General features: G+C 45.7%; 72 protein-coding genes, 1 pseudogene, 1 riboswitch and 1 other annotated feature (1 of these 75 only partly in view). Of the genes and pseudogenes, 16 read left to right on the plus strand and 57 right to left on the minus strand.

Annotated elements, in window-relative coordinates:
* The 7 genes from D6855_RS05860 to D6855_RS05890 all read right to left on the minus strand — a co-directional run.
* Positions 1-679, minus strand: partial view of a methyl-accepting chemotaxis protein gene (locus D6855_RS05860; RefSeq protein ID WP_120738998.1) — the 5' portion only. The gene continues 1,355 nt to the left of window position 1, outside the view; 679 of the gene's 2,034 nt are visible here — the first part of the coding sequence; the start codon lies at positions 677-679; its stop codon lies beyond the left edge, outside the window.
* A 224-nt stretch (positions 680-903) separates the two neighbouring features.
* Positions 904-1,107, minus strand: a complete 204-nt coding sequence (locus D6855_RS05865; protein ID WP_120739000.1) for a hypothetical protein — start codon at positions 1,105-1,107, stop codon at positions 904-906.
* Positions 1,108-1,225: 118 nt separating this feature from the next.
* On the minus strand, positions 1,226-3,178 hold the full coding sequence (locus tag D6855_RS05870) for a fructose-1,6-bisphosphatase (RefSeq protein ID WP_120739001.1): 1,953 nt from the start codon (positions 3,176-3,178) through the stop codon (positions 1,226-1,228).
* A gap of 153 nt (positions 3,179-3,331) precedes the next feature.
* Positions 3,332-5,065: a methyl-accepting chemotaxis protein gene (locus D6855_RS05875; protein WP_120739002.1), complete on the minus strand. Its 1,734-nt coding sequence runs from the start codon at positions 5,063-5,065 to the stop codon at positions 3,332-3,334.
* Between the two features lie 102 nt (positions 5,066-5,167).
* Positions 5,168-5,243, minus strand: a riboswitch (cyclic di-GMP riboswitch).
* Positions 5,244-5,378: 135 nt separating this feature from the next.
* Entirely contained in the window at positions 5,379-6,002 is a 624-nt protein-coding gene (locus tag D6855_RS05880) for a hypothetical protein (protein ID WP_120739003.1), read from the minus strand.
* A 159-nt stretch (positions 6,003-6,161) separates the two neighbouring features.
* The gene (locus tag D6855_RS05885; RefSeq protein WP_120739004.1) at positions 6,162-6,803 is read right to left on the minus strand and encodes an endonuclease III domain-containing protein; all 642 of its coding nucleotides are present in this window, start codon (positions 6,801-6,803) and stop codon (positions 6,162-6,164) included.
* A 10-nt stretch (positions 6,804-6,813) separates the two neighbouring features.
* Positions 6,814-8,871 carry a HelD family protein gene (locus D6855_RS05890; RefSeq protein WP_158589478.1) on the minus strand — a complete coding sequence of 686 codons (2,058 nt, stop codon included), beginning with the start codon at positions 8,869-8,871 and terminating at the stop codon, positions 6,814-6,816.
* 107 nt (positions 8,872-8,978) lie between these two features.
* On the opposite strand from D6855_RS05890, the gene D6855_RS05895 reads away from it, so the two are divergent.
* Both D6855_RS05895 and D6855_RS05900 read left to right on the plus strand, forming a co-directional pair.
* Positions 8,979-9,764 carry a histidine phosphatase family protein gene (locus D6855_RS05895; RefSeq protein ID WP_120739007.1) on the plus strand — a complete coding sequence of 262 codons (786 nt, stop codon included), beginning with the start codon at positions 8,979-8,981 and terminating at the stop codon, positions 9,762-9,764.
* Complete coding sequence (locus tag D6855_RS05900; RefSeq protein WP_120739009.1) at positions 9,764-10,024, plus strand: DUF6171 family protein; 261 nt, start codon at positions 9,764-9,766, stop codon at positions 10,022-10,024. The genes D6855_RS05895 and D6855_RS05900 overlap by 1 nt, the downstream gene beginning before the upstream one ends.
* An 81-nt stretch (positions 10,025-10,105) precedes the next feature.
* Here the strand turns inward: D6855_RS05900 and D6855_RS05905 are convergent, their stop codons facing one another.
* The 4 genes from D6855_RS05905 to D6855_RS05920 form a co-directional block, all read right to left on the minus strand.
* Positions 10,106-11,827 carry an extracellular solute-binding protein gene (locus D6855_RS05905; protein ID WP_120739011.1) on the minus strand — a complete coding sequence of 574 codons (1,722 nt, stop codon included), beginning with the start codon at positions 11,825-11,827 and terminating at the stop codon, positions 10,106-10,108.
* Positions 11,828-11,883: 56 nt separating this feature from the next.
* Positions 11,884-12,816 (minus strand): carbohydrate ABC transporter permease, encoded by a 933-nt coding sequence (locus tag D6855_RS05910; RefSeq protein ID WP_120739013.1) that lies wholly within the window; start codon positions 12,814-12,816, stop codon positions 11,884-11,886.
* Between the two features lie 13 nt (positions 12,817-12,829).
* Positions 12,830-13,783: an ABC transporter permease gene (locus D6855_RS05915; protein ID WP_120739015.1), complete on the minus strand. Its 954-nt coding sequence runs from the start codon at positions 13,781-13,783 to the stop codon at positions 12,830-12,832.
* Positions 13,784-14,044: 261 nt separating this feature from the next.
* Positions 14,045-15,004 carry an AraC family transcriptional regulator gene (locus tag D6855_RS05920; RefSeq protein ID WP_120739017.1) on the minus strand — a complete coding sequence of 320 codons (960 nt, stop codon included), beginning with the start codon at positions 15,002-15,004 and terminating at the stop codon, positions 14,045-14,047.
* A 175-nt stretch (positions 15,005-15,179) separates the two neighbouring features.
* Between D6855_RS05920 and D6855_RS05925 the strand changes: the two genes are divergently transcribed.
* Genes D6855_RS05925 through D6855_RS05940 form a run of 4 tightly spaced genes read left to right on the plus strand, consistent with a single transcriptional unit; the run spans position 15,180 to position 21,782 of the window.
* Positions 15,180-16,229, plus strand: a complete 1,050-nt coding sequence (locus D6855_RS05925; protein ID WP_120739019.1) for a glycoside hydrolase family 88/105 protein — start codon at positions 15,180-15,182, stop codon at positions 16,227-16,229.
* A gap of 24 nt (positions 16,230-16,253) precedes the next feature.
* The gene (gene gnpA / locus D6855_RS05930; protein ID WP_120739021.1) at positions 16,254-18,422 is read left to right on the plus strand and encodes a 1,3-beta-galactosyl-N-acetylhexosamine phosphorylase; all 2,169 of its coding nucleotides are present in this window, start codon (positions 16,254-16,256) and stop codon (positions 18,420-18,422) included.
* Positions 18,422-20,230 (plus strand): GDSL-type esterase/lipase family protein, encoded by a 1,809-nt coding sequence (locus D6855_RS05935; RefSeq protein ID WP_120739023.1) that lies wholly within the window; start codon positions 18,422-18,424, stop codon positions 20,228-20,230. Before gnpA ends, D6855_RS05935 begins: the two co-directional genes overlap by 1 nt.
* A complete protein-coding gene (locus D6855_RS05940; protein WP_120739025.1) occupies positions 20,220-21,782 on the plus strand; it encodes a glycoside hydrolase family 28 protein in 1,563 nt (520 codons plus the stop codon). The genes D6855_RS05935 and D6855_RS05940 overlap by 11 nt, the downstream gene beginning before the upstream one ends.
* A gap of 46 nt (positions 21,783-21,828) precedes the next feature.
* Here D6855_RS05940 and clpB read toward each other — a convergent pair whose 3' ends face one another.
* Complete coding sequence (gene clpB, locus D6855_RS05945; protein ID WP_120739027.1) at positions 21,829-24,423, minus strand: ATP-dependent chaperone ClpB; 2,595 nt, start codon at positions 24,421-24,423, stop codon at positions 21,829-21,831.
* A gap of 160 nt (positions 24,424-24,583) precedes the next feature.
* Between clpB and D6855_RS05950 the strand changes: the two genes are divergently transcribed.
* Complete coding sequence (locus tag D6855_RS05950) at positions 24,584-26,488, plus strand: diguanylate cyclase (protein WP_120739029.1); 1,905 nt, start codon at positions 24,584-24,586, stop codon at positions 26,486-26,488.
* 38 nt (positions 26,489-26,526) lie between these two features.
* Here the strand turns inward: D6855_RS05950 and D6855_RS05955 are convergent, their stop codons facing one another.
* The 10 genes from D6855_RS05955 to D6855_RS06000 all read right to left on the minus strand — a co-directional run bounded on the left by D6855_RS05955 (position 26,527) and on the right by D6855_RS06000 (position 36,515).
* Entirely contained in the window at positions 26,527-27,597 is a 1,071-nt protein-coding gene (locus D6855_RS05955) for a hypothetical protein (RefSeq protein WP_120739031.1), read from the minus strand.
* Positions 27,594-28,934: a B12-binding domain-containing radical SAM protein gene (locus D6855_RS05960; protein ID WP_158589479.1), complete on the minus strand. Its 1,341-nt coding sequence runs from the start codon at positions 28,932-28,934 to the stop codon at positions 27,594-27,596. Before D6855_RS05960 ends, D6855_RS05955 begins: the two co-directional genes overlap by 4 nt.
* Positions 28,900-30,291 (minus strand): B12-binding domain-containing radical SAM protein, encoded by a 1,392-nt coding sequence (locus D6855_RS05965; RefSeq protein WP_120739035.1) that lies wholly within the window; start codon positions 30,289-30,291, stop codon positions 28,900-28,902. The genes D6855_RS05960 and D6855_RS05965 overlap by 35 nt, the downstream gene beginning before the upstream one ends.
* Complete coding sequence (locus D6855_RS05970) at positions 30,288-31,592, minus strand: B12-binding domain-containing radical SAM protein (protein ID WP_120739037.1); 1,305 nt, start codon at positions 31,590-31,592, stop codon at positions 30,288-30,290. The genes D6855_RS05965 and D6855_RS05970 overlap by 4 nt, the downstream gene beginning before the upstream one ends.
* A 10-nt stretch (positions 31,593-31,602) precedes the next feature.
* The gene (locus D6855_RS05975) at positions 31,603-32,892 is read right to left on the minus strand and encodes a B12-binding domain-containing radical SAM protein (RefSeq protein ID WP_199712405.1); all 1,290 of its coding nucleotides are present in this window, start codon (positions 32,890-32,892) and stop codon (positions 31,603-31,605) included.
* 84 nt (positions 32,893-32,976) lie between these two features.
* Complete coding sequence (locus D6855_RS05980; RefSeq protein ID WP_120739039.1) at positions 32,977-33,195, minus strand: hypothetical protein; 219 nt, start codon at positions 33,193-33,195, stop codon at positions 32,977-32,979.
* Between the two features lie 4 nt (positions 33,196-33,199).
* On the minus strand, positions 33,200-33,829 hold the full coding sequence (locus tag D6855_RS05985; protein ID WP_120739041.1) for a helix-turn-helix domain-containing protein: 630 nt from the start codon (positions 33,827-33,829) through the stop codon (positions 33,200-33,202).
* Between the two features lie 105 nt (positions 33,830-33,934).
* Positions 33,935-34,759, minus strand: coding sequence for an ABC transporter permease (locus D6855_RS05990; protein WP_243111815.1), 825 nt, complete (start codon positions 34,757-34,759; stop codon positions 33,935-33,937).
* 5 nt (positions 34,760-34,764) lie between these two features.
* Positions 34,765-35,568, minus strand: coding sequence for an ABC transporter permease (locus tag D6855_RS05995; protein ID WP_120739043.1), 804 nt, complete (start codon positions 35,566-35,568; stop codon positions 34,765-34,767).
* Positions 35,565-36,515: an ABC transporter ATP-binding protein gene (locus D6855_RS06000; protein WP_243111816.1), complete on the minus strand. Its 951-nt coding sequence runs from the start codon at positions 36,513-36,515 to the stop codon at positions 35,565-35,567. Before D6855_RS06000 ends, D6855_RS05995 begins: the two co-directional genes overlap by 4 nt.
* 148 nt (positions 36,516-36,663) lie before the next feature.
* Between D6855_RS06000 and D6855_RS06005 the strand changes: the two genes are divergently transcribed.
* Positions 36,664-37,566, plus strand: a complete 903-nt coding sequence (locus D6855_RS06005) for a helix-turn-helix domain-containing protein (protein ID WP_120739045.1) — start codon at positions 36,664-36,666, stop codon at positions 37,564-37,566.
* A gap of 25 nt (positions 37,567-37,591) precedes the next feature.
* Here the strand turns inward: D6855_RS06005 and D6855_RS06010 are convergent, their stop codons facing one another.
* The 8 genes from D6855_RS06010 to D6855_RS06050 all read right to left on the minus strand — a co-directional run bounded on the left by D6855_RS06010 (position 37,592) and on the right by D6855_RS06050 (position 45,505).
* Positions 37,592-38,929, minus strand: a complete 1,338-nt coding sequence (locus D6855_RS06010) for a B12-binding domain-containing radical SAM protein (RefSeq protein WP_120739046.1) — start codon at positions 38,927-38,929, stop codon at positions 37,592-37,594.
* Between the two features lie 46 nt (positions 38,930-38,975).
* Complete coding sequence (locus D6855_RS06015; protein WP_158589480.1) at positions 38,976-40,136, minus strand: aromatic amino acid transport family protein; 1,161 nt, start codon at positions 40,134-40,136, stop codon at positions 38,976-38,978.
* Between the two features lie 94 nt (positions 40,137-40,230).
* Positions 40,231-41,511: a nickel-dependent lactate racemase gene (larA, locus tag D6855_RS06020; protein WP_120739050.1), complete on the minus strand. Its 1,281-nt coding sequence runs from the start codon at positions 41,509-41,511 to the stop codon at positions 40,231-40,233.
* Positions 41,512-41,547: 36 nt separating this feature from the next.
* A complete protein-coding gene (locus D6855_RS06025; protein WP_120739052.1) occupies positions 41,548-42,312 on the minus strand; it encodes an energy-coupling factor transporter transmembrane component T family protein in 765 nt (254 codons plus the stop codon).
* A complete protein-coding gene (locus D6855_RS06030; RefSeq protein ID WP_120739054.1) occupies positions 42,309-43,127 on the minus strand; it encodes an energy-coupling factor ABC transporter ATP-binding protein in 819 nt (272 codons plus the stop codon). The genes D6855_RS06025 and D6855_RS06030 overlap by 4 nt, the downstream gene beginning before the upstream one ends.
* Entirely contained in the window at positions 43,124-43,963 is an 840-nt protein-coding gene (locus D6855_RS06035) for an energy-coupling factor ABC transporter ATP-binding protein (protein WP_120739056.1), read from the minus strand. Before D6855_RS06035 ends, D6855_RS06030 begins: the two co-directional genes overlap by 4 nt.
* Positions 43,960-44,517 carry a hypothetical protein gene (locus tag D6855_RS06040; protein ID WP_120739058.1) on the minus strand — a complete coding sequence of 186 codons (558 nt, stop codon included), beginning with the start codon at positions 44,515-44,517 and terminating at the stop codon, positions 43,960-43,962. Before D6855_RS06040 ends, D6855_RS06035 begins: the two co-directional genes overlap by 4 nt.
* A 90-nt stretch (positions 44,518-44,607) precedes the next feature.
* Positions 44,608-44,850: a binding site (T-box leader), on the minus strand.
* A gap of 40 nt (positions 44,851-44,890) precedes the next feature.
* Positions 44,891-45,505 carry an HdeD family acid-resistance protein gene (locus tag D6855_RS06050; protein ID WP_120739062.1) on the minus strand — a complete coding sequence of 205 codons (615 nt, stop codon included), beginning with the start codon at positions 45,503-45,505 and terminating at the stop codon, positions 44,891-44,893.
* A 117-nt stretch (positions 45,506-45,622) separates the two neighbouring features.
* Here D6855_RS06050 and yihA point away from each other — a divergent pair, with 117 nt between their 5' ends.
* Both yihA and D6855_RS06060 read left to right on the plus strand, forming a co-directional pair.
* Positions 45,623-46,240 carry a ribosome biogenesis GTP-binding protein YihA/YsxC gene (gene yihA / locus D6855_RS06055; RefSeq protein WP_243111817.1) on the plus strand — a complete coding sequence of 206 codons (618 nt, stop codon included), beginning with the start codon at positions 45,623-45,625 and terminating at the stop codon, positions 46,238-46,240.
* Between the two features lie 39 nt (positions 46,241-46,279).
* Entirely contained in the window at positions 46,280-46,762 is a 483-nt protein-coding gene (locus D6855_RS06060) for a hypothetical protein (RefSeq protein WP_120739066.1), read from the plus strand.
* Between the two features lie 43 nt (positions 46,763-46,805).
* Here the strand turns inward: D6855_RS06060 and clpX are convergent, their stop codons facing one another.
* The 4 genes from clpX to D6855_RS06080 form a co-directional block, all read right to left on the minus strand.
* A complete protein-coding gene (gene clpX / locus D6855_RS06065; protein ID WP_120739068.1) occupies positions 46,806-48,074 on the minus strand; it encodes an ATP-dependent Clp protease ATP-binding subunit ClpX in 1,269 nt (422 codons plus the stop codon).
* Between the two features lie 19 nt (positions 48,075-48,093).
* Positions 48,094-48,744, minus strand: a complete 651-nt coding sequence (gene clpP / locus D6855_RS06070; RefSeq protein WP_256372300.1) for an ATP-dependent Clp endopeptidase proteolytic subunit ClpP — start codon at positions 48,742-48,744, stop codon at positions 48,094-48,096.
* 141 nt (positions 48,745-48,885) lie between these two features.
* Positions 48,886-50,358, minus strand: a complete 1,473-nt coding sequence (gene tig / locus D6855_RS06075; RefSeq protein ID WP_120739072.1) for a trigger factor — start codon at positions 50,356-50,358, stop codon at positions 48,886-48,888.
* A 90-nt stretch (positions 50,359-50,448) separates the two neighbouring features.
* A complete protein-coding gene (locus tag D6855_RS06080; RefSeq protein WP_120739074.1) occupies positions 50,449-51,534 on the minus strand; it encodes a GGDEF domain-containing protein in 1,086 nt (361 codons plus the stop codon).
* A gap of 196 nt (positions 51,535-51,730) precedes the next feature.
* Here D6855_RS06080 and D6855_RS06085 point away from each other — a divergent pair, with 196 nt between their 5' ends.
* Positions 51,731-52,705, plus strand: coding sequence for a bile acid:sodium symporter family protein (locus D6855_RS06085; protein WP_120739076.1), 975 nt, complete (start codon positions 51,731-51,733; stop codon positions 52,703-52,705).
* 90 nt (positions 52,706-52,795) lie between these two features.
* On the opposite strand, the gene D6855_RS06090 is transcribed toward D6855_RS06085, so the two are convergent.
* A complete protein-coding gene (locus D6855_RS06090) occupies positions 52,796-53,701 on the minus strand; it encodes a diacylglycerol/lipid kinase family protein (RefSeq protein ID WP_120739078.1) in 906 nt (301 codons plus the stop codon).
* Between the two features lie 41 nt (positions 53,702-53,742).
* On the minus strand, positions 53,743-54,234 hold the full coding sequence (locus D6855_RS06095) for a dihydrofolate reductase (protein ID WP_120739080.1): 492 nt from the start codon (positions 54,232-54,234) through the stop codon (positions 53,743-53,745).
* Positions 54,235-54,352: 118 nt separating this feature from the next.
* Here D6855_RS06095 and D6855_RS06100 point away from each other — a divergent pair, with 118 nt between their 5' ends.
* Entirely contained in the window at positions 54,353-56,095 is a 1,743-nt protein-coding gene (locus tag D6855_RS06100; protein ID WP_120739082.1) for a GGDEF domain-containing protein, read from the plus strand.
* A 232-nt stretch (positions 56,096-56,327) separates the two neighbouring features.
* Here the strand turns inward: D6855_RS06100 and thyA are convergent, their stop codons facing one another.
* Positions 56,328-57,179: a thymidylate synthase gene (gene thyA / locus D6855_RS06105; RefSeq protein WP_120739084.1), complete on the minus strand. Its 852-nt coding sequence runs from the start codon at positions 57,177-57,179 to the stop codon at positions 56,328-56,330.
* An 18-nt stretch (positions 57,180-57,197) separates the two neighbouring features.
* The gene (locus D6855_RS06110) at positions 57,198-58,799 is read right to left on the minus strand and encodes an MBL fold metallo-hydrolase RNA specificity domain-containing protein (RefSeq protein WP_120739086.1); all 1,602 of its coding nucleotides are present in this window, start codon (positions 58,797-58,799) and stop codon (positions 57,198-57,200) included.
* A 664-nt stretch (positions 58,800-59,463) separates the two neighbouring features.
* On the opposite strand from D6855_RS06110, the gene D6855_RS06120 reads away from it, so the two are divergent.
* Positions 59,464-60,609 (plus strand): DUF3048 domain-containing protein, encoded by a 1,146-nt coding sequence (locus D6855_RS06120; protein WP_120739089.1) that lies wholly within the window; start codon positions 59,464-59,466, stop codon positions 60,607-60,609.
* 3 nt (positions 60,610-60,612) lie between these two features.
* Positions 60,613-61,404, plus strand: coding sequence for a TraX family protein (locus tag D6855_RS06125; protein ID WP_120739090.1), 792 nt, complete (start codon positions 60,613-60,615; stop codon positions 61,402-61,404).
* Here D6855_RS06125 and D6855_RS06130 read toward each other — a convergent pair whose 3' ends face one another.
* The 11 genes from D6855_RS06130 to D6855_RS06180 form a co-directional block, all read right to left on the minus strand.
* Positions 61,405-61,980: a hypothetical protein gene (locus tag D6855_RS06130; protein ID WP_120739092.1), complete on the minus strand. Its 576-nt coding sequence runs from the start codon at positions 61,978-61,980 to the stop codon at positions 61,405-61,407.
* 183 nt (positions 61,981-62,163) lie between these two features.
* Positions 62,164-63,609 (minus strand): TrkH family potassium uptake protein, encoded by a 1,446-nt coding sequence (locus D6855_RS06135; protein ID WP_120739094.1) that lies wholly within the window; start codon positions 63,607-63,609, stop codon positions 62,164-62,166.
* 3 nt (positions 63,610-63,612) lie between these two features.
* On the minus strand, positions 63,613-64,974 hold the full coding sequence (trkA, locus tag D6855_RS06140; protein WP_120739096.1) for a Trk system potassium transporter TrkA: 1,362 nt from the start codon (positions 64,972-64,974) through the stop codon (positions 63,613-63,615).
* Positions 64,975-65,029: 55 nt separating this feature from the next.
* Positions 65,030-66,052 carry a glycosyltransferase gene (locus D6855_RS06145; protein WP_120739098.1) on the minus strand — a complete coding sequence of 341 codons (1,023 nt, stop codon included), beginning with the start codon at positions 66,050-66,052 and terminating at the stop codon, positions 65,030-65,032.
* A gap of 30 nt (positions 66,053-66,082) precedes the next feature.
* Positions 66,083-67,156, minus strand: a complete 1,074-nt coding sequence (locus tag D6855_RS06150) for a hypothetical protein (protein WP_120739100.1) — start codon at positions 67,154-67,156, stop codon at positions 66,083-66,085.
* 1 nt (position 67,157) lies between these two features.
* Complete coding sequence (locus D6855_RS06155; protein WP_120739102.1) at positions 67,158-68,246, minus strand: GGDEF domain-containing protein; 1,089 nt, start codon at positions 68,244-68,246, stop codon at positions 67,158-67,160.
* A 21-nt stretch (positions 68,247-68,267) separates the two neighbouring features.
* Positions 68,268-69,410, minus strand: a complete 1,143-nt coding sequence (prfB, locus tag D6855_RS06160; RefSeq protein WP_120739105.1) for a peptide chain release factor 2 — start codon at positions 69,408-69,410, stop codon at positions 68,268-68,270.
* A 3-nt stretch (positions 69,411-69,413) separates the two neighbouring features.
* Positions 69,414-71,981 carry a preprotein translocase subunit SecA gene (gene secA / locus D6855_RS06165; RefSeq protein WP_120739107.1) on the minus strand — a complete coding sequence of 856 codons (2,568 nt, stop codon included), beginning with the start codon at positions 71,979-71,981 and terminating at the stop codon, positions 69,414-69,416.
* A 99-nt stretch (positions 71,982-72,080) separates the two neighbouring features.
* A complete protein-coding gene (gene buk, locus D6855_RS06170) occupies positions 72,081-73,145 on the minus strand; it encodes a butyrate kinase (protein WP_120739109.1) in 1,065 nt (354 codons plus the stop codon).
* Positions 73,146-73,169: 24 nt separating this feature from the next.
* Positions 73,170-74,078, minus strand: coding sequence for a phosphate butyryltransferase (ptb, locus tag D6855_RS06175; RefSeq protein ID WP_120739111.1), 909 nt, complete (start codon positions 74,076-74,078; stop codon positions 73,170-73,172).
* A 112-nt stretch (positions 74,079-74,190) separates the two neighbouring features.
* A complete protein-coding gene (locus D6855_RS06180; RefSeq protein WP_120739113.1) occupies positions 74,191-74,697 on the minus strand; it encodes an acyl-CoA thioesterase in 507 nt (168 codons plus the stop codon).
* Positions 74,698-74,805: 108 nt separating this feature from the next.
* Between D6855_RS06180 and D6855_RS06185 the strand changes: the two genes are divergently transcribed.
* Complete coding sequence (locus D6855_RS06185) at positions 74,806-75,762, plus strand: glucosamine inositolphosphorylceramide transferase family protein (RefSeq protein ID WP_120739115.1); 957 nt, start codon at positions 74,806-74,808, stop codon at positions 75,760-75,762.
* A gap of 6 nt (positions 75,763-75,768) precedes the next feature.
* Positions 75,769-76,806, plus strand: coding sequence for a GNAT family N-acetyltransferase (locus D6855_RS06190; RefSeq protein ID WP_120739117.1), 1,038 nt, complete (start codon positions 75,769-75,771; stop codon positions 76,804-76,806).
* Between the two features lie 5 nt (positions 76,807-76,811).
* Here the strand turns inward: D6855_RS06190 and D6855_RS06195 are convergent, their stop codons facing one another.
* The 8 genes and pseudogenes from D6855_RS06195 to D6855_RS06230 form a co-directional block, all read right to left on the minus strand.
* A complete protein-coding gene (locus D6855_RS06195) occupies positions 76,812-77,834 on the minus strand; it encodes a glycosyltransferase family 2 protein (protein ID WP_120739119.1) in 1,023 nt (340 codons plus the stop codon).
* 37 nt (positions 77,835-77,871) lie between these two features.
* Positions 77,872-79,395, minus strand: a complete 1,524-nt coding sequence (locus tag D6855_RS06200) for a CapA family protein (protein ID WP_120739121.1) — start codon at positions 79,393-79,395, stop codon at positions 77,872-77,874.
* A 231-nt stretch (positions 79,396-79,626) separates the two neighbouring features.
* Positions 79,627-81,873, minus strand: coding sequence for a DUF3160 domain-containing protein (locus D6855_RS06205; RefSeq protein WP_158589482.1), 2,247 nt, complete (start codon positions 81,871-81,873; stop codon positions 79,627-79,629).
* Between the two features lie 86 nt (positions 81,874-81,959).
* On the minus strand, positions 81,960-83,501 hold the full coding sequence (gene abc-f, locus D6855_RS06210; protein ID WP_120739125.1) for a ribosomal protection-like ABC-F family protein: 1,542 nt from the start codon (positions 83,499-83,501) through the stop codon (positions 81,960-81,962).
* A gap of 62 nt (positions 83,502-83,563) precedes the next feature.
* Complete coding sequence (locus D6855_RS06215; protein WP_120739127.1) at positions 83,564-84,112, minus strand: GNAT family N-acetyltransferase; 549 nt, start codon at positions 84,110-84,112, stop codon at positions 83,564-83,566.
* Between the two features lie 150 nt (positions 84,113-84,262).
* A complete protein-coding gene (locus D6855_RS06220; RefSeq protein ID WP_120739129.1) occupies positions 84,263-85,447 on the minus strand; it encodes a MerR family transcriptional regulator in 1,185 nt (394 codons plus the stop codon).
* 108 nt (positions 85,448-85,555) lie between these two features.
* Positions 85,556-85,690, minus strand: a pseudogene (locus tag D6855_RS17165) (DNA-deoxyinosine glycosylase); the annotation flags it as partial.
* Positions 85,691-86,620: a DUF1848 domain-containing protein gene (locus tag D6855_RS06230; RefSeq protein ID WP_120739131.1), complete on the minus strand. Its 930-nt coding sequence runs from the start codon at positions 86,618-86,620 to the stop codon at positions 85,691-85,693.
* Between the last annotated feature and the right edge of the window lie 151 nt (positions 86,621-86,771).

Below are 86,771 nucleotides of genomic sequence, written 5' to 3' on the forward strand. Positions count from 1 at the left end.
TAAATTCAGGTTTGAAGTATGAAAGTATAGTATCGTGATAGAGGAGCATACATCCGCCAGTTTTAACAGGCTTAAGGGATCCGATCTGTTCCATGATTCCATCGAGAGTATAGTCAGAAGAAGCTACACCTTCTCTGGCATCAGCAAGTTTAACCTTTCTGGTAAAAGAAACAACCATGCTTCCACTGTCACTATCTATATAGGGTTCCCCGGCAAGGAAAGTAGCATGCTGTTCTCCCTCTTTATACCAGTCACGCTCCATTGGAATATAGTCTGGATCTGGAACCCATCCTGAAGGATCGATCCAGTCTCCGGTTGAAGTAGAAAGATACATTCCATTTGGAACATATGGATTCTTGCTCAGGGTAGGAATAAGGAAGCTTGCCATAGCAGTATCATTTGGGAATGATATTGCTGAAAGAGCATCTGCCTGTGCATCAAGATACTCCTGAAGGTTAGTGATCTCTCTTCCTATCTGCTCTGCATAGAACTCAGATTCCTTCTGCAAATTGCCCATGGCAAGATCTGTGATTATGCTCTTTGCCTGGGAGAACACAACAAGCATGATGATCACAATACCAACGACCATCATTGGAATGAGAACGCTAAGCAGCTTAGCACTTACGCTCTTACCTGCCTTTACCAGTCCTACTTTTTTCTCAGTTTTTTCTTTTCCCATAGTATCCGCTCCATCACTGTAAATTTTTTAACTAAAAACAGTTAACATAAACTAATACGATTAAATTATAAATTAATTCCCTGGGCAGATGTGCGTTTTTATAATAATTTAATAATCATTTCATCGATAATCACCAACCGCCCACAATAGCTTTTTGCACGAAAAAAGAACCCTCCTGCCTGGAGAGTTCTTTTGATATTATTTCTCAATATGACATGGACAAATCATTTGCCCATGGACGCAATGAGGGCATCGATCTCAGCCTGGCTCAGCATCTTACCAGGATCTGCTGCCGCTGGTGCTGCTGCAGGTGCTGCTGGCTGAACTGAAGCCGCACTAAAGCCACCGCCTCCACCGGCCTGTGAGGATTTACCCATTATGCTGGCAAGCAGTGCCTGCTGTTCTGCGCTTAATCCGTTAGCATCCATACTAGACGTATCCTTTCAATTCATGTTAATCAGCAATTTGAATTGAGCATAGTTCCACTCTTGTAGCTATTGTAAATACTAAACTGGGAAGCGTCAAATAACTTTTTTATAAACAGTTTTATTTTTCTCTAATAGCTCCACTTTCAAAGGCTTTTAACAGGTCTTTTAAGTCATCTATCTGGCGCATAAGGCTCTTTCCAATATCTGTGTCCCTGACAAGGATCCTCTTTTTTGTTTTTTCGATAAGCTCGATGGTGGGAGTATTCTCCCCTCCCTTTACAAAGGGCTTATGGGCTGCAAGAGCCATATGATGTGAGTTATAGATAAGCGTGTATCCTGCAATTCCAGTCTGCTCGTGGTAAGCCTTGGATATTCCGCCGTCAATGATATAAAGCTTGCCACCAGCCTTTACCGGATGTTCTCCCTTTCCTGCCTTAACAGGAACATGTCCATTTATTATGTGGGCCCAGTCCGGATCAAGGCCAAACTCCTTAAGTATCTTGTCAGCGTAGGCCTCCATGGCGGAATATTTGTAGTAAGGATTGAAGTTCTCTCTGCACAGCTCTTTTTCATTCTTAAGGAACAGGTGCTCAAAAGTAGTAATCCTGTCTTTTCCAAAAAGAGGTGAATTAGGTCCACACCACAGATACCACATAAGGTCCACTGCGTCCTGCTTTTTATCTGCATCATCCCTTGGGTCAAGGAAAAATGCGTCGTGGATCTTGACGTTAAGGTAGTCCATCAGCTCTTTTCCGGAAAAGCTTCCATCTCTGGTGGTCATGGGTGTAAAGTTGCCATCTGCGTCCATGGGGATACAGCCATGGTACAAAAGATTACCATTGACGATTCGATACATAGCCCCATGGGAATACAGAAACTGCACGTGTTTGATAAGAAGCTGCGAGTGGATAAAGCTAAAGCGAAGTGTCCGCATAAGCTCATGTTCACCCTCAGAAAGCTTGTAGGGGTCTGTAGGATCAATAGTTGGGAAGTTGGTATCGTCAAGCTTGTAAGTCCTGCCTTCTATAGTAACTTCACCGGTTTCGTAGTTGATCTTATCAAGAAGAAGCCTGTGTTCCAGGCCATACTCAGGGTGCCTTTTGATGAGCTGTCCCTCAAGTTTTAGCTGGATAACGCTGATAGCTTTGCACATCTTGGCTGCAAGCTTTGGGTTGACTGAATCGTACTTGTTCTCATCAAGAAGGTGTGGTTTGAAGCACTCGCAGGGGTCATCCCTGTAAACTTCTGCCGCAAACATTGAAAGAGGACGAAGGTTTATCCCATATCCATCCTCCAGGGCATCGAAGCAGTTGTAGCTTGTGCCGATCCTAAGGACGTTGGCGATGCAGGCGCTGTTACCACAGGCTGCTCCCATCCAGTCCACATCGTGGTTGCCCCACTGAATATCAACATCGTGGAAGTTCATGATCTCCTCCATGACAAGGTCAGGTCTTGCACCTCTGTCGAAGATGTCTCCGATGATGTGAAGAGAGTCGATGGTCAGGTTCTGGATCAGCTCGCAGAGGGCGATTATAAACTCATCAGCAAAATCGATCTCTATTATCCCGTTTACAATCTCGCTGTAATAGAGCTTTTTGTTGGGATCGTTCATATCAAGATGAAGCAGCTCGTCAATGGCGTAGGCGTAGTCTGCCGGCATCTTTTTACGAACTTTACTGCGGGTGTATTTGGAGCTTACCACGCGGCAGATGGAGATCAGGCGGTTTATGGTTATCTTCTGGTGCTCCGACAGCTCTTTTGCCGGGATGCTCTCATCGTGTCTGATGTTGCCAATAACCTCTCTCGGGTAATAGATAAGGTTTGCAAGCTGAAGCTGGTCAGCCTCTGTCATCTGATTGCCAAAGGTCTCTTCGATCTTGGCACGGATGATACCTGACGAGCTCCTAAGCAGGTGCGAGAATGCTTCATATTCACCATGAATGTCGGAAAAGAAATACTCCGTGCCCTTTGGCAGAGCACAGATGGCCCGCAGGTTGATGATCTCTGCTGCAGCCTTCCTGGAGTTAGGAAATTCCTTGGATAATAAACGCAGATACTCTATGTCTCTCATTGTTCTCCCCCAATAAATAAAAGGCATGATACATTACGTTTCTTAAGATGTATTAATTATTATAGAAAACAAGCACAAATGTCATTGCGCGAAATCAATAAAAAAAGCCCGGCTCTTTTGGTGAACCGGGCTTGTGAAATCTATATATATGAATTATGCTGTCTTCTCTTCGATTGTGAAGTATGACATCTTCTCGTTAAGTGTCTCAGCCATGTCACGAAGCTCATTAGCTGCGTTGCTGATAAGTGAGAAGGTTGCGTTGAGCTCTTCCATAGAAGCGTTTGTCTCCTGTGTAGAAGCAGCGTTCTGCTGTGAGATTGCTGAAAGCTCAGAAATGATGTCAGAGAAGCTGCTCTTAAGCTGGTTAAGAAGACGGATCTTGTCAGCGATCATCTTTGTTGAACTCTCTACGCTGTTAACGTTATCTACTACTACGTCCATGTCGTCCTTAGTTGTTGTGAGCTGGTAGTTCTGCTCCTGAACACTCTCGCTGAGAGTCTCAATGATCTCAACGTTCTTCTTGGACTCCTCTACAAGCTTTTCTACGATAGTATTGATTGACTCAGCTGCCTGCTTTGACTGGTTTGAAAGAACACCGATCTCAGATGCAACTACTGAGAATCCCTTACCATACTCACCTGCTCTTGCCGCCTCGATAGAAGCGTTAAGTGAAAGAAGGTGTGTCTGCTGAGCGATCTCTGTGATCATGTTTGAAGCCTCTGCAATGCTCTTTACAGAATCGTTAGTCTGACGAATCTGTGCATTAACATCCTGCATAGAAGTCATAACTGTTGCGTTCTTGTCCATAAGGTCGCCAAGTGTATCAACTGTACGCTTTGCACCAGTGAGCATATCGTTAGCTGCTGCTGAAAGCTCCTCGATTCTATCTGTGATATCGTCGATGCTGTCACCCATTTCATTAGTGTTGTTAACTGAAGTCTCTACGCTCTCAGCCTGTGAAGCTGCGCCTCTGCTGATATCCTCTACTGCACATGTAACCTGCTCTGCTACTCTTGAAGCTGTCTCAGCAGATGTAGCAAGGCTGATACCTGACTGTGTTACGTCATCTGAAAGCTTCTTGGTTGCACTGATTACATCCTGAAGCTTGTCACGTACCTGGGCTGAGCTTTCAGCGATAACGCCAAGCTCATCCTTACGGTTAAAGGTACGATCATTTATGTAAAAAGAAAGCTCACCGTCCTCAAGGTTCTTAAGACCTCCGATAATATCGCGGATGGCTTTACTTGTTGTGCTGATAAGGAATCTTGCAACACCAAAGTTAAATAAGAAGAATCCTACAAATGTTCCAATGATGGCATAAAGAGCTGCCTTCATGTTAGCTTCAACTATAGATGTGTCGCGACCTGCAAATACCATACCTACTACGCTTCCATCATCATTCTTAAGTGGAAGATAGTATGCATACCACTTCTGGCCACCGATCTCGAAATTCTCAGCAAGGTACTCATCGCCTTTTCTAAGTACTTCATCAACTACTGCATTAGAAGCCTTAGTACCTTCCATACGCTTGTTAGTCTCAGCATCTACTAAAGATGTGATATAACGTGTATTTCCATAGAAGATTGTGTAGTGCATTCCTGTCTTCTCGTGGAGTGCATCAAGCTGTCCCTGATAGATATCGTGTACAGGTGTCTCGCCCTTTAAAAGCTCTCCATCATCAGACAGATGCCAGTCACCTTCAAACTGGTGTGAGATCTCATCATCAAGAAGTGTAGCTGCTGCGTGAAGTCCCTCTGAAAAAGATGTGAGGTATGCGCTCTTGATATGAGAGAATCCAATATAACCTACGCATCCTGCCATAAGAAGTGCAAGTACTGATGCGATAAGAATAATTGTGCGGACCATGTTTCTGGTTTTCTTGTTCATAATAATTACCTTTCTGATTGCCTCCTGCAATCCATTCAAAACAAAAAAGCATGGAACACATGTCCCATGCTTTTAAAATTCATTGCAAATCGAATAAATATAAACTGCAACTGGCTGACATGTTAAAGTCCCTATAGCTTTGCGCCACAAGCTTTCGCTTGCTTTGCCCTTATCGAAACATAGAGGATTATATCGGCCAATTTATTAAAAATCAATAAAAAGTTTATAAATATTCTCTATTTCTATGAATTGCATTATGTCAATCAGACTAAAACGTTTACTAATTAGCAAAATTGCACAAAAGAATTTTATATCAATTCTTGAACTCAATAGAGTCGATGATACCTGCAAGAGCGTCAGATACTGGGATGTCGATGGAATCATCACCGCAGTTGTGACCTGTTACCTCAAAGAGAAGGTAGCCATCCATATAATCTCTTGCAATGGCTGTCTCATAAAGACCAGACCCCTCACTTGATGGAAGAAGCATTGCCCAGTATCCTGTAACATCTTCTGTTCCAGGGAATACTGACTCATGAGTCTGTGCTGCGCTGCCCCACTCTTTTGCCAGCTCATCGATAGCTGTCTTTGCATCACTGTCTACATTATAAGAAGCAGTGATCATATTTGTGCCTGCGCTCTCACCAGTGTAAACAAAGGTTGAGATAGGTCCACCGTTATTAACTGTGATAACTTCCGGGTCGTACTTAACGCTCCATCCATTGGCATCCTCATAGACACCCTGCTCAACTGCCATGTCTGCTTCAACCTCTGCTGCAGGCGCTTCCAACTCTGGAACTGACTCAGCCTGAGGAACCATTGTCTCCTCGATTGTCACTGTCTCAGGGCTCACTTCCCCGCATCCAACTAAAAGAGCTGCTGCAAGAGCAAATGCAAGTCCAAATGATACTACTGTTTCTAACTTCTGTTTTTTCATAATCCTTTTTCCTCCTCATAAGAAAATGAATATTTATTAGTAGTGAAATGTAACAAAAAAAAATGAAGGTCACTACATCTAGCAACCTTCATCATAGTAACACACAAAATGTACTTTACGTAAACGTTTAAGTTTATTTAATAATGTTTTATACCCTGTTTATAATTTCGCCTTCTTACCGGTCTTGCAGATATCCTTAAGACAACACTCCCCGCAGTTAGGGCGTCTTGCGATACACACTGCCCTTCCATGGTCTACAAAGCGGTGACACAGGTCATTTCCCTCTTCTGGTGGTACTATCTTCCACAGCTCTTTTTCCACCTTGGCTGGCTCCTTGATATCATCTACAAGGCCTATGAGGTTTGAAAGCCTTATGCAATGGGTATCTGTAACGATGGCAGGCTTGCCATACACATCACCAAGGACAAGGTTGGCGCTCTTCCTGCCGACGCCAGGGAGTTTTAAGAGTTCCTCCATTGTGTCAGGAACCTTATCTCCATACTCCTTATGGATCACCTTCATGCAGGCTGAGATGTCACGGGCTTTGGAATTACCAAGGCCGCAGGGACGAACTATTTTCTCTATGGCTTCTACAGGCGCTGCAGCCAGAGCCTCAACTGTTGGATATTCTCTATATAATAGAGGAGTTATCTCATCAACTCTTTTGTCTGTGCACTGGGCAGCAAGGCGAACGCTCACAAGAAGCTGCCAGGCCTTATCGTAGGCCAGAGTGCAGTGGGACTGCGGATATTCTTTTTTAAGTCTGTCTATTACTTCACGTGCCAGTTGTTTCTTGGTCATGATAAACCTCTCATCCTACGTTCGCTGCAAGCTCGCCTTTAGCTATAACTGCCAGATGCTGGGTAGCACGGGACATGGCTGTGTAGAGGCAGTGCCTTCCAAGTTCATCATCTGGATATGTCTTTTCATCTGCATCTGCAAGGATCACGTGGTCGAACTCAAGGCCCTTGGCATATGGAAGCTCTAAGATAAACACTCCTGTCTTTGGAAGAGCATCTGCGCCAGTTATTATCTGTGGCGCTTTGTCTCCAAGAGCAGCAACGATAGCATCTACGCTGCTTGGGTCCCTACATATAACTGCTGTAAGGCCCTCCTCTTTTCCAAACTCCTTTATCTTTTTGGAGAGCTCAGAAGCATACTCCTTATCAGTCTTGCAGGCCTTTACGTAAACTTCCTCACCTGGTCTCTTTACGGAAGAAACCATCATCTTCTTTTTATCAGGAAGGATCGCTGCAAACTTGTCCGTGATCTCAGGTGAACTACGATAGCTTGTCATAAGAGGAAGGGTGACAAATTTCTTGCCAGCATCCTCAGCCATCTGCGCGATCTCTGCAAACTTAACTGTGCCCTGGCGAATGGCCTGGAACTCATCTCCAAGGAGCATGAATCTTGCGTTCGGATAGAACTTCTCAAAGACCATCATCTGAGCCCTGGTGTAGTCCTGAACCTCATCCACCATGACATAGCGCATGTTCTTGTCGCCTCTTCCTGTAAGTAGCATTCTGGTATAGAGCCACTGGGCGGGAGTAACTTTTTTAACCCCGAGGATCCTCTGGATGATGTGAGTCACATTGATAAAGCTGCAGTTTCTGATTGTGCTGAGGGCGCTGCCATAGTCATTCTCAATACGGTTGTCCTCAGCAGCCTCAGATTTGGCTGTGCTGTCTGAACTGTCAGAGTCACTTCCCGTTCCATCATCCATGTTGTGGAGATTATTCTTGGCCCTCTGCTCGAGCTCATCAGAAGCTATCTGGATAAGTCTTATTCCAAGCGGGAACTTCTTATTATATTTAGAAGCAACAGAGAGGACATCTTCTTTTGTAAGGACAACACTCTCCTTCTGCCTGATGTCAAAGAAGTCATCAGCCTCAGGAACAAGCGTCTCCAGCTCGTCCCTTATCTTCTCAAGGTCGCTGGCATCCGTATCGTCATAGTCGCTGTCATTATAAGGAACATTCTCAGAAAGAAGGAACTCCCTCCATGTAAGGGTCTGAGGGTTGGTCTCACCCATATCCGGAAGAACATTATCTATGTACTCCCTGAACACAGGATTCAGTGTCATAAGGCAGACCTGATCCGGACGCAGGGTCTTTCTTTTCTGGTAAAAGAGATATGCAATGCGCTGAAGAAGTACTGACGTCTTGCCACTTCCTGCAATTCCGTCCACAAGAAGAACAGGAACATCCGGATAACGGATAACCGTGTTCTGCTCCTTCTGGATGGTGGCTGTAATGGCCTGCATCTTGTCTGTGTGGGTCTGGGAAAGAGACTTAAGAAGCAGCGGATCTTCGATGGCAAGCTGGGTGTCGAAGTACGAGATCAGCTTGTCTTTGCATAGGTCAAACTGACGGCGGAGCTTAAGGTCCACAGGGATCTCCCTGTCGTCCACGGTATAGCTGGTGTGGCCCATCTCCTGGTTGTAGTAGACCTCTGCAATTGGAGACCTCCAGTCAACGATCAGCTGGTTTGGTCCCTTTTCTGAAATAGCCGCGCGGCCAATATAGTAACTCTCCGGTTCCTCCGATGGATCAAACTGCAGACTGATCTTGGCAAAGTAAGGGGACTCCAGGAGCTTATTTACAGTTTCAAGTTTCTTGGAAAGAGAACTGCTCTCTACATTATAAGTATCAATGTAGCGGTTCCAGACCTCAATCTCAGTGAGGGTCTCCATGGTGGTCTCAATATCAGCGTAGTCAAAACGGATATTGTCACGCATATCATTTTTGTCAGCAACAGCCTTCTCGTTGAGGGCTGCGATCTGATCAACTATCTCTTCCTTCTTATTAAGAAGTTTCTCATAGGTTTCGGTCAGATGTTTTTGCTCTTTATCGAAAATTTCTTTTTTCATGGAAATCACCTTTTTAACCCTTCTGTATCTTTTCAGTATAACATATCCCCGCAAGGGACAGTTAGTGTATAATGCAGTTATATGTTTGGCTAAGAAAGGCATATGATATGAGACTATTATTCTTCAGACACGGAGATCCGGACTATGTGATCGACGGTCTTACAGATAAAGGAAATGTGGAAGCAAAGCTTCTTGCAGAGCGCATTAAGACCTTTGGAATAGATGAGGTGTACCAGTCACCTCTTGGAAGAGCCAGAGCCACAGCTGATTATTCGTTAAAAGAGCTGTCACTTCCCGTAACTACATACGAATGGCTCCAGGAATTCCCGGCCCTGTTTGATGCAAATAAGGCAAGTGAAGATACTAAAAGCGCCTATAAGAGCGAGCTTAAAATGGATGCATCCGGTAGCGGGTATGAGAAGCGAATTGTCTGGGACATGATGCCATCCTACTACGCTCATCACCCGGAGCTCTTTGATCCAAAAGCCTGGAGGGAGTCAGATGTAGTTAAGGCGTCCGATACTCTTTCTGTTTACGACAACATAATAGAGAACTTTGATAAGTTCCTTTTAGAACATGGATATAAGAGAAACGGTGATATCTACGAGGCGGTAAAAGGTAACGATAAGACTATAGCTCTTTTCTGCCACTTTGGAGTCACCTGCGTTATGCTCTCTCACCTCTTTAACATATCACCCTTTGTGCCACTTCAGTTCTTTGCCATGGCGCCAACTTCTGTGACAGAGGTTGTTACGGAAGAGAGGGAAAAGGGCATAGCGATCTTCAGAGCCCTGAGGATCGGCGATATTACGCATCTTACCATGGGCGGCGAAGAGCCTTCATTTGCTGCAAGATTCTGCGAGAGATTTGAAAACGAAGGGGAGAGACACTGATGGAAAAAGAGACTACCGGTGGCTGCAAAAGATGCCTTTTATTTGAAATGGCTGGCAAGGACGATGTGATCGCCCAGGTCGAAAAAACAAGGCAGCTAATGTCTGATGACGAAAGGTCCTCGGATGAAGAATATAAAAAGCGACTTGCCCTGTGCAAGGAGTGCGACAAGCTTATAGATGCCACCTGCCTTAAGTGTGGGTGCTACGTTGAGATAAGAGCTCTTTCCAAAAGAGCTCACTGTCCAGGTAAAAAATGGTAATAAAAAAGGGCGATGCCAAAAAGCATCGCCCTTTCTCTTCAAAAATTGCAGATTATAATTATCAGATTAGTAAACGCAATTTTACTGAAGCTTAGTTGTTGTTCCAGCGTCAAGCATTCCCTGTCTCTCGTCGATGATCTCCTGGTATCCAGCATCGAGGTACTTCTGTGAAAGCTCCTCGTAAAGAGCATCGAACTCATCAGGCTTGCACATTACAAGCTGGTCACGGAACTCAGGATAAATTTCTTCCTTAAGTGATGTGCCATACTCTGTAACTGACTCAAGTGCTCCACCAAACAGACAGTCAACGTTAGCGTATCCTGACTCATAGAGTGCAAGCTGTCCCTTGTAGTTAGCAAGGATGTCATCATAGAAGTCCTGAGGAAGTCCCTGAGGATTGATTGCCTTGATGTCTGACTCAATGTCGCCAAATGACTTTGAAGCTGTAACTACCATCCAGTAGTCTACGTTGTTGTTGTGGCCCTGCTGCTCTGGAAGACCTGTCTGATCACCAACTGCTACAGGATTGCCGTTATCGTCGAAGTTGAAGTTAACACCCTCAAGACCCCATGTCATTGTGAAGAGGTTCTCATCCTGAGCCATCCACTCAAGATACATCTCACCAGCCTTAACCTCATCCTCTGTTGCGTTGTTAGCAAAACCAACCATTGCGCCGAAGATGTTGTTTGGTCTGAATGCGTTGCTTGATCCCCATGTGCTGTCCTGAACGAACTTGCTGTCGCAAACTACTACGCCAAGCTCTGCGTCTGGGTTGTTCTCATAGAAAGAATTAAGTACATCCATTGTTGATGAAACATATCCTGACCACTGGAAAGCTTCTCCGTTTACGAAGTCAGCGTTTACATCATCAACACTTCTAAGGTAATACTCTGGGTTAAGGTAACCATCGTTGTAAAGCTCGTTGTTCCACTTAAGAAGTCTCTTCTGAGCCTCTGTTGAAAGAGCTGGGATCTGGTAGTCACCTGTTGTGCACCATGTCTTCTCATCCTGTGGATAATCTCTGAACATGTAGTTCTGGTCTGCGCCGGCACCAGCAACCTTTGATCCACTCATAGGATACTTGTGTCCGTTCTCAACCATCTTGCCAAGAGCCTCAAGGAGCTCTGTATTTGTAGCAGGATATGCTCCGTCATAGCCAGCTTCCTTGAGCCAGTCTTTACGGTACCATGTTACGAATGTGTAGTTGGTGTTACCATAAGGTCTCTTACCAAGAACGATGTAGTCATCGCCATCAAACTGTGTATAGCCTGTAAGGCCGTTCTCTTCCATGTTTGCCCAGTATGTAGGAGCAACTGTCTTGAACTGCTCAAGATCGATTGGCTGAAGGTATCCGTCTGATGCCCATGTAGCAAGCTTATCGTAGTCATACTCCATGCAAAGAGTAGGAAGTGTGTTTGTAGAAGCAAGCATAGCGTAGTCTGTCATAACGTCTGAACGTGTGATTCCTACATACTCTACCTTGATGTTGTACTTGTCACCGAAGTTCTCCTGTACCCAGTTTGTCCAGTAGTTGTTCTCAACATCTGAACATCCATTACCAGCATCACCTCTGTCGTATACTGCAACTCTAAGTGTAACCTGATCGCCAAATGGCTCCCATCCATCAATACCAGCTACTGCGTCTGTAGCCTCTGCTGCAGGAGCTTCAGCTGCTGGTGCCTCAGTAGCCTCAGTTGTATCTGCGCTGTCATTTGCTGTAGGAACTGGACCATTGTTGCCACAAGCTGCAAGTCCCATTACCATGCTCATTGCGAGAATGGCTGATAAAAACTTCTTTCTCATTGTAATCCTCCTTTTACATTGACACGTTATTGTTATCCCCCTCAGGGGTAATGTCCTTAACCCTTTACCGCACCGATCATTGTTCCCTGTACGAAGTACTTCTGAAGGAATGGATAGATGATGATGATCGGAATAGTTACAAACATGATGCAGGCTGCCTGCAAAACTTCAGGTGTTGCCTGAACTACTGCTCCTGTATCAGCAAGAGATGCGTTCTGTGCCTCTGTAGCTGATGCAACCAGCTGATAGAGCTTGTACTGGATCATCTTAAGCTCTGAAGATCTGGTGTAGTACATGTTGTCAGCGTATGAATTCCATCTGCCCACCGCATAGAAAAGGGAAAGTGTTGCGATGATTGGCTTTGACAGAGGAAGCACGATCTTCCAAAGGATCTGGAAGTTGGTTGCTCCATCAAGGAAAGCTGACTCCTCCAAACTGTCAGGAATTGTACTCTGGAAAAAGTTCTTCATGATCAGCATGTTATATGGAGAGTAGATAAGTGGCAGTATCAGTACCCAGAAAGTATCAAGGATTCCAAGCTGATAGTACAGGATGTACTGTGGAATGATACCAGCTGAGAAGTACATTGGAACCATCAGGATGAATGCCAGTGTGCTTCTTCCCTTAAGTCTCTTTTTGGAAAGAGGATATGCTGCGCATGTGCAGACGATCATTCCAAGAAGAGTAAACAAAAGTGTAACCGCTACTGAAAACAGCATTGAGTATGTCATTGAACTGTCAGCAAACACCTGCTTGAAGGCATCAAAGGTGATGTCTTTGGGCCAGAAGTATACTGAGTGAGACATTACTGCTGTGTTGCCCGATATTGACTTGGCTGCCACGTGAACAAATGGCAGTACGCAGGTCGCGCACAGGAGGATGATGACAAGCATCATTACCCCGTCGCTTATTTTGAATTTATTTACAGCGTGAGCTCCACCTGCTGAGAAGCTCTCTTCGCTTCTTACAATCTCTTTTGCCTTAGCCATTTATAACAACCTCCTACAACAGTCCGTCTTCGCCAAGCTTCTTGGCTATCCTGTCAGATATAAGAACAAGTGCAACTCCGATTACTGACTGGAAAAGACCTACCGCAGTAGCCATACTGAACTTGTTATTGCCGATACCTTTGTTGTAGATATAAACAGCAAGCTGATACTGGAACTCTTTAACCTGTGTATTTCCAAGAGATGTAAGTCTCTCGAGGTTACTGCCCATTACACGTCCCAGGTTCATAATAAGAAGCGTTACGATGGTGCTCCTGATACCCGGAAGTGTGATGTGGATCATTCTCTGCCAGCGGTTGGCGCCGTCGATCATTGCCGCCTCATACTGCTCGCCGCTGATACCTGTTATGGCTGCCAGGTACAGGATCGTGCCCCATCCCATGGACTGCCAGACGCCTATCAGAAGATATGTTATCGCCCAGTGCCATTTCTCATTAAGGAAAGGTATTCCTTCCTGGATCCATCCAAAGTTCATCATTGCTATGTTTACAAGTCCGCTTGTGGGCTTGAACATTGTCAGAGCCACGCTACCGATGATGGCCCATGACAGGAAGTGTGGAAGATACAGGATCGTCTGTGATACCTTCTTGAACTTCTGATATCTGAGCTCGTTGAGGATCAGTGCCAGGATGATGGGCATTGGGAATCCAACAAAGAGATCAAGAACATTAAATACGATGGAGTTCCTAAGAGCCCTTGAGAAGTCCGCATCCTTAAATACCTTGCGGAATGTTGCCCATCCAACCCATTTACTGCCTGCATAACCCTTGGCAGGTTTATAATCCATAAAGGCCATTCGAAGACCTGGATAAGCACCGAAGCTAAATATAATTACAAGAATAAGTGGAATAAGGAGAAGAAGATACAGCTGCCAGTCTCTCTTAAGACTCTGCTTCCAACCTGATGATGTGGAAACAGCAGCTCCCCCTTTACTGCTTGCCTTTCTCATACAAATTACCTCTTCCTTTCATAGCATCATACTAAAATAATTTAGATTGGTTATCTATTCACTTAGTCAAAAAAACTTTGCATAATCAACCATTTATTTTCGACCAAAATATGCACTATGTTAGTTTCACCAAAAACTGTATGGGTGTTTTTAGTAATTTCGCACAAATAATCATGTTCGATTTTGCGCAAAATTAAAGAGCCGGTCGGTTTATCCGGCTCTTTATCGTTTTTCATGTTTCGCAAGTATCTCAAAACCCGCTTATTTCCTGCTCTCCGTGAGTTTCTCCGCCTGAGTCCAGCCTGTGTATTTCATAATGGAAGCATTGTCGATCTTGGTCATCTTGCGCCTGAAATCACTGGGCTGAGAGCCCATCTTCTCTGCAAAATGCCTGTTATAGCTGGATACAGACCGAAATCCCACCTGCTCAGAAACAGACAATATGGAGTCCTCCGTAGTCCTAAGAAGTATGCAGGACTGCAGTATTCTCGTGGTGTTGAGGTAGTCCAGAGGGCTCGTGTTCATGATCTCATGGAAGATCCTTCTAAAGTGAGTCTGGCTCAAATGACACATGTCAGCCAGGTCTTCTATAGAGAAGTCCTGCATGTAATTCTCTCTTATGAAATCCAGCGCAGGCGTGATAACAATGGCGTTTTCATGGGATTCCTTTTTCTCCAGCATCTCCTGTCTCTGGCCTGCATAGATCCTCATAAGTTTCATGAAAAGAGCTAAAAACAGCCCCTTTACTGATATCTGATAATTCATATCCTTATTTTTCATCTCTTCAAGGATCTGTTCTATTAATAAGTAGATTTCCTTGTAGGAAGCCTTGTCGAGCACCAGCTGCAGGTTCTGGGTCATGTCGCTGAAGATGTCGCTATATGGAGAAGATCCATCAAACACGCCCTTGAAGAGCTCTTCAGGATTGACGAAGATGTAGGACCAGAGGCTACTCTGGCCTTTGGCTGAATAGGTTGTATGAGGGACATTCCTCGAAACAAAGGTCACATCCCCAGCCCTAAAGGGAACCACTTCGCTTCCAAACTCCATAAATCCGCCCTCTTTGTGGCAGATGCCTATCTCCAGGCAGTTGTGGAAATGGAGTTTTCCTGACTTTACATCAGATATGTACCACTCTTCTCCAGTTAAAACCAACACTGGAAAATGCAGCGGAAGCTCATAATTCCTGTATTCTATCATTGTTTTCTTAGGCTTAGACATACTCTTTTCCTCTATAAAAACATATATCAGTTAACCGTAAAATTTCATCCAAGGAATATATTAACATCAAATAGTTGAAATTGCACAGTTTTTTAATCTACTTGATTAGACTTTTCGACCATATAAAAATATAATTTGGTCAAAATACCATAGTTATGCCTGAAAGGAATGTTTTATGGCAAATCTGACTTATGACAAAAAAGAGATCGAGAGCGTTATCGACAGGATCGTAAAGCGCACCATGCGTATGGACCTGACCTGGGACTGGCCAGGAGGAGTTGCGTACTACGGAGTCTGCGAGGCCTATAACGCTACTGGTAATAAGGAATATATAGAGCTCTTAAAAGAGCGTATCGATGAATACATAGAGCTTGGCCTCCCATCATGGACAGTAAATACCTGCGCCATGGGCCATGCGATGCTGTCCCTCTACGAATATTCAGGGGATGAGAAGTATCTGGATATCGCAAAGAGCAAAATCGACTACATAGAAAAAGAAGCGCTAAGATTCGGTGACCACGTACTTCAGCACACAGTTTCAGTCAATAACGACTTCCCGGAGCAGTGCTGGGCAGACACTCTTTTCATGGCTGCCTTCTTCCTCTTAAGGGCTGGCGTTCTTCTTAAGGACGAGGCACTTATTGACGATGCGCTGAATCAGTACTACTGGCACATCAAGTATCTTCAGGACCCTGCAACAGGTCTTTTCTATCACGGATACAACAATATCACCAAGGACCACATGTCCGGATTCTTCTGGGGAAGAGCCAATGCCTGGGCAGCCTACACCATGTCCGAGGTTGGAAGGATACTTCCTGAGTGCTATCTGTATCCTAAGTTCCTTGATATCGTAGGTTCTCTCAACGAGCAGCTGGCATCGATCAAGCTCCTTCAGACTGAGGACGGACTCTTTAGGACAATCCTTGATGATCCAGAATCTTACGAAGAGATCTCTGCTTCCTGCGGTATCGCAGCAGCAATGATCAACAAGGGAAATCCTCTCCACATCAAGTACATCAACAAGGCTACCAAGGGGCTTCTTAAAAACGTATCAGAGGACGGCAGAGTTTTAAACGTATCTGGTGGAACTGCTGTCATGAAGGACAGAGAAGGTTATCGCGGAATCTCAAGAGACTGGATCCAGGGCTGGGGACAGGGACTTGCACTTGCATACTTCTCCAAGCTTTTAAATTACGACAAGATCAGGAGCGACGGCGCTCTATAAAATAATGTTTCGGGGGAAACAACAATGGCAAACAACATACCTCACAAAAAAGGGAGCTTCACTCTTCCAGGGGAAGCGGGTTTTGAAAAACTCACCCTGGAGCTTGCAGATAAATGGGGAGCAGACGTCATAAGGGACAGCGACGGAACTGTGCTGTCTGACGAGATCACAAACTCAGACTACGACATATATTCAACCATCTGTATCATCAGAGATCATAACGAGTGGGCAAAAAAGAACCAGGACAAGCTTCAGCAGTCATTCCTCATGACTCAGCCCAAGGTTGCCAGGGACTCTTTTCTGACCTTCCATCTTATGGACGACTTCTTCGACCAGCAGTTTGCCATCAACGACTCCGCCGAATCCATGAAGTACTGGCAGGTTTTTGACAGGACCACTGGCAGAGAAGTTAAGAGCAGCTTCTGGACCTATGAGAAGGAAGCTCAGAACGTCATCATAAGCAATGCCATTCCCTTCCACAGATATACTGTAAGCTTCCTTGCCTACAGGATCTGGGAAGAGATCTCAATGTACAATCACACCACCAACAACTGGAATAAAGAGCATCTTATGCAGATCGATCCCATCTATCCTGAGACTCAGGAGTACCTTCTTGAGTGGCTCAGAAACTGGTGTGAGACTCACCCTGCTACTAATGTTGTGCGCTTTACTTCCATGTTCTATAACTTCGTATGGATGTGGGGAAGCAGTGTCCGTAACCGCTATCTCTTCACTGACTGGGGTTCCTACGACTTCACAGTAAGCCCTAAGATGCTGGACCTCTTTGCAGAAAAGTACGGCTACAAGCTCTGCGCTGAGGATTTCATCAACAAGGGAACCTTCCACGTTACCCACACCCCGCCCATCAAGACCCAGAAGGACTACATGGACCACGTTAATCAGTTCGTAGTTTCTTTTGGAAAAAAGCTTGTGGACATCGTTCACAGCTATGGCAAAAAAGCTTACGTTTTCTATGACGACAGCTGGGTTGGCGTTGAACCATACGGAGAGAGATTTAAGGAATTCGGCTTTGACGGCCTTATAAAATGTGTGTTCTCTGGCTATGAGGTGAGACTGTGTGCAGGAGCTGATGCGCCTGTTCATGAGCTGAGATTCCACCCATATCTGTTCCCTGTGGGACTAGGCGGACTTCCAACCTTCAAGGCTGGCGGCGATCCCACAAGGGATGCCAGAAAGTACTGGGTACAGACAAGACGCGCAATGCTTCGCGCCAAGATAGACAGGATCGGCCTTGGCGGATACCTTCACCTGGTAGAGGACTTCCCTGATTTCGTGGACTACATCACCCAGATCTCCGATGAGTTCAGAGCAATCAAGGATCTCCACGAGGAAGGCGCACCTACTGTTCTGCCAATTAAGGTAGCTGTGCTTCACGCCTGGGGCAAGCTCAGGAGCTGGACCTTAAGCGGACACTTCCACGAGACCTACATGTATGACCTCATCCACGTAAACGAGGCCCTCTCAGGACTTCCAGTGGATGTTGACTATATCTCTTTTGACGATGTTAAAAAAGGTGCTCTCCAGCACTACGACGTTGTGATAAACGCAGGCTCCAAGGGCACTGCATGGAGCGGCGGAGATGCATGGAATGATCCTTCCATTGAAGAGCTGATCACCTCCTGGGTTCTTGCAGGCGGCACATTTATTGGCGTCAATGAGCCTTCCGCTGTAGACTGCTACGACACAGCCTTCAGAATGTCCTCTGTTCTTGGAGTTGATAAAGATACTCCTGCAAGGGCATGCCATGGCAAGTGGTCCTTCGAAAAGACTGTGATAGACGGTCTTATTCCAGAAGGCAGCTATGTTCCATCAAGATGCAAGATACACCTTACTGATGGCAAGGCAAAGGTCCTTCTTTCAGAAAAGGAAGAGCCACTTCTTACAGTCAACGAGTTTGGAAAGGGCAAGGGTATTTACCTGTCGACCTTCGAGACCAGCGACAAGAACAACAGGCTCCTACTTAACCTTCTTCTCTACGCCAAGGGACTGCCTCTTAATAGCAATTACATCACAGACAACCCTCTGGTTGAATGTGCATATTTTGAAAAGAGCGGAAAGATGGTGGTTATCAACAACGCTTCAACACCACAGGCTGCCACCATCGCTGCAAAAAAAGGCTCTGTTGCCATCAGGGATCTGGAGCCATTTGAAACAAGGATCGTCGACATCTAATGTTTAAGAAAACAATCAAGATAACTGGTTCATACCAGGAAAACCTATATACAGATGCAGAAGGCTGTGGCTTTTGGGAGCCGGAAATGGCACAGGTCACATCAATCACAGATCATGAAAGAGCCTTAAAGAGCGGAGGCTGGATAAAAAGAGATCTCCTTGAACAGGTAGATACTACAGGACGTGAAGTTATCATATATCGCATAGCTGTCCCGGAACCAGGTACCTACTCTGTGGACCTTAGGATCGATGTTACAAACCACGACATCGAGAACATGACAGTGTTCACATCAAGGCGCAACATGCTTGATAACAAAGTCAATATCAAGGCGGGAAAGAGCTATCAGCGCTCCTTTGGAGTTAACGTAACTCCCTACATCCCTGCCCTTTCAAGCAAGCCCGTTGAGGACCTTGCGATCTACGTCAGCTTTACAGGATCTGGCGTAAGCAAAGAAGCCTTTGATGGAGCCTGTATCTCTTTTGAAATAATAGGAAGCAGAAAGGATCTGCCAGTCATCTGGGTTGGAGGCGATTCAACCGTAACTGACCAGCACACAGGATTTCCTTATTATCCATACGGCTCCTGCTGCGGATGGGCACAGACCCTCACCAGATTTATCACAGGGGCTGCTGTCTGCAACCTTGCCCACTCAGGACTTACCACCAACTGTTTCAGGGACGATGACCACTACGCCATCATGCTTAAGCGCATTCTCCCTGGAGATGTGGTTATCCTGCAGTTTGGTCACAACGACCAGAAGCGCAGGAACTTAAAGCCCTTCGAGGGTTACACCGACAACTTAAAGCGCTATGTTCGCGAGATCAAGGAGATGGGGGCTGAAGTCATCCTCTGCTCTCCTATCAGCCGCATTCCTCTAAGGGATGAAAACGGCCATAACTACTCGCTTTTAAAGGATTACAGGGACGCAGTCTGGGAGCTTTCCCATGACCTCGACGTCACATTTGTTGACCTCCACGATCTGACCTTTGATAAGTGGATCGTGCTAGGGCCCTACGCAAGAGACTACTTTATTCCTGGTGATGTCACACACACCAACGAGTTTGGCGGCGTCCTTATCGCCAACTTCTTTATGGAAGAGCTCAGGAAAAGAGGTTCTTCAAATCCTCTTGCAGACTACGACAACGGACTTAAGCCAGAGTTCTGGCCTGGAGACAGCGACATAAGGCTCCTTCCAAAGGAAGAACCGGAGCCTGATATCTTTTCCATAGATATGCCCTACGTGGACATCAAAGATTATCCAGCCATGGACGAACTTAAAGAGGCCTTCCACGCCTGTCTTATGGACCCATGCGTAATGTATCTTCATCCTTACGCAGTTATGCCAAGGGCGCAGCTACTAATGACGCTGTTCAAGGCCCTTAGGATAACAGGCAAACGCCCATATTCAGGCAGGTTTGAGGATATAAGCTTTTCCGAATGGGATGCAGGATACATGGATGTTTTGTGGGATGAGAATCTCATCGACCCTGATACTATCCACTCCGAGGGGGACAAGCTCTTTTTCAGACCTGATGCCCCACTTACCTACGACGAGCTTGACAGCATCCTCGTGAGATTCCTTGAGAAGGATCCAGGCAAAAGAGATATCCCTATGAAAAAGTGTCGCAAGATGGCAAAGGAACTTGGCATCGACAAGAGAGTTCCAAAGCCTGAGGATCCCATCATTGAAAGGTACCCTGTTGCTGAGAGCAGCTACATTACAAGAGCAGAAGTGTACATTTACTTAAAGAGATTCATTGATATCGCAAAGGATATCAAAGAGAGGAACATTACCTTTGAAGCATGAATTTCTGATCGATTATAGATCCACTGATACTGAGGCTGTGGTTTTCTGGGATCTTCCAGAAACTGCCACTAAAAACTCCGCTTACAAAATCTATTTAGACGGCAAAGAAGCTGGCGTTGCAGACAGGACTCACTTTTCTTTTTCTGGGCTTCCTCCCTGTACAGCTCACAAAGTTGAGATTGAAATGCTTGACTCTCCTTCCGGATCTGGGGACAGGAAGGCCACCAGCCTTGGCATAATAACAGTAAACACCGGGGCTACTAAGAGAGCTCTGGACATTACCAAGGCGCCTTATAATGCAGTTGGGGATGGCAAGACCCTGTGCACTAAGGCTATCCAGAAGGCGCTTGATGACTGCGATGCAAAGTCCTATGTTTACATTCCTTCTGGAACTTTTTTAACCGGTGCCCTTAACATGCACTCAGACAGCGAACTCTATGTTGATGAGGGCGGTCTCCTTCAGGGAACAAAAGATCCCGATGACTACCTGCCTATGATAAAGAGCCGCTTTGAGGGATATGAACGTGAGTGTTTCAGAAGCCTTATCAATATGGGCGAGCTTGATCATGACGCTGACTACAACTGCCGCAATGTTGTGATACGCGGAAAAGGCAGCATCATGGGTGGCGGCTGGGAGCTTGCAAAGGCCATTGCCAAAAGAGAAGCTGTCCGCCTTAAGGATTTCATCGAATCCCTGGGCGATAGAATAAAAGAATATGAAAAGCCTGAAACAATAGCCCACAGGGCAAGAGGCAGGCTTATAAATATGAGCAACTGTCAGAACATCTGGATACACGGCCTTACCCTTGGTTTTGGTGCATCCTGGAATCTTCACTTTGTGTACTCTGACAACGTTGTAACTGACCACTGCACAATAAGGTCAGAGGGCGTGTGGAATGGCGATGGATGGGATCCTGATTCATCCACAAACTCCACCCTGTTTGCCTGCGATTTCTATACTGAGGACGATTCTGTTGCCATCAAGTCAGGCAAGAATCCTGAGGGAAATATTATCGGAAGGCCATCTAAGAACATCAGAGTCTTTGACAGCATCTGCCACTTCGGACACGGACTGTGCATCGGTTCTGAGATGTCTGGCGGCATCGAAGGCGTAAGACTCTGGGACTGCGACATGGGGCCTACCTGGTCCGGAATTGAGATAAAGGGAACCAAAAAGCGCGGAGGCTACGTTCGCGATGTTGTAGTAAGGAACATCACTGCTTCCCATGTGATGATCCACTCCGTAACCTTTAATGACGACGGAGAGGGACACCCGGTTCCACCTGTGTTTGAGGACTGCCACTTTGAGGACATGCACCTTCTTGGCAGGTTCCTTGACAACAACGCCGGCAAGAACGACTGGCACGACTGCCCTTCCATTCTGCTGTGCGGTTTCGACGAGCCAGGACACGAAGCAAGGAATATCACCTTTAAGAACATCGAGATGGAGGATCCTGCGGAAGGGTTCGACAGCATACATATGGAGCACTGCGGTGAGGGGATTGTTTTTGAGAATATGACAAGTGTTCCAAGAAGAGAACTTGGAAAATAATAAGAGCCTGGAGGATAGCCTCCAGGCTCGTTTCATTATGCTTACCTTATTTTGCTTTTGGTCTTGCTACCAGCTCGCCGCCTTCAACGTCAAACTCAATTGCGTCGTGAGGTTTTACTCTGTCCTCAAGGATGAGCTTAGCTGACAGTGTCTCGACGTACTTCTGAACAAATCTCTTAAGTGGTCTTGCGCCGTAGATCGGATCGTAGGCGTTGTCGATGATGTACTGCTGTGCAGCATCTGTGAGCTGTACGCTGATCTCTCTGTCTGAAAGTCTCTTGTTAAGGTCATCCACAATAAGGCCAACGATGTTTCCGATATTGTCCTTGGTGAGTGGCTTAAACATGATGATCTCATCGAGACGGTTCAGGAACTCAGGCCTGAAGTGAGCTCTCAGATCATCCATGGTGTTATCTTCCGCATCCTTGCTAATGGTGCCATCATCCCTGATTCCATCAAGGAGGTACTGGGCTCCGATGTTGGATGTCATGATAAGGATGGTATTCTTAAAGTCCACAGTTCTGCCCTGGGAGTCAGTAACACGGCCATCATCCAGGATCTGAAGAAGGACGTTAAATACATCAGGGTGAGCCTTCTCGATCTCATCAAAAAGAACTACCGCATATGGTTTACGTCTTACAGCCTCAGTAAGCTGTCCGCCCTCCTCATAGCCAACATATCCGGGAGGCGCTCCGATGAGTCTGGAGACGCTGAACTTCTCCATGTACTCACTCATGTCAATTCTGACCATGTTGTTCTCATCGTCAAACAGTGCCTGAGCAAGGCTCTTGGCCAGCTCTGTCTTACCAACACCAGTTGGTCCAAGGAACAGGAAGGAACCGATTGGCTTACTTGGATCCTTGATTCCTGCCTTTGATCTCATGATAGCTTCTGAGACCTTGGTGACAGCGTCTTCCTGACCAATGACTCTCTGGTGGAGTTCGTCAGCAAGATGAAGAGTTTTATTTCTCTCGCTCTCAGTGAGCTTGCTTACAGGAATTCCAGTCCATCTGCTGATGATGCCTGCAATCTCTTCGTCTGAAACCCTCTCATGGACGAGGGCAGTATCTTTTTCTCCTGCACGGACCTCTTCCTCAGCCTCTTCAAGCTGTTTCTTGAGGGCAGGGAGTTTGCCATACTGAAGCTCTCCAGCCTTCTCATAATCACCATTTCTCTGGGCAATAGCAATCTCAGAGTTAATGGTATCTATCTGTTCACGCATGGCTGCCAGTTTATCAACAGCCTGCTTCTCATTAGACCACTGGGCCTTAAGAGTGTCGAACTGCTCCTGGAGTTCAGCCAGCTCTTTTTGCAGGTTGGCAAGACGCTCTTTACTGAGGGAATCATCCTCCTTCTTAAGAGCTGCCTCCTCTATCTGCATCTGCATGATCTTACGGTTCATCTCATCAAGCTCTGCTGGCATGGAATCCATCTCAGTCTTGATAAGGGCACAGGCTTCATCCACCAGGTCGATTGCCTTATCAGGAAGGAACCTGTCGGAAATGTATCTGTTTGAAAGAACTGCTGCACTTACAAGGGCTGAGTCCATGATCTTAACGCCGTGGAATACCTCGTATCTCTCCTTAAGACCACGAAGGATACTGATGGTATCTTCAACTGTAGGCTCCTCAACCATTACTGGCTGGAAACGTCTCTCAAGGGCTGCATCCTTCTCGATATACTGCCTGTACTCATTGAGGGTTGTAGCACCGATGCAGTGAAGCTCGCCGCGGGCAAGCATGGGCTTAAGCATGTTGCCTGCATCCATTGCGCCGTCAGTCTTACCTGCGCCAACAATAAGATGAAGCTCATCTATGAAAAGAATGATCTCGCCATCGGACTCTTTTACATCCTCAAGAACAGCCTTGAGCCTCTCTTCGAACTCGCCTCTGTACTTGGCACCCGCCACAAGAGCACCCATATCAAGGGAAAAGATCTTCTTGTCCTTGAGGGCTGAAGGCACGTCGCCACTGGCAATTCGCTGGGCGAGAGCCTCTACAACCGCAGTCTTACCAACACCCGGCTCACCGATAAGGACCGGATTGTTCTTGGACTTACGGGAGAGGATACGGATGACATTACGGATCTCAGTGTCCCTTCCGATAACAGGATCAAGCTTCTGGCGCTTAGCCTTCTCAACCAGCTCAGTTCCGTATTTGTTGAGGGTATCATAGGTTGCTTCAGGGTTGTCACTTGTGACATTCCTGTTGCCGCGAACCTCAGACAGAACCTGAAGGAATCTGTTCCTGTCGATACCAAATTCCTGAAGGATATTCTTGACCTCCCTGTTTGGCTTTTTGATAACAGCCATAAACAGGTGCTCAACGGAGACATAGGAATCTCCAAGAGCCTTGGCCTCGTCCTCAGCGGAGAGAAGAGCCTTGTTAAGATCTGCTCCGATATATGGCTGACCTCCGGAAACCTTGGTGCGCTTCGCTATAGCGTCTTCAATCCTTCCTACAAAAGATCTGGCATCAACGCCCATGCGCTCCACAAGCTTGGCGATAAGGCTGTCATCAATCGTCATAAGAGCATATAAGAGATGCTCCTGCTCGATCTCCTGATTGCCATATTCAACTGCGATCTTTTCGCAGCTCTGTACTGCTTCTATAGATTTTTGGGTAAATTTCTGTATATTCATAACACATCACCTCTGTTCTAGTTTATGCATAACACAAATTAGCACTCTCGTCAATAGAGTGCTAATAATTAATCTTAAGCGGCTTAAATCCGATATTTATGCATTTTTAATTTGCTACAACCGCCCCTCGATTTTATAATTTAGTTGTGAGGGAAACGATATGACGAACAAAAATAAACTTATCGCCTTTATGGGCGGAATGATCGATGAAGAAAAGAACAGCAATTTCATTCGTGAGATGGAAGAAGGGTGTCGCGAAAATGGCTACATCATGCTTGTTTTCGGCTTTTCTGAGACATCATTCTGGAACCAGGACAGAAACAACTGCGAGATGAAGCTTATAGAGATAGCCTCTCATCTGGATCTGTCGGCTATCATCATGCAGCTTGAATTCATAAAGAACGAATACCTGATAAAAGCCATAATGTCCCTCGGTCAAAAGAAAGGCATTCCGATCATTGCCATGGAAAAAGAGACAAAGGGATGCATAAATATTTCCATGCGCTATAAAGACGGCTTTGCAGATATGGTACGACATGTGATAGATGTCCATGGCTGTCGCAAGATCAACATGGTCGCTGGGTTTGAAGGCGATCATTTCTCTGACGAGAGGATCGAAGCCTACAAACAGGTCCTTGAAGAGAAGGGCATTCCCTTCGAGGAAAAGAGACTTGGCTATGGCAATTTCTGGGACAGACCTGCAAGAGATGTGGCAAACAGATTTATCGAATCGGGCGATATTCCTGAGGCAATAGTTTGCGCCAACGACAACATGGCTATAGCAGTTACAGACGAATTGCAAAAGCATGGCTTCAGGGTTCCTGAAGATGTCATTGTTACAGGCTTTGACGGGATTAAGAAGTGTCTTTTTAAAAAGCCATCCGTTACCACCGTTGAGCCAGATTATAAGGGTGAAGCCAGAAGACTTTTGGAGATCATAAAACAAAATGAAGGTCACCCTGATTCAGAGGGCTTCTCAGATATAAGTTTCCAGTTAAAACTCAGGGATACCTGCGGATGCAGAAGGTCCCAGGATTCCTTATCACCAGATGATGTATCCGGCCTCTTTGACAGCTATGAGGATGTTAACTGGGCTGTTACCAGCATCAATGAACTGTTTGCTCAGACTGCTCATCTGGAATCCCTTAAGGATCTGCCTGGCGTCATCAAAGAGAGCATGTGGATCTGGGAGAGAGACTTCCAGTTTGGCTGTGTGTATTCAGACCTGTTAAGGCCTGAGATCCCGGACATCGGGAACAAGGAATATACCACACTGTACAGTTTCAGGAACAACGTCAGCACAAATATTGGAGAGTCCTTTGATGCAGAAGAATTTCTCCCTGATTTTGACGCTATCGTAGAGAGCAACAATATCTGCGTTATGATCGTCAAGCTCCTGCACTCAGGAAATCACATTTTTGGCTATATCGTTGAGGGAACGCCACACACCACCAACAGAGATATAAGAAGGTTTGAAGAGCTTGGAATGACTCTTTCTACAGCTATCAACAACGCCGTTGTAAACAGAGACCTTGCCAATATGCGTCAGGAGATCGAGCAGATCTCTGTGCTTGATTATCTGACTGGCATCTACAACAGAAGAGGGTTCTTTAGCGAACTAGACCGCCTTATCAATATACCTTTTAACAGAGACAGGTATCTCACCGTCTTTTCCATCGACATGGATGGGCTTAAATACATAAACGACTTTTATGGTCACGCTGAGGGCGACTTCGCCATCCAGTGCGTTGCTGGCGCCGTTCACCACATCGTCAACAGAAACGGAATCTGCGCAAGATATGGCGGCGATGAGTTTGCCTGCGCGCTGATAACTGATTATCCAATAGATCTTTCTCCTGATGTCTTTAGAAGCCGCATGGACAACGTGCTCCTTGCAAGAGAAGATATTACGGAAAAAGAGTATGTCATAACCGCCAGTGTTGGCAGCGCCTGCGCACCTATCGATCACAAGCTCAATTTGGAAAAGCTCTTGTCTGAGGCAGATGAAAAGATGTACGAAGACAAAAAGTTAAAGTCCAAAGGAAAAGTCAGAATGACCCAGTAATGAAACGAGCCTGGAGGCTATCCTCCAGGCTCTTATTTTTATAACAGCGCACATTCAACTTCCAGATTCTTATAGTCAAACTCTATCTTCTTAGCGCCCCTAAACTCTGACATCACCACCTCTTCAAGCTCCGTATCAAACTTAAGGGATGTGATCTTATCAAGGACCTGACGCTTTGGGTTGTGCTCATTGGTTCCAAGAACGAACATCTGATGAGTCTTTGCCACTTCCTTTTTTATGTGGAAAAGAAAAGTCTCATAGAGGTCAGTCCTGTCCCCCTTTGCCAGGAAAAATGAAAGGAAGGTAAAGTCAGCCCTGCTGCCCTCCTTGGGGATCCTGATGTATCCAAGTCTGGAGATCAGCGGATTTAGTACTCTCAGGGCTGCGACTCTTCCTGAGTAGCTCTGAACCACGTACTGCTTGATGTCGCTGCGGTCCCAGAGGGCTCCTGCCGCCATAATGACATCTCCGTCAGTTAAAATGTAAAAGTCTGTCACTTTTGGAAGGTCGCCGCTTCCAAAGCGCTCTATTACTGGGAAGAAGCTCTTTTCCCTGGCCTGAGATTCAAGAAACTGCAGAAGTGCCACCTCGTCGGAATCCTCTGCACGTCTGAACTTAAGGTCTTCACAGGGATTCTTAACCTTAGCTGTGGTGCTGATTATATAGGTCCTGTAGCCATCCATATCAACCGCATATGGAAGCCAGGGTCTTTTCTTTTGGAGCATTGCAAGGACACCAGTGTTCTCTTTTACCACGGAGCAATAATACACGGAGGAATCCAGCGGATCATACATCTCATTGAAAGCCTGTATCCAGTTGATATTCCCCTTGAAATCTTCCAGCTTTTTCATGTTGGTGACATAGCACACTGTCTGAGGTTTCCCGTCAATATACATCTTTCTAGGGATTCCAGCTATAGTTCCGACAATATCGTCATTCTTTTTGAACACGCCTATGACAGTTTTGTCACTCTCTAAAAGCATGGAATCTACCGGGTTTGGACGCCTTGTGTAAAAAAGCTGTATATCTCCTTTAGCTGCGTCTCCCTCCATGATCTTTAGGATTCCATCGCCATCTTCCCTTGTGGCAAAGGAAAAGTGAATACTCATTTTATAAGTTCCTCCAGATTCTCTCCCACAGGGATTCCAATCCTCTGGTCCACCTCGAAGTGGAACAGGATGTTGATGTACCAGTATGCGAAATTGATATAAAGCTTTTTGGTGCGCTTAAAGCAGGTGATACCGCGCTGGAAGATTGAGCCAAACTTAAAAAATTTCGTTTTGTACTTCCTGCAAAGGGCTCTTAGTTCCTCCGCTGTCACAAGCTTAGGGACAAAAGAGATGGTTCCAAAGGTGTAGCCTTCCTGAAGCCACCACTTGTCACAGATGAGCCTTCCCTCATCCTGAAAAGCCTTGTAGGTTGGAGTCCCTGGAAATGCCAGAAGGTGGTTGTAGGCTATTACAAAGAACTGGTGCTTTTTGGAAAACTCCAGTGTCCTTATAAAGCTCTCCTCTGTATCCTCGTCGAAGCCAAACACGAAAGATGCGTAGATACTGATCCCCGCCTTGTGGATCTTCTCAATGAGTTCATCCCTCTCACCAAGCCTTGCTGTCCACTCCTTGTTCATCTGCTTTAGGTTACCGCTGTTGATGGACTCAAAGCCAATGAGTACCATCTCGCAGCCACTCTCCTTCATAAGGCGAAGAGTCTCATCATCCCTTGCGATGTCCAGGGTTATCTGGGTAGTCCAGGTAATGTGGAGCTTTTTGATCTCTTTGAACAACTCTCTGGCAAACTCTTTATCTGAAAAGATACTGTCGTCCACCAGGAAGTAGAGCTTATGTTTGCAGGACTTCATCTCCTCAACGATGTCCTGAACATCCCTGTGGATATAGCCTGAGTTGTAGTATTTCGCGATCGAGCAGAACTCGCAGTTATGGAAACAGCCGCGGCCTGTCTCAACCAGTGAAACTGGCAGATATTTCTTTTGCTGTCTCTTATATACCGAGCGGTCGGCCTTCTTGTAATCGATGCAGGGTTTACCCTGATAGCAGGACTTAAGGCTGTTATTCTCAAGGTCCTCAATGAGCAGCTTCATGTTGTCGCCGCAGTTGTTCACCATGATGGCGTCGCAGTGCTGTGCGGCTTCATCCGGACACAGGGTCACATGGTAACCTCCCATGATAACTCTTTTCCCGCGCTTCCTGAACTGCTCAGCAATGTAGTACGCGCGCTTTGCGGTGTAGGTCTCAACTGTGATGAGGACTGCGTCGGTGTCTGTGTCGTAGTTTATGGGCTCTATGCGGTCGTCAAAGAACTCCCTGTCCACTTCCTTTGGGATCAGTGAGCTGATGACTGCTATGGTGAGCGGCTCCATGAGCCAGGATTTAAGGTATTTCTCGCCGGGCTTTTTACCTATCGCCGGCAGGATCAGGGTTACCTTCATTTCGTTTCTCCTCTTCATCTTTCTCCTGGCAGCCAAAGGTCATGCCCTGTTTCTCGTAGACCTCACGGCGGAACACAGGATTGTAGATAAGGTATGTAAAAAAGCGGACTGGATTTCGCAGGTTCGTTCTGGGCTCAAAGAGGCGGTACAGGACTGATCCAAGACTGTTGAAATCGCGCCTGCAGTTAAAGCCTGCCTCCGAGAGTTCATCCGCTGTCATATTCTTAGGGATAAAGGCGGCGTAGTTAAACCGGTACTGCTCGTGAACCCACCATTTGCCATCGTAAAGAAGTCTTCCCTGGGCTTTGAGCTCGTCATAGAGCGGTGTTCCGGGGTATGGCATCAGGACGTTGTATGCAGCAAAGGTGAACTTGTTTCTCCTTGCAAACTCGTAAGTAGCCCTGATGGACTCTAAGGTATCAGTGTCATGGCCGATGGTGAAGGCTGCCCAGGTCTGAAGGCCGTAGTGACGGAGCTTCTCGATGGCTTCCTTATAATTGTCATTTACGAACTTCTTGTTTACACCCTTCTTCATGTTGTCGATGCTCTCAGGCTTTATGGATTCAAAGCCAATGACAAGGCCAAGGCATCCGCTCTTTACCATGAGCTTCATGAGCTCTTCATCGTCCAGCATGTCGATGCTGCCCTGACTCACCCACCATATCTTAAGTGGAATGAGGGCTCGAAACAGCTCTTTTGCCTTCTCCTTGTTGGCTACAATGTTGTCGTCAACAAAGAACAGGAGCTTTCTCTTCTGGTGTTTGATCTCATCTATAACTTCGTCAACATCCCTGGTGTAGTGGTGCTGCTCGAAGTATACGCTGCTGGCGCAGTACTTGCAGTTAAAGCGGCAGCCCCTTGAGAACTGCAGAAGGGTTATTGGCATGTACTTCTTGCCTTCAAAAATGTCGCGCCTAGTCTTTATGCCCTTTTGAGGGATGGCAACACTCTCGCAGATATACTCTGGCTTAAGAGCACCGACCCTTAAGTCCTCTATCATGTCTGCCCACTTGCTCTCCGCATCACCTATCATTATGGAGTCTGCGTGTTCCTTAACTTCCTCCGGAAGGAGTTTTACGTGGATGCCTCCCATCAGAACCTTTACGCCTCGGTTTCTGTACTCGTCTGCGATCTCGTAGGACCTTCTTGCAGTGAAGGTTTCGACGGTTATTGCCACCAGGTCCGTGGGCTCGCTGTATGGTATGGGCTCAAGTCTGTCGTCGTACATGACAACTTCTATATCAGGAGGGGTGAGGCCTGCAAGGATGCCAAGCTGAAGTGGCTCCATGCTGGCATTGTCTACGTAGAGGCTGTGCTCCCGCCTTCCAATGTTTGGTTTTATTAGGGTTATCTTCATAGTTCTTTTCCCTGTTTTCTATGTATTTCACTTCTGGAGATAAGATTGATCAAAAGAAATACCGCTATGTTAAGGAGCGATGAATGATTGACCTTCTCTCTTATCAGGCGCTTAAAGATAGTCCTGTAGGTGTTAAAGCTGTATCTGGCATTCCTGCAGCCATCGCGAAGTTCCTCTATGGTCATGGACTTTGGATAGTACATGGCATCTCCGTATCTGTAGTCGGGGTCAAGCCACCACTTCTCAAATCTCATGCGACCATCAGCGTTCATGCGGTCAAACAGAGGCGTTCCAGGAAGGATCATAAGAGGATTGAAGTTGGATATAGCCAGGTTGTTCTTAACTGCAAACTCGTAGGTCTCCCTGATGGAATCTGCAGTGTCGTAGTCATAGCCAAGGACAAACATGCCATAGATCATGATGCCATGGCGGTAGATGTTGCGGATGGCGTCCTCAAAGCGGACCTTCATGTTGGCACTCTTCTTCATCAGCGTCAGGTTATCTGCGTTCAGCGACTCAAATCCAATGAGCACCATGAAGCACCCTGAGTCTTTCATGAGATCAAGGAGCTCATCTCTGAAGGCAATCTCAAGACTTATCTGACATGCCCACTTTTTCTTTAAAGGCTTTATCGCGGCGAACAGCTTTTTTGCGCTCTCTTCGTCGAGGAAGAGATTGTCATCTATGAAAAAGAGGAGCTTTTCTTTGCTCTCGCTTATTTCGCGGACCACATCGTCAATGGCTTTCTGCCGCACTCCGCCTGGATAGAGGCTCTTGATGGAGCAGAAGTCACACTTAAACTTACAGCCCCTTGAAGCCTGTACCATGGCAAGGGGAAGATATTTTTTACCTGCATAGCAGTCACTGTTTGGATCTATATATGTCATGGTGCAGGAATTCTGCGCTTCATAGATGCGCTTTGTGATCTTAAGACCACTCTTTTCAATGTCTGAGATAAGCTCTCCCCAGGTCTCCTCAGCATCTCCCTTCATGACAATATCTGCGTGTTCAAGGGCTTCATCAGGAAGAGCTGTAGGGTGGAATCCACCCATGACGATCAGGTTGTTATCTCTTTTATATTTCTGCGCCAGCTCGTAGGCGTGCCTTGCTGCGAAGGTCTCAACAGAAAATGCGATCACATCAGCATCAAGCGTATCTGGCAGATTCTCTATTCTCTCATCGTAAAAAACTATATCATGTCTATCCGGAGTAAGGCTCTTTATCACAGCAAAAACAAGGGGCTTAAGCGCATCCTTCCCCTTGCTGTACATCATATTTACTTTTATAAAAACTATCTTCACCTGCTGCCTCTTACTCCATTCCCAGATATTTAAATCCAAGATTTGCGCCGAAACCAATGAGCTTGGCGGATATGCCCTTGCTCTTTATCCTGCGGATACGCTTAAAGATATTCCTGTAGGAATAGGTCTCCTTCCAGACGTAGCGGTAGATCTCTTCAAGCTCCTGTGGCGTCATTCCTGTAGGCTTAAACACCGCCTGGTGCTGGGTGTAGTTGGCCCAGTTCTTGTCGATGATCCTGCCCTCCTCATCCATCTTCTGGTACATCTCAGTTCCTGGGATTGGAGTGAGAATCGAGAACCTTGCAAGGTTAATGCCAAGTTCGTTCACCTGTCTTGGAAGGTCCATCAGGTCTTCTTTGGTGTCGTGGTCCATACCAAGAACGAAGCATCCATTTACCATGATGCCATGGTTCTTGATGTTCTCTATGGCCTCTTTATATCTGTCAGCTTTATTGAAGCCTTTACGAACTCCCATAAGTGCAGCCTGATTTAAGGATTCCAGGCCAACCAAAAGGCCGTTACATCCGCTCTCCTTGGCAAGTTCCAAAAGCTCTTCGTCAAATCCTACATCCACAGTGGCACTTCCAGCCCAGCGTATATGGAGCTTAGTTACTTCCTTCATGAGCTTAATGGAGTACTCCCTGTCTCCAAAAAAGTTTGGGTCAAAGAATATCACAATCTTACTCTTAAGGCTCTTTATCTCTGCTATTACATCCTCGATGGGTCTTGCTCCTGCCTCACGCCACATCTGACTTATGACGCAGTAGCTGCAGTGATTGGGACATCCAGGGTTCGCAACAACCGCCGGGTACTTGAGGTATTTCTTATGGGATATCTTGGATCTGTCGGGAGCCAGGATGTCTTTTCCCAGAACGCATCCACCCTCATATTTGGGCTTAGCGTTACCGTTCAAATAGTCAATTAAAAACTCAGGAATAGAATACTCACCCGGGCCCACAAACACGGTATCTGCATGTGCCTTCGCTTCATCAGGATTGTAAGTCGTGTGATATCCACCCAGACATACGTAAGTCCCCTTCTTCCTGAACGTATCAGCAATATCATAGCCCCTGCAGGCAGTAGGCGTAGTTATGGTGATCATCACCAGGTCATATTCTTTACTAAAGTCCACCCTCCTTGAGATTTCATCCAGTGCCTCGATCTCCCAGGTGGGCTGCTGTTTTTCAATTATGGCTGCTATAGTGCCAAGGGTCAGCGGCGGATAGGTAAACAGGCTCGAATACCTGCTCCTGTAACTCATATCCGTACTGTGCCAGGGCAAAACTAAAAGTACCTTCATTACTATCTTCCCATTTCAATAACGCTTATCACTCTTAATGATAACACAAAAAGCCTTGAAGCATCTCTGCTCCAAGGCTCTTACTCAGCTAAAATTGTCATCAATATAGCTATATACTGTCTTACGCGTGACATCTCTAGATATCACATCGCCAATCTCATGGTCCTTCTTTTGAAGGTTATATATTTCAGTAAAGCGTTCCTTACGGATCACTACTATCGGGTCGGAATAGAACAGCGTCCCTTCCTTGTCAAATTCACATATCTCGTATCCCAAAATCTTTTTTCTAACGTTGCAAGCCATCAAATTACTCCCAAGCTGGAATTGCCTTTATCTTTCTATTGTTCCAGATAGACAAAAGTGCCTCTTTATTATCTTTATACCAGGCGTCAATTACAGGCCTGACATACTTGGAAAAATCTCCCTGAATGATTCCATCAAATATTCCTATAGAACCTCTGACGTCATCATCAATGTAGTTGATATCTACTGCTGGCTCACCTTCAAATTCTGAATCGATAAAGACTTCCACATCACAGAACTCCGCGATTTTAACCATGGACTTTTTATGCGCTGTCTCAAGATAGTTAGACTTTTTTTCTGAAATCTTCTGGGCGTACTCCATCATATGTGCACGCTCAACGAAATCCATTCCGTTAAACATTTCAAGCAGAGCTCTCTCTTCTGTGCCCTTTGGGATAACCATGTAATCTACATCATTGCCCCTAGCACTATCCTCAGTAACACCGGACAAAAGAAACTCTGGAGTAACCTCAAGTGCAGCACAGATAGCCATGATCTTCTCAGATCCTGGATTAGTATTCTTCTTGCGCCAGTCGCTTATAGTAGTGGTCGCAATTCCCGTCCTGTCAGAAAACTCCTTCTGCGTCATTTTCTTTTCATCAAGTAAATGGAAGATCCTCTGCCCTATGGTCATAACATCCGCCTTTCGATTTGCAATATCGTTAATTACGGATATTATAAACCCTTGGGCAAATATCGTCAATTACGGATTTTGCCCAAGGGTGTTATTTCTTATCGCTTATGACCCGGTTCCGTTGTACTTCCTGGCACCCAGCATCCAGAACTTGTAGCTAAGATAAAAGAACAGCATTCCAAGAGCTGGTGAAAGGTATGACAGCAGCGGAATCTCGTCAGGCCTTAAGATCACCAATGCAGGATAATATGCGATAAACGCAATCGGTATCACAAAAGTAAAGATGATCTTAAAGAGCCCATCGAAGATACTTGCCGGGTATTTTGCATAGTCCTTGAATCTGAACATCAGAACCATCACATAACCTGACCTCTGGATCCAGAAGCAGGTAGCTGCTGCAAAGTTCATGATGGCTATCATGAACAGGGATGCAGTTATCAGCAGCAGTACAAGCTGCACCATGGTGATCACAGTTACCGGAATAGCCAGGTGGATCCACGCATATACCAGCACCATGATCCCAAATGCCAGCTGCCCCAGGCCTTTTACATCAAACACTTCAGAGATAAAGTAGAAAAATACGTTTATGGGGCGGAAACAGTATTTGATAAAATCACCAGATTCCACGGCGTAGCGAAGACTCCAGTTGTTGTCAAAAAGACACTGCAGGGGAGTCAGTGCAATAAGCGAAAAGCCGTAGAAGAACAACATCTCATAGTAGTTCCATCCATTGATGGATGGAAAGTTCTGAAACAGTATGTAAAAAGAGATAAACCCAACCGCATTGGTCATTATCATTCCGAAGGTGGAAATGATAAAGTCAGCGCGATAGCTCATCTTGCTCTTAAGGTCCTGGGCCAGGACCTTTCTATAGATACGGGCGTAAAATGCCAGTCCCCTCTTTGCCCTTAGTTCCATAGTCTCACTCATATTCATCAACCTCCGTTTACTGTAATTCTCTTAACGGATATATCCCAGAACATCCTAGATACCACAGAGAGCCCTGCGCACCACACAACCTGCATTCCCAGCATTGTCCACAGACCTGTGTCCATGGTGTATCCAGGCTTCTGAAGCAGAATGTTAAGAGGCGTATCGTAAATACACCTGAAGGGCATGCACTCTACCACTATCCTGAACTTCTCAGGGAAGAACACCAGCGGAATAGTTGCTCCGGAAAACAGCAGCACGATGCTCTCTTTTACTATGTTGATGCCCCAGGTTGATTCTGTATGCAGGCAGATTGTAGCCACAAACATTTCAATGTAAAAGTTCACCATCAGCGCCAGAACCACCGAGATCATAAAGAAGATGATGTTAAGGCCTATCTTTATTGCCCCTTTGGTGATAAAGAACACGATGATAAATGTAGGCAGGAAGGTGGTAAAAAAGGTCATCACATTCCTTCCAAAGTACTCGAAGAACTTAAGGCGCCTGTATTTAAGGGGCTTTAACAGATCAAGCACAATGGCACCTGACTGGATGGACCTGCTCATATCCCAGACGATGAACATCTCAAGGAAATTGAAAAGAGCTGTCGCCAGAACCAGGTAGATTATAGTATCTGAAAAGGTCATTCCATTTACTACCTCAGTCCCTGCGGAAGCATAGATAGCCTTCCACAGGTTATAAATGAGGGTGAGGTAAATGAGATTTCCAAAGATAGTTGCAAATGTTCCGAGCCTGAATTGCAGTTCCTGCATGATCCCAGCCCGGGTAAGTGCGCTGTATTTTCTCATCCCGCTACTCCTTCATATATTTTCTTGATGACTTCTTCTGTTGCGATCTCTTCAAGCTTGATATCCAGTATCTTTCCCTTCTTCTGATAATCAGAGATAACGCTCATGACATCAGTCTGGGACTCATCGATAACTTCTTCCTCCCAGACATCTCCCGGCATGCGAAGCTTAAGTGTCCTGTAGGATCCGTAGTAGGTCTTAAGATGCTCCATATCGTTGTCATAGATCATCTTGCCGTGGTCTATGATGACGATCCTCTCGCACAGTGCATCCACATCTCCCATATCGTGAGTTGTCAGGATTACTGTGGTATTTTTCCTTCTGTTCAGCTCTTTTATCAGCTCACGGATCTTGGCCTTCATGGAGACATCAAGGCCGATGGTTGGCTCATCCAGGAATACTATCTGGGGATTATGAAGGAACGCTGCAAGGATATCGCTAAGTGTTCTCTGCCCAAGAGACATCTGACGTACTGTCTTGTGAAGAAGGGGCTCAAGGTCCACAAGGCTCGTGTACAACTCCATCATCTCGTTGTACTCATCATCAGGGATAAGGTATATCTCTTTTAACAATTTAAAAGATTCAATAAGTGGCAGTGACCACCACAGCTGGCTTCTCTGTCCAAATACAACACCGATCTTCTCAGCATTTCTTGTGCGGTTCTTGTAAGGAACGCATCCGTTTACTATAAGCTCTCCGCGGCTTGGCTCAAGGACTCCCGTCATCATCTTAATGGTGGTGGACTTACCTGCTCCGTTTGGACCAAGGTATCCGACGATCTGCCCCTTTGGGATCTTGATGGAGATGTCATCAACAGCAGTTACAGTTCTGTAATCACGGGAAAAGAGATCACGGATACTTCCCATAAGTCCCTCGCGGCGGTTAAGCACCTTAAACTCCTTGGCTACACCGTTCATTACAATGGCGTACTCTTTTTCATTTTTCATAATGTATGCCTCCCCTCTTTTTGACATCCGATTTTTCGTCAAAAAATGTTGTAAATTTGTATAATAGGGATTATACTCTTTTTAAAACTAAAAAATACCAGTAAAATTACTTGTTTTTATAACAATCTTACATTGGAGGTGGAATATTGTGATACCTGAATACAAAGGACTTGTAAGAACAAATGAAGATGGATCCGAAATTATCAACTACGATGACCCCTCTTTTCCATCCTACATCTACGATGGATACGTATATAGCGGCTGTACCTGGGAGAAGGTTCCACACTTTCACAAGGACATTGAGCTCCTTAGTGTTCACTCCTCCTGTATGGGATATTCTGTAAATGGTAACAATATTTTCCTGGAAAGAGGAGATACTATTTTTGTAAATTCTGATCAGCTTCACTACTCCTATGCTGTACCTCCAAGGGAAGGGCGCTACATCATAGCTGTCCTTCACCCAAGGATCTTAAGCTCAAACTTTGCGGTGGAATCTAAGGCTATTATGCCTGTTACCAGCAATAAAAAAGTCCCTTACATCCATTTCCACAATGGAGACAGGGACGCAGCTGATCTACAGGATCTGATGTTTGAGCTTTATCGCAAAGACATGGGAAATGAGTTCCTTATCACCAAGACCTTTTTTGAAATCTGGGAGATCATCCTAAACCGTGTCAACGAGTCAGGTCAGTTCCTTCAGGACAACATAGTAAATCAGGACCTTCACAACGATGTTCTAAGAGCCATGATGAACTACGTTGACAAGAACTACATGAAGAACATCACACTGAATGAAGTGGCATCAGCTGGGGGAATAAGCAAGTCTCTGTGCAACTCTATCTTCAACAAATACACCCAGATGACCCCCATCGAGTACATCATGCACTACCGCACCAGAAAGGTTGCAGACCTTCTTCAGTCAGGAAATATGTCCATGTCGGAGATTGCGGAGCAGACGGGCTTTTCCAATGCCAGCTACATGGCTGAGACCTTCAAAAAGTTTTATCTGCTGTCTCCCCGTGAATACAAAAAGACCATGTCCACCACATAATAAATCAAAGAAAAATCCCGGATGTTTAATTTACATCCGGGATATCTGTATTATCCGTCATGACGCTCTCGTCGTACTGTTCAAACTTTCTGGCATACTGCCTGTATCCAATGTTCGCAATAAAATAGATAAATGCCCAGCGCTTGATGCGCCTGAAATCAAATCTCTTGAATATAGCCTTCCAGGAATAACAGGTCTTCCAGGCTCTGTCGATTCCTTCAAGAAGTTCCTCCTTGGTCATCTGTTTGGGCCTGTACACCACATGCTCAACATCATACAGCGCCCAGTTTCTCTCAGTTATCCTGCCCTCCTTTTCAAGCTCGGTATAGAAAGGTGTTCCAGGAAACGGAGTTATTATGGAGAACCTCGGAAGGTCGATCATGGAATCAAGGCACAGCTGGGAAGTCCTGTCAAAGACATCCTTGCCATCCTCATCGCTTCCAAAGGCAAAGCATCCCATTACGAGAATTCCGTGGTCGTGGAGCTTGTCCATAAGCCACTTGTAGTCGTTAACCTTGTTTACATTCTTATTGATATCCGTCTGGGTCTCCTGATTAACCGACTCAAATCCAAGTAAAAGTCCCTTGCAGCCGCTCTTCTTAAATATCTTTAATAGCTCATCGTTATGGCCAATTGCTGTAGTCGTAAGGCCAAACCACCATTTCTTAAGCGGTATCATGGCGGTGAACAGCTCTTTTGCATAGCTCACATCTGCGATAAGGTTAACATCCGGAAATATTACAAACTTACCCTTAAAGGTCTTGATCTCTGCGATGACATCCTCAACAGGGCGGGTTAAAACGCGCTGTCCAAAAGCTGCAGGATATGCGCAGAAGGTGCAGGAATGGTTGCATCCCCTTACGCACTCAACGGTGTTTAAGGTGATGTATCTGTCTTTTTTAAGAAGATCCTTGCGGGGAATAGGGCGGCCTGCAATAGATGGGCACACTCCAGCTTCGTCCCGGTAAAACTCCTTAAGCTCTCCCTTTTTTGCATCCTCTATGGCCTGCTTGAAGGTACGATCTCCAAGGCCCACCATAACTGCGTCCGCATGCTCTTTAGCTTCTTCTGGCAAAAGAGTTGGATGAACGCCGCCAATAAGTACCTTGATCCCGCGACTTCTAAAGTAGTCCGCATACTTGTAGCACCGCACCGCCGTTCCAGTGATGCTTGTTATGGCAACAACGTCCGCCTCAAGGTCAAGAGGGATAGGCTCTGCAGTCTCGTCGTAGATAACCACTTCCTCATCAGGAATAAGGGCCGCAAGAAGCGCCAGGGTGATGGGTGCATAATGAAGATTTTTATGAAACATCCCGTTGTAGCGGTGCATGGCACCAGCCGGGGACAAAAGAGCTACTCTCATGGTTACTCCTGTTAATAAGATTTAAAACGCTGCCTATTGCCAGGTCTCAGACCGAGATCAGCGATCCTACAGCCATTACAATGTACATCGCAAATACAAACACAACTGCTACCTTGCTGCTCTCCAGAGGCCTTATAACTGTCTTCTCCCTGCCCTTAGTGCAGATAAGATAGGTTGGTATCAGCATCAGGGATATGATAACTGCTACCGCTCCACCGGCGATCTTCATGTATTCAAGGAAGCCTCCAGGTAAAAGAAATGTAAGAAGCAGGGCCGGAATTGTAGCAAGGGCAAAGCTTATGCCAAAGGTCCTCTTGGTCTCACTGGATATCATGTTGGTTGTAGCAAGTCCAATTGACCAGTAGGAGGTGAACATGGCAAGCAGGATAAACACTGAACCAAGAACCTGTATCACTCCTCCAACGGCTGCTGCCCAGCCAACTATAGCTACCTTGGTAACTTCCGCCGAGGTGATGATGGCGCAGACGGTCACCACAACTGATATTGCCATATTTATGAGAAATCCAAGGAAAATGGACTTTCTTATTTTCTTAACATCACTATCTAATATTTCAATTGCCTGAGGCACTGCAAATATGGCAGAAAAGGAGAACATTATCATACTGAAGGTGGCTGCAAAACCGCCGGCAGCTGATAGCTCTTTTGCCCCAAAAGCACTAAATGAAAAGTCTGGATTAACGTTCCTGATTGAGATAAACAGTGCCACCAGAAGGATCACTCCCATGGCTGAAACCGTGTACTTCTCACCGATTGAGATAGCCCGAAGGCCAAGAAGAACCAGCACTGCTGCCAGTCCGTAGAAAACTATTCCAAGTATGATATGTGGCACATTAGGAAAAAATACCGCAAGAATGTCCGTTGCTCCTGCGATATAGGCAGCAAGATTGGTCACCAGGACCACTGCCATGATGATAAAGAAAGCTATCTTGAAGACGTTCTTAAAACGCCCCCTGAACAGATATGTATTAAAGGAACTTAAGATGTCTGCAGTATCTCCAGTATTTATCATGATCTGGGCGATCATCAGATGAAGCAGGACGCTGACCACATAGGCAGTAGCAAATGCAATGATACCTGATACGGCTCCCACCCTGCTAACAAAGTAGGGTATTGCCATAACTCCACTGCCTATGCCATTTCCTGCAACTATCGCCGCCGCTGTAAAAACTGACTTGTCTTTTGTCATTTCCTCATCCACCATTAGAAGCATTCTTATCTACAATAATAGCACAGAAAAAGAGCCCACTTAAGTGAGCTCCTTCCAAATACACTTCAAAATCTTAGTCAACACCCTGAACCATAGGAACAACGCTGCCGCCATAGGGAATTACGTAAACCGTCTTATCAGTAAAATCAATTCCCTTAACGAAATCCGTAGCATCTGTATAACCCTGCATTCCCATAGGTCCTGTGGTGTCATTCTCAATTGTTGTCATTATCCTGCACTCGCCCTTTTTCAGGGTCTCAACAGTCAGGTAAAATATAAATCCGCCGATAGTAAAGTCTGCTCTAAGAGCGCTATCAAGGCGATCCTCCTTAAGAGGCTCAAGCCACGCTGTATAGTCAGGCGCTCCGCACCCCTCAGGGCACTTACAAAGCCACAGCATCTGGCCTCCCTCTTTCATGGCGCGCATACCGTTCATCATGCCCTTGCATCCCTGATACAGGTTCATGTCCTTGGGGGCTCCGCCACTGGATACAATGACGATATCAGCCTCGTGGTCGATCCACTTCTCGTAGCATTTCTTCTGGAAAAGGCAGCTCTCCTTCCAGGCTTCGTACAGATCTCCGCCAAAAAGTCCGCTGAATTTGCCGCTTGTAGCCACAACTATATTGATACCATAAGCAACCTCCACAAGGGCTGCTGCCTCGTTCATATCTTCGTTAATAGGATTATTCTCCAAAAGTGCACATCCAACTCTTGGGTCAGAATGAGCAATATTTGGGTCAAGTGCCCTCTGGTGGTTCTGCCTTACAGTCTGCCTTGAAGCAACTCCAGGCAGGATGTTCTTTCTTCCGCCGCCAAAGCCAGCCATCATGTGATGCACAGTTCCGCCAACAACAATGACCTTGCGGCCAACAATAAGAGGATTTACCCTGACTTCTGTGCCCCTTGATGTGGTTCCAACATAGGTACACTCACCGTCGCAGTCGTGGTCCACTACTGTGACATTTGAGTACATGTATGAACCGGCGATGATCTCTTTTTCCTGCTCAGAGGACTTGCGGTGGGTACCAAGTGCAATGAGAACTGTGATGTTCTCAAAGGGTACCTTCATCTCGTCGTGAAGGTAATGACCAAGGAGAGTTAAGATATCACCCTGATGCATCCAGCTCCTTGTGATGTCAGATACAACGATGGTTACCTGGTCAGAAGCGCTTACCTTATCCTTAAGCGGCGCAGAGCCAATAGCTCCCTCTTCCACGCAGGCCCTGAAAGCCTCTGCTACGTCCTCGATCTCAGGCATCGCATCGGGATTTAACACCTCCACAGACTTAGCGCCCTTAACCTCTATCTCCACCGTCTCGGTTCCATATTTCATCTTAGCTGTATAATCCATAACTGCCTCTTTTCAAACAAATCTAAGGGCCATAGCTCACTTAAGGAAAAGAGCTGTCACCACAATAAGCCCTATCAGCACAAGGACTGTAATAAGGTCCCTTGCGCCAAATGGATACTCCTTGTATCCGCTCTTGTAGCCCCTTAGCTCAAAGCCTCGCATCTCAGCTGACATGGCAGAAACATCTACCTTCTTTAGGCTGGATACCAGAAGCGGCACGCACAGCGGCGCAATGAGCTGTAACTTCCTGAAAATGTTTTTAGTATCAAAGTCCACACCCCTTGCCTTCTGGGCATCCTGGATGTCGTGGAACTCTGTAGCAAAGATCGGTACAAATCTAAATGCCGTAGTAACAATAAACGCATACCTGTAGGGCAGATGAACCCTCTTAACAAGGGCATTGCACAGGTCATTCATCTGGGTAATTGCAAACAGGAGCATAAGTGGAAGCATCGCTGCAATAACTCTTAGGGACAGCAAAAGTGCGCTCTTAAGTCCCCCTGTTGTGAACAGCACAAATCCGCCGATCACGCAAAGAGGATCTCCTGTTCTTACGAAAAAGAGCTGTATCACGAACATGATAAGTCCCAGCAGCATCAGGTTTCTGGTCAGGAAAAGAGCTCTTTTCGCAATGCCAGCTGTTGCTGATATAAGGATCATAAGTACGATAAATCCAATCTCTGCAAAAACGTTGTTGCAGATAATTGCTGCAATACCATAAAGGAAAGCTGCAAGAAGCTTGGTCACAGGATTTAACCTATGGAGGAAGCTGTCACCTGGAACGTAATTTAACAGGTTCATAGTGCACCTCCCTTCCCCGCTTTAGCACGAAGGGCATCAAGCATCTCTTCTACTGTAAATACATCCTTAAACTCATCACCAAATCGAAGAGCAAGCTCCGGGATCTGAGCTGGAAGGACTCTCGCCTTTTTAAGGACATCCATGTTCTTCATGATCTCGTTGGTAGGTCCCTGTCCAAGAATCTTGCCATGGTTGAGTACAAGGACGTTCCTTGCATAGGACTGAACCAGCTCCATATCATGGCTGACCATGAGAATGGTTGTGCCCTTCTCCTTGTTGAGGCGGGTCACATAATCCATGATCCTGATACACTCAAGGTAATCAAGACCTGTTGTGGGCTCATCCAGGATCAAGAGTCCTGGCTCACACACAAGTACGCTGGCAAGAGCTATTCTCTGGCGCTCACCGCGGCTCCTTGAAAATGGGAACCACTCAGGGTCAAGGTCGAAGGTCTTAATGATCCTATCTACTCTTCCCTCTATCTCATCGGTTGGCCACCCCTGGGCCTTCATGGAAAATGCTATCTCATCCTTAACTGTGTTCTCGCAGATCTGACGATCAGGATTCTGGAAAAGAAATCCACAGTCCCTTGCAAGAGCGCTGGAAGGAGTTTTTAACGTATCCTTGCCATTTAAATATACGTGACCCCTGGTTGGATGTAAAAGTCCGTTTGTAAGGCGGCTGATGGTGCTCTTTCCTGCTCCATTGGCGCCGATAAGTGCTACGAAATCTCCCTTCTCAATGTGGAAGGTAAGGTCATCTAAAATTGGTCTTTTTTCGGAGTATCCGAATGTCACATTTTCAAAACGTATCATCCAAGTATCCTCCTGACCATTTTTTCAGCATCGTCCACCGTAAGAGTAACTTCTCCGTCATATATCTTTTCCCTGATAAGTCCTGCGGAGAGCTCTGTAACACGTGGTACGTTGATGCCAAGTTCCTTAAAGGTTTCAATAGAAGAAACCATATCCCTTGGTGTTCCATAGAAGGCGATATGGCCCTTGTCCAAAACCATCATATGTTTAACATACTCGCAAAGGAGCATGATCTTTTGCTCGACTATGACTACTGTGATGCCCTTCTCCCTGTTAAGCCTTGTTAAGATCCTGAAGATCTCGCGGCTGCTCTCAGGGTCCAGTTCTCCTGTGGGCTCATCAAGTACTATAACTTCTGGCTCCAGGGCCAGCATTGATGCTATTGCGACCTTCTGCTTTTGTCCGCCGGAGAGGCTTGAAATCTCTCTATCACGAAGGTCCTCTATTCCAAGCTCCTTAAGAACTCTGTCCACACGCTCCTCAATCTCTTCATGAGGTACGCCAAAGTTCTCAAGGCCAAAAAGGATCTCATCCTCAACTACAGAAGCAACCATCTGTGAGTCAATGTCCTGGAAAACCTCACCAACGGTCCTTGCAAACTCTTCTGCGTGATGCTCTGCTGTGTCCTTGCCGTTAATTGTGACAGCACCGTAGAAATCCCCTTTTATCTTCTGAGGGATGATACCGTTTAATGCAAAAGTAAACGTAGTTTTACCGGCACCAGAAGTGCCGGTAATTCCTACGAAGTCTCCATCTTCAATCTCAATGTTTATGCCATCAAGGGCAGCTGTCTTACTATTCTGATATACAAATCCTAAATCTTTAACTGAGATCATTCTGTTTCTTTATTCCCCATAACTTTATTAACAGGAATGCTAAGTACTGTAACGATAACCATGTTGAGAAGTGCAGTTACTACAGTAACGATTGCCATGCTTACAAACTGTGCGCCTGGCATTGGCTTAGCATAGGTAAGTGCTGCAAGACCGATGAATGCGAAGCCTGAGATAAGTGTTGCAAAGAATGTGCATACTACAGGCTTGATGTACTTAGGAAGTGCAAGTCTGATAAGAAGGCACATAGCGATTGCTCCAAGTGTCTCAGAGCCAAGTCCAAGCCATGGCATTGATGTGCCAATCTGTGAGATAGCACCTGAAATAAGACCGATGGCTGCAGCCTCTTTAAGGTTTGGCTTAATGATGAAAATAGCCAGACAATATGTTGCGATAAGGAAGTTAGGATGCATGTTGCCAAGGGCAATAACTCCAGCGAACATTCTAAGAACGATGCCCACTGCCATCATAACTCCTACAAGGATCAGGTTCCTGGTGTTAGCAAGACCTTTCTTTTCCTCAACTAATACTTCTCTCTTTGTGCTCTGTACGTCCATTTTAAATCCTCCTTGCCATATATGGCCACCATAATGTTTTACACAGGGAAGATTTTTGTAATAAAAAATCCTGTCCCTGTATGAGTTTCATACAAGGACAGGAGTTATAATCCTGCGGTGCCACCTTGTTTATCGGAAAAATCCGATCTCTCATGAGAAAGCTATCACTTCCTCGACTCTGTAACGGGAGTTCCCGTCGAATACTACTCTGGTCAGACCATTTTGCTTCGCCCTCAAAAGCCCATTCCTTCATCCATCCGCTGCGCCCTCTCACCACCGGGCACTCTCTGTGAGTTTCATAAACGAAGTACTCTTCTTTCTCTTAGGTTTAACACATTGTAGCAATAAAGTCCAAAAGATGTCAACCTTATTTTTATTTTTCTGCGCTATCCCCTACGATCTCCCCCTTGGTATCTACTGCTTCTGCATCGCGAAGCGCCTGCTTTGCTGCTCTCTCAAGTTTGCCAAGTCTTGAGATAGTCCACAGGTTTGAGATGCCATCGTAGAGAAGGAACCCACCAATTAACTTTATCAGTAGCTCTTTTGCCACAGATGGATAGAACAAAAGAAATGCTCCAAGCCCCACAGTGATGATCGCCAAAATAAGCGATATCCACCAATATGCGTATTTATAACGGATAAGTGAGATTGTCTGCCACAGATTCATAAGTCCGCTAAGGAAAATGAACACTCCAAAGAGCTTTGGAATAAGGTCTGTGAAAGTGTCCGGCTTAAGGAATATCCAGACGCCGATGGCAGCAACTACAACTCCGAGAGCAAAGCCTCCGGACATGGCCAGTGTCTTTTCCTTATGTATGAAATAACTTATGACCATTACAGCTCCTGCAAGGATCAAAAGGACAGCCAGCGCCCTTGCCATGATAACAAGGCTTGCATTGCTCCAGAAGATCAAGACAGCGCCAATACCTATCATGATCAGCGCCTCTATGATATGATTCCATTTAAGAGATTTTAGTCTTTCCATCATTGTAAACCTCCTCAAAAGTTATCATTATAATGATAACATAATATTAATCAATCGTGGATTTCTTTATGGAGCTTTTATGGTATACTAAAATGCAATCAATTTATGGAGAAAAGAGCTATGGTAATAAAAAATGTAAACCTTGAAACGGTCTGTGGAATCACCAGTACACTGCCTGATAACCAGCATCCTGAGTTTGCTTTTGCCGGCAAGAGTAACGTCGGAAAGAGCTCTCTGATAAATGGCATAATGAACCGCAAGAACTATGCCCGCACTTCTCAGGAGCCAGGTAAGACCCAGACCATCAACTACTACAATATAAACAATGAATTCTATCTGGTGGACCTTCCAGGCTACGGCTTTGCAAGGGTGCCAGAGAAGGTCAAGGCACAGTGGGGCAAGATGGTAGAGAGATACCTTCACACTTCCAAACAGCTCCTTAGGGTATTCCTTCTTATCGATATCCGCCATGAGCCATCAGCCAACGACGTTCAGATGTATCAGTGGATCGTGCATCAGGGCTTCCAGCCTGTGATCATCGCCACCAAATCTGACAAGATCAAAAAGAGTCAGCATGAAAAGCACCTTAACATGCTTCGCCAGGCTCTTGGTCTTCCTGATGATGTAAGGATCTTCCCTTACTCAGCTCTTTCCAAGGAAGGCCGCGATGACATCTATGATTTCATGGATGAACTCCTTTCAGGAGACTCTGCTCAGGAAGGGGAAACTGAGCAGTAATAAAAAGCATGACAACCAGTCAGTCAGAAAGGAAACAGTATGAAAAAAGTAAAGAACAGTAACAAAACGGGGATAATATTGGGAGGAGTAATAGTAGCGCTTCTGGCTGCTGTAGTATTTATAGCTTCTCTTTTATTGGAATCCTACAGGATCAGACAGTTTAAGGTAGATGTATTCGTCCTTTGCAACGAATCAGATATCTGCGTAGCGGACGGACCAGATGGCCACGTAAAGGTCCACGACGACAACCTTCCAGCCATCTACTCCATTCTTTCAAAGGCCCATGGCAAGGTGGATCCTTCAGATGAAGATCCAGTAAGGTCTCTAAATCTTGAATTTGAATGCCACGAAGAGACCTGGAACATGAGAATCGACGAGCTAAATACAGATGTCGTAAGAGTAACTCTTTCAGGTCCTGAGAATAAATCAATGTGCTTTTCAAACAGAGGCGCCTATAACGAATACGCCCAGGCAGTATCCTTAAAGGGCTACAACAAACCAAATAAAGCTTTAGGCAAATAAAAAACAGGGCTGTGGATCACTCCACAGCCCTTTAACTTGCTCATTATTTTGCAGGTTTTAATTTCTTCTGCTCTTTTTCTCTTACGATAAGTGGCTGGCTGGTTCCCTCAACTGAGGCATCTGTGATGACGCACTCGCTGATGGTTTCGTCTGATGGGATCTGGTACATTACATCCATCATAGCCTTCTCCATTATGGAGCGAAGACCTCTGGCACCAGTCTCTCTCTCATATGCCATGGCTGCGATCTTATCAACAGCCTCATCCTCAAATGTAAGCTTAACATCATCGAAATCAAAGAGCTTCTGGTACTGCTTAACCAGAGCGTTCCTTGGTTCTGTAAGGATACGAACCAGAGCCTCTTTGGACAGACCTTCCAGTGTTACTGTGATAGGCACACGACCTACAAACTCTGGGATAAGTCCGAACTTAACGAGATCCTGAGGTGTAACCTCTTTAAGAACTTCTCCGATCTCTCTCTCGGACTTGTCTGCAATCTCTGCGTTAAATCCGATTGAGTTGCGGTCAAGTCTTGCCTCAACGATCTTATCAAGACCATCAAAAGCACCGCCGCAGATAAAGAGAATATTGCTGGTATCGATCTGGATAAGCTCCTGATGTGGATGCTTTCTTCCGCCCTGAGGTGGAACAGATGCTACAGTTCCCTCGACGATCTTAAGGAGCGCCTGCTGAACACCCTCACCTGATACGTCACGGGTGATTGAAACGTTCTCGCTCTTTTTAGTGATCTTGTCGATCTCATCGATGTAGACAATACCGTACTGAGCTCTCTCTATATCATAGTCAGCATTCTGAATGAGCTTTAAAAGAATGTTCTCAACGTCCTCACCTACATAGCCGGCCTCTGTAAGAGTTGTGGCATCTGCAATAGCGAAAGGAACATTGATGATCTTAGCAAGAGTCTGGGCAAGATATGTCTTACCAGAACCTGTAGGTCCGATCATGATGATGTTGGACTTCTGAAGCTCTACATCAGACTTGTCATCGCTCTTTGGAGCAAGCACTCTCTTGTAATGGTTGTAAACAGACACAGCCAGTACCTTCTTGGCTTCTTCCTGACCAATGACATACTCATCAAGGAAGTTTCTGATCTCAACGGGCTTAAGAAGATTGATCTCCTGGCCCTTAGCCTCGACTGGCTCGTCCTCAAACTCTTCCTCAATGATGTCAGCGCAGATATCAACGCACTCGTCGCAGATATATACGCCTGCCGGACCTGCTATAAGTTTTTTAACCTGATCCTGTGTCTTGTTACAAAAAGAGCACCTGATCTCTCCGGAATTCTTTGCCATCTTTTCTCCTTAAAACTAATTATTTATCTTCTTTCTCTCTTGGACGATTCTCAACGATTGAATCGATAAGGCCATAATCAAGAGCTTCCTGTGCGCTCATCCAGTTGTCACGCTCTGTATCCTGAACTACCTGCTCATAAGGCTTACCTGTGTTCTCAGCAAGCATTCTGTTCAGTTTCTCTTTGGTCTTCAGGATGTGCTTAGCAGCAATCTCAATCTCAGTTGCCTGACCCTGTGTTCCGCCAAGTGGCTGATGGATCATGATCTCTGCGTTAGGAAGAGCCATTCTCTTGCCCTTAGCACCTCCAGCAAGAAGGAATGCTCCCATGCTTGCTGCCATACCAATGCAGATTGTGCTTACATCACACTTGATGTAGTTCATTGTGTCATAAATAGCCATTCCGGAAGTGATCTCACCTCCTGGGCTGTTGATGTACATATGGATATCCTTGTTAGGATCTTCTGCCTCAAGGAAAAGGAGCTGTGCTACAACGATACTTGCTGATGTAGAATTAACTTCCTCTCCAAGGAATACGATTCTCTCTTTTAACAGTCTGGAATAGATATCATAAGATCTCTCTCCACGGCTGGTCTGTTCAATGACGTAAGGTATTAAACTCATATTTTTGTTACTCCTTCTAGAATTAGTATGTGTGTACCACTTTTCCACCACAAAATACACGCAACCACCTTATATTATAAAGCCAAATGCGCATTTTTCAAAGAGTTTTGCGCAAAAAAAGAGCCTATGAACATATCATAGGCTCTTATAAACACATTTATAAGGAAAAAGAGATTCCGGATACGGCAATTATGCCTCTTCCTCTGTCTTCTTCTTTCTTGTTGTCTTCTTAGGCTTCTCTTCGCCCTCTGTCTTGTCAGCTGCTGCCTTCTTGGTTGTTGTTGTCTTCTTAGCTGCTGTCTTCTTAGGCTTCTCTTCGCCTTCAGCCTTCTCAGCTGCTGCCTTCTTAGTAGTTGTCTTCTTGGCTGCTGCCTTCTTAGCGCCTTCCTTAACGTTCTCTACAAGGAAATCTGCTGCCTTCTGAACAGCGAGGTCGCTCTTGAGCTGCTTAAGCTCTGCACCAGACATGAGCTCTTTAAGCTTATCAAGCTCCATTCTGTACTGGCCAGCCATTCTCTCAAGCTCTGCTGCAACATCCTCTTCAGTAGCCTCGATCTTTTCCTTAGCTGCAACTGCCTCAAGAACAAGTCTTGACTTGATTCTCTCGATAGCCTGTGGCTTAACCTGTGCAAGCATCTGATCGATAGAGCTTCCTGTGTACTGCATGTACTGATCAAAGTTCATGCCCTGCATCTGAAGTCTCTGTGCAAAGTCATTAACCATCTGTCTCTGCTGAGTCTCAACCATAGCCTCAGGAAGATCCATCTCAGAGTCATCGATAACAGCCTTAACAACTGCATCCTCTCTCTTAGCCTTCTCATCAGCTTCCTTCTTCTCAGCAAGCTTCTTCTTAACGTCTTCCTTGTACTCAGCTACTGTATCAAAACCTGCATCGCCTGCGAAATCGTCGTTGAGCTCTGGAAGCTCTTTTGCTCTGATAGAGTTAACCTTGCACTTAAAGATTGCATCCTTACCTGCAAGCTCCTCAGCCTGATAATCCTCAGGGAACTTAACCTTAACTTCACCTTCCTGACCGATCTCGTAGCCTACAAGCTGCTCCTCGAATCCAGGAATGAATGCACCAGAACCGATTGTAAGAGGATAATCATTGCCCTTACCGCCCTGGAATGCAACGCCATCAACAAATCCCTCGAAATCAAGAGATACTGTGTCGCCGTCCTTAACTGCTCTGTCTGTAACATCGATTGATCTAGCGTTCATGCCTCTCTGCTTGTCAATCTCTGCGTCAACTTCTTCGTCTGTAACATCAAGGTCCATCTTAGGAACCTCGATTCCCTTATATTTACCAAGCTTAACTTCTGGCTTAAGTGCTACTTCTGCTGTGAATACGAAATCCTTACCAGCCTCGATCTCTTCAACTTCGATCTTAGGTGATGAAACAACGTCCTCGCCGCACTCTTCAACAGCCTTAGGATATTCCTCATCGATAAGCTCGTTGGCAGCATCCTCAAAGAATACTCCCTTGCCATACATCTGCTCTATCATCTTACGAGGAGCCTTGCCCTTACGGAATCCAGGAATCTGGATCTTGTTCTTGTTCTTCTGATATGCCTTCTCGATAGCTTTCTCGAACTGCTCAGCAGGAACACTGATCTTAAGCTTCGCCATGTTGTTCTCAAGCTTTTCTACTGTAACGCTCATTTTGTTTCTCCTTTATGCATTAAAAAAATATGCCCCCTGGGCACAGTCGCCATGACATTATAACACAGGGTTCTATTAATATCTATAACTTTATGAAAATTCTAATCTGTTCCTGCCACTTTCCTTGGCTCTGTATAATCTCGCGTCAGCAAGCTTAACAAGCTCCTCTTTTGTCATGCCTTCACTAATATATGAAGCGCCAAAGGAAGCTGTGACACTGATAGGAATTCCGGAAAATTCAAACTTATGCTCTTCTATATCCTTGCGAAGATTCTCAAGCTTATGGCAGAACTGATCGTAGCTGTAACCATCAGAGAAGATAAACAAAAACTCCTCGCCTCCCCATCTGCCAACAACTGTATTTTCGTCTGCCGCAGACAGAAGGAGTTTGGCTATTCCTTTTAACACGTAGTCTCCAGACATGTGGCCATAGGTATCATTGATGTTTTTGAAATGATCAACGTCCATGATAGACACAGCCATAAGGCTACCCTCTTCAGCCTTCTTGGCAAGAACCTGCTGCATGTGCTGCCTGTTGTAAAGCCCCGTCAGGTAATCGGTATCAGCAGCCTTGTTGAGCAACTGCTCTTTTCGTGCAGTACCAAACAAAGTAAGTGTTGTGTACAGAAAAATGGTGGCACATGTAACTATAGCATTCACGCTGCTTGTAGTCATCTGTACCCATTTGGGAGGGTTATACCTTACAGGCAAAACCTCAAAATAATTTAATATCGGAAAAACTGCAACAGTAATCGCAAAAACCACAAGGTATGTTCTGGCCACTATCTTCTGCACCTTATTACGCATGGGAGTCTGATAGGGCATGATGATAGAAAGCGAAAGGCCGAAGATCCAATAATAAAAGCCACTTCCAAATCCCATAAAAATGGTCGCCAAAACTGCGTGAATATATACTTCAAAATCAGATATCCAGACAATAAGTGCCGGTTCAGCATCATTTCTCTGGGCATATTTCAGCTGAGCGATATATACAAATATGCTCACGATATTCACGATCAACATTGGTGTGCATTTGCACAATATATAAAACACTTCAAGACTCAGATGAATACACAGGAACAGACGAAGCTGAACTCTGTATCCATCAAGATCCTCATGATCGTACTGATTCTTTTCTCTATCAAATAATCTTTCTAATAATCCGTTATTTGCCATGTAGCTACACCTTTTTAAACATCCTTGTTAATTGGGTCAACCCATATTGTAATATTTTCCGAAACTTCTGTCTACAAACACCACTTTTTTGTTGATGTTATTCAAAAAAAATTTACATTTTACCGCTTTAATTTTTTAAAGCGGTGGAGTACAATGGGTACTTGAAAAAAGTTATTGTTTAGGAGGGAATTTAGAGATGCTTAAGAAAGTTAGTGAATTACTTGGAAAGTACATGGCTATCATCGTTCTTGTAATTGCCGCTCTGGCCCTTTTCGTGCCAAAGACCTGCCTGTGGATTCAGACTTCATGGGTCAATTACCTCTTGATGGTAGTAATGTTCGGAATGGGACTTACATTAAAGCCCAGGGATTTCGCGGTGGTCTTCACAAGACCTAAGGATGTCCTCATCGGATGTGTAGCCCAGTTCACCATCATGCCACTTCTGGCATTTGCTCTTGGCAAGGTCTTCGGTCTTGAAGCAGGACTTCTTGCAGGAGTTATCCTGGTAGGTACCTGCCCTGGCGGAACCTCCAGTAACGTTATGACATACCTTAGTAAGGGTGATGTAGCTCTTTCAGTTGGAATGACCAGTGTAAACACTCTGCTAGCACCATTCCTCACACCAGCCATCACCTATCTTCTGCTTCGTACATCAGTTAACGTAGATGTTATGAGCATGTTCTTCTCTATCATCAAAGTGGTTATCGTACCTATCGCTCTTGGATTTATCATCAACCACTTCTTTGGCAAGATCACCCAGAAGGCTGGCGATGTCCTGCCAATGATATCAGTTATCGCCATCACAATGATCGTTGCTGCAGTTGTATCACACAACGCTGAGCGCATCCTTGAGACAGGCGCCATCGTATTCGTAGTAGTTATCCTTCACAACCTTCTTGGATACGCAGTTGGTTATCTTGTTGCACTTCTTTTCAAGATGCCCATTCCAAAGAAGAAGGCGATGTCCATCGAGATCGGTATGCAGAACTCAGGCCTTGCAACATCACTTGCAGGATCAGCTTTCCCTGACCTTGCAATGGCAACAGTTCCTGGCGCTATCTTCTCTGTATGGCACAACATCTCCGGAGCTATCCTTGCTGGTATCTACAGAAGAATAGGCGATGAGAACGAGACAACAGAAGATACTGCTGAAGCAAAAGAGGTAGTGTAATTAACAGATAAACCCATCTTTTTCATATTTTTTCCTTAAAAAAGGCCGTCCCCTGATATTCAGGGAACGGTCTTTTGATGTCTGAATTATTTACTTTGTCATAATGGTGATGGCCTTGTTCATCACCTTGATCTCAGTCTTTTTGTAGGCTCCGCCGTACTCTCCATCCAGAGTCCACTCAACCTTCTTATCTGCCACAAAGTTCGCGTACTTAACCTGCCTGAAGGTGATGTAAGGGTTGCCTGCCTCCTTGGTGGCAAGAGCCGAAAGGATCGCATTAAACTCTGCGAGATTCTTGGGTGCCCTTATAAGCAGAAGCTCCATCTGTCCATCGTCCTGGTGGATAACAGTCTCGCCAAAGAGGTTCATTCCTCCCACCGAGGCTGAGTTGCTGACTGCTCCAAAGAGGTAATCTCCCTCCTCAGTAATGCCGTCTGCCTCAACCTTCATGTGGCTGCTGTATCCAATGGACTGGGGAAGCTCAGCCATTGCACTTATGACATAGGCTGCGTAGCCAAGAACATTCTTAAGTTCCTGGTCGGTAGCATAGCTGACCTTGGAAAAAGCTCCAAAAGCCGCCACGTAGTTAAAGTATCTGTCATTCATCATGCCAACGTCGTAGGCATAAGGCTTACCACCAAGAGCAACATCAACTGCCTTTGCCCTGACTGATGGAATACCAAGGCCTCTTGCAAAATCGTTGGTACTTCCTGCTGGAATGTAAGCAAGGAGAGGTTTCTTTTCCATCTCCATCATGGCGCTGACCACATGGTTTAATGTTCCATCTCCGCCGCTACACAGGATCAGATCGATCTTGCCCTCGTACTGCGCAATAAGTACGTCCGAGGACAGGTCCGTTCCAGGAATGATGGGATACACCACAGGTTCATAGCCGCTCTCTGCAAGTCTTGTGATTATGGTAAAAGAGTCTGCTCCTGCCTTACCTGTACCGGCTGTTTTGTTTATCAAGACTAAAGCTCGTTTCTTCTTGTCCATAGATGACTGACTGGAAGGGCTAAGCCGCCCGGGATTCCAGCTTACCTTCTTTCGTAGATTCTGAATGTATAAGTTAAGTCAAAATAAACCTGCTCTTCGCTCTCTGAGACCATCTCCCACTCAGGATCCTTGTCAAGATTTGGGAAATAGGCATCAGCCTCATATTCCTTGTCGATGAAAGTGACGATGCATCTGTCACACACATCAAGAAACTCCTTGTATACTGTGGCTCCGCCAATGATGAATACGTCATCAGGATCCATGTCCTTAACAAGCTCAAGAGCTTCTTCCTTGCTGTGAGCGACCTCTGCGTTTCTCACCTCGTAGTCTGGCTTGGTTGAAAGAATGATGTTTCGTCTCTGAGGAAGAACTATCTTCTGAGGGAAAGTCTCAAGGGTCTTGCGGCCATAAATTATGGTTTTTCCAAGAGTTCTTTTTCTGAAGTTGTCCTTCTGATCTGCGGGAATACTCACCAGGAGCTGTCCCTTATTTCCAATAGCCCAGTTGCTGTCTACTGCTACAATTGCCTGCATGATTTTCCCTCCAAAAAACTAATATTTTTGTAATAATAACATTTTTATAACGCACCTAGCAACACGACTGTTTTTTCAATATAATTAATCCATAGGTTGAAATAAACGGAGAATCGTTATGAAAGATTACAGTTTTATATATATATACATATCTTCAGAAAACCATATGATGATAGAGGCTGATAAGAGAGCCTATGAGGTAATACCATCCGGCCTTGATGGTGCTTTTGAAGATTGTATAACCGACAAGTATAAAGAAAATTTTATAGAAAAGATAAACATTGCAGATGATCAATGGTTTCCTGCAAGAATCATCTGCGGCGAAAAAACACCTCTTTTCTATATAAGAGCATCTAAACATGAAGATGGAATAATAAAGCTTATTATAGTAAGCCTTGATGAACTTTTGGATGCCCATAACGAGCTTATAAGAAACGCCGCATCTTTCAGGGCCCAGCTGGATCTTTATGAAGATGTCTATTTTGAATACGATCCTGAGACCGGCATCGTAAACGTCTTTAATACTGATATAGCCAATTTTGACTCAGGTCTGTTTTCAATAGATGAGTTTGAAGTGCTGTTATGTGCCAACATCCCTGACAAATGCAAAAAAGGAGTAAGATCCTTTATAAACCAGATAAAATCTAAGACAGGCCGGTTTTCAGAAAGAATTGAAGCCAACGTTCTCAATGATGATATAGAGAATACAGCATCATTTATGAGAGGTGCTTACATCTTTTCCAAAGGGATAGAGAGCGTGGTCGGCCATATTCATATAGGTAATAGCAGTGGAAAGGTCACAGTTTCCAGTATCAAGCATGACTCTCTGACTGGGCTTGTGGATAAAGCAGATATCACAAGGATCGCCCAGGAAAGAATAGATGAAAGACGCCTTGAAGGAACAACTCTGGCAATTATCGACATAGATTACTTCAAGAACATCAACGATACTTATGGCCATCAGTTTGGCGATACTGTAATAAAGAGAGTAGCGGACATTATTTCAAGAGAGGTCGGAAACAGTGGAATCGTCGGCCGCTTTGGCGGAGATGAATTTGTTGTAGTTTTTTACAACATCGAAAGCGAGGAATCTCTAAGAATCCTCCTAAAAGCAATTCATTTAGGTGTAGGCGAGAGTTTTGCAGACCTGGGAATGGATAGCAATTCTCGCATCACCCTGTCCATTGGAACAGCAACCTTTTCTAAGGACGCTGATAATTATGATGATATTTTCATGCTGGCAGATCATAGTCTGTATATCGCCAAAGAGAAGGGGCGAAACAGGTTTATTATCTATACCCCCCAAAAGCATGGCTCCCTGGAAGAAATCAAAGAAAAGAACATGACTGCCCATAAGTTCAACGATCGAGGTGAAGCATCCTATGGAGATATGCTCATTAACATGTTTGATACCATTCTGCACGGACCTGGAGCAAGCGTTGAGAATCTTATGAATGACTTTGCGTTAAATTTTGGCATACAGCATCTTGCTCTTTTTGTTGGAAAACCCTATGACCTTCGGTATTCAACCGGAACAGACGATAAAGCGGCAGCATCATCTCCAGATATGCTAAAGGCCTTCTTTAACTCTGAAGCAAAAGACAAATTTATGGCAGGAAGAGATTTTATTGCAGTTAACAGGATTGATAATCTCCCCCCTCAGGCTGATGCATTTAAAGCTCATCTAAGAGAAGCAGGAGTGTGCTCCTTTATGTTCATCTGCTTTAAGGATGTGGATCAGAATGAATGCATACTTCTGGTATCGAGTATCGGTAAGAATGTCAAGTGGAATGAGACGCATCACAAATATTACAAAGCATTTGGTGATGTTCTGGCCTGCTGCAAATGCACCCCAGCGTAGGATTGTGCGTTTTCACGCTCGGAATCCGCGCTTTCGCGTACGGAATCCGAGCTTCTTCCTTTCGCGCACGGAAGTGATGAGCGATATACGGATTGCTACGCTTCGCTCTCGCAATCCTACGTCCATTCGGAATCCGCGCTTTCGCGCTTCTTCCTCATGTCCGTTCAATCTTCAAGGTCCCACAAACCACCATGCAAGCATGGGTTTGTGGGACCTTTCATCTTTATATCGCTCAGATTGCAATAGGTATATCCTTAAGCTGCTCACCAGCTACTTCGTAGCCTTCAAGGGATACGTCGTTTCTGGTGAACTGATAGAAATCCTTAACATCAGGATTTAAGTGGAACTTAGGAGCAGGAAGTGGCTTCCTCTCAATGAGTTCTTTGATAAGAGGCACGTGTCTGTCATAGATGTGAGCATCCGCAATAACGTGCACCAGCTCTCCAACGTTCATGTCACAAACCTGAGCCACCATGTGAAGGAGAACTGCGTACTGAACAACGTTCCAGTTGTTGGCTGCAAGAACGTCCTGGGATCTCTGATTGAGGATCGCATTAAGTGTGAGTCTGTCCTCCCCAGGCTTTTGGGTAACATTGTAAGTTACGCTGTAGGCGCATGGGTAGAGATGCATCTCGTGAAGATCTGAGAACACATAGGTGTTGGTCATGATACGTCTTGAAAAAGGATTGTTCTTGAGGTCGTAGATAACACGATCCATCTGGTCGAACTCTCCCTCTTTGTAGATACTCTTTTGCCCTATCTGATATCCGTAAGCCTTACCAATTGAGCCTGTCTCATCAGCCCACTCATCCCAGATGTGGCTGTTGAGGTCATTGATATTGTTGCTCTTTTGCTGATATATCCAGAGTACCTCGTCTGTAGCGCTCTTAAGAGCTGTCTTTCTAAGGGTCATGATAGGAAACTCCTTGGAAAGATCATATCTGTTTACCACGCCAAACTTCTTGATGGTGTATGCACTTGTTCCATCTGGCCAGTGTGGTCTTACCTTTTCTCCCTCTGTGGATGTTCCGTTGTCCAGGATATCCCTGCACATATCGATGAAAATCTCATCCGCTCTGCTCATACTCTTTTCCTCCCAAATTTATTTGCTCCACTTATCGCAAAGTGAATTGATCTGATCTGCAAACTTGGCCTTGTCCTTGTTGGACAGACCTTCCGATCTTGCTATGATGCCCATGAGGCGGGCACCAGCTGCCTTAAGCCGCGCGTAAACGTCGGAGACAAGGCTGCTCTCCTTCTTCTTGATCGGGATCGGAACTCCCTCTTTGATGAAGTTCCCTGATATTATATCGTATTCTGTGCCGCTGTAGGGCGCATATGTGTTAAATCCATATTCATCGTGAAGACACTGGGCAAAAGAACTGCAGACACTATCTTCTCCATGGACCACAAATACCCTCTTTGGTGCCACTTTAAAGCCCTGTATCCACTCGATAATTCCGTTCTTATCCGCGTGTCCTGAAAGACCCTCAAGCTTTTTGATGCTGGCCTTGATGTCGATGGTCTCTCCAAAGAGCTTCACCTGTTCAGCGCCGTCAATTATGGCTCTTCCGGTGGTTCCAATTGACTGATAACCAACAAACAAAATGGTGCACTCGGGGCGCCACAGGTTGTGCTTCAGGTGGTGCCTGATCCTGCCCGCTTCGCACATACCGGAAGCTGAGATGATGACCTTGGGCTCAGGATCTTCGTTGATGGCCCTTGACTCCTCTGTGGTGATGGACAGATTAAGTCCCGGGAAAGTTATAGGATTGATGCGCTTTCTGATAAGTTCCAGCGCCTCTTCGTCGTAGCAGTCGTACTGGTTCTTCTGGAATATTTCCGTCGCATCAACAGCCAGCGGCGAATCCACGAATACAGGGAAGTTGGGAAAAGAGCTGACAAGCCCCTCTTTCTTGATCTTCCTGATAAAGAACAGTATCTCCTGTGTTCTGCCAACTGCAAATGAAGGAATGACAACGTTTCCTCCCTTTGAAAAGGTCTCATTTAAGATCTGAGCCAGCTCCTTTACGTAATCAGGCTTCTCCTCAGAGTGGAGCCTGTCACCGTAGGTGGACTCCATGATAACAATGTCCGCTTCCTCGGTCTTTTGAGGGTCGCGGATAAGTGGCTGGTCCTTATTGCCAATATCACCGGAAAATACCAGCTTCTTGGTGACGTTCTTTTCCGTAAGCCACACTTCTATACTTGAAGATCCCAGAAGGTGTCCTATATCCGTAAACCTGATGGATATACCCTCGGCAACCTCAATCTCTTTTCCGTAAGGACAGGGCACAAAGCTCTTGATGGTGTTCTCCGCATCCTGCATGGAATAAGCGGGCTCCACCTGAGCGATCTCCTTATTTCTTTTGCCCTTTCTGCTCCTCCACTCTGCCTCCTGCAGCTGAATGTGGGCGCAGTCTCTGAGCATGATATTACAAAGATCTGCTGTTGCTTCTGTGGAAAAGATCTTGCCACGGAATCCCTTGGAGTAAAGAAGCGGGAGATTTCCCGAGTGATCCACATGGGCGTGGGTTAAGAAAACATAGTCGATCTCTGGCGCCGAAACCGGAAGGGGCACATTCTCATAATAATCCTTGCCCTGCTCCATTCCATAGTCAACCAGGATATTCTTGCCTGCAGCCTCAATAAAATGGCAGCTTCCTGTCACTTCATGGTCTGCACCAATAAACATCAGTCTCATAGGAGATACCCCCTTTAGCTTTCCTCTATTATATCATGGTTACCCCTCGCAGTCTTCACCCACTGCCACAGCCCCACGCTGCGCTGCCCCGCGCCCTGGTCCGCCAGCCCCCGCCCCAAGGAAATCTCTTTTTCGTCGCTCCGTCGCTGAAGTTCATGGCTGCGACCCTTTGCCCTGATGTTCTGCGGTCAAAAAACTCGCCTCCTTCCGGGGCAACACCGTATCTTCCTGTTTTCGAATCATTAGCTGCAAACGTCATTTTCCTGATGCTCATAGGTCGATTTTTTAAGCGCGTGCGAATAACATGAGCATGCGCAATCAAGGAAAATCGACCTGAGCATCATGGAAAAGTTTCGTTTGCAGGTAGTGAGAAAGCGGGAAGATACGGTGTTGCCCCACAAGGAGACTCAGACATTTGACCTGGAGAAGAACATCAGGGCAAGATGTCGCAGCTCATGAACTGGACAGCTCTCTCGCAAGACTCAAAAGTAAATTTCCTTGGGGCGGGGGCTGGCGGACCAGGGCGCGGGGCAGTGCAGCGTGGGGCTGTGGCAGTGGGTGAAGACTGCGAGGGGCTGATATAAATGTAAATGAGGCATAGAAAAATCTGAAAAGGGGTGATAGAATATAAGGGATTATTCTTATTAAAAGGGAGATTATGAAAATGTACAGAATAGATGGTAAAAAGGCAGTGTCAGTATTTCTTGCAACTGCCATGCTTACTATGACAGTAACAGCCTGCGGCGCAACACCAGAAGAGCCAGCAGCTACAGAGACATCAGAGTCTATTTTTGAGGAAGCTACACAGGAGGTTTCTGTAGAGGAGCCTGTAGCTGAGGAGCCAGCAGCCGAAGAGCCTTATGTTCTTCCAGAGGGAATGTATTTCTCAGAGACAACTGGTGAGCCTATCAGCGAAGATATCAAGGATCAGAGACCTATCGCAGCTATGGTAGACAACGAGTCTATCGCCCTTCCACACTTTGGAACATCAGAGGCAGACGTTGTTTACGAGCTTATGAACAGCACCAAGAACGACCGCATCACAAGACTTATGTGCGTTGTTAAGGACTGGGGTGCAATCGAGCAGCTTGGTAGTATCAGAAGTACAAGACCTACCAACATCCTTCTTGCATCAGAGTGGAACGCAATTCTTTGTCACGATGGTGGCCCATATCACAACGATGCTTACTTTGCCAAGGACTGGGCAAAGGATCACTTATCTGGCGTATTCTCACGTGTAGATAACGGCAAGAAGAGAGAGTTCACTGAGTACATCTTAAACGGCGACCTTGAGTCAAACCTTGATAAGTATGGTATTTCTGCTACTTACAATGAGTTTGCCAACGAGGGCAGCCACTTCAACTTCACTGAGTACGGTGGAAAAGAGATCCAGCTTGACGAGAAGTATTCTAGATCCTATCAGGCATTCAAGATCTCACTTCCATTTACCCACAATGGTTCACAGCTCATCTACAACGATGAGGACAATGTTTACGAGTACTACGAGTACGGTGACAGACATGAGGATGCTGAGGACGATGCTCCACTGGCATTCAAGAATGTATTCCTTCAGAGCTGCTCATTTAACCAGCTTGATGATGAGGGATATCTCATCTACAACTGCATCGGCTCAGGCAATGCATGGTACATCACCAACGGCGTAGCCAAGGACATCACATGGTTTAAGTCCAGCGAGACTGATGTCACAAGATTCTACGACGAGAACGGCGAAGAGATGGAGATCAACACAGGTAAGACCTACATCGGTCTCATTCCTGAAGACACTTGGGACAAAGTCATTTTTGAGTAAACTATGAAAAAGATAAATGGAAACACCCTTAAGCTAATTGCATGCATCACAATGTTTATTGACCACGCTACAGCAGGCATTATGCTTCCGGTTGTAAATGCTGGCTTATACCCAGATTCCATTCCTTTTGATACATTAAACATCATATACAAGATCCTCAGGGGAATTGGCAGAAACTCTTTTCCTATTTTCTGCTTCCTTCTGGTTGAGGGATTTGTCCATACAAAAAGCAGGCTAAGATACGCTCTTAGCCTGTTAATTTTTGGCTTTATTTCAGAACCCTTCTTCGACGTATGCTTCTATGCCAAGGAGGATGTGTTCAACATAAATATCTTTTCCGTAATAGAACAGAACAGGGATCTTCTGTCAAAAAAGTGTAACGTCTACTTCACACTTCTCATCGGACTTCTGGTTATCTGGGGCGTCGAGAAGGTCATGGACCTTGTTAAAAAGCACAGTGGAAACATCCTTATATCCTATGCTCTTGCAATAGTTGTTGCAGGTGCAGGAATCTATGTGGCTGAGATAATGAAAACTGATTACCACGGATACGGCGTTTTCCTTATCTTCGTATTCTACATCTTAAGGAACTTTAGCCCCGCCAATCTCATTGGGGCATATCTATCCATCATATCTCTGGGCACTGAATATCTTGCCCTTCCATCCTTTGGAATTTTGTATTTCTACAATCAAAAACGAGGCAGAAGCCTTGGCAGGTTGAAATACCTGTTCTACGCTTTCTACCCCGTTCATATCGCATTTATCATTCTGCTCAGATGCCTGATCTATGGCTGATCATTCATCGCAGCCACAATCTACATCCTCTGATGAAAGCACGCAGGCCATAGCCTCCTGTGCTCCCTTAACATCTGTAAGCGACAATGTGTAGTCCTGTATGATATTGGTCTCAAATGATACGACGTTGTCTTCCTCGGCTGTTACAGTGGTAAACTCACTGTAGCCTGTATCCTTATCTCCTACAAGTACATATACCTTGTCTCCGGCCTTAACATTCATCTTGACCTCTACTAAAGCCCTTGATGACAAAATAGCCTTCTTGGAGAAACTAAGCTCATATGTTCCAGGATAAAAAGGATCCTGGCTCTTGGTAACTGTTCCGCCTAATGCAAGTGTTCCATTTTCATTGGTAACTGTAATGTTCTGGGATAAGCGCTTTGATCCCTTCACTGCAGAATCTTCAACATCCTCCCCGCTGTGGACAAGGCCCTCAAACTCATCAGTAGTTCCTGTATACAGCTGCCCATGTCTGATATTGCCAGAGAGTCCGCTTGAAGTAACTCCCACTAAAACAGCACATGCAATCACGAAACAAGCAAGGAAAACAAGTACTTTCTTCCCTGTCTTACTCATGATAAAAAAACCGCCTTCTTTACTCTTATTTCTTTGCTTTTCTTTCTATTTTCTCTCTTATAAGCGTGGTCAGACGAAAATCAACGAAAACGATTTCGCTTGAACCAATTTAAATCATATCACAATTTGGACACAAATTTCAAGGTAAATTTTTATAATTAGTTTATAAAAATTTTATATTTTTTAACGTTTCCATGTTTTCGGTTTGATGACAATGAAGATTGGCAACAGCTCAAGCCTTCCTGCCAGCATATCAAACATCAGGACTATCTTGGACAGATAGGAGAACTCTGAATAGTTACCCATAGGTCCAACCATGCCAAGTCCAGGTCCGATATTGTTCATGGTTGCTATGACCGCTGTGACAGTGGTCTGAAAATCAAAATTATCAAGAGATACTACCAAAACCGAAGCAAGGAGTGTTATCACATAGAGGCAAAGGTACGCTGATACAGACTTAACTGTTGTGCCCTCTACCACATGACCATCCATATAAACTCTTTTAACAGCCTTGGGATGAACCAGGAAGTTCAGTTCATTCCTTGCGTTTCTGATAACGATAAGGGCTCTTGAAAACTTAAATCCACCGCCTGTTGATCCTGCGCAGGCTCCGATAAGCGCAAGGCCCATAAGAAGGACTCTGGAAAACTCAGGCCACTTGTCAAAGTCCAGGGTTCCGAATCCTGTTGTTGTCATGATAGAAGTAACAGCAAACAGTGCATGATGGAATGACATTCCAAGGCCTTCTACAGCCCCTGATCTATATACATTGATACCTATAAGGGTTGCTGCTATCAAAAGTGTACCAAAGTAGTATTTGACCTCATCGATGGCAAAAGCCTCTTTTGGCTTTCTCTGAATAAGGAAATAGTAAACAGTAAAGTTCACTCCGCAAAGGGCCATGAACACTATAAATACGCTCTGGGTAAGAGTTGAATATCCGCCGATTCCGCTGTTTGTTACAGCAAATCCTCCGGTACCTACTGTTGAGAAAGTAAGAGTAACTGCCTCGTATAGCGTGATACCAGTGAGCTTTAAGCAGATGATCTCCACAACAGTGATAGCAATATAGATAGCGTAGAGGATCTTGGCAGTGTCTTTTACCTTGGGTACGATCTTACCTACAACCGGTCCAGGGGACTCTGCTCTCATAAGGTGCATGCTGTAGCCGTCTGCCATTGGAACTACGGCGATAAGGAATACCAAAACTCCCATACCCCCGATCCAGTGGGTGAATGTACGCCAGAACTGCACACTCTTTTCCATGCCCTCAACTGCAGTGAGGATGCTGCCTCCGGTGGTGGTAAAACCAGACACCGTCTCAAAGCACGCGTCTATGTAATTGGGGATTGTTCCTGTAACTACGAAGGGAATAGCTCCCACCATACTCATGATTATCCAGGCTACTGCTGTTATAGCAAAGCCTTCCTTGGCGAACATTACTGTGTTCGCAGGCTTCTTAATGGTACCTATAATGCCTGTCCCAAGAAGGAAAAACATGATAATAAGAAAAGAAAGTGCGCTGTCATACTCTCTGTAGATTATGGCTACCATAAGTGGAAGCGCCATAAGAGCGCCCATGACTCCAAGAAGCCTGAACAGCACATATCTTACCATCGAATAGTTCATTCTTTAATTCTCCAAAATGTCATTTATATCCTTAAGTCCGGTCCTGGTTGTTACTACAATGACCGAATCCCTGTCCCTGATAACACTGTCACCAGTTGGGGAGATAATTTCTCCATAGTGATTGATGCAGGCAATAAGAATGCCTTTCTTGAGCTTGAGTTGTGAAAGGGGCTTGCCTACTACTGCGCTTGCGTTCCTGACAATAAACTCCATGGCCTCAACCCTGTCGTCATTGAGCTTATAAAGGGTCTCGATGTTACTGTCCTTGGAAGCTGACATACCGCGGACAAACTGAACGATCCTGTCTGCAGTGATGTTCTTGGGATAAATGATACTGCCTATATTGAGAGATCCGATGATCTCGCCGTAATTTACTCTGTGGACCTTGGTAATGAGCTTGGCTTTCTGGTTGATGCTCTTTACATACATGGAGAGCATGATGTTCTCCTCATCAAGGTTTGTCAGTGCCACAAAGGACTCTGTGCTCATAATACCCTCTTCAAGGAGCATATCCTTGTCAGTTCCATCTCCGTTGATGATAAGGGCCTGTGGAAGGAGCTCAGTAAGTTCCTTGCATCTTGCAGGATCCTTGTCGAAGATAGTAACCTTGATGCCAAGGGCAATGAGCTGCATTGCCAGGTAATATCCTGTCTCGCCGCCGCCAATGATGATGGTTGAATGAACCTTGGCGGAAGGAAGTCCAAGTTTTTTGAAGAAATTAACAGTATTTCTGCTGGATCCAAATATGGTTATCTCGTCACCTGCGCGAAGGATAAAGCTACCATCCGGGATATAAACATCATTGCCTCTTACTACAACAGCGATGATGACCATCTTCTTAAGGTCTGATGGGATATCCTTGAGGGCAAGGTCGCAAAGCCTTGAGTTCTCATCGATCACAAGTCTTACCATCTCAGCTCTGCCACGGGCAAAGGTCTCAACCTTGGTTGCTGATGGGAGTTTTAAGAGTCTGCCCGCCTCAGAAGCTGCTGCCTCCTCAGGATTTATTACCATTGAAAGACCAAGTTCTTCTTTAATGAAGTTGATCTCCTTTTTGTAAACCGGATTTCTTACTCTTGCGATGGTGTGGCAGTTACCGGCCTTTTTAGCTATAAGGCAGCAAAGGAGGTTAAGCTCATCTGAATCAGTAACCGCGATCATAAGGTCTGCCTTGTCGATACCGGCATCCATCATGATGGAATAGCTGGCGCCATTTCCCACGATTCCCATAACATCCAGATTGTTAACTGCTGACTGGACAACACTACTCTTTTCCTCAATGACAGTAATGTTGTGTCCCTCTTTGCTAAGCTGCTCTGCAAGGGTAAGTCCTACATTTCCGCAGCCTACAACGATGATACGCATATAATTCCTCCATGACCGGAGACCATTCTGATCATCAGGTCAAAATCTTTCTTACTTATTTTTCTTCATCAAGTTCGGAAGCTTCTCTCTCGTAGTCAAGGGCCTGTTCCTCGTTGCCAAGCTTCCTATAGCACTTGGCAAGAGCAAGCCTTGGGAAGGTTCCGCTCTTTTTTACATCAAGAATGCTGCTGCATTCATAAGCAGCATTATAGTACCAAACAATAGCCTCGTCTATGTCTCCCTTGCCATAGTAGTAATCACCCAGCTCGTAGCACATCTCACTGGACATTTCAGTGATGGCATCCTTTAAGGAGTACTTTAAAAGGCTGTGTGGATCGTTCTCCAAAACTGCGATGTGAGCCAGAACGCAGCTGGCCTCTTTTATCTCATCAAGATCCCTTAATGTATCTACACTGGAGGCAGTAAAGAACTCTTTTGCCTTGAGGAAATCCTCATCGCTGCCAGCCATAAACAGCTCTCTTGCATACATGCCATGGAGTCTTTTTGATAAGTGTCTGCCATCAGCGATAGCCTTCCTGAAGGATTCAAGGTCGCGGCCTGCGTGGCTCTCTTTTGGCCTGTGAATGATCTCAATATCAGAATTTACAATGACCGGCTCAAGAACCACCTGCTCATGGATCGGGTCCTCCCAGACAAATCCGCGAACTCTCTTAAAGAGCTTTGGACGGAGCTCTCTGTCGAAGTTGTAGACTGTTCTGTACTCCAGCTGGTTGCAGTAGTACATCTGAACCATGTCTATCTTGAACTCCTCAAGGTCCTTTTTAAGGTCCATGAAGCGCTTTCTGTTCTCCTCATCCAGCTCCTCGTCTGCATCGGCTGAATAGATGTAGTCACAGCTTGCGTGGGAAAAAGAGAAATTCCTGGCCTCAGAAAAATCCCCGGTCCATTTAAAATCAAGGACTTTGGCACCATAAGAAGCTGCGATCTCTTTTGTTCTGTCTGTGGAGCCAGTGTCGACGATGATCATCTCATCAACAATGCCCTTTAAACTGTCAAGGCACCTTCCAAGGCTCTCCTCTTCATTTTTAACGATCATGCAAAGACTGATAGTAACCATGATTACCTCCTGCTGCGACGTGGACAAACTTTAAAAGATTGTCTTCACGTTTATTATACTGCCGTCTTGTACATTAAAGCTCCATATTTGATGATCAATAAGGCGATGCTCCGTAAGGAAATACGTATCCCCTACCTGAGAGATATTGTAGGGTGTTCCACCGCCGATAAAGTATTCTGAATAAATATCCTCGTATTCCCCTTCTGAGAGGTCCTCAAGGCTCCTGGTCCTTATAAGTGTGGCATAGTCCTGATTGCCAGTTATGTCCGTTGAAATGGTGATGTAGAACATATCCTCGATCCTGGTCATCTGCACCATTCCTGCAATCTCGTCGGGCACGGGATAGCTCTTTTTCACCTTAAAGCTGTTAAGATCACATACCAGTACTCTTGGGGCTGAGCCGTCACTTGAAAGGCCTGATACAAAATAGATCTCATCATCTATTATAGTAAAAGATCTTACGTAGGTATTTGAAATCTCATTGACCTTCCTGATATCTGTGAGGTACATGCGGGTAGAGTCATCAGTGTGCTTAAACAGGTACATCTCCCCAGACTCCGAACTCCAGACGTAAAATGTCCTGCTATTCTCGTCATAAACCGAAAAGTGTGGGCGGTTTCCAATGTCCTCAAATATCTGTGAATTAACAAACTTGTCACAATACTTCTCGTAAACAAGAACCCTGTTGTTCTCAGTATCATCAACTAAATACACCTTACCATCGCTGGCCAGAGTGTGAGGCTGAATAACCTCATCACACATGACGTACCATGCCTGGATGGGAGTATCAAGGCTCTCAGAATAGATTACCTTGTTGTGATAGCAGTCCACGATGAACCAGTAATCACCGACCTTCGTGATATATGTCGGCACACTTAGGGAAAGATCAAGACTCATGAGGAGTTCTTTTTTCTCTCCCGCCACATCTATATCTTCTCCGTCCTCTGTAACTTCTGAGATCTTAATATATTCTGTTCCGTCAAAGGCAGCTGCAGCGGCAGGCTCCTGGTCCTGAGTATCATTTCGACCTGGCAGGCTGCAGCCAGCAAAGGTCACAGAAAGGAGCGCACACAGCGAAGCTGCGATGATTCTTTTTCTAAGCATCTTATATCACTACAACCTTGTTACGGCCTGTATTCTTGGCCTTGTATAGAGCAGCATCCACGTTCTGGATGGTCTTGGAGTAATCGCCGTTATAATGGGATACACCAATTGAAACAGTAAATGGTACAGGAGTGTCCTTGGCGTTTTCAATCTCCTGTCTGAACTGCTCCATGCGGGCACAAGCGTGGTTGACGTCGCAGTTCTTGAAGATGATGACAAATTCCTCGCCGCCGTAGCGGATTACATAGTCGTCATCATGGGTCTGTCCGGAAAGCTTCTGCCCAATGTAAAGGAGCGTTAAGTCTCCAGTATAATGTCCGTGTTCGTCGTTGATCTTCTTGAAGAAATCAATATCCAGCATCGCAATTGACGCATGCTGTCCCTCTGGTACATCCCTTAAGGCGTTCTTGTAGACTATTCTCTCAAGAAGGTGCCTGTTGTAAACCTGGGTGAGCGGATCTGTGATCATGGCCAGTTCAAGCTTTTGCTGAATCCTGTAGTGGTCCAGGAAGTACAGCATCAGAAGACAGTGGGACAATATTACAGCAAGTCCACAGGGAATCTCCAGTGCCAATATGATATCCAGGTTTGGATAGTGATTGATAGGATATGTGAGAATGATCTCTAAAAGAAATACAACAGTGGAGATGACCACCTCTCTGGGCTTGGCAACGAATCCAACAGTTATCCAGATGAGGTTCATGATGATAAATCCCTCACTGGCGTGGACCTTGTCTTCCAGATGATAGATGGACCAGATGGTAGCAATTACCATGGCGTGTCCAAGAAAATAGTCCATAAATACCAACACTGATCTCTTTTTTGAGAAATGCGTTATGGCAAAAAAGATAATCATAAATACTATGATCGAGCACCTGGAGACCAGGGTTGGAAGAAATGTACCATTTAAAAGATAATCAGAAAAAATATAAGCAACGGATGAAAAGCATCCGGCGATCAGACTAAGTTCAACATACTTCTGATAGTAGTCACACTTAGCCTGATAGAAGTCGGCCTTCTCATCCTTATTCATAGTCTTGTAATCGTGGTATAGAGCCACAAGGTCTTTTATACCTTCTACTAATCTCATGTCAGTCCCCCAAGACTGCTATTACTCTTCAGATGTGTCTCCAACCGGCTTACCACCTGTTGCAAGCCACTTAAGGTATGCATTGATGAATGGATCAAGATCACCATCAAGAACGCCATCTGCGTTAGATGCCTTGAAACCTGTTCTTGTATCGTTAACCATTGTGTATGGCTGAAGTACGTAGGAACGGATCTGACTTCCCCAAGCGTTGTCCTTAACTTCACCTCTGATACCTGAAAGCATTGCAGCCTGCTCTTCCTGCTTCATGATAAAGAGCTTAGCCTTGAGCATCTGCATAGCCTTGTCCTTGTTCTGGAACTGAGAACGCTCATTCTGACAGGCAACAACTACACCTGTAGGAATGTGTGTGATTCTGACAGCAGATGATGTCTTGTTGATGTGCTGACCACCTGCTCCAGATGATCTGTATGTGTCGATCCTGAGGTCATCAGGATTGATCTCGATATCAAGGTCCTCCTCAATGTCTGGCATTACGTCGCAGGACACGAAGGATGTCTGTCTCTTGGCCTGAGCATTGAATGGACTGATGCGGACAAGTCTGTGAACACCGTGCTCTGACTTTAAAAGACCGTAAGCATTGGTTCCTGAAATCTGGAATGCCACTGACTTAATACCAGCTTCGTCGCCGTCAAGAAGGTCCAGAGTCTCAATTGTAAAGCCCTTGCGCTCTGCCCATCTTGTGTACATACGATAAAGCATGCTGGCCCAGTCACAGGCCTCTGTTCCGCCTGCACCAGCGTTGAGACGAAGGATTACGTCGTTCTTGTCGTATGGTCCGTTAAGAAGATTGCTGATACGGATATTCTCAAGTGTGTTCTCGAACTCATCCAGCTCAGATCTGATCTCAGCTGCCATATCGTCATCATCTACACCCTCTGCATTCTGCATATCGATGAGATCAATGATGTCGTTGTACTGATTGCCAAGATTCTCAATGTTGGCAACAAGGTCCTGCATGTTCTTAAGGTCCTTGGTCTTTTTGTTGGCCTTCTCAGCGTTATCCCAAAAACCTGGCTCCTCCATCTCTCTGGAGAGCTCTTCAATTATCTTTTTCTTAGAATCAAGGTCGAGAGATGCTGTAACCTCATCAAGGGTTCCCTTAAGGCCCTGGATCTCAACCTTCATCTGATCTAAAACTACCATTTCTTATACCTTTCCGTGACAATTCTTGTATTTCTTACCGCTTCCGCATGGGCATGGATCATTTGGATAAACCTTGGCTTCTACTCTCTTGATTGGAGCCTTCGCCAGTGAATCATCCTTGTTGGTGCCAGTAACCTTGGCAACCTGCTCACGCTCTACTCTCTCTTCGATGTGTACACGGAAGAGAAGTCTTACTGTATCTTCCTCGATGTTCCTTGTCATGTCGTCGAACATCTCGTAGCCTTCAAGCTTGTACTCAAGCTTAGGGTCTCTCTGGCCATAAGCCTGAAGTCCGATACCCTGACGCAGCTGATCCATATCATCGATGTGATCCATCCACTTTCTGTCGATGACCTTAAGAAGGATGACACGCTCGATCTCACGGATTGTCTCTGGCTCTGGGAACTCAGCCTCTTTTGCCTCATAAAGCTTGACTGCTTCTTCCTTGAGCTGCTGCTTGATACCTGACTTGGTGAGATTCTCGATCCTGCCTCTGTTGATCTTCTTAAGAGGTACTGTAGGAAGGAGGATCTCGTTGAGCTCTGTAAGATCCCAGTTATCAGCATCGTTCTCTTCACCAATTACTGTGTCTACTGAAGACTCAACAATATCTGTGATCATCTTGTAGATAGAATCGCGCATGGATTCTCCGTTAAGAACTCTCTTACGCTCTGCATAGATGATCTCTCTCTGCTCGTTGTTGACCTGGTCATACTCAAGCAGATTCTTACGGATCGCATAGTTATTGGACTCGATCTTCTTCTGAGCTGATTCGATAGCTCTTGACAGAGATGAGTGCTCAATTTCCTGTCCCTCAGGAATACGAAGGGCATTGAACATGGAGATAAGCCTCTCTGAACCAAAGAGTCTCATGAGGTTATCTTCAAGTGATAAGTAGAACTTGGATTCACCAGGATCTCCCTGACGACCTGAACGTCCACGGAGCTGATTATCGATACGTCTACTTTCATGTCTCTCAGTACCGATGATCTTAAGACCGCCTGCTTCTCTTGCCTCGTCGTCAAGCTTGATATCAGTACCACGGCCGGCCATGTTGGTGGCGATGGTTACAGCGCCGTGTCTTCCTGCCTCTGCTACGATCTCAGCTTCCATCTCATGGAACTTGGCATTCAGTACCTGGTGCTGGATATTTCTTTTTCTGAGCATCCTTGAAAGTTCCTCAGATGCCTCGATTGTGATGGTACCAACAAGAACTGGCTGGCCCTTGGCGTGTGCTGCCTCAACAGCATCGCAGATGGCATTCAGCTTCTCTTTTCTTGTCTTGTAAACTGCGTCCTGAAGATCCTTACGGATTACAGGCTTATTGGTAGGAATGGTGATAACGTCCATTCCGTAGATCTCACGAAACTCCTGCTCCTCAGTGAGGGCAGTACCTGTCATACCACACTTCTTGTCGAACTTGTTAAAGAAGTTCTGGAAGGTGATAGTTGCAAGAGTCTTGGACTCTCTCTTAACCTTAACGTGCTCCTTGGCCTCGATAGCCTGATGGAGACCATCTGAATATCTACGTCCAGGCATAACACGGCCTGTGAACTCATCTACGATAAGAACTTCGTCATCCTTGACGATGTAGTCGTGGTCCTTCTGCATGAGGTTGTTAGCACGAAGGGCAAGGATGATGTTGTGCTGAATCTCAAGGTTCTCTGGATCAGCAAGGTTCTCTATGCGGAAGAATCTCTCAACCTTGGCAACACCCTGCTCTGTAAGGTTGACGATCTTGTCCTTCTCATTGACGATGAAGTCACCAGTCTCTTCACGCTCTACACCCATGATGGCATCCATCTTGGAGAGCTCTTCCATGTCCTCACCTCTTGTCATCTGCTTGGCAAGAATGTCGCAGGCTTCATAGAGCTTGGTAGACTTGTCTGACTGTCCGGAAATAATAAGAGGTGTGCGGGCTTCGTCGATAAGGATTGAGTCTACCTCGTCGATGATGCAGAAGTTAAGGCCGCGAAGTACGCACTGCTCTTTGTAGATAGCCATGTTGTCACGAAGGTAGTCAAATCCCAGCTCGTTGTTGGTGACATATGTGATGTCGCAGTTATATGCTGCTCTTCTCTCATCTGAGTTCATGCTGTTAAGTACGCAGCCAACCTTAAGTCCAAGGAACTCATGGATCTGTCCCATCTGGTCCGCGTCACGCTTAGCCAGGTAGTCGTTGACTGTAACAACGTGAACACCATTGCCTGCAAGGGCATTGAGGTATGAAGGAAGTGTAGCCACAAGGGTCTTACCTTCACCAGTTCTCATCTCAGCTATACGGCCCTGATGGAGGATAATTCCACCGATGAGCTGAACCCTGAAATGCTCCATTCCAAGAACTCTTACGCTGGCCTCACGAACAACAGCATAAGCCTCAGGCAATATGTCGTCTAAAGTCTCACCTTCAGAGAGCCTTTTTTTGAATTCCTCAGTCTTGGCTCTGAGTTCCTCATCGGAAAGAGCCTTCATCTGATCTCTCATGCCTTCAATGGCATCAACTGTGCCCCTGATACGGCGAAGCTCCCTCTCTGAATGTGTACCTATGATCTTATCAATAATACCGCTCATATCATTCTCCAAATAAAATAAAAATGACGAACTTTTACTTATTAAATGTAAGCAAAAGTCCGTCAATCATTGTATCAGATTTGGGCTAAGTTATCAACTTTAGTAGACCTGTACCTCTTCCTCGCCATTCATGACTCTGATGGCACCCTGGGCAAGAGCAAGAAGCTCATCCTCTCCAGGATAAACAGTAACAGGTGCGATCCAGTCAACTCTCTCCTTGATAGCATCTGTGATGACCTGTCCATAAGCGATTCCGCCTGTAAGGATGATCTGATCAACCTTACCCTTAAGGACTGTAGCACATGCACCGATGTTCTTGCAGATCTGGTAGATGAAAGCATCTCTTACCAGGTTAGCCTTCTCATTGCCCTCTTCGCACATCTTGTTAACTTCTCTCATGTCGTTTGTTCCAAGGTATGCGTTAAGTCCGCCGTAGCCAACGATCTTCTTTTTCATCTCATCGTATGTGTACTTGCCTGAGAAGCACATATCTACAAGAGCCTTGGCTGGAATGCCGTTAGCTCTTTCTGGTGAGAAAGCACCATCGCCGTTAAGAGCTGCATAAACGTCGATCATTCTGCCGTTCTTGTGAACGCCTGTTGATGTACCGCCGCCCATATGAACTACGATAACGCTGATCTCATCATACTTTTTGCCGATCTCCTTGGCATATCTTCTTGCAACCGCCTTCTGGTTAAGAGGGTGGTCGATTGAAACTCTCTCGATCTCTGGAACACCTGAGATTCTTGCAACTGGCTCCATCTCGTCAACAACTACAGGGTCAACGATGTATGAAGGAACGCCGATCTCGTCGCCGATCTCTCTAGCAAGGATTCCGCCAAGGTTAGATGCGTGCTGACCCTGAAGGCCCTGTCTGAGTCCCTCAATAAGAGCATCTGTGCACTCGTATGTTCCGCCTGGGATTGGGCGAAGAAGTCCGCCTCTTCCTACGATAACGTTAAATGACTTGATGTCGATGTTTTCCTTCTTAAGGAAGTCGAGAATGATGTTCTTACGGAAATCCTTCTGGTCGATGATGGATGCGTAAGACTCGATCTCCTCTGTGCTGTGACGGAGGGTCTCTTCCTTCACAAGTGTCTCGTCTTCAAAGATACCTACCTTGGTAGATGTGGAACCTGGATTGATAATAAGACTTTTGATCATAGTATTCCCCTTTCGATTATCGCCTTACTTCTGTGCAACAACTGCAGCAAGGGCGATAGAATTAACCTTAACCTCAACTGAATCTGATCTTGATGTAAGGATTACAGGAGCCTGGGTTCCTGTTAAGATGTTACCGTTCTTAACCTGAGCAAGACGAACGATAGTCTTGTATGTAAGGTTACCTGCGTGGATATCTGGGAAAAGAAGTATATCCGCGTCACCAACGATCTTCCTGTCGAGAGCGCCTGCCTTGTGCTTGGCTGCCTCTGGATCGATAGCAAGGTCCATTGAAAGAGGTCCGTCAACGATGCAGTTCTTGATCTCTCCTGCCTCGTTCATCCTGGTGAGCTCAGCTGCCTCAACTGTTACAGGCATCTTGGGATTAACAACTTCTACAGCTGCAAGTGGAGCAACCTTAGGGCAGTCAACGCCACATGCTCTTGCAACTTCTACTGTATAATCAATGATGACTTTTTTATCTTCAAGAGTTGGATATGGCATGAAAGCAACGTCTGTAAGGAAAAGAAGACGGTCAATGCCTGGGATCTCAAATACACAAACGTGTGAAAGTGGCTTACCTGTACGAAGTCCAACTTCCTTGTCAAGAACGCTCTTAAGGAAATCCTTGGTCTCAAGTGCGCCCTTCATGTAGATGTCAGCCTTGCCATCGTGTACCAGTGATACTGCAGTTCTTGCAGCCTCGATGGTGTCCTTAACATCGATGATCTCATATCCATCAATGTTCATGCCAACTTCCTTAGCCTTCTCAGCAATAAGGTCCTTGTCACCAACAAGGATTGGCTCTACAATGCCTCTCTCTTTTGCCACCTTAACAGCCTCAAGAACGTGTGTGTCCTGGGCTACAGCTACTGACATCTTCTTGATATCAGCATTTTTAAGCTTGGCTAAAATGTCATCAAATGTCTTGCTCATAATAATAAAACCTCCGTTTTACTGATTATCCGTGGGTGGTATCCTGAATTTTTACCGCCGTATGACAAAATTTTAACACTAAGTTTTATTAAATTCAACGCTTGGATAAGAATCAGAATCCTTCCATCCTGCGCTGCTTACGAAGGTCACGTCTCTTTTCTGCACCTTCCCACTCTGCCTTCTCGCTCTCTGTGCGAACATTGAGGCCATAAGGAACAATAACAGCTGAACCGTCATTGTCTATGCAGACCTCTGTGAAATACGCCCTGTTAAGGACATGTCTCATTCCGTTCTGAACATCCTCAACGTAAGTATCTACCCTTACTTCCATGGAGGTCTTACCTACATGAGTGAGCTTGCCAACGATCACAAGTACATCTCCCAGCTGAGCGCCCTGCTTGAACTGCATGTTATCAACTGCAGCTGTAGCTACAGGATTTCCTGAGTGACGAAGGGCAACTGTTCCAGCCACCTCATCGAGCCAGCTCATGAGCTGTCCGCCAAAGAGCCTTCCCTCACAATTGATGTCACTGTACTTAACCACCTTGGTCCACTCTGTAATGGAATCTTCCACGTTTTTATTGGCAATCTGCTTGTCTACATGAAAAACCTTTCTCATAGGTTCACCTCCAAAAATTGATAATTAGATTTTACCCCATTTAAGCCTCAAATGCCATGATATGATATAATGAACTTTCGAAGAAACTCTGCCAAAAAGGACCGGATTATGAGCAATATTTCATACAAGATCAAAAAAATATCAAAAATGAATCCCAGCGTGGCTTTAAGAAAGTTCCTGTCATTTGACGAGGTGTTCACCATAGCCTACAGAAAGCGGGGAAAATATATTCTCCCCAAAGAAGGTATTGCCGAATTTGAACAGATCAGCACCGACAAACACTACTGGTATGCGGACCCAATCCTTTTCACAAAGGACGGAAAGTCATTCCTGTTCATGGAGCTCTTTGACAAAAAGGCTGGCAGAGGCAAAATGGCATACTGCCTTCTTACAGAGGATGGCCCAACACCAATTAAGGTGGTGATCGACGAGCCTTTCCACATGTCTTTTCCAACGGTATTTGAATTTGATAACGACATCTACATGCTGCCAGAGACCAGCTCTGACAAGTCCTTTATACTCTACAGGGCTGTTTCATTTCCCGACAAATGGGAGAGGGTAAAGAGATTTGAGACCGAGGGTCTTTACCTGGATACAGTTATTACCAGCGTAGGGGAAAAGAGCTTTAACATCCTGACATGTGAAGCCAGCCCCAGCAAGGAATATGAGTGCAGATTCCAGAAATTCACCTTCACAAAAGAAGCTGACGGAGACTTTACTCTGACTGAAGATAAGGAATTCAATTCATGTCAGGAGTTTGATCTTTTTTCAAGAAACGGCGGTCCTATATTTGAATATCAGGGTAAGCGATATGTAGCGGCCCAGCAGAGCTCTTTTGCCGAATATGGACTGTATATGAATTACTACGTATACGATGAGAGCAAAAAGAAGATTGCAGTAAATCCCCAATTCCAGAGGATCACAACAAGTGGTATCTTTGTGAACGGAATCAGAAAGGGCTACGGCATCCACTCCTACTGCTTCAATGACGACTACGAGGTAATCGACTATAAGTATATGACGTTTGCTCCACTGAAACACATTCAGAGGATCATGGGGAGATAATAAAACATGAACATGGATTTTACACCAGAAGAACAAAAGCACTTTGATGAAGCTCTTTTCATCAATCGAAGTGTTTACGGCGATGACATAGACCAGACTGTCTATGAGAACAAACATTATGGCAATCCTTATAAGCTTAAAGAGCCATTTTCAATTTCCTATGAGGATGACGAACCAGCAGGACTTTCCGGATTTCTTGGAATGAGAATCGTCATTGACGGAGAGGTTTATCAGGCTGCTCAGTCTATGGACGTGGCGGTACTTAAGAAGTTCCAGGGACGTGGACATTTCTCAAAAGTAATGAACAAATTTGAATACAGTGACAATGGCTGCAAAGTGATCTTTGGCCTTCCAAATGACATGTCATTCCCACGAGCAGTCAGTATCGGATACACCAGTCCTGTGTGGCTTCATCACTATATGTATTTCAATGCTCCATTTTCATTTGCTCTGGGAGGAAATGCTTTTACAAAGGCACTGGATGGTCTGTTCCAGAAATTCTTGTGGCTCAAGGCGCCAAAAGCAGATGGCGACACTGTTTTGACCATCTATGATGGAATGGACAATGTTCCTGTTACAGATGAGGAGGTTGCCAGATTATATTCAGATTCTCACTGTCACTTCCTTCATGACCAGAAGACCTATCAGTGGAAACAGTCATACAATCCAGACCTTCAGTTCCACTGGGCTGTTCTTAGAAAAAAAGATGGCACACTGCTTGGATATGCACTGTGCCACTTAAGACCTCGTATGAAAGGCAACTTTGTAATCATCGATGACTACGCAGCTGCCGGCAATGAAACTGATAAAAGGGCAGTTTTAAAACAGCTCTTTGCCTCATTTAAGCAGTTTGGAAATATCCTTGAAGTTCCATTTGTAAACAGCAACGTTGATGGCGAGCGACTTAAGGCTCTCCATTTTGCAAACGCCTGCAAGTTCCCATACAAACTTCGCGGCTGTCCGTTAGCTATTTCTCCAAGTTGCAAGAACATTGAAGATATGATCAGATGCAACTTCAGAAACATAGACAGCGATGTAATCTGACCCGGTCAGTTAGTTCTTTTATCAAAGAGATTTATCAGGGCTTTGGAAAAAGAGATTGTCGCTGCGTTCGGGTGTTTCGCTGTGAAATAAAGGAGCTTGTTAGCTTTATCAGAAAAACTCACATCAGTATTCCTAAGCCCTGCTTTAATGTCTTCGCTTAGGAATATTTCTTTTACTCTCTTTGTAGTATTGCCATCCGGGCAGCGAAGTTCATTCTTCATGACTATCATCAGAAGCATTATGAACTCTCTGTCCATCTGAAGATCAGCATTCTCGATATGCTTGTCCTTGAGGATCGCTCTAAAGGTCCTGTTGGTCAGCAGGGTGTTATCAAGGAGCTTGGGGTTGTAGGCGTGGATCATTGAGCCCGCAACCAGTCTGTAATGGTAGGAGTAAGCTCCCTCCAGAATAACAAGCCTCTCACAATCGCATACACTTGGGATCGTAATATTTGCATCCTCTCCCATAACAATTTTGCTGTCACAGTATTTGATGTTATCAACGATGAGCTTTCTTGATGTGAGCTTCATGCATCTGGACATGGTGACAGGTCTGTTTTCCTCACCCTGAATCCTTCGCTTTACATCATCAAGAGATGCTCCTGTATACTCTCCTGCTTTCAGGCCATGACCGGCCTTGCGGCGCTCGCCTGCCTTCTCGATCATGCCGTTTCCTGCGATGATCTCTCTGTCTGCATACTCGTCGCTGACCTGGGCATAGTACTGCTCGATCATGTCGGTATCGATCCAGTCGTCACTGTCCACAAAGAAAACATACTGGGTGTCGCAGGCATTTACTCCCGCGATCCATGCGGACTGAAGGCCGCCATTTTCCTTGTGAATGACCTTTATCCTTGAGTCAGCAGCGGCGTAGTCATCGCACATCTTGGGGCTGATACCGTCTGTCGATCCGTCGTCCACCAGGTAGATATCGATATCAGAAAAAGTCTGCGCGATAACGGAATCCACGCATTCCTTCAGGTATTTAGCTGTATTGTAAACTGGTATTATTACGCTTATCTTAGCCATTGTCTTTCTCGCTTGTTTTGTGTAATCCACTTAGATACTACCGAAGTTTGGGGTTTGCGTCAAACTCTTCTATCCCCCAGGTTTTTATCCTTGGACCGTCATATCCATGCTCTATGGTGAAAAGAGCTTTCGCCCCCGGATAGTCCTGGTCCGCCCTGAAGTTTCCAAGGGAGTAATACACAAGTGTCTGTCCGCCATCAGGGCGTGTAAGCATCTGCGCCTCCTGCACAACGTGAGGGTGAGAACCTATCACAACGTCTGCCCCCGCCTCTGCCATCATTTCTGCCATGACCTTCTGATGGTCTGAAACTTCTGTCTCATATTCATCTCCCCAGTGAGCAAACACCACCACAAAGTCCGCCTGCTGCCTGGCCTGCCTGATGTCGTCAGAAGCACCTTCTGTCAGGTAGTGTACAGCGTATGGATATTTATCAGAAACGTCTATATCGTTGGTTCCATAGGTATAGGACAATAGCGCGATCTTCATCCCGTTTCTGCTGATGATCTCAAAGGGCCTGTACTCACTGTCCTTGCTATTTTGTATCCCAACGCATGTCATTCCATTTTCTTTGTAAAAAGAGCTGGTGACGTCAATCCCATATATTCCCTTATCAAGGGCGTGATTGTTGGCACAGGATATTACGTCAAATCCCGCTTTTTTAAGAGCCTGCCCAACCTCAATAGGAGACCCAAACTTCGGGTAATCAGAAACGGCTTCCATCTTATCGACCAGCACTGTCTCAGCGTTTACCGCCGCAATATCCGCCCCTTCTATATCTGCAGCGAAGGGCTTGTAGAGAAAATCAAAGTTCCCGCCCTGTTGATAATATCCATACTCATATATCTTCTTGTGAATGATATTGTCTCCAAAAGCCACGAAGTCAACTTCATTGTCCACACTCTTTAGCCCAAAGGATTCCCAGCGCCACAGCACACAATTATCGTCCACATCCTCAGTAAGGATCGTGGCACTATCCTGCTCCATGAGCTTCATGCGGCGCACCTCTGCGCCAATGTCGGAAGCGAACCACTTTTGTTTCACAGTAGTGGGCGCCTGTGGTGTCCCGCCATCTTCGTTGCCTTCAGCCACACTCTCAATGTCATAGATAAAGATGTGCTGCGAGTACCCCTTCTCATCCCCGCTAACCCAGAATGGCCTGTGCTCTCCAAATCTTCCCCTCTTCCACAGAAGTAGCACCATCTCCACATCGCCATCCCTGTCCAGATCCGCCAGGAACCCATCCTGGACTTTGTATTCCTTGGGTGATGTCCAAATAGCATCGCCTGCACCTGCGTCTGCGCCCGCCTGCGTACCGCCGTACAAAGCTGCCCTCTTCTTTCCAACCGTCAGCCTGTATTCTCCGCAGCTTACTTCCTTCTCCTCATATCTCACCCATGTCGGCGGCGCAATAAGCCTTCCAAGCGACCTCAGTTCTCCTTCTCCGAACCCTTTCCAATAAGCCATCTCCACCACCACGAACCCGCAACAAAAGGCTGCCACGCACAATATGCGCCGCAGCCTCTTAGCTATATTCGTTTTGCCAGTCCCTGACTTACTCATCCAATCCTTCCTAATCAGTCCCGCTTATCTTCCAGCCCCTTCCGGAGCCAATATCTAGCCAACTCTCCGTGCAGGACCTTGAAAGAAATATGTTTGCCTCTCGCAGGGCCTTTGAGCCGGCCGGTACTTAGCGAGGTTTTACCGAGCTTAGTACCGCTGCCAGGCGAAAGGAGCGAAAGCGTCCCAAGAAGGCAAACATATCTTTCATGGCCCGCACGGAGAGATGGCGTACTATTTGTGCGTATCGGTGAGGCGGTAACTGGTGGTCCAGGAGGCGCGAGGTGGGCAATTGTTGTTCTCTACCCAGTTCCAGTCGTCGTCCATGTAACCGCCGTCCAGCGCCTGCTGGAATTCCTGGTCAGTCATCCTCTGATCCATAGGCACCGTAAACTGATAGAAGCTGTATACACTTCCTGAACCTATGTGGAGCTCCCCGTCTATTGGGAATACTACGAACACTGAATCTGCCTTGCCTGATCCAACCTCTAAAACTGTTCCGTTTGGATCTGTGGCGATATCTGCAACAACCGGGCATGGAGCCTGGTAGCTGTGGGACAGATCAAAATCTCCTTCAGGAGTGGTGTTTACCTCAACCCAGAAGTGCTCCAGGTTTCCGCCGTAGCATCTGATAAACTCGTAGTCCTCGTCAGAGAGTGCCTCATCCTTAAGCTCTTTTTCAGAGATGGTAAGAAGCTTCATTGCGATATCTGAAAGGAGGGCCAGATTACTCTTTTCCGCCTCAGTGAGCATTCCTGCTGCCTCGAGACCCTGTGCGGTCTTGTTGGAAAGATCAATGAATCTGCTGTAGATCACAGGCTCCGGATCAACGTATCCGCGGTCGTCCGGCATCTCGTCATCGCCGCCGCCCATCTCTGCCACAATCTGCTTGGCGTAGAGGATGGTGTCGTGCTTGAGCTCGGCAAAAGAGCCAGCGAAGGTCTCAAGCTTTTTCTTGTTCCACTCATCGTTTTGCATGTACCATGGGTAGCCAGCTCCGCGCTTTTCAAACAGTGGTCTCAAGGTGTAGAGCCAGTTTGCGTAAAGGCTGGCGTTCCAGATCTTCATGTCTGAATTATTGAAAGTATCCTGCATGATAGCAAGATTGTCATTATATTTCTTGAACTCAGTAGCTCCCTGCTCTTCAAGGATCTTGTAGGCCTCCTCAGAGCCAAGAGCTGCAGCGGTATCCAGCGCATCAGGAAGATATCTTCGCTCACCTTCTGGATTTTCCTCAACTGCCCTGTACACCAGATTCTGCATGATTGCTGCATCAACAGTAAAACGCTGTCCCATGAATCTGAAGGATGGAATCACGTTGTTTTCAGTCTCAAGCACAGGGATTCCGTTGATCTTTGGCGCTTCAGCTTTTTCAAGGGCTGCGCACACATCTGTGAAAGCCTTGCTATCGCTGGCAATTGCATCAGCGTCAGGAATCTTGCCATAGGCATCATTAAGGACCTCTCCCATCTCGCCGTAGGTAAAGTCATCGCTGACACCGGCAAAAAAGCTGGTGATGTCGTAAATGCTGTTGTAATCCGCATCGTCCTGAGAAAGTGCAGAACTCATAAGAACTGCGCTCTTAACCATCTCCTCAGAGTCCAGCGCAAAGGACATGCGGCCGTACCACATCATGGCTCTGAAGTACGCCTCAAGCACCTCATCTCCCTCGTAGTATCCGCGGGGCTTGTACTGGGTGTAGTCCTCCTTGAGGCCTGTTATCAGGCTCTCTTCTATGTCTGCAGCCGCCATGATCCTGTCGTATTCAGTGTCTGTTATCTGGGCAAAAGAGCTGTCGGTGACATCGCACTTTGCTGCTGGGTCCTGAAGCTTTGCTCCCACATAGAAAAATGCCACGTTCCTAAGGGCTGCTTCTTCAAAGTCTGTGCCCTTAAGGCTCTGATACTGGGCATTACTTCTTGCAAGCATCTCTGTGCTTACAGTTTTTAAGCGGTCAGAGAGAGACTCTTTTTCAATGCTGCGAAGCAGAAATGCAAAGTACAGATGATATGTGTGCATCAGTGAGTCCACTGTTACGAAGTTCGGGAACATGTTGTAACGGTTTGCCTCGTAAACATCGAAGAACTCTGAATTATTGTCGTTCCTTACTGCAAAGCCCTTCTCAATAAGGGCATTTCGCATCTTGGAAGTGTCGTTGTATTCATTGTCGTACTCGGATTCAAACATCCACGCAAAGTACTTGTGGTAGGTAACATTGGAAAAATCCGCAGCCACCTTGTAATCAGGAATAGATGGAACCAGGTCTGGGTCGTAGTAGATTACCTCTTCCCCATCTGTGATAAGGCTGCTGACCGGCTTATCAGGCTGTCCGCTTGTAACCTCTGTCTGGGCCTCATCAGAACTTTCCTCACCACTTTCACTCTGGATCGTATCCTGGGGCTGTTCCACATTTCCAGCTGCTCCGCATCCCGCTACCACAAGGGATACCGCCAGCAGCATCGATAACACTCTCTTTTTCATAATCCTTTTCTCCTCATAAAATTGGATTCTGTCTCCATTCATTATAACACAGTAAAAAGACGCCCCATTTTAGGGCGCCTTCTAAATCACTGACTGATCTCCACAACCTCTGTGGCGATGCTCTCCTGAAACCTGACATCGTGCTCAACCACAAGCATTGTGGGCTTGTAGTCCAGTATCAGCTTCTCGATCTGCATCTGTGAAAAGACATCTATGTAGTTTAAAGGTTCATCCCAGATATAGAGGTGTGCTGGCGTAATAAGGCTCGCAGCGATCACCACCTTCTTTTTCTGGCCTTCAGAAAACTCCTCCATGTTCTTTACAAACTGCTGCCTTCCAAAGTCAAGTTGGCGAAGGATAGCCAGGAAAAGACTCTCATCAAGGTTTCTCTCTTTGCAGAAGTCCTTAAGGGTTCCATGAAGAAATGACGTGTCCTGACTTGCGTAGGATATCACAAGGCCTGAAGCTACTTCCAGAGTGCCGCTTATGGCCATGTTATCAACTATAGCTTTTGCGCCTTCTGCCCCGCTAAGCCCCAGCACAGCCTTGATGATGCTGGACTTTCCGCTGCCATTATCTCCAGACAGCACCACTCGCTGTCCTCTCTTAACCTGAAAGGTCTTTGGTTCAAAGAGCGACCTGTCTGAGTCCGCATAACGTATCGACAGCTCTTTTGCATTAACCAAAACTTCCTTGTGGAAATCCATGGGACAGAGCTTTAGGTCCTTCACCTTCTCAATGTCCTGAAGAAGCCCCTCCTTCTCCTCGATCTCACGGTCTACTCTCTTTTCGTAGTTCTTGACCCTTGACTGCATCTTCTTGGTCTTGGCACCAATAAAGGATCTGGTGGAAATGCTTCTGTCGTTTTCCTTGATGGGGTCAAAACCGATCTTGGTATTCTCGTTCTTGTCAGCCCAGCGACTGCTCCTGTCCGCAGCAGCCCTGAGCTTACCAATCTCCTTTAAGTGTTTCTCATTCTCAGCAACAGCGAAGGCATCAGCCTTTTCCTTGTTCTCCCACCAGGATGAGAAGTTGCCCGCCTGAACCTCGATGGTTCCGCGGTTTAAAACCAGCACGTGGTCGCATACTCCGTCAAGAAGGTCTCTGTCATGGGATACCAGAATGAATCCCTTCTTGCTGTTTAGGTAATTCTTTACGATGTCTCTGGCTCTTTTGTCCAGGTGGTTTGTGGGCTCGTCTATCAAAAGAAATTCATTCTCCCCGGCAAATAAAACCGCCAGCATTACCCTTGTCCTCTCCCCGTGGCTAAGGGTTCCAAAGGGCCTGTAGAGCACCTCTGAGTCCATCTGGATCTGGTTCATCTGAACCATTACCTGCCAGCTCTCAACCTGTGGCTTCCAGGTCTCAATGAGTTCGTCGGCGGTCTTAGAAAGGTCCTCCTTGGAAACTTCATAGGGGAAATAGTCAAATCTGGTACTGCTTGTGATGCTGCCATTGTACTCAAGATCTCCCATAAGGAGCCTTAGCAGGGTTGTCTTACCCTTGCCGTTTCTGCCTATCATCCCAAGCTTCCAGTTTGTATCAATATTAAAGTTTACGTTCTCAAGGACAGTATCTGCGCTGCCCTCGTATGAAAATGTAAGGTCACTTACTCTTATCTGTGCCATCTATATCACCTCCAGTTTGCCGATATCTCTTTTCCCAGATATCTACCCCGAGGCCAAAGTCATTACAGCACTTTGTACATTATGACTTCTTCATAGTAGGTTCCGTCCTTGCGAAGGGCTCCAAATGGAATCGCGCCAACCCTGGTAAATCCAAGGTGCTCATACAGACCGATGCCTCTTTCGTTCTTGTCGAAGGTCTCAAGCTGCATTACGGTGTATCCCATCTTTTTGGAAAAATCCATTGCGTCCAGCATTAGCTTTTTTCCCACTCCGCAGGACCAGTAGTCCTTGGAAACCAGGATTCCGATGTCGCACCTGTGGGCGAATTTCTTGTGGCGGTACTTGGGAGAAACGTGAGCTGCACCGATGAGCTTATCTCCGTCATAGGCACCAAGAAAGACATCCTTCTCGCTCTCTGCGGCATTCTTAATGGACTCTGCCTCTCTGTCACAGGTTCCTGGAAATTCCTCCGGGTATCTGGTTAAAAAATCTGTCTCCAGGGCTGTCTGATATCTAAGATCAAACATGGCCTGAGCTTCACTAACATCAACTGATTTAAACCCATAGGTTTTGCCATCCTTCAGGGTGTCCGAGTATTCATCTATTATCATCGAGTTTCTCCTCTCGTATTTTCTATGAATTCACAATTCACATTATTCCATAAAAAACAGACCCATAAAATTATACACTTAAATGGGTCTGTTTTTCACTTACTTTAACTTGTTTGAAGAGATCTTATCCTGGCAGTCGCTCTTGGGAGCTCATGCTTCGCAGATCACAACACCAGTGGATTTGTGGATGTACATGGTGCCATCTTCATTCATTTTTGACTGGACTCTCTTAAAGAAGGCTTCTTTGTCGCGGCTGATCCTCTCCTTGGCCTCCTCAGAATAGGACGCCACATAGTTAAAGATAAGCTGCTCATCTGGGACATAGAGGTCGTTTTCGTGCTCTTCAACAGAAAGTACGTTGAAATAGCTCTTTAGCTCCTCCCTTGCTGTCTCAAGCCAGATATCAAAGGCTCCTGATGGGAACTTGATTCCCGGGTAGTACTCTGTTACAAAGTCGTGCATCTCCTTCATATGCTGCTGCCCAATCAATGTACATGTGAATCTTCCGCCCTCTGCGAGAAGGCTCTTGATCTTTGGATACAGCTGCAGCCTGTGTTCGCGGGCCACATGGTACAGCATGTGATTAGCCATTATAAGGTCAAAACCCGATGTTGGATAAGAAAAGTCTGCAGCGTCACGCTTTTCTATCACGAAGCGGAGGTTCTTTTCCGGGTATTCCTGGGTGATGTCTGCTGCCACTTCCCTGGCGCATTTTAGCATCCCGTCCGAGTAGTCCACAAGGTGAACTTCAAGGTCCTCAGGCAAAAGAGCTGCCACCCTCTTCCACAGAGTCGCATTTCCGCAGCCGATATCCAGGATCTTCATTCCTGGTCTAACCTGCTCTTTTTCAAAAAGCCAGTGAAACCACTCTGTCTCAGCGGTGCTGTAGTCGTGGATGGAAATTCTCTTTTTCAGATTGTCATCGCTCTTATACTGGGCAATGACTTCTTCCCTGTCCCTTGTAAGCTCGATGACGTGTCTTAGGTTCGGCCAGAACTGCTCTTCGTCAGAGTTCTTGGTCTTCCTGATTGCTTCTATAAGTCTTGTGATGTGCTCTCTCTTGTCCAGAAGCAGCTCTTCCTGCTGCTCCAGAGACTTCTGCATGTCTATGACAGCTTCGTCTTTTTTCATCATGTCAGCTATCTGCTCCAGTGAGAAGTCCATGTATTTCAGCATCAAGATCTTCTGAAGGCGAAGAACGCTGTTCTCGTCATACAGTCTGTAGCCTGATTCGGAATAGTCACACGGATTCAGTAGCTCTTTTTCATCATAGAATCTTACAGTTCTGGCAGAAACCCCCAGTTTCTTAGCCAGCTCCCCAGCAGTGTATCTCATACCTTTTACCTACCTTATTGTTTTTTCTTGATTCTATGCCTTTACGCAACGTTAAGGTCAATAGGGTTTTTGATTTTTGTTTTTGCGATTTTTCAAATTTCAACAGACAATCACCTTCCAGAATCTATTCTGCGGATGGCCATAGAAAAAACAAGCTTCCCTGGATTTCACAGAAGGGAAGCTTCCCAATATCAGTATTCTTGAATTGCGGTCATAGACCGGTGAAATAGGATGTATTATCATTTACCACACCAGTTTTAGTTGCCCGTCGATCCAGCTCTTTTGCTCTGCCTGATGTATCTCATCTTCTGGTCTTACATTTCCGATGAGAAGAGGCGAATCAGGATCGTGGTTGGCGTAATTAGCCATTACAGTTTTCTTGTCATGATTAGCATAGCAGTACCTGCACATATGAAGGCAGGTGTTGTACATTCCGATGTCTCCTCCAAGGTAGCATGCGCAGGAGGATCTTGCACCCTTGCCCTTTGGAAAGACCATGGTGTTGTGAATAGCTTTTTCATAGATAGCCTGTGTCATGCAACCACTGCAGTCAGCTCCGAACTGTTCAAGCTCAGTACCTTCACTACAGGGCCTAAGCACCATTCCGTGCTCTTTGGCGATCTTTGACATGTGCTCTCCAAGGTAGAGTCTGTCCTCTTTTTCGACAACCCTCGCTTCTGGAAAGTTCTTTTTCACCTTCTGATAGAGATCAATAAAGCTGATTACAGAAGTCTCCGTGTAGCCATCAAGGGCCTTAGCGATCCTTTCAAACATCTCAAGATGATAGTCCGCAGTGTATTTGTCATCCAGGAAAATAGGATCGTATCTCCATCCCATGGAATCAACACCCGCAAACTCTGAAAGCCTCTTAAAAGTCTCGACCACTTCCATACAGTCAGGAACCTTGGGTTCTATGTCTCTTCCGTAACCCGTGATCGTAACATACCAGTACATTCCATATGGCTTGAGGAGGTCCAGATACTCAAGCATTGGCCTGGGATTCTTGGAGCAGAAGCAAATCAAATCCACCACTTCAGGGTTTAAGTCATATTTAGTTATGTAAGTCATGTTGAACGGATTTCGAACATAGACATAACCTTCCTTTAATCTGTTTGCAAACCATTCAGAGTAAAACGCAGGAATGTCTGTCCTTGATCCTGATTGAATTATCATGATCGATTATTTCTTTTTCCTGTTTTGATATGAACTACCCTCACCGACTCCACGTCGGAAAGAGTTTCTGTTACGCCGCATGGCGGCATGAACCTGTAGGATGCTCTATGCATCCTGCAGAACAGGGCATGTCCACTATGCCCCTATCCCA

It is taken from the genome of Butyrivibrio sp. CB08 (assembly GCF_003625485.1).
Lineage (GTDB): Bacteria > Bacillota > Clostridia > Lachnospirales > Lachnospiraceae > Butyrivibrio.

Bases quoted from the DNA above. Each gene is read 5' to 3' on its own strand.
- D6855_RS05925 (WP_120739019.1), top strand. From the start codon at position 15,180: ATGGCAAATCTGACTTATGACAAAAAAGAGATCGAGAGCGTTATCGAC.
- D6855_RS05910 (WP_120739013.1), bottom strand. From the start codon at position 12,816: ATGGCTAAGGCAAAAGAGATTGTAAGAAGCGAAGAGAGCTTCTCAGCA.
- tig (WP_120739072.1), bottom strand. From the start codon at position 50,358: ATGAGCGTTACAGTAGAAAAGCTTGAGAACAACATGGCGAAGCTTAAG.
- D6855_RS06195 (WP_120739119.1), bottom strand. From the start codon at position 77,834: ATGGCTAAGATAAGCGTAATAATACCAGTTTACAATACAGCTAAATAC.
- D6855_RS06000 (WP_243111816.1), bottom strand. From the start codon at position 36,515: ATGAAAAATGAAAAAGAGTACGCCATTGTAATGAACGGTGTAGCCAAG.
- D6855_RS06100 (WP_120739082.1), top strand. From the start codon at position 54,353: ATGAAAGATTACAGTTTTATATATATATACATATCTTCAGAAAACCAT.
- D6855_RS05915 (WP_120739015.1), bottom strand. From the start codon at position 13,783: ATGAGAAAGGCAAGCAGTAAAGGGGGAGCTGCTGTTTCCACATCATCA.
- D6855_RS06035 (WP_120739056.1), bottom strand. From the start codon at position 43,963: ATGATCTCAGTTAAAGATTTAGGATTTGTATATCAGAATAGTAAGACA.
- D6855_RS06060 (WP_120739066.1), top strand. From the start codon at position 46,280: ATGAAAAAAGTAAAGAACAGTAACAAAACGGGGATAATATTGGGAGGA.
- prfB (WP_120739105.1), bottom strand. From the start codon at position 69,410: ATGGTAGTTTTAGATCAGATGAAGGTTGAGATCCAGGGCCTTAAGGGA.
- D6855_RS05900 (WP_120739009.1), top strand. From the start codon at position 9,764: ATGGAAAAAGAGACTACCGGTGGCTGCAAAAGATGCCTTTTATTTGAA.
- D6855_RS06220 (WP_120739129.1), bottom strand. From the start codon at position 85,447: ATGAGATACACTGCTGGGGAGCTGGCTAAGAAACTGGGGGTTTCTGCC.
- D6855_RS06200 (WP_120739121.1), bottom strand. From the start codon at position 79,395: ATGAGTAAGTCAGGGACTGGCAAAACGAATATAGCTAAGAGGCTGCGG.
- D6855_RS06120 (WP_120739089.1), top strand. From the start codon at position 59,464: ATGTACAGAATAGATGGTAAAAAGGCAGTGTCAGTATTTCTTGCAACT.
- secA (WP_120739107.1), bottom strand. From the start codon at position 71,981: ATGAGCGGTATTATTGATAAGATCATAGGTACACATTCAGAGAGGGAG.
- D6855_RS06010 (WP_120739046.1), bottom strand. From the start codon at position 38,929: ATGAGAGTAGCTCTTTTGTCCCCGGCTGGTGCCATGCACCGCTACAAC.
- D6855_RS06155 (WP_120739102.1), bottom strand. From the start codon at position 68,246: ATGAGATTAGTAGAAGGTATAAAAGACCTTGTGGCTCTATACCACGAT.
- D6855_RS06025 (WP_120739052.1), bottom strand. From the start codon at position 42,312: ATGAACCTGTTAAATTACGTTCCAGGTGACAGCTTCCTCCATAGGTTA.
- D6855_RS06150 (WP_120739100.1), bottom strand. From the start codon at position 67,156: ATGCTTAGAAAAAGAATCATCGCAGCTTCGCTGTGTGCGCTCCTTTCT.
- thyA (WP_120739084.1), bottom strand. From the start codon at position 57,179: ATGAGCAGAGCGGATGAGATTTTCATCGATATGTGCAGGGATATCCTG.
- D6855_RS05880 (WP_120739003.1), bottom strand. From the start codon at position 6,002: ATGAAAAAACAGAAGTTAGAAACAGTAGTATCATTTGGACTTGCATTT.
- D6855_RS05975 (WP_199712405.1), bottom strand. From the start codon at position 32,892: ATGAAGGTACTTTTAGTTTTGCCCTGGCACAGTACGGATATGAGTTAC.
- D6855_RS06050 (WP_120739062.1), bottom strand. From the start codon at position 45,505: ATGATGGAAAGACTAAAATCTCTTAAATGGAATCATATCATAGAGGCG.
- D6855_RS06125 (WP_120739090.1), top strand. From the start codon at position 60,613: ATGAAAAAGATAAATGGAAACACCCTTAAGCTAATTGCATGCATCACA.
- D6855_RS06015 (WP_158589480.1), bottom strand. From the start codon at position 40,136: ATGACAAAAGACAAGTCAGTTTTTACAGCGGCGGCGATAGTTGCAGGA.
- ptb (WP_120739111.1), bottom strand. From the start codon at position 74,078: ATGAGCAAGACATTTGATGACATTTTAGCCAAGCTTAAAAATGCTGAT.
- D6855_RS06145 (WP_120739098.1), bottom strand. From the start codon at position 66,052: ATGGTTACTATCAGTCTTTGCATGATCGTTAAAAATGAAGAGGAGAGC.
- yihA (WP_243111817.1), top strand. From the start codon at position 45,623: ATGGTAATAAAAAATGTAAACCTTGAAACGGTCTGTGGAATCACCAGT.
- D6855_RS06135 (WP_120739094.1), bottom strand. From the start codon at position 63,609: ATGAACTATTCGATGGTAAGATATGTGCTGTTCAGGCTTCTTGGAGTC.
- D6855_RS05935 (WP_120739023.1), top strand. From the start codon at position 18,422: ATGTTTAAGAAAACAATCAAGATAACTGGTTCATACCAGGAAAACCTA.
- D6855_RS05980 (WP_120739039.1), bottom strand. From the start codon at position 33,195: ATGGCTTGCAACGTTAGAAAAAAGATTTTGGGATACGAGATATGTGAA.
- clpX (WP_120739068.1), bottom strand. From the start codon at position 48,074: ATGGCAAAGAATTCCGGAGAGATCAGGTGCTCTTTTTGTAACAAGACA.
- D6855_RS06185 (WP_120739115.1), top strand. From the start codon at position 74,806: ATGAGCAATATTTCATACAAGATCAAAAAAATATCAAAAATGAATCCC.
- abc-f (WP_120739125.1), bottom strand. From the start codon at position 83,501: ATGGCACAGATAAGAGTAAGTGACCTTACATTTTCATACGAGGGCAGC.
- D6855_RS05950 (WP_120739029.1), top strand. From the start codon at position 24,584: ATGACGAACAAAAATAAACTTATCGCCTTTATGGGCGGAATGATCGAT.
- D6855_RS05995 (WP_120739043.1), bottom strand. From the start codon at position 35,568: ATGAGAAAATACAGCGCACTTACCCGGGCTGGGATCATGCAGGAACTG.
- D6855_RS05960 (WP_158589479.1), bottom strand. From the start codon at position 28,934: ATGAAGGTAACCCTGATCCTGCCGGCGATAGGTAAAAAGCCCGGCGAG.
- D6855_RS06085 (WP_120739076.1), top strand. From the start codon at position 51,731: ATGCTTAAGAAAGTTAGTGAATTACTTGGAAAGTACATGGCTATCATC.
- D6855_RS05875 (WP_120739002.1), bottom strand. From the start codon at position 5,065: ATGAACAAGAAAACCAGAAACATGGTCCGCACAATTATTCTTATCGCA.
- D6855_RS06190 (WP_120739117.1), top strand. From the start codon at position 75,769: ATGAACATGGATTTTACACCAGAAGAACAAAAGCACTTTGATGAAGCT.
- clpB (WP_120739027.1), bottom strand. From the start codon at position 24,423: ATGAATATACAGAAATTTACCCAAAAATCTATAGAAGCAGTACAGAGC.
- D6855_RS05920 (WP_120739017.1), bottom strand. From the start codon at position 15,004: ATGTCTAAGCCTAAGAAAACAATGATAGAATACAGGAATTATGAGCTT.
- D6855_RS05890 (WP_158589478.1), bottom strand. From the start codon at position 8,871: ATGAAAAAAGAAATTTTCGATAAAGAGCAAAAACATCTGACCGAAACC.
- D6855_RS06040 (WP_120739058.1), bottom strand. From the start codon at position 44,517: ATGGACGTACAGAGCACAAAGAGAGAAGTATTAGTTGAGGAAAAGAAA.
- D6855_RS05985 (WP_120739041.1), bottom strand. From the start codon at position 33,829: ATGACCATAGGGCAGAGGATCTTCCATTTACTTGATGAAAAGAAAATG.
- trkA (WP_120739096.1), bottom strand. From the start codon at position 64,974: ATGCGTATCATCGTTGTAGGCTGCGGAAATGTAGGACTTACCCTTGCA.
- D6855_RS06230 (WP_120739131.1), bottom strand. From the start codon at position 86,620: ATGATAATTCAATCAGGATCAAGGACAGACATTCCTGCGTTTTACTCT.
- buk (WP_120739109.1), bottom strand. From the start codon at position 73,145: ATGATCAAAAGTCTTATTATCAATCCAGGTTCCACATCTACCAAGGTA.
- D6855_RS06110 (WP_120739086.1), bottom strand. From the start codon at position 58,799: ATGAGACTGATGTTTATTGGTGCAGACCATGAAGTGACAGGAAGCTGC.
- D6855_RS05895 (WP_120739007.1), top strand. From the start codon at position 8,979: ATGAGACTATTATTCTTCAGACACGGAGATCCGGACTATGTGATCGAC.
- D6855_RS06215 (WP_120739127.1), bottom strand. From the start codon at position 84,112: ATGATAATAGATGAATACTCGGACACCCTGAAGGATGGCAAAACCTAT.
- D6855_RS06095 (WP_120739080.1), bottom strand. From the start codon at position 54,234: ATGCAGGCAATTGTAGCAGTAGACAGCAACTGGGCTATTGGAAATAAG.
- gnpA (WP_120739021.1), top strand. From the start codon at position 16,254: ATGGCAAACAACATACCTCACAAAAAAGGGAGCTTCACTCTTCCAGGG.
- larA (WP_120739050.1), bottom strand. From the start codon at position 41,511: ATGGATTATACAGCTAAGATGAAATATGGAACCGAGACGGTGGAGATA.
- D6855_RS06130 (WP_120739092.1), bottom strand. From the start codon at position 61,980: ATGAGTAAGACAGGGAAGAAAGTACTTGTTTTCCTTGCTTGTTTCGTG.
- D6855_RS05885 (WP_120739004.1), bottom strand. From the start codon at position 6,803: ATGACCAAGAAACAACTGGCACGTGAAGTAATAGACAGACTTAAAAAA.
- D6855_RS06180 (WP_120739113.1), bottom strand. From the start codon at position 74,697: ATGAGAAAGGTTTTTCATGTAGACAAGCAGATTGCCAATAAAAACGTG.
- D6855_RS05955 (WP_120739031.1), bottom strand. From the start codon at position 27,597: ATGAGTATTCACTTTTCCTTTGCCACAAGGGAAGATGGCGATGGAATC.
- D6855_RS05905 (WP_120739011.1), bottom strand. From the start codon at position 11,827: ATGAGAAAGAAGTTTTTATCAGCCATTCTCGCAATGAGCATGGTAATG.
- D6855_RS06030 (WP_120739054.1), bottom strand. From the start codon at position 43,127: ATGATACGTTTTGAAAATGTGACATTCGGATACTCCGAAAAAAGACCA.
- D6855_RS05870 (WP_120739001.1), bottom strand. From the start codon at position 3,178: ATGAGAGACATAGAGTATCTGCGTTTATTATCCAAGGAATTTCCTAAC.
- D6855_RS06205 (WP_158589482.1), bottom strand. From the start codon at position 81,873: ATGAAAAAGAGAGTGTTATCGATGCTGCTGGCGGTATCCCTTGTGGTA.
- D6855_RS06090 (WP_120739078.1), bottom strand. From the start codon at position 53,701: ATGGACAAGAAGAAACGAGCTTTAGTCTTGATAAACAAAACAGCCGGT.
- D6855_RS05865 (WP_120739000.1), bottom strand. From the start codon at position 1,107: ATGGATGCTAACGGATTAAGCGCAGAACAGCAGGCACTGCTTGCCAGC.
- D6855_RS05965 (WP_120739035.1), bottom strand. From the start codon at position 30,291: ATGAAGATAACCCTAATAAAACCAAACATTGGAAGGCGGGAGCACAGC.
- D6855_RS06080 (WP_120739074.1), bottom strand. From the start codon at position 51,534: ATGGCAAATAACGGATTATTAGAAAGATTATTTGATAGAGAAAAGAAT.
- D6855_RS05990 (WP_243111815.1), bottom strand. From the start codon at position 34,759: ATGAGTGAGACTATGGAACTAAGGGCAAAGAGGGGACTGGCATTTTAC.